The following is a 115,343-nucleotide window of genomic DNA, read 5'->3' on the forward strand; positions in this document are numbered from 1 at the left end:
GAACCAAAATAAATAGCAATTTAAAAATCATGGAAAATCGACTTGCTGTTATTTTAAATGATGTGAATAAAGAAGTATTGTGCTATGAGTTCCTTGGAACACTTGGTGAGGATACCTATAGAATTTATATTAATGCCGATTCCGGTATGGAGGAAAAAGTAGAAAAACTCCAAAATGCTGAGCCGATTTATGAAGATGTTGTGTAGGGAAAGCTTATCGCTTTTCCTTTTTTTTCTGTTTTAGGAATAAAAGCGAAAAAACATCTAACAATAGTAAGGAGAACTAATAAGAGACATGGGAGAGTTTGAGATGAAAGCCGTTGAAAGAATACTAATTAAAATTGTTATCATTCAATTTATCTTTTTATTAATAAGCCAATTGTTATTCCATAAATTTCAAGTGTTGCCGGAACTTCAGCAGATAACTCGTTACGAAGGTGTAACGGAAGGTAATTTTTCCGAAATTCTTGAGACCTTTAATGGACGCTGATTAGTAAGAAAGCAGGGTAAATCCTGCTTTCTTTTTTAAGAGAAATAAATCATTTGTATCTTAGTTTTAAACTGAATTGTGGTAAAATATATTGGTGTTATTTAAATAGGTACATCCGATGGAGGAATTATGACAAAGAAGATTTCCATTGCAATTGATGGTCCTGCTGCTGCAGGGAAAAGTACAGTTGCAAAAATAGTAGCAGAAAAACTATCGTATATTTATATTGATACTGGTGCCATGTATCGTGCCATAACCTTTAAAGCATTAAACGAAGGAGCTGATTTGCAGAATGAATCCGCAATTGTGGCCATATTGGAAAAGACAACGATAAATCTTTTGCCAGGAGAAAAAGGACAACTTGTTTACTTAGATGATCAAGATGTCACCAATGAAATCAGAACAGCTTCTGTAACGAATTCTGTTTCAATTGTGGCGAAGCACCCGCTCGTTCGTAAGGAAATGGTTGCAAGACAACAGCAATTTGCAGTAGGTGGCGGAGTTGTAATGGATGGGAGAGATATTGGAACCCATGTATTACCAACAGCAGAAGTAAAAATATTTTTACTAGCCAGTGTCGAGGAAAGAGCGCTTCGCAGGCATAGTGAAAACCTTTCAAAGGGCTTCCCTTCTGACTTGGAAAGGCTTAAACAGGAAATTATGCTTCGTGACAAATTGGATTCTGAACGTGAGGCTGCTCCTTTAAAAAAGGCAGAAGATGCAGAAGAGCTTGATACGACCTCCCTTAGCATTGAAGAGGTAGTTGAAAAGATATTAGCGCTGGCTTATGAAAGGATCTGATGAAGTTGACCCTTTATGCATTTGCTAGATCTGTCTGTAATTTGGTGCTTGGACCGATTTATCGGTTTGACGTGATCGGGAGAGAACATTTCCCAAGTGAAGGTGGAGTATTGCTTTGTACCAATCATATTGATGCATTTGATCCACCTGTTGTAGGGATTACAGCACCTAGGCCTGTCCATTTTATGGCTAAAGAAGAGTTGTTTACTGTTCCGATTCTTGGCAGCATCATCAAAAATGTAAATGCATTTCCAGTCAAGCGAGGCCTAAGTGATCGTGAGGCATTAAGGAAAGGGCTTGCCGTTCTAAAAGAGGGTCATGTGATGGGGCTATTTCCCGAAGGAACCCGAAGTAAATCAGGAGAGCTTGGGAAAGGACTCGCAGGTGCAGGATTCTTTGCGTTAAGAACAACTGCAGCTGTTGTCCCATGTGCGATTATTGGTCCATACAAGCCATTTAAACGGCTTAAAGTGGTGTATGGGAAACCGATTGATTTATCTGAAGCACGAAAAAACAAAGTTTCAGCTGAAGAAACAACTGAAATCATCATGAATGAGATTCAAAAGCTGATTAATGAGCATAAATAGACTTCTTTGCTTGACAAATAAACCTATTTATAAGAAGTTAGACTAAAGGGCTTTTTTCAGACAATTTTAGCCTGTATATTTTAAGTGATGATTTCATCACATCCTATACTACTTTCAAGCAGTCATTGGATTAAGGAGGAGTACATATGGTAGAAGATATGAATCAAGTCGAAGTTTCAAATTTTGAAGTTGGTGACAAGGTAACAGGCCAAGTAACAAAAGTGGAAGAAAAACAGGTTCTTGTTAATATCGCGAATAGTAAATTGGATGGAATTATTCCAATTAGTGAACTTTCAAGCCTCCATGTAGAAAAAGCATCTGATGCTGTAGCTGAAGGCGATGAATTAGATTTAGAAGTTATTAAAGTTGAAGAAGATGCTTTAATTTTATCAAAACGCAAAGTAGACGCTGAAAAAGCTTGGGATGATTTAGAAGCGAAGTTTAACAGCGGTGAAGTTTTTGAAGCTGAAATAAAAGATGTGGTAAAAGGCGGATTAGTCGTTGATTTAGGCGTCCGTGGCTTTGTCCCTGCATCACTTGTAGAGTCCTTCTTCGTTGAAGATTTCTCTGATTACAAAGGCAGAACTCTTACATTTAAGATTGTTGAATTAGATAAAGAAAAAAATCGCTTAATCCTTTCACATCGTGCAGTGGTAGAGGAACAAAAAGTTAAGCAAAAACAAAACTTAGTTGATTCTCTTGAAGCTGGTCAAGTTTTAGAAGGTACAGTTCAACGAATCACAGATTTTGGTGCATTTGTTGATATCGGTGGAGTAGATGGTTTAGTCCATATTTCACAACTTTCCCATCAGCATGTTGATAAGCCATCTGATGTTGTTGAAGAAGGCCAAAAAGTACAAGTTAAAATTTTAAGTGTTGATCGTGACCATGATCGTATCTCTTTATCCATTAAGGATACACTTCCTGGACCTTGGGCTAACATTTCAGAGCGTGCACCAAAAGGAAGTACGCTAACAGGCGTAGTCAGACGATTAGTTTCTTATGGTGCATTTGTCGAAGTTTTCCCTGGAGTAGAGGGGCTCGTTCATATTTCACAAATTGCTCATAAGCATATCGGTACCCCTCATGAAGTGTTAAAAGAGGGCCAAGAAGTGAGTGTTAAAGTGTTAGAGGTTAACGAACAAGACCAACGACTTTCTTTAAGCATAAAAGATTTACTTGAAAAAGAAGCTGATGAAGTCATTGATTACGAATTACCAGAAGAGTCTAAAGGCTTCCAGCTTGGCGAAATGATCGGGGATAAATTAAAGAATCTTAAAAACTAATGGTGATATAATGTGACTAGATCTGAACGTAAGTGGGATCATATCCGTTTTGCATTGAAAACAGCTAAAGCAAAGCAAAGCAGCTTTGAGGATATTACCTTTGTTCATCAAAGTCTCCCTGACACAAGTCTTGATCAAATTAAATTAAGTACTAAAATTGGTGAACTTTTGCTAAGTTCACCAATTTTTATAAATGCAATGACGGGTGGCGGAGGTGTACGAACCTTCGATATCAATCATAATTTGGCGGTTGTGGCTAAAGAGACGGGATTGGCGATGGCAGTAGGCTCGCAAATGGCGGCATTAAAAGATAAAAATGAACAAGATAGTTATCGTATCGTTCGGCAGATTAACCCAACCGGAATCATCATCGGAAATCTTGGCTGGGAAGCAACGGTCGATCAGGCTTTACAAGCAGTAGAGCTTATTGAAGCAAACGCGCTCCAGATCCATGTTAACGCAGTTCAAGAATTAACCATGCCTGAGGGAGACCGTGATTTTTCAGGAGCTCTTTCAAGGATCGAGGCGATTGTCACTCAAGTTGGTGTCCCGGTGATTGTAAAAGAGGTTGGTTTCGGGATGGCGCAGGAAACAGTAGAAGCTTTAGCTTCTATTGGTGTTAAGGCTGTAGACGTGGGCGGATTTGGTGGCACAAATTTTGCTGAAATCGAAAACGAACGCAGACAGCAACACCCGCTTTCTTTTTTAATGATTGGGGTATTCCCACAGCAGTATCCATTGTGGAAGCGAAGAACTGTTCCGTTCCGATGACGATTATTGGCTCAGGTGGTATACAATCAAGCATAGATATTGCTAAGGCGATTGCCTTAGGTGCGAGTGCAGTGGGGCTGGCTGGACTATTCTTAAAAATATTGCTAAAAGAAGGCATCGAACCACTGATTGAGCAAGTAAACGAGTTTCATCATGACCTCTCAATCTTAATGACAGCTCTTGGTGCGAAAACGATTGAGGAATTACAGCAAGCACCGCTAATCCTGCGCGGAGAGACACATCATTGGTTAACAGAACGTGGAATTGATACAAAGCAATATAGCAGAAGAAGCTAATTATGAATGGCGTGTGGGGGTTCCACACGCCATTTTGCTGTGTGTGTGCGTGCGCCGTCGTCAAAAGAGGCAACGGACTTGGGGCAGCTGCCGAGCGTGCCGTTACATCAAAAAAAAGGCAACGCAAGGTAACGATAGCATAGGTCGTCTATCGTGCCCACGCCCGACCAAAAAGCGAGCGGAAGGTAACGATAGTTCGTCTATCGTGCCCACGCCCGACCAAAAGAGAGCCCAAGGTAACGATAGACCGTCTATCGTGCCCACGACCATCAAAAAAGAGAGCGGAAGGTAACGATGGACCGTCTATCGTCCCCGTCCCCGACCAAAACGAGATTGCAAGGTAACGATAAGCCGTCTACCGTGCCTGTAAACGACCAAAAAGAAAGCGATAGGAAACAGTAAGCCGACACTGTTCCATCAAGCCCTCAACCGCCTTAAATGCTCCTTAAACGTAAAAAAGCTCGTCAAATCAAATTAGACGAGCTTTCACTTCTCCTATTAACTATACTTTGAATCATTTAATTTTCTTGCTTCTTCAGGGCTCGACATCTTCGTAGATCCAGGATAATGTAATGCTTGATCGCGATCTGACTCCGTTTTGCGGCTTGCTTTAAGTTTTTTCTCTTGGCGATCTTTACCCAATTAAACCACCTCCTATCTCTTAACATGATTCATTTATGAAAGTTTCATTCGCTTTTGAATGAAGTACATAAACTTGACCAATAATGGAAATGTTAGGAGGTAGTGTGATATAGAAGGAATGTTCTTTTTTTGGGTTGCATGGTTTCTTTGGGTGTTATCTACGTTTTTTTTGAGAAAAAATTCTAAATACAGGATTGCTACTGCAACTTGTATTCTTATTTTGATTTCGTTGACTCCTTACGAAATAGCACTAGTAGGGTTTCAAATTAATCTGGCAGTTATTTTTCTTTATTTGTATAGCCTAGGACACATTATTCTCGTTAAGAAAAAAGTCGGGATACACAATCTATTATGTACTTATGTGTTAATGCTCGCTTATGCTAGCTTTTTACTTTTTGAACTATACGATCCTGTTTGGATTCTTTTTAACCGAGTTTGGATGATTGCATGCGTACTAGGATATTTAAGTGTGATGCTTTTTTCAGATAAAAAAGATCGGATCCTCTTTTTAATTATTGCTATTATCCAAGGTGAATTTCTGTTTGCGATGATTGTAAAAAAAATTGGCTTTGCCTATTCAGTTGGGACAGGTCAATTTCTTGATACCTTATCCTCTGCGGTTTTGGTGTTAGTAATATGGAGTATTTGTGAATCGATTATTGTCAGCCTGGATCAATATATGAACCAACATGTTAGGGGGAAACAGAAATCAACATGAACGAATACACATTGCCGATTGCCTTCGGAGTACTGATTGGTACATTAAGTAGAATTTATATGCTTCGAACTGATTATCGGCAGTATCCAACCTATTTACATGGGAAAATCATTCATATTGCGTTAGGGTTTATCGCAGGTGGGTTAGGAACCGTTGCAGTTCCGGCAATTTTAGAAGAAGAATTTACGGCTATTACCTTTTTGACGATTGCCGCATCTCAATTTCGTGAAGTAAGGAATATGGAGCGCAATACGCTGACAGAGCTAGACAGGTATGAAATGGTTCCGCGGGGGGCGACATATATTGAAGGCATAGCCATTGCATTTGAAAGTAGAAATTATTTGGTGATTTTTACTTCGTTAGTATCAACAATGGGCTATTTGTTTGTGAATATTTGGGTAGGGATTCTTGCGGGTCTATTGGCTATGGTATTGTCTCGATCGTTAATGTCTGGTGGCAAAATAAAAGATATTGTCGATATTGAATATGTTAAGCCAAGATTTGATGGTGCGGGATTATATGTCGATAATATTTATATCATGAACATCGGATTGTCAAAGCGCCAAGAGGAAGTGCTGAAATACGGCATGGGCTTTATCCTAAAACCGAAAAATTTCAATGCGAGAACGACGATTGCCAATCTTGGACAAAGGCAAGCTATCCTTCACGATGTTTCCACTGCCTTAGGTGTATACCGTGATTCTGGAACTCCAGCGCTTGTTCCGTTAGCCAAGAGGGATTTAGATGATGGAAAAATAGGGATATTTGTACTTCCACAAGAAAAGGATATTGATAAGGCTTTAAAAATTATAGGTGCGGTTCCTACATTAGAAAATGCTATTCGTATGCCGACTGAGCGGAAAAAGGCCGAAAATTTAGGAGGCCGTGGTAAATGACAATTGATAAATTTATTTTAGCAATCGTGACAACAAATATAAAAAAGGTACCAAATGGGTCGAATGTGTTTCATTGTGATACGAAAGAAGAGATGGAGCATATTGGAGCAAGTTTAGAAGCAATTCTGGATGGAATTGCCCATGCTCTAAGTGAAGATTTGCTCATTATTGTGAAACATTAGCTATCCTCCTAAGGTTTTCATTGCTTGTAAGTTTTTCCTTTGATAAACTATTGGAGTTAGACCCTTCTATTTCTAAAGAAGGGTTCTTTTCTTATGAGTGCAAGCACAGCGAGCCGCTTTCTTATTGTCTAACTGCGGCGCCTAGAGGCTCGAGGTCACAAGCCAATCCCTTCCGGAAACCAGGATTTCCTGCAGGGCTCGTCTTGTGCTTATCGCCCCTGGGCAAGCCGCTTTCGCTTTTCTTATTTGGAATTAATAATATTTTTTGTCATAATGAAATTAGGTATTGAAAAGAAAGGGTGGTTTTTTTGGTAAAACCAGTAGTTGCCATTGTTGGGCGCCCGAATGTAGGTAAGTCAACAATTTTCAACCGTGTTGTTGGCGAGCGTATTTCAATTGTAGAAGATATTCCCGGTGTTACACGAGACCGTATTTATAGCTCTGCAGAATGGTTAACCCATGATTTTAATCTTATTGACACCTGGAGGGATCGATATTGGTGATGAACCATTCCTCGAACAAATTCGGCAGCAAGCAGAGATTGCGATTGATGAAGCGGACGTAATCATTTTTATTACAAACGGTAGAGAAGGAGTAACAGCTGCGGATGAAGAAGTAGCTAAAATCCTTTATAAAACAAAGAAGCCAGTTGTTTTAGCCGTGAATAAAGTGGACAACCCAGAGATGAGAGATCAAATCTATGATTTTTATTCACTAGGTTTTGGTGAACCAATTCCGATTTCAGGGTCACATGGTCTTGGACTTGGAGATTTACTTGATGAGGCTGCAAAGTATTTTCCAAAAACGAAGGATAAAGAATATGGAGATGACGTTATCAAGTTCAGCTTGATTGGTCGTCCGAATGTGGGGAAATCCTCGCTTGTAAATGCGATGCTCGGTGAAGAACGAGTGATTGTAAGTGATATCGCGGGAACCACTCGTGATGCAATTGACTCAGATGTAACCGTAAATGGCCAACGGTACATTATCATCGATACCGCAGGGATGAGAAAAAAAGGGAAAGTTTATGAAACAACGGAGAAATATAGTGTATTAAGGGCATTACGTGCGATTGAGCGTTCAGATGTTGTTCTTGTCGTTATCAATGCTGAAGAAGGAATTATTGAACAGGACAAGAAAATTGCCGGATATGCTCATGAGGCGGGGCGTGCAGTCGTTATCGTCGTCAATAAGTGGGATGCTGTTGAGAAAGATGAAAGAACGATGAAGGAATTTGAACAAAAAATTCGCGAGCATTTCTTATTTTTAGATTACGCACCAATCGTTTTTCTTTCTGCTAAAACAAAAAAGCGGATCCATACATTAATTCCAATGATTAATATGGCAAGTGAAAATCATAGCAAGCGTGTTCCGACCACTGTGATCAATGATGTGATTATGGATGCAGTAGCAATGAACCCAACGCCAACCGATAAGGGAAGACGTCTTAAGATTTACTATATGACGCAAGTTTCGGTTAAGCCGCCAACGTTCATTGTATTTGTCAATGAACCAGAATTGCTTCATTTTTCATATGAGCGTTTCCTAGAAAACCGGATTCGTGATGCCTTCGGATTTGAAGGAACACCAATCAAAATTTTCCCACGGGAACGTAAATAATTGGGGGATAAAAATGAGCCGCAAGAGTGAAAAAGTTGCCGTTATTGGTGCTGGGAGCTGGGGTACGGCTTTGGCGATGGTCCTAGCAGATAATGGTCATGAAGTAAGGCTATGGGGACACAATGAAGCACAAATAAACGAAATTAATGAAACTCACATGAATAAAAAATACCTTCCAGACATACAGCTATCACCGACTATCAAAGGTTTTTATTCACTTAGTGAAGCTCTTGAAGGAATTGACACGATCATTCTAGCTGTTCCAACAAAGGCCATTCGGGAAGTCATTAGTAAAATAGTTGAATGTAGAACAGAGCCTTTAACGATTGTACATGTTAGTAAAGGGATTGAGCCGAATACATTACTTCGTATTTCTGAAATTATCGAGCAGGAGATGCCGAAGGAACTGTTAACGGCAGTCGTTGTCCTTTCAGGTCCAAGCCATGCCGAAGAGGTTAGTTTGCGACATCCAACAACAGTAGCGGTATCCTCGAAAAATATGGCGGCAGCTGAAGCAACACAGGATTTGTTTATTAATAATAATTTCCGTGTATATACAAACCCCGATATTATTGGTGTAGAAATCGGTGGTGCACTGAAGAATATCATTGCTTTAGCAGCTGGTATTTCTGATGGACTAGGCTTTGGTGACAATGCGAAAGCCGCGTTAATGACAAGAGGTTTAGCAGAAATTGCTAGACTAGGAACGAAAATGGGCGCTAATCCATTAACTTTTTCTGGCCTGACAGGGATTGGGGATTTAATTGTTACGTGTACGAGTGTCCATTCGCGAAATTGGCGTGCTGGAAACATGCTTGGCAAAGGTCAAAGTCTTGATGAGGTCTTAGACAATATGGGCATGGTAGTTGAAGGTGTTCGAACAACAAAAGCAGCATACCAACTTTCAGAAAGATATGAAGTCAGTATGCCAATCACAAAGGTACTTTTCGATGTGCTCTTTAATAATGTTGATCCGAAGGCTGGAACGGAATCATTAATGGGACGAACAAAGACTGTTGAAATGGAAGATTTAGTTAATATTTTGGATGAAAAATAACGAATACGATAAATAAAAAAATAAAATTAGCATTCGACGATACGCATTTGCATTGTTTTGCATACAATGCAAACGTAGCAACTAGTAGATTGAACCGATGTCTGGGTGTTTTAGTCACGTACACTGAAGTAAAGGGATTGCCCCATCTTTACTTCAGTTTTTTTTTGGATAAAACCAAAGCTGTGCCAAAAAAGTTTAAAGCATTAACATTATTAATATAGGAAAATATTCTCCCAGTTCGAAAAAAGTCGAAATATTACATTTTTCATAAAATCGTGTGATATAATACATTTCGAACAAAGGAGTGGAGTGTTGAAAATGTCACAGTCATTGATGAAAATGTGGATTTCGTTAGCGGGCATGGGCTTTATGTTTTTGTCGCTTGCTTTCATTTATTTCAGTCGTTTTAAGCTAAAGGGGATTTTTCGTTTTATCACTGCTTTTATTGCATACGGACTTATGTTTTTATCAGGAATCATCATTTTATTTGTCGTGTTAAGTGGACCAACTAAATAAAATACATAGTGCAAGGGTTGAGAAAATGAAAAAAATCATACCTTTTATCCTTATTCTGGTTGTTAGTTCATTATTAACGGGTTGTCTTTACCCAGAAGAAGAGCTAGCTCAAAATAAAATTCCATATGAGGATCAAATACAGTCTGTTCAGGCAGCTGTTAAACAATTTCAGGAAGCCAATAATGGGATACTCCCCATTAAAACAAAAGAAGCAGATACACCAATCTACCATAAGTATCCAATTGATTTTAAAAAAATTGCCCCTGCTTATATAGCGGAGCCACCAGGAAATGCCTATGAAAGTGGTGGAATATTTCAATATGTTTTAGTTGATGTTGAAACGAATCCAACTGTGAAACTATTAGATATAAGAATGGCCGAAACCATTCGTGAAATTAAAATTCGAATTCAATCACAAGGCTATCCACCATACAAAGAAAAGGTTGCAGAAAATTTATATACTTTGGATTATAAAAAATTAGGTTTCGAGGAAGCACCTGTAGTGGAAAGTCCTTTTTCACATAAAAATTTGCCCCTCTTAATCGATGGACACTCAGAAATATATGTTGATTATCGAAGTGATTTATATGAAAAATTAAAAAATAGTCAGCATTCATATAAACCAGGTGATGATATTCGCGATCTTCTGGTAAAGGATTCTTTTTTCGTTCCTGCCTATTCGCTACCATATACAATAGATGAAGCCACAAACGAACCAGTCATTTTAGAGCGTTAAAAGAATATTAGTCATAACCCTTTTTCTACAAAATATATTGTAGGAGAAGGGTTTTTTATTTTATGGCTATGTTAAAGAACGTTCTTGATTTTGTAGCGATCTGTTGATTGGAGCGGAAGGTGCGAGACTCCTGCGGGAGAAGGTGTCGCGGGAGACCCCACAGGCGCTAAAGCGCCGAGGAGGCTCCCGGACTCCCCGCGGAAAGGGAGCACCTGTAGCGGAAATCGACAGACAAATTTAACATATCCAAATTTATAGGCACCGTAAATGAAGCTATGCCAAAGGTAATGACGGTAACAAGATTATTTTACTTAGCCTATAGGAAAAATCCTGAAGTACATTCGTTTGCTACGCCCAACAATAAAATCAATCCACTTGGATAAGTTTTTAAGCAAGGAGGTAAAAAAATAAAGAAAAAGAGTCATAAGATGGTGGGACAACATCATAAATATATAGTGTCTTATAATACCTACAGGAAATGTTCAGGATAATTTTATCCCACTAACTCAAGATTCAGGAGGGGATCACTTGGAAAAGATAGATATTTTTAAAGATATCGCAGAACGGACTGGCGGTGACATTTATCTAGGGGTTGTTGGAGCCGTTCGCACTGGTAAATCTACTTTTATTAAAAAGTTTATGGAATTAGTAGTGTTACCAAACATTAGAAGCGAAGCAGAGCGTGCTCGTACACAAGACGAACTGCCCCAAAGTGCTGCCTGGAAAACGATCATGACAACAGAACCGAAATTTGTTCCGAATCAAGCCTCCTCCGTTCATGTTGGCGAAGGTTTAGATGTGAACATCCGGTTGGTTGACTGTGTTGGTTATACTGTGCCTGGTGCAAAAGGCTACGAGGATGAAAATGGTCCTAGAATGATTACAACACCTTGGTATGAAGAACCGATCCCATTCCATGAGGCCGCTGAAATTGGTACAAGAAAAGTAATTCAAGAGCATTCCACCATCGGGGTGGTCATAACAACAGATGGAACCATTGGTGAAATACCACGCTCAAACTATATTGAAGCTGAAGAACGAGTTATTGAGGAGTTAAAGGAAGTAGGAAAGCCATTTATTATGATTGTCAACAGTGCCCAACCGTATCATCCCAATACAGAGGCTTTACGACTTGAATTGTCCGAGAAATATGATATCCCTGTATTAGCGATGAGCGTTGAGAGTATGCGGGACACGGATGTTATGAACGTACTTCGTGAGGCATTATATGAATTCCCTGTTTTAGAGGTGAATGTTAATTTACCAAGTTGGGTAATGGTACTCAAGGAAAATCATTGGTTGCGTGAGAGCTACCAGGACGCTGTGAAAGACACGGTAAAAGATATCAAAAGATTAAGAGATGTAGACAGGGTCGTTCATCAATTCAGTGATTTCGAATTTATTGATAAAGCAGGTTTAGCAGGAATCGAAATGGGTCAGGGTGTTGCAGAAATAGATTTATATGCCCCTGATGAATTATACGATGAAGTACTTAAAGAAATTGTTGGAGTCGAGATTCGTGGTAAGGATCATCTGCTTGCGTTAATGCAGGACTTTGCCCATGCGAAAACAGAGTATGATCAGGTATCAGAGGCGTTAAAAATGGTGAAGCAAACGGGGTACGGTATTGCAGCCCCTTCGCTTGCTGATATGAGTCTTGATGAGCCAGAAATCATCCGTCAGGGATCTCGGTTCGGAGTACGCTTAAAAGCAGTTGCTCCTTCCATTCATATGATTAAAGTGGATGTCGAATCAGAATTTGCTCCAATAATTGGTACCGAAAAACAAAGCGAAGAATTAGTTCGCTATTTAATGCAGGATTTTGAAGATGATCCATTATCGATTTGGAACTCAGATATTTTTGGGCGAAGCCTAAGCTCAATTGTGCGTGAAGGTATACAGGCAAAGCTATCGCTTATGCCAGAAAATGCACGATATAAATTAAAGGAAACACTCGAGCGAATCATTAACGAAGGATCAGGTGGGTTAATCGCGATTATTTTATAAATAATTTGCTGGCTCTCGGAGTTTAGCTTATGTAATAATTACGTGCAGAATCTATCGCACTTTATTGTTACATTGTGCTAATTCTAAGAGTCAGTTTTTTTAAAAAATTCACGTTCGCTTTGTTTATTTTTGAGGAAAACGTGTTTTTATATGTGAAAACAGGGGAAAAGATGGAAAACTTATTACAATTATGTTTCAAAAGATGAAAAGATTCCCATTAAATCGCGGATTCTTCTTGATAAGCGGAAATGATTGTGATAATCTTTTAACAGAATTAGCGTTGTGAGGACGTTAAACCTTATCAGTAAAGGGTTTTCGGCAATATTTATCGCTTTTAATCTTCATTTTTTCTACAATGGAGGGAAAAATAAATAAATATTCATCATAACGTATAAAATTCTGTTTTTTTGTTTAGAAATGTAGGTAGTATCCTATTTTTACTGAAACGAACCACTTTTCGGGAGGAGGTGAAAAGCATGAACAAAACAGAACTAATTAGCGCAGTTGCTGAAGCAAGTGAACTTTCTAAAAAGGACGCTACTAAAGCAGTTGATGCTGTTTTTGATACGATTCTAGAAGCGTTAAAAAATGGAGATAAAGTACAATTAATCGGTTTCGGAAACTTTGAAGTTCGTGAACGTGCTGCTCGTAAAGGACGTAATCCACAAACTGGGGATGAAATCGAAATCGCTGCAAGCAAAGTTCCTGCTTTCAAACCAGGTAAAGCGCTTAAAGATGCAGTTAAATAATTACATAAACTTGCCTTGAGCGAACGCTTAAGCAGAAGACCGCGGTTCCATCCGCGGTCTTTTTTCGTAAGTTGGAAGGGCTCCAGTCCTTTCGTGCGCTATACAAGGCGATTCCGCTTTTCTTATAAATTACTAAAAATTTAAGTTAAACACGAAACTTGTCGCCTTTGCTTGTGTTAAAATGGTTATGCTAATATGTAAATAAATTATCTATATTTGAAAAATCAAGATAGGATTGGATTCCTTACGATGCTCTAGAAGCACACAAGCAGTTATATACATGTGAATTTGCAGGGGGTGACCTTTTTTGGAAAGAAAAAATGTGCTTAATGGAGAGTATATCGTCATTAAAGCAAATGATGATGGTGTGAATGTAATTGGATTAACAAGAGGAACCGATACACGGTTTCATCACTCGGAAAAGCTAGATCGTGGAGAAGTATTGATTGCTCAATTTACAGAACATACTTCTGCCATAAAAATTAGAGGCAACGCGAAAATACTGACTTGCTACGGAGAGATAGAAAGCGAAACGAAAAAATAGAAAACATAAAAAACATATAAAACATAAATAGGTGTTTTTGCTCTACATAAGGGAGAAAGTTTTTTTAAATAATATATATGCCCAATACCTAAGCATTTATGATATAATTGTGACTGCTTTTACTCGGGTATGGACTCATAAGATGGATATGATTTGCGGCTATTGCAATGAGTTCTTTTTTGAAAAATGATGTTAAGTACTCTCTAGAATGGGAGTTTAAGTTATATATCTTTGGGGAAACAAGGGTGATTATTTTGCATGATATTCAAACAAAATTAGCTGAGATGAAGGAGCTTATTGAACAAAGAGCTTTTCATCCTTATTTATTGAAAAATATTAAGACGCCGATGATTGATGAGGATAAAATTTTATTGCTCATCACAGTCCTTGATCAGCTAAATTTATCGGATATTGAAAAAACCACATATATTACTGCAACCATGTTAATTCAATTGGCCCTTGATACCCACGACTTTGTCCGTGCAAATTCAATTGATGAAGATTTTAAAAGTCAGCAGTTAACGGTGTTGGCTGGGGACTATTATAGTGGACTTTATTATAAATACCTTGCAAGTGTAAAAAATATCTCGTTAATACGAGAGCTGTCTGAAGCGATAAAGGAAATAAACGAGCAAAAAATTCTCCTCCATGATCGAAATCAAGTCCACAATATCGATCAAATCCTTAATTGTTTAGAGAGAATCGAAGGAGCACTCTTTGATAAAATCTCTAACTATTTTAATGTGTCAATCTGGAATGATTTTACCTTAAAATTTTTATTAGCCAAAAGGCTTCTTCGTGAAAGAGAACAAATCATCACTACTGGAACCTCAATTGGTTATGATGCGATTAAGAAATTAAACCTTAAGGATACCAATGACAACTCATTATTTAGCCAGGAGAAAAATATTTTACGTGTTTTCGATCAAGCGATTCAGCGCACGATTAACCAAATGAACTCAGGTGCGGAAAACCATCCTCTTATACAAGAATTGTTTGACCATCGAATTCAAGTGATCGTGGATGAGCATCAAAACATTGTAAAAACTTATGTGGAAGAAGGGTAAGAAATGCAACAATCAAAAGAAGAGCGTGTCCATAAGGTATTTGAGAAGATATATGGCAACTACGATAAAATGAATTCTGTTATTAGCTTTCAGCAGCATAAAAGATGGCGTAAGGATACGATGGGACGAATGAATGTCCAAAAAGGGAGCACAGCACTGGATGTATGCTGTGGAACAGCTGATTGGACTATTGCTATGGCTGATGCTGTTGGTCCAAACGGTAAAGTGGTTGGTTTAGATTTTAGTAAAAACATGTTAAAAATAGGCGAAGAAAAAGTGAAAACTTTACAAATGAAAAATGTTAACCTCATTCATGGGAATGCGATGGAGCTTCCTTTTGAGGATAATCATTTTGATTATGTGACAATTGGTTTTGGGTTACGAAATGTCCCAGATTATATGCAAGTGTTAAAAGAAATGAAGCGGGTGTTAAAGCCAGGAGGTTTAGCTGTTTGTCTTGAAACTTCACAACCAACGATGCTCGGTTTTAGACAGCTTTACTTTTTATATTTCCGGTTCATTATGCCTTTATTTGGAAGACTGTTTGCAAAAAGCTACAAAGAATATTCTTGGTTACAGGAATCAGCTAGAGATTTTCCAGGTATGGTTGAATTGAAAAAAATGTTTGAAGATGCTGGTTTTAAAAACGTCCGCTTTAAGCCATATAGCGGTGGTGTAGCAGCTGTACATATCGGAGAAAAATAACCACTACTCTTTCTTTGTTTAGAATAAATTTAAAAATAGATAGATTCAAAGCTGGTGAATACAAAATGATGAAATTAAAATTAATGTATTCATTTTTGAGTTCGGATTTGAATGTTATTGAAAAAGAGCTTGAGGAGACCATTAATGCACAAGCTCCTTTATTGCGCCAAGCATCCTTGCATTTATTAAAAGCAGGAGGGAAAAGAATTCGCCCTGTTTTTGTTTTACTTGCTGGGAGATTTGGTGACTATGACATTAACGTAATCAAAAATGTTGCGGTAACCTTAGAACTAATCCATACAGCTAGTTTAGTCCATGATGATGTGATTGATGATGCTGAACTAAGACGTGGGAAGCAAACGATTAAAGCAAAATGGGACAATCGGATTGCTATGTACACTGGTGATTATATTTTTGCTCGTGCCTTGGAGCTTATGACTGAAATTAGTAATCCTGATGCTCATAAGATTCTTTCAAACACAATGGTGGAGCTTTGTCTTGGCGAAATTGAACAGATTAAAGATAAGTACCGTTATGATCAGAATCTTAGAGATTATTTGCGCAGGATTAAGCGGAAGACCGCATTACTAATTGCTGCAAGTTGTCAACTAGGTGCTGCATCCACAAATGTAAACGAAGAAATTCATAAGAAGCTTTTTCAATTTGGATATTTTGTAGGGATGTCCTTTCAAATCATAGACGATGTACTAGATTTCACATCTACTGAGAAAGAGCTGGGAAAACCTGCAGGTGGTGACTTGTTGCAGGGGAATATTACTTTGCCTGTTCTATTTGCAATGGAGAATTGGGATATTAAGCAAGAAATCATTAAGGTCCATGAACACACCGAGAGAAGTGAAATGGATAAAATCATTGAATTGGTCAAAGATTCGGGTGCAATTGAACGCTCGCTTTCTGTAAGCGATCGTTATTTGGATAAAGCACTTGCCATATTAGAGGAGCTTCCGAAGATAAAAGCTAATAAAGTGTTACGCGAAATTGCTTTAAATATCGGGAAGAGAAAATTCTAATATTGCGAAAATTCCTAAACAATGTTACTATTTTCATGGATTGCAATTAAGCAATCCTTATACATAAGTAACTAGGGGTGTTTTTAATGGAAAAAACTTTTTTGATGGTAAAACCAGATGGCGTACAACGTAATTTAATTGGTGAAATTGTATCCCGTTTTGAGAAAAAAGGCTTCCAATTAGCTGGTGCGAAACTAATGAGCATTCCAGTTGAGCTTGCTGAACAACATTATGGTGAACATAAAGAGCGTCCTTTCTTTGGAGAGTTAGTCGACTTCATTACTTCAGGACCAGTGTTCGCAATGGTTTGGCAAGGGGAAAATGTAATTGCTACTGCAAGACAAATGATGGGATCAACGAATCCAAAAGATGCTGCACCAGGGACTATCCGTGGCGATTTTGGTGTAACAGTTGGTAAAAACATTATTCATGGCTCTGATTCACCTGAGAGTGCAGTTCGTGAAATCGGCTTGTTCTTTAAAGAAACAGAATTAGTAGAGTACAGTAAACTAGTGAATGACTGGATTTATTAATCCATAATCGGGTAGGCACTTGTAATCATTACAAGTGCTTTTTTTGTATACGTTTACAGCAAGAACCGTTTTATAATCGGTTTATAAATCGATTTTTACAGATATTATGGTTCGTGCTACAATAAATACTATTGTAAAATTAAATTTTTCAATTTTTAAATTTTTGCTATTTTTATTTTTTATGTCGTATGTTATATTGAGACATAATCCTTTAATGAGTTGAAGGAGGAAAGTATAATGAGATATTTGACAGCCGGGAATCACATGGTCCCCAATTAACTACCATTATTGAAGGGATTCCAGCGGGAATGCCACTTGTAGCAGAGGACATCGATACTGATTTGCAAAGAAGACAAAAAGGTCATGGTAGAGGCCGAAGAATGCAAATTGAGAAAGATACCGTCGAAATAATGTCCGGTGTACGACATGGTTCTACATTAGGATCTCCAATCACACTCGTTGTGGAAAACAATGATTGGAAGCATTGGACAAAAATCATGGGACAAGCACCGTTATCCCCTGAGGAAGAAAACGAAGTTAAAAGACAAATTTCAAGACCAAGACCAGGGCATGCAGATTTAAACGGTGCACTAAAATATGGTCATCGGGATATGAGGAATGTTTTGGAACGATCTTCAGCCAGAGAAACTACAGTTCGCGTGGCTGCTGGTGCAGTAGCCAAGAAACTCCTATCTTTACTTGGAATTCAAGTAGCCTCTCATGTAATCGAAATCGGGGGAGTGAAAGCCTCTAACGTTACGTACCAATCGGTTGCAGAACTAGCAGAGAAAACAGAAAATTCTCCAGTTCGTTGTATTGACCCAGTTGCTGAAAAAGCAATGATGCAAGCCATTGATGATGCTAAACAAAATGGTGATTCAATTGGTGGAATCGTTGAGGTCGTTGTTGAAGGAATGCCATCAGGTGTTGGGAGCTATGTTCATTATGATCGTAAGCTTGATGCAAAAATTGCTTCAGCTATTGTCAGTATCAATGCTTTCAAAGGAGTAGAGTTTGGAATTGGATTCGAAGCTGCAAGGAAACCTGGAAGTGAAGTCCATGATGAAATTATCTGGAGTGAGCAACAAGGGTATACAAGAAGAACGAATCGATTAGGTGGATTTGAAGGTGGCATGACCACGGGCGAACCTATCGTTGTTCGCGGTGTGATGAAGCCCATCCCAACACTCTACAAGCCATTGCAAAGTGTAGATATTGAAACAAAAGAACCTTTTACTGCAAGCATTGAAAGATCTGACAGTTGTGCTGTTCCTGCAGCCGCTGTTGTAGCCGAAAGTGCAGTTGCATGGGAGCTAGCAGGAGCCCTTGTTGAACAATTTTATAGTGATCGGTTTGATAAACTAGCAAGTCAGGTTCGCGAGTATCGAGAATATGCGAGGGAATTCTAATGGAGTCAGTAATGATCCAAACCAAATCAAAACAATATCCTGTTTATATTGGTTCAGGTGTCATATCAAGTCTTCCATCATTTATAGAAGAAAGATTTTCGAATCTTTCTTCTGTATTAATTATATCGGACCAAACCGTTGGAAGTTTATATTTATCGTCTCTTGAATCAAAACTAATTGGTTTTGAAACAACCTCCTTTTTAATTCCAAGTGGGGAAAGTGCAAAATCATTTGATATATACTACGAATGTTTAACCTATGCTTTAGAACAAAAATTAGATCGGAAATCATTAATTATCTCCTTCGGTGGAGGGGTGGTTGGTGATTTGTCAGGTTTTGTTGCAGCAAGCTTCATGCGCGGGATTCCATTTATTCAAGTACCAACAACGATTCTTGCACATGATAGTGCAGTGGGTGGTAAAGTTGCAATCAATCATCCGCTTGGGAAAAATATGATTGGTGCATTTCATCAGCCCGAAGCGGTGTTTTATGATTTGGATTTTCTTACGAGTTTACCAATTCGTGAAAAAAAATCAGGATTTGCTGAAGTAATAAAGCATGCGCTGATCCAAGATCCAAACTTTTATGATTGGCTAAGAAAGAATGTAACGGATTTAAACGAAATTAGCGGTGAAATTCTTGAACATTCTTTGCTCCGTGGAATTGAAATAAAGGGTGAAATCGTATCTCAGGATGAAAATGAACATGGGGTTAGGGCCTTCTTAAACTTTGGTCATACATTAGGTCATGCGATTGAAGCAGAATGTGGTTATGGAGAAATTAGCCATGGTGAAGCGGTTGTCATTGGTATGGTTTTTGCGTTAAACATAAGCAAGCAAGTAACTGGACTTGAATTTAATACGGATGAACTTGTTGGCTATCTGAAAAAGTTAGACTATCAGGTCACCATTCCAACCGGCTTAGTACCTGGAAAGATTACTTGATAGGATGAAGCAGGACAAGAAATCAGTTGCTCAGAAGGTTCGGTTTGTCTTATTAGATAAAATCGGGAAACCAGGTCTGTATGAAATATCTGACGAAATGCTGTTAGCCTATTTGTCAGAGTTTTAGAATCGAAGGGGGAAATTTGAATGATCCGAGGGGTGAGAGGAGCCATCACTGTTAAAGAAGACAAAGAACCTGAGATTGTCTCGGCCACAGAGATGTTGGTTAAGCAAATGATTCAAGAAAACAATCTATCTGCTGATCAAGTCGCTTCTATTTTTATTTCTGTAACAGAGGATATCAAAGCAACATTTCCGGCCAAGGCTGTCAGGCTGATTGAAGGCTGGACGTATGTACCTGTTATGTGTATGAATGAAATACCGGTGCCAGGTTCTTTACAAAAGTGTATCCGTGTGATGATGCATGTCAATACAGATACTGTACAGGAAGAGATTGCTCATGTTTACTTAAAAGGTGCTGAAGTCTTACGTCCTGATTTAAATACATCTAAACAAAATTAATACTGAAACTTTAGCTATGGATGATTTAAGAATAATCATAATTGAAGATGTAATACGGGGTGAAAAATCATGCAATGGAAAGAACAAATATTAACCTTAGCTCCATATCAACCTGGAAAATCTATCGACTCAGTAAAAAAAGAATTTGGATTGGATAAGATCGTAAAGCTGGCATCTAATGAAAACCCTTATGGTTGTTCTGATAGAGTAGTGGAGGCACTTCAACAAGCGATACAAGCTTTAGAAATTTATCCTGATGGGTATGCAACCAACCTTAGAACTGCTGTAGCAAAGCATTTACAAGTGGGAGAAGACCAACTGATTTTTGGAAATGGTTCTGATAATCTTATTCAGATTATTTCACGTTCACTACTGACACCAGAATTCAACACTGTTATGGCGACCCCATCATTTTCACAATACAAGCACAATGCAGTTATTGAAGGAGCAGAAGTCCGTGAAATTCCATTAATCAATGGTGAGCATGATTTATATGGGATGTTAAAAGCGATTGATACACAAACGAAAATCGTATGGGTATGTACACCAAACAATCCGACTGGGGTTTACATCACTGAAGACCGTCTAGTGAAATTCCTTGAACAGGTCCCTGAGAATGTTTTAGTTGTCATTGATGAAGCCTATTTTGAATATGTGACGGCAGATGATTTTGTTGATTCAATTAAATTGGTAGAAAAGTATAGCAACCTTGTAATCCTTAGAACGTTCTCTAAAATCTACGGATTGGCTAGTCTTCGCGTTGGTTATGGTGTAGCGAATCCAGCCGTAATAAGAGCATTAGAACCGGTTAGAGAACCTTTTAATGTAAATACACTTGCTCAAATTGCTGCAACAACTGCCATAAATGATCAAGAATTTGTTGATGAATGTAGACAAAAGAATCAGGCGGGATTAGCACAGTTTTATCAATTCTGTAAAGAACAAAATTTAGACTATTTTCCATCACAGGGGAATTTTATCTTAATTGATTTTAACCTTGACGGAAATGAAGTGTTTCAATCCCTGATGAAGCGGGGCTATATTGTTCGTTCAGGAGTCCCTTTAGGGTTTCCAACGGCAGTAAGGGTAACGGTTGGTTCGAAAGAGCAAAACGAAGGTGTTATTGCAGAAATGAAGCAGCTACTTGAAGCAAAGCGACCTCAAGTTAAATAGAAATAGGTTTTTAAAGGCGGTGGTCTTATTGCGAGGCCGTGTATTTGTGATAGGGCTGGGGTTGATCGGTGGATCCCTGGCTCTTTCTATTAAACGTACTCATAAGGAATCTCATTTGATCGGTTTTGATATTAATGAAAAGCAAAGAAAATTAGCGACCATGCTTGGTGTTGTGGATGAAACAGTTGAAGAAATCATCGATGGGGCAATTGATGCTGATTTAATTATTATTGCAACACCAGTAAATCAAGCTGAAAAGTTGATTCAGCAGCTTTCAAATATGGATTTAAAACAAGGTGTCATTATTACAGATGCGGGTAGCACGAAAGCTAGGATCGTTCAGACTGCAACTTGTTTAACTGAAAAGGGAATTACGTTCATTGGTGGGCATCCAATGGCAGGTTCTCATAAAAGTGGTGTGTCGGCAGCAAAATCAATCTTGTTTGAGAATGCTTTTTATTTATTAACTCCTAGTTCTAGTGTAAATCAAGAGCAAATTGATATATTAATAAAATGGTTTGAAGGCACAAAAGCAAGGTTTTTAATTGTGTCACCTGAAGAACATGATTTTATGACAGGGGTAATCAGTCATTTCCCTCATGTTATTGCTGCCTCACTGGTTCATCAAGCGGAACGTTCAAGCCATGAACAGCATCTAGTTACACGGCTGGCTGCAGGTGGGTTTCGTGATATTACGCGGATTGCTTCTAGTAGTCCTGAGATGTGGAGAGATATTTTACTCCAGAATAAGCCAGTCCTGCTTAATATTTTTAGGGAATGGATTGCTGAGATGGATCGAGTTACGGGCATGCTTGAAAATGAAAATGGCGAGGCAATCTATCAGTATTTTTTATCAGCAAAACAATATCGGGATGAGATGCCTATCAAAGAAAAAGGTGCAATTCCAGCTTTTTATGATCTATTTGTGGATGTCCCTGACTATCCAGGGGTTATTTCAGAAATAACAGGTTATTTAGCAAAGGAAAATATAAGCATAACCAATATACGGATTCGTGAAACAAGGGAAGAAGTATATGGAATCCTCGTGATTAGCTTTCAAACAGAAGAAGACCGCCTAAGAGCTGATCAATGTATAAAAAAATATACTAACTTCGAAACCTCTGTCGGTCCATAAGAGTAAATTTTTCTTGGGTAAGGGTGATAAAGATGGGACAAGTACAACTACATACAAATGCAACGAGTTTATCAGGTGAAATAAATATACCTGGTGATAAATCAATATCCCACCGTGCGGTGATGTTTGGAGCCATTGCAAATGGTACAACAACTGTGACAAACTTTTTGCTTGGTGATGATTGCTTAAGTACAATTTCTTGTTTTCGTAAATTAGGAGTTGTGATTGAGCAAGATGTAAATACCGTAACTATTTATGGAAAAGGACTTGAAGGGCTTACAGAGTCTTCCGATATATTGGATGTTGGAAATTCTGGTACAACGATTCGCTTATTGATGGGGATTCTTGCAGGAAGACCATTTCACAATGTCTTAGTCGGCGATCATTCGATTGGTAGAAGGCCTATGACGAGGGTGGTTAAACCTCTTTCATTAATGGGTGCCAAAATTGATGGGAAAAAACAAGGAGAATTCACACCGATTTCAATTAGAGGTGGAGAATTAACAGCGATGGAATACACTTTGCCAGTCGCAAGTGCTCAAGTAAAATCATCGATCCTGTTTGCTGGATTGCAAGCAGATGGTACAACAACGATTCATGAGCCAGCAAAGACACGAGATCATACGGAACGGATGATTCGTCAATTTGGTGGAAAAGTGGAAAGTGAAGGTCTAACTGTAACAATAAATGGTGGCCAATCCTTGACTGCTAGTCATGTTAATGTCCCTGGTGATATTTCCTCAGCAGCTTTCTTTTTGGTGGCGGGTGCAATTGTTCCAAATAGTAAAATTCTGTTGAAAAATGTTGGTTTAAATCCGACCCGAACAGGGATTATTGATGTGATGAAAGCTATGGGTGCTGACATTACCATTGTGCCAAATGATTCAGAACAATTTGAACCAACAGGTGATATCATTATTAAAACTTCAGAATTGGTTGGGACAACAATCGAAGGAGACATGATTCCTAGGTTAATTGATGAAATTCCAATTCTTGCATTACTCGCAACTCAGGCCAATGGAAAAACAGTGATTAAAGACGCCCATGAGTTAAAGGTTAAAGAAACAAATCGAATTGACACAGTGGTAAATGAGCTTTCAAAGCTTGGGGCATCGATTGAAGCAACAGAGGATGGTATGGTGATTTGCGGAAAATCAACCTTAAACTCTGGAGAAGTAAGCAGTCATGGTGATCACCGCATTGGGATGATGCTAGCTGTTGCAGCATTAATAACGAAGGGTGAAGTCATCTTAGAAGATGCAGAAGCCATCTCAGTTTCATACCCACAATTTTTCCAAGACTTAAACAATTTATTACGTTAATCGTCAGGAGCTAGTATCAAAACTAGCTCCTGTTTTTTTTGAAATTTACAACTAGCATTCATAATTTCTTGTTTTTTTCATAGCTTGTCATAAGACCGTTTATAAAAGAGGTGGTTTTATGACCTATATCATTGAGAACGCCAATGTATTAGATGACCAAGCTATAACAACTACTCACTTTTTAATTAAGCAAAACAAAATCGCCTCACGTCCCGCTTCAGTAAATAAATTAACTCACATCAGAATGGATGCTAAATCATTCATTATGACACCGACGTCTGTTATGTTTAATCAACAGGTTCCTGAGGACATGCCCTTTCATCAGTTGAAGCAGTACTACCTCGACTCTTTTATTAAGAAGGGTTGTACAACATTGCTGACGACGGCTCAGATTCAATTAGAGTCAGAGTTTCTCCTCAAAATAAAGCAAAAGCGTTCACAACTAATTACGAGTCCAATTGATTATATCATCGGGGTAAAAATCCCAGTCCAGCTTCTAACCCCTAGCTTCATTCGAAAGTGCAAAAAAGAGAAAATACCAGTTGTTTTTGTGGAAATTGACGACTTGTCTGAACTTTCTTCAATTCCGTGGGGTTGGGTTCGTGAAGCAATGTTTCCTTACAATGCACCATTAGTTCCGATTTTTGGCAATGGCTCGAGTAAGGAGTTAATAAAGTCAACGGATCTTTGGAGAAAAATAACCGTCCAAGAGAAGATACCATCCTTACAAAATGAGCTAACAGAATCTATTCCAATCGCCAAGCAAGACCTTGCTAAAATCGGAATTTACCCGCTCAAATCTAACCTACTTCATGGAGGAGAATTGAGCTATAATATGTATTTAATGGGGAATGAAAGCAGACAAGTTGAAGAAATGAGTTTGTTTCATTATCATAATCATAGATTAGTGTTAACAATGCACAAAGGAAAAATGATACGTGTTGGTGATAAAACGTCATTTTGCTCTGGATTTGGAGAGCAAGTAATGATTAATAAGCCTTCGTTTTATTCATTCTAGTAAATCTTGAAAGGAACAACCAATGGATACAGTACATGAAATCATCTCTCTTTTAGAAAACGGTGAACAAAGTAAGGCAATTCAAAAATACAAAAACATTCTTGCTAATGGGATTCCCGAAGAAAAGTATGATCTTGCAAGTGAATTAACACGATTAGGATTTTTAGAGGAAGCAGAGGCACTATATAAACAATTAATACAACAGTTTCCTGAAGAAGGAGAGTTAATGGTTCTCCTAGCTGAAATTTATATGGAGTTGGGTCAAGAGGAAGAAGCTATGCTCCTTCTTGAAAAAATTGATGTACAGGACGAAAGCTTTCCGCAATCTTTATTACTCCTGGCAGATTTATATCAAATGAATGGATTATTTGAGGTTAGTGAGCAAAAATTACTAACAGCAAAAGATCTGTTGCCAGAAGAAGAAGTAATTGATTTTGCATTAGCGGAACTCTACGCGGAGATTGGGAAGTTTGCTGAGGCAATCCATTCGTATGAAAGCGTTTTATCAAAGGGTACAAAAGAAATATTAGGCATCCAGATTGAACAACGTCTTGCTGAAATGCTTAGTGCAAGTGGGTCTTTTGAAGCGGCTCTTCCATATTATGAGCGAGCGCTAAAGGAAAAGCTTGAAATTAATACTTTGTTTGGTTATGCTCTAACCGCTTATCAAGCCGATGCAAATAAAACGGCGATTGATAAGTTCGAAGAGCTAAAGGAATTGGATCCTGAGTATCATTCCTTATATTTAATGCTGGCAAAAGCATATGAGAAGGAAGAAATGATAGAGAAAAGCTTCGAAACGATCTTGGAGGGAATCCGTTTTGATGAGTTTAATAAAGATTTATACTACTTAGGTGGAAAGCTTGCGCTGAAACTAGGTAATGAGGAAGAGGCAGAAAGACTATTGCGTGAGGCTATTGCGCTGGACCCAGGATTTACTGAGGGGGTACTTACCTTAAATAAACTTCTGCTGATTCAGGAGCGATATGAAGAAGTAATCGACCTTGCTAAGCATGTTGAATCAGTTCATGAAGTGGAGCCCCAGCTACTTTGGGATGAGGCGGTAGCATTTCAGCATTTAGAGGAGTATTCAGAAGCATTAAACAAATACCAATTAGCATATACTTACTTTAAGAATCATCAAGAATTTTTAAAGGATTATGGATATTTTCTAATTGAAGAAGGAAAAAGTGTTAAGGCTGTCGAAATTTTTAGTGAATTACTAAAACAAGACCCAAGCAATACTGAATATCAAGAAATATTGGAACGTTTAACAGATTTTTAGGGATACTCGGCATTAAAAAATATGGTGTATTACAGAGGAGGGAAGCAAACATGACGACCCCTGTATCTGTCAACGAGAAAAAGGATTTTATTCGTTGGTTTCTTAACCATTATCAGTTAAAACGTAGAGAATGTGTTTGGATTTTGAATTATTTAATGAGCCACGACCAACTCATGGAAAAGGTACATTTTGTTGATCAAGCACAGTTTTGTCCACGGGGACTGATTATGTCCACCCATTGTGTCGATGAAGTTCCATTTCGGTTTTATAAGGAAAATGTCATGACAACCGATGCAGAAAAATCATTTCATGATATTCGGTTAAATCGTGATGAAGAGATTTTCATTCAATTAAACTTTCATGCTTCCAACAAGACTCATCAGTATGCAGCTGTCCAAGAAGATAATCCGTTTATGCCAAGAAACGTTAAGGTTAATGAATCAGATCGTATTGTTGTCGAGCGTTTTTTAGCTGAGAGCATTAAGCGATACCAAGAGGAAAAGCTTCTAGAGGAGATAGATGCTGCATTAGATCAGCACGATGAGAGGTCATTTCAAGTCCTAACTGATAAGCTAAAGAAATTAAATATGTAATTTCAAAACGGCTTACTTGCAAAAGTAAGCCGTTTTGTTTACGTTATAAGAGAAATATGTTGAAAAAGGAAGAATATGCAAGTAATGCTTCGTTTGGGCGTATTATTTGCATTCAATAGGTACATATAGATGAGGAGGGATTGTTTAGTGAAATGGAACCCACAGGATATCGAGATTTATACGAAATCGAAGGAATATGTCGATACTGCCGTTATTCCATTATTGCCAATAAGCTTTGATAGTGAGATGGGACAAGCTGCAGAGATGTCGGAATTTAGTACACTCGTAACAGGACAATTAGAAAGACAGTTTCGAGGACGATTACTTTTGCTACCAGGTTTTTCCTATTTAAAGAGTTTTGAAGAATCTAAGGTGGATGAATTGTTACTATGGGAATCAAAATTATTAGAGAACGGTTTTAGTCATGTTTTTTATTTGACATCTGACTTGTATTGGAAATCGATCGAGTCCCGTCTTAATGGAACGTTAATTTGGATACCTGCGATACCATTAGAATCAATGCAGGATTCACAAAAGATTTCCCTCATTGATAGTCAGGTAAAACAGATGATAACGTTGTTTACTGGCGAATGGAACAAAAAAGAATAAATATTTTGAAAGTTAGACAGATTCCGTCAAGTATATTATTGACCTTGTCTAAAGATTGATATATCATGATTATGTCCTAGTTTTATATGATGATTGAAAAGTCTCGTGAACTTAACTTTGTAACAGGGGGGGGATAAGCATGAGCAAGCATCGAGTATCAAGACGTCAGTTCTTGAATTACACTCTTACAGGGGTAGGAGGATTTATGGCGGCAGGAATGTTAATGCCGATGGTTCGATTTGCAATTGATCCAGTGTTAGCTGCAAATGCTGGTGGAGATTTTATTCCAACAAAGCAAAAGGTCGCAGACTTAACATCTGAACCGGTTCGTGTCGATTTTACTTTTAAACAAAAGGATGCTTGGTACGAATCAGAAGTAACAAATACAGCTTGGGTGTATAAGGATGACAAAGGGGAAATTGTTGCACTTTCACCAATCTGTAAGCATTTAGGTTGTACAGTGGACTGGAATACTTCCAAGGAACATAAAGAGCAGTTCTTCTGTCCATGTCATATGGGGCGTTATACAAAGGACGGTACAAACGTAGCGGGTACTCCGCCAATGGCACCGCTTGATGTATACCCATATAAAGAAAAAGATGGCTACCTACAATTAGGTAAAGCTAAACCAAGAGCCTAAAGGGGGCGTAATCATTGTTAAACAAAATTTACGATTGGGTAGATGAACGTTTAGATATTACGCCTTTGTGGCGCGATATTGCTGACCACGAAGTTCCAGAGCACGTAAATCCGGCACATCATTTTTCTGCCTTTGTTTACTGCTTCGGTGGTCTAACGTTCTTTATCACTGTTATTCAGATTTTGTCTGGGATGTTTCTAACCATGTATTATGTACCAGATATTAAGAATGCATGGGAATCAGTTTACTATTTACAAAATGAAGTAGCTTTTGGGCAAATTGTTCGTGGAATGCACCATTGGGGCGCAAGTTTAGTAATTGTCATGATGTTCTTACATACTCTTCGTGTGTTTTTCCAAGGAGCTTATAAAAAACCACGTGAATTAAACTGGGTTGTCGGCGTACTTATTTTCTTCGTTATGCTCGGCCTTGGTTTAACAGGTTATCTGTTACCGTGGGATATGAAAGCGCTATTTGCGACAAAGGTAACACTACAAATCATGGATTCTATTCCATTGATTGGGCCATATATTAAAACCTTAATGTCTGGACATCCAGATATCGTTGGAGCACAAACATTAACACGATTCTTTGCTATTCATGTGTTCTTCTTACCAGCTGCATTGTTTGGGTTAATGGCTGCTCACTTCATGATGATTCGTAAACAAGGTATCTCAGGACCACTATAAAAATAGTACTTTATGTTATTTATACGATTTAATCATAGGGTTAAAGGAGGGGGATTGCTCAATGCATCACGGTAAAGGTATGAAGTTCGTAGGCGACTCTCGTGTCTCTGCAGAACGAAAACCTAATGTTCCGAAGGATTATTCGGAGTACCCTGGTAAAACGGAAGCGTTTTGGCCAAACTTTCTTTTAAAAGAATGGATGGTTGGGGCAGTTTTCTTAGTTGGTTATTTATGTTTAACGATTGCTCATCCTTCACCGCTTGAACGGATAGCAGATCCAACAGATACAGGTTACATTCCGTTACCAGACTGGTATTTCTTATTTCTGTATCAATTATTAAAGTATTCTTATGCTTCAGGTCCATACACCATTATCGGTGCCATGGTTATTCCTGGCTTGGCATTTGGAGGATTGTTGCTTGCACCATTCATTGATCGTGGACCACAGCGTCGACCATCAAAGCGTCCATTAGCAACAGGCTTTATGTTACTTGCATTAGCGTCTATTTTCTATCTAACTTGGGAATCGGTTGCAACTCATGACTGGGACGCTGCAAAAGCGCAAGGTCAAATTGTAGCTGAAGCTGAGTTTGATAAAGAATCAGATGGCTACAAAGTTTATCAAGATCAAGGCTGTATCAATTGTCATGGTGACAATTTGCAGGGTGGAGCAGGAGCGCCTGCGCTAGTCGACAACGGACTTGCACCGGATAAAATCGCAAATATTGCGAAAAATGGTCAAAATGCAATGCCACCAGGCATGTTTAAGGGAACTGATGAAGAACTTAAACAGCTTACTGAGTTTATTTCCAGTGTAAAAAGTAAATAAGTAATAAAGGCTGACGAATTTTTCGTCAGCTTTTTTTATAGCTAAATAGTATTATGTGTAAGATAATCTATATAAATATATTATTTTCAGGTGGTGCTCCATGGCGTTTATTTATGCAGTATTAGCAAATCGAAAAATATTATGGTTACTTTTAATAATTAACATTATTGGAACCATTTATGGTTATATTTGGTATGGATGGCAATTATCCGAAACACCGGTTATTTTTTTGCCGTTTGTTCCAGATAGTCCAACCGCGAGCTTGTTTTTTGTATTTGTAATCATTGCTTTTTTGTTAGGCAGGAACTGGCCGCTATTTGAAGCTTTGGCGATTGTGACATTGGTTAAGTATGGAATTTGGGCAGTAGTGATGAATATTTTAGTAGGGATTGTAAATAACGGCCTTGATTTTGTAGCTTATATGCTAATTTCATCACATTTGGCAATGGCGGTCCAAGGTGTACTATATGCGCCTTTCTATCGAATCAAGCCATGGCATATAGTCGTGACAGCTATCTGGGTTATACATAATGAAATGATTGATTATGTTTTTCACATGATGCCTCGATATCATATGTTGGATTTATATACGGATAAAATTGGTTATTTTACGTTTTGGTTGAGCATTTTTTCACTTGCCCTAACCTATTTCCTCTGTTTAAGAAAAGATCGATATACTCTTAACATAAACAATTAATTCTTGTACCTTTACTGGTCTAAACTTGTCCGTCCTCTCATACATATTACTAGTAGTTTGAGGGGGACAAGAATGAAAACAAAGGGGTTCATTTTATTTTTGGCTTTTTTCCTTATGCCAATAGTTTCAGTTAGAGCAGAACCAACCTCGACAATCAATAATTTTGATCATATATCAGATGAGGCCCTGCAAATGGTGAAGTTGCATCGTTACGATGATGCAGAAAAATTATTGAATTATTTTTCTGAACAATATTTAGTTAAGCTTGAAAATGAGCCAAGCTATAGTAAAGACGAAATAAGAATCATTTCAGTAGCTCATTATGACGCGCTGGAAGCAATCAAAAATGAGAATATGCCTCATGATGAAAAAATGAATATCGTAACAAAATTCAGGCTTGTCATGGATGCGATATCTTCTGGGAATCAGCCCTTGTGGACTGAAATGGAAGAACCGATCATGACTGTATTTCAAAATGCAAAAAAAGCTGCATATAACGGTAATAATGAAAATTTTCATTCAAATTTCAATTCGTTTTTATCCCTATATAATATGATTTATCCGAGTTTGAAAATCGATATTCCAGCGGAACAAATTGTGAGCCTTGATGCAAAGGTCAGCTATATAGACCAGTACCGCCCAAAGGTTCTCAAGGAAGCAGCGAATCAAGAGGAGTTAGAGGCAATTGGTAGTGATTTGCAATCAATTTTCGATGGAATGACAGAGGATGAAGCAGACCCAAGTCTTTGGTGGGTCATCATTTCAACCGGAAGTATCATCATCGTCACCTTATCTTATGTAGGTTGGAGAAAATATAAAGGGGATCAGGAACAAGAAAAAAATAGGCCAACAAAGCTGAAAGAATAAGTAGTTGAGATTGATATTTAGAAATTTGGCACTTCAGGTGATTATCTAAATCAATAAAACCTCTGAAATCTAATGAAATAGTGATTTCAGAGGTTTTTTATGTACATTGAAAACCTTCAAAAGGTTAATTTTCAATCGGCATTTTATTTTCGTCAAGGGTAAAGCCTTCGCCTAGCACATCATGAACGATACTAACTGAAACAAAAGCATGAGGGTCAACGGAAGTAATCAGGTTTTTTAATTTAACAATTTCATTCTTGCCAACAACACAATAAAGAACCTCTCTATTCGTCTTTGTGAATGAACCATGACCATGTAGCACGGTTACGCCTCGTCCCATTTCCTCCATTACTTTATCGGCAATTTGGTTGTTTAAATCTGAGATGATCATCGCACCTCTTGCAGAATATGCCCCCTCTTGCATAAAATCAATAACTTTAGCACCGATAAAAACAGCAACAAGTGTGTACATGGCTTCTTTATAAGAAAGATAGGTGATCAAGGAAATCGTAATGACACAGGCATCAAAGAGAAACATGGTTTTTCCCATGCTCCAACCAACATATTTATGAGCCAAACGAGCGATAATATCAACTCCGCCGGTCGTTCCGCCATATCTGAATATAATTCCGAGCCCGATCCCAATGGCGACACCCGCAAAAAGTGCAGCAAGCGTTAAATCGTCTCTTAGTGGCATGTCAATTTGATAGCGTTGAAAAACCCATAAAAAAACCGATACTCCTAAAGTACCAATGATGGTATAGAGTAATGCTGAACGACCAAGAAGCTTCCAGCCAATGAAAAAAAGCGGTATATTTAATAATAAGTTCGTATATGAAGGGTCCCACTTCCATAAAAAGTAAAAAAGCAAAGTGATACCAGTAAACCCACCTTCAGCTAAATTATTTTGCATATTGAAATGGACGATTCCAAATGAAAATACGGCTGATCCAAATAAAATAAAGAAGATATTTTTAAATTTTAATCCAAATAACACAACGATTCCTCCCTTTCTAATTATTTTTCTCAAAGATATTCTATTTCATGAAAGAAAATAATCCATCTATTCGTCATACTAGCACTAAATTTCATTTTGTTCACTATTTTAGAAAAACATATACTAATGGTCGTATGAGGCTCCTCCGCTTTTCTATTGACTGTGTTGAAGAACAATGTTGATTTTTTGCACTCTGTTGAAGGAGCGGAAGGTGCGAGACTCCACCGCAGAAAGCGAGCGCCTGGAGCGGAAATCAACAGACAAATACATGAGAGCCTTCGAATTAAAAATATTTGTAAATAGGGTAGTTTTTAGCTAACATTAATATAGGTATGATTTTTGCTGTTAAAATGGGAGGATCAAGTACAGATGCTAGAACAGAAAACAGTAAAGCAACTTCAAGCGGAAGTGGATGCTTATATAAGTCAGTTTAAAGAAGGCTATTTTAGTCCACTTGCTATGCTCGCAAGAATGACGGAAGAATTAGGTGAATTGGCGCGAGAAATCAATCACTATTATGGTGAAAAGCCAAAGAAGTCAACTGAGGAGCCAAAGGAAATAGAGGAAGAACTAGGTGATATGCTGTTTGTCCTCATTTGTTTTGCAAACTCATTACATATTGATCTCGAGCAAGCACACAATTTAGTAATGAATAAGTTTAATACCCGCGATAAAAATCGTTGGACAACAATACATACTCAAGAGGAGAAAAATGAAAATGAATAAAGTGAAAATTGCCGTTGCAGGTCCACGGGGCCGTATGGGAAAAGAAGCTGTCCAGCTTGTGACCAATACGGATTACTTTGAACTTGTCGCTGCAGTAGACCACAAACATGATGGGAAAACACTCGGTGAATTAGAGGGTTTTAACAATTTAGATACGCCAATTTACGCAAATATTGAACAATGTTTCAAAGAGCAAAAACCGGATGTTTTAATCGACTTAACGACTCCAGAAGTTGGAATGTACCATACGAAAACAGCCTTGAAATATGGCGTTCGCCCGGTTGTTGGAACAACTGGTTTTTCTGATACAGATTTAATTGAGCTAGATAAATTGTGTAAAGAAAAAGAACTTGGTTGTATCATTGCACCAAACTTTGCTGTTGGTGCTGTTTTGATGATGAAATTCTCTAGGCTTGCTGCTAAATATTTTGAAAATGTTGAAATTATCGAACTGCATCATGACCAGAAATTAGATGCACCGTCGGGAACGGCTGTTAAAACAGCGCAGATGATCAGTGAGGTAAGAACTCCAAAAGAGCAGGGGCATCCAAACGAGAAAGAAACGATTCAGGGAGCAAGAGGAGCTAATTTTGACGGAATGCATATCCATTCTGTAAGATTACCAGGATTAATTGCTCATCAACAAGTCTTATTCGGCTCTGAGGGCCAAACCTTAACCATTCGTCATGATTCCTATAATCGTGCTTCCTTTATGTCAGGAGTGAAGCTTGCTGTAGACACGGTTGTAAAAATTGATTCATTGGTATACGGACTAGAAAACATAATCGAATAAAAATAGAATGGGGAATTACTTATGAATATTGCTTTAATCGCGCACGATAAGAAAAAAGATGATCTTGTTCGATTTGTACTAGCATATGAAGCTATTTTTACAAAGCATACATTATTTGGAACGGGGACAACAGGTTTAAGAATTATGGAGGCAACAGGTTTACAAGTTGAGCGGTTTCAATCTGGCCCATTAGGTGGAGATCAAGAAATTGGTGCCCTAATTGCAAAGAACAAAATGGATATTGTATTCTTTTTCAGAGATCCACTTACTGCTCAACCACATGAACCAGATGTAACAGCACTCGTTCGCCTTTGTGATGTATATTCCGTGCCGCTTGCGACAAATATGGGAACTGCTGAAGTGTTGATTAAAGGATTAGAGCGAGGCGATATTGAATGGAGAAATATAGTCAACGAAACTCGCTAGTGATCGAGGAGATTTCTGAACTTGATATTTTGGCATTTGGTGCCCACGCGGATGATGTTGAAATCGGAATGGCAGGGACCATTGCAAAATATACAGCAAGCGGGAAAAAGATTGGGATTTGCGATTTGACTAAAGCAGAACTTTCCTCAAATGGAACGGTTGAACTTCGTAAGCAAGAAGCGAAAAATGCAGCCGAACTTTTAGGAGTTCACGTTCGGATCAATTTAGATTTGCCTGATCGAGGGATTTTGGTAAATGATGAAAATATAAAAAAGGTCGTGGAAATTATTCGGTTGTTTCGGCCGAAAATAATCTTTGCACCCTATTTTGAGGATCGACATCCTGACCATGGGAATTGCGCCCGCCTTGTTGATGAGGCGGCTTTTTCTGCGGGAATAAAAAATTACTTTCCAAATTTTCCATATTCTGGCCTATCGACCGAAAAATCTGTATTTTTATATGATAAACGGGTTTCATAAACCTGATTTTGTGATTGATATCAGCTCGTTTTTTGAAAAGAAACGTGCTTCTTTGCAAAGTTATCGTAGTCAATTTGAAAAAGGAGCTAATACGGTCGATACTCCGCTCGTGAATGGTTATATTGAAACAGTAGAAGCGAGAGAAAGGCTTTTTGGTAAAGAGGTTGGAATTGCTTATGGAGAAGGATTTAAAGTGAAAACACCATTGCTCGTTCATTACGACTTGATAGGGGATCATGAATGAATAAAAAGTTAAAAATTGGCATAACCTGTTACCCAACCATTGGGGGCTCTGGAGTTGTCGCAACCGAACTTGGAAAAATGTTGGCAGAAAGAGGGCATGAAATTCATTTCATTTCATCAAGTCTGCCATTTCGCTTGAAAAAAATGTACCATAATATCTATTATCATCAAGTTGAAGTCAATCAATATTCAGTTTTTCAATATCCACCTTATGATATTGCCTTAGCGAGTAAAATTGCCGAAGTCGCAAACAGGGAAGAACTCGATCTATTACATGTTCATTATGCTATTCCCCATGCAGTTTGTGCGATTTTGGCCAAGCAGATGAGTGGGCGAAATTTAAAGATTGTTACTACGTTACATGGAACAGATATTACCGTTTTAGGAAATGATCCTTCATTGGCAGATGCGGTTCGATTTGGGATTGAAAAATCGGATTATGTAACAGCAGTTTCCCATTCCTTAATTGCACAAACGAATGAAGTAGTAAGGCCAAATAAAGAGATTCATGCTGTCTATAATTTTATCGATGATCGAGTCTATCAAAAAACAGATGCAAGTCATTTACGTGAGGAACTAGAAATTGCTGAAGACGAAAAAGTAGTCATTCACGTTTCGAATTTTCGCGCTGTTAAAAGGGTTACTGATGTTGTCAAAGCTTTTGCTAAAATGGCTAAACAGCTCCCAGCTAAGCTATTATTAGTTGGAGATGGACCGGAAATGTCAGTTGTGAGCAACCTCGTCTGTAAACTAGGAATACGTGAGCATGTTCGTTACTTAGGAAAACAGGAAAATCTTGAAGAATTGTATTCAATCAGTGATTTAATGCTTCTTTTATCAGAAAAAGAAAGCTTTGGCCTCGTTGCGCTAGAAGGAATGGCCTGTGGGGTTCCATGTATAGGGACGAATGTTGGAGGGGTTCCTGAAGTTATTTCCGACGGGGTGAATGGCTTTATTTGTGAACTCGGTGATATAGATGAGATTGCTAAAAAGGGCGTACAGCTCCTTAAGGATAAAGAATTGCATCAGCAATTTTCTGAAAATGGGATCATGACCGCAACGACTAAGTTTGGTGCTGAACAAATTGTTTCCCAATATGAGGATATCTATTACACTCTTTTAGAGCAGGGTGAGTAAATGTGAATGTTTTATTTTTAAACGCACTCCCACTATTAAAGAAAATTGAAGATGCAGGCTTTGAAGTTTTTTTCGTTGGTGGTGCAGTTCGTGATTGCTTATTAGATCGCCCTATTTCTGATGTCGATATTGCCTCATCTGCTACACCGGAAGAGATAAAGCGTATTTTTCCTAATACAGTTGATGTTGGGATTGAGCATGGAACGGTAGTGGTCCTTTATCAAGGGCAAAGCTATGAAATCACCACCTTTCGTGAAGAGGCAGAGTATAGAGACCATCGCAGGCCTGATGAAGTATTCTTCGTTCGTTCCCTAATCGAGGATCTAAAACGACGGGATTTTACGATGAATGCGATAGCAATGAACAAAGAAGGGGAAATTATTGACCCATTTAATGGGAAACAGGCAATCAGTAAAAAGCAAATTGTAACTGTAGGGGATCCAAAGGAACGGTTTACAGAGGATGCGCTAAGAATGATGAGGGCGGTACGATTCGTCAGTCAATTGGATTTTACCCTTGATCCTACATGTTTTGATGCGCTTAAAAAAATGGGTTCACTATTAAATCATATTGCGGTTGAAAGAAAAACGGCCGAATTTGAGAAATTATTGGTTGGAAAAAATCGTGTAAATGCGATTCAGTTATTATGTAGCTGTCATTTGGATCAGTACTTACCACAATTGGGGTTATTCGAAAAAACGATCAGTGAATTAACTCAGTTTAAATGTTCGGAACTGAATAGCGAGGAAATGTGGGGTTTACTTCTCTATTCATTAGAGGTAAAAATGGATCAGGTTGACCATTTTTTAAGGTGCTGGAAACTACCAATAAAACGAATAAGACAAATCCAGGCGATCTATCACTGGACCCAGTTTCGTTTATCACACGAATGGAGTTCGATTAGCCTTTATGATGCCGGGAAAGAGAACATGATTTATGCACAACGATTGGTTAATAGCATTAATCACCAGGAATTAATGGATTCAGTAAATAGTTGGATCAAGTTATATGATGATCTACCTATTAAAGGTAGAGCGGAGTTGAACATTTCCAGGTAAGGAATTAATCGAGATTATGGAACGCCCAGCAGGTCCATGGATTAAGGATTGTTTAGGAAAAATAGAAAAAGAAATTCTCGAGGGTAGATTAGAAAATCAATATGTGAGAATAAGAGAGTGGGTGTTATCGTGCAATCTGAAGTGAGAAAAAAGCTGATCGATGCCTTTACTGCAGCTAACGGCGATTATTTGTCAGGTCAATATTTAGCAGAATATATCGGCTGTTCGAGAACAGCTGTTTGGAAACATATTGAGGAACTTAGAAAACATGGTTTTGAACTTGAAGCGATTCAAAGAAAGGGGTATCGGATTGTCAAAACACCTGACCAGATTTCAGCAGATGAAATTCGTTTAGGCCTAACGACAAACTTTCTTGGACAATCCATTCATTATCAGGAAAGCGTTGACTCTACACAAAAAATCGCCAAAACATTATCATATGAAAATGCGCCAGAAGGAACGGTTGTTATTGCGGAACAACAGCTTTCTGGACGCGGCAGAATGAATAGAATATGGCATTCACCTAAGTACACAGGTGTGTGGATGAGCATGATCTTGCGCCCAAATATTCCACTACAAAAAGCTCCTCAACTAACATTAATTACAGCAGTTGCTGTTGTCCAAGCCATTCAAGAGGTATCAAATTTGTCGCCAAAGATTAAATGGCCGAATGATATCCTGCTGAACGGCAAAAAAGTAACGGGAATATTAACTGAGCTTCAAGCTGAAGCTGATCAAATATTTGCGATTATTATTGGCGTTGGAATAAATGTTAATCAGCAGCTTGAAGATTATCCTGAAGAGATTCAACAAATTGCTACATCATTAGCGATTGAATCAGGAGAAAAGATTTCAAGAGCTCAAGTGATCAGAAGTGTACTTTCCCATTTTGAAAAATTGTATTTGCTTTATTTAGAGCAAGGGTTTACACCAATAAAATTATTATGGGAAAGCTATGCTATTAGTATAGGAAAATCAATCATCGCGAGAACACTGACAGATAATATTCGTGGAAAAGCATTAGGGATAACAGATGATGGCGTATTAATGATCGAAGATGAAGCGGGCGTAGTTCACCATGTCTATTCTGCTGATATTGATCTCTCAGAAAATTAAGAAATAATTAGCAAAAAAGATAGACTTCTGATATAATCTTTTTGGGCAGTATCATTTGAACTGCACCTATTAATAAATAATATAATAATTATGGATATCTGCCTAGATCCAATATGGACCAGGACAGAGGGATAAAACAACTTTACGATGCAAATAAGAATCCTTCTGCCATTTAGAAGGATTTTTTTGTGTTTTGTCTCCTCTTTCCTAAGAAACGGAGGAAAGATGATGAAGCAAACGACGGATTTCTTAAAGATGAAACAAAACAATGAAAAAATTGTCATGCTCACCGCCTATGACTACCCAGCTGCAAAACTTGCAGAACAATCTGGTGTAGATATGATTCTAGTTGGTGATTCACTAGGCATGGTCGTACTAGGCTATGATTCTACCATTCCAGTAACGATGGAAGATATGATCCATCATACAAAGGCTGTGAAACGTGGTGCACCGAATACTTTTATCGTTGTGGACATGCCATTTATGAGCTATCACTTATCGATAAGAGATACGTTAATCAATGGAGCGCGTCTTATTCAAGAAACTGGTGCACATGCTGTAAAGGTAGAAGGTGCAGATGACGTTATAAATAGTATAAAAGCGTTAACGGGAGCTGGTATTCCAGTAGTCGCCCATCTTGGCTTAACACCACAGTCGGTTAATGTACTTGGTGGCTATAAAGTCCAAGGAAAAAGTGCAGAGCAGGCACAAAAGCTTATTGAGGATGCAATTAAATGTGAAGAGGCTGGAGCAATGGCAGTCGTACTTGAATGTGTTCCTAAGCAATTGGCAAGAGAAATCCAGCAGCGTTTAACCATCCCAACGATTGGAATAGGGGCAGGAATTGACTGTGATGGTCAGGTCCTTGTATTTCATGATGTAGTCAATTACGGAGTGGATCGAGCTCCAAAATTTGTTAAACGATATGTTGATACAAATGAACTTATTTCATTAGGAATCAGTTCCTATGTCACCGAAGTAAAGATTGGTTTGTTCCCTACAGATCAACAGAGCTTTACGATGAAGGAAGAAGAACTGGTTGGCTTGTACGGAGGGAAATAATGAATACTTTTACGAAAATAAATGATTTAAAAGCTGAAATAAATAAACAAAAAGCTGCAGGAAAAACGATTGGTTTCGTTCCGACAATGGGTTATTTGCATGAAGGTCATGCTTCGTTAATGGATCATGCAAGAAAGGAAAATGACATTGTCGTTCTCAGTATTTTTGTGAATCCACTTCAATTTGGTCCAAAGGAGGATCTAGCATCCTACCCACGCGATTTAGAAAGGGACCAGCAGGTGGCGGAGAATCACAAGGTCGATTTTATTTTTTATCCAACTGTTGATGAAATGTATCCAAAGGAACCATCCGTAACGGTTACTGTGAAAGATCGGACCGATGTTCTTTGTGGAAAATCACGACCTGGCCATTTTGATGGCGTGGCAACTGTGTTAACGAAGCTGTTTCACATCGTTTCACCTGATAAGGTTTATTTTGGAATGAAAGATGCCCAGCAGGTTGCAGTCGTCGATGGATTAGTGAATGACTTTAATTTTCCATTAGAAATTGTATCCGTTCCGACAGTTCGTGAAGAGGATGGTCTAGCTAAGAGCTCACGCAATGTGAATCTCCTTCCGGAAGAGCGAAAACAAGCACCAGCTATTTATCAGGGCTTAAAACTAGCAGAAAAAGCCATTCAAAATGGTGAAAAGGATCCATCCAAAATTGTTGAGCTAGTCAAAGCGCATATTCAAGAGCAAACAGAGGGAAGCATTGATTATGTTGAAATTTATTCTTATCCTGAGCTAAAAGTGATGGAAGAATTAAATGGAAAAATAATCATCGCTGTTGCTGTTGTATTTACAAAGGTTCGCTTAATCGATAATTTAATTATTTCTGGGCTATAACAGTCCAGGTAGGGGGAAAATTATGTTTCGCACAATGATGAACGCAAAAATCCATCGTGCACGAGTGACAGAAGCAAACTTAAATTATGTAGGTAGTATTACAATCGATGAGAATATCTTGGACGCAGTTGGAATGGTTCCAAATGAAAAGGTCCAAATTGTCAATAACAATAATGGTGCTCGATTTGAAACCTATATTATTCCTGGAAGAAGAGGTAGCGGAGTGGTATGTTTAAATGGTGCTGCAGCTCGCCTTGTTCATGAAGGGGATGTAGTCATCATCATCTCATACGCTTTAGTGTCTGAAGAAAAAATTCAAACTCACAAACCAAAAGTAGCGATCATGGATGAAAACAATGAAATCGTAGAAATGCTCTACGCAGAACCAGAAGCAACCGTAATGTAACCTTATCCCCCCATTTATTTATGGGGGGTTTTTTATGTTTTAGCTTTGTAAAAGAATGGTATGTTTTTTAAACACTCTGTTGATTGGAGCGGAAGGTGCCCGCCCCGCGGAAAGCGAGCACCTGCAGCGGAAATCAACAGCCAAATTTAACACTGTAATGTGTTAAAAAGAATCCCACCTTTGTATAATAGGGTTGATTTTGTGGAAAAAAGTAAATATTGATACTTTTGATTTCACCCTAAATATGATACCGTTGTGTTTGAATAAAGGGTAGAGGTGTATTACATGATCAATAAATATGTGGTGATTGACCTAGAAACCACTGGAAACACACCCAAACGTGGGGATAAAATCATACAATTTGCAGCGGTTATCATTGAAAACGGAAAAATCACAGAAACATTTTCTTCACTCGTTAACCCTCAACAAAAGATACCAGCATTCATCGAGGAATTAACAGGTCTCAACGATGAAATGGTCCGAGATGCTCCATTATTTTCAGAGATTGCAACAAAAGTTGCCAGTCTCTTGGAAGATTCCTATTTTGTTGCCCATAATGTTCTGTTCGATTTATCTTTTTTGCAGGAGGAGCTCATTCAATCAAGAATAGATGGCTTTTATGGTCCAGTTCTAGATACAGTGGAGCTAGCGCGAATTCTTTTTCCGACTGCGGATAGTTATAAATTATCAGATTTAGCCATACAAGAAGACCTAAAGCATGATAGGCCACACCAGGCTGATAGTGATGCCTATGTAACAGCAGAACTACTACTAATATTATTACAAAAACTTGAAGGACTACCACAAACAACAATTAAACAACTTTCAAAGCTTTCTGGAGGATTGAAAAGTGATATTGGGTTGTTCCTAGAAGATTTATTAAGTAGGATGGAGCAAAAGATTGAGACAGTGCCAAAGTCATTAGAGGTTTACCGAGGTTTAGCCTTGAAAAGGAATCATCACGAAGGGGACTACGATGGACAAACAGTAACTACTTATCCTGAATCCCAGCCTGAAAAAGAACAGCTGCTCAAACAAGCTTTTCCTTCATATGAAAAGCGTGATGGACAATTTATCATGATGGACATGGTAATGGAAGCGTTCAAAACGAGCCAGCATGCATTAATAGAGGCTGGAACAGGAGTAGGGAAATCATTGGCCTATTTATTACCAGGAGCCATATTTGCTAAAAAAGAAAAAAAACCTGTATTGATCAGTACATTTACCAATCAATTGCAGCAGCAGTTGATGAACAAAGATATTCCATTATTAAAAAAAATGCTGTCTTCTTCAATAAAAACTAGTCTATTAAAAGGAAGAAGTCATTATCTCAGTTTGGCTAAATTTGAACAATCCCTTCTTGAAGAGGAGGATAACTATGATACGACTTTAACCAAAATGCAAATCTTGATTTGGTTAACAGAAACGAAAACAGGAGATAGTGATGAACTGAATTTATCAAGTGGCGGTCTTATTTATTGGAATAAAATAAAAAATGAGCACAGTGAATTTTTACAGGATAAGCATTGGCGCCAATATGATTTTTATCAAAGAGCAAAGCTTGAAGCAAATGAAGCGGAATTAATTATAACGAACCATTCCGTTGTGTTAGCGGATATTGTATCGGATAAAAAGATTCTACCTGAGTATGAATATGCTGTCATTGACGAGGGTCATCATTTTGAAAAAGCGGCAGGAAAATTTTTTGGTACAACCATTGATTATTTAACATGCCGATTGCTATTTGGACAAATTGGTTTATATGATCAAAAACAGCTTTTTTATAAATTTGAAAATCTGTTAAAAGTGCTGTTAGCCCAGCATCAAGAAATGCATTCATCTCGTGGGAATAAATTGCTATTAGATCTTTTTTATGTAATGGATGAATTCTTCAAGATAGTTGTTATCTTTTCTCAAAGTAAACAAAAAAGAAAACCTCAGACCTATAATCGGATATCCATTCGATTAAATCAGGATGAAATGGGAAAAGAATGGAATGCACTATTGACTGAGGCAGAACGTTTTTCTTTCTTACTCAAGGATACAATCGATTATTTCACAGCACGGCTTGAGCAAATTAAAATGTCAGAGCAAACCATTTCCAGTATTCAGCAAGGAATATTAGAGGAAGTAGTAGCGGTATGTTCCCAATTGGATGAACTACGGAAAATTATAAAAAGCGTCTTTCTGCAGCCAAGTGAAAACAATGTTAGGTGGATTGAACTGGATTTGCGCTCGATTCAAAACACAACAACTATATACGCATTTCCAGTGAATGTATCAACCTACTTGCACGATCACTTCTTTTCTCAAAAGAAAAGTATTGTCGTCACATCAGCAACCTTAACAGTAAAACAATCTTTTCAATACACGATTTCAGAATTGGGAATGGAATCAACCAAATGCATACAAAAGGTTATTCCTTCGCCGTTTGATTACGAAAAACAAGTCCAATTAATTATTCCAGAAGATTTGCCAGAAATTAATTCTGTCTCACAACAGGATTATGTCATTGCCATCTCGGAGCATATAATTTCCATTGCAGAAGCAACCAAAGGGAGAATGTTAATTCTGTTTACAGCTCACGATATGCTCAAAAAAACATATGACCTTATTCGTGAAAGTGGTTTTCTTGATGATTTTGCGATTATGGCTCAAGGAATTACCAGTGGAAGTCGGACAAGATTAACGAGGAATTTTCAACGATTTGATAAGGCAATATTGTTAGGGACTAGTAGCTTTTGGGAAGGAATTGATATTCCTGGTGAGGACCTTTCTTGCTTGATCATTGTAAGACTTCCATTTTCTTCACCAGATGAACCTGTTACCGAAGCAAAAAGTGAAATAATCAAAAAACAAGGCGGAAATCCTTTTTCGGCTTATAGTTTACCAGAAGCCATTATTCGCTTTAAACAAGGGTTTGGAAGATTAATCAGGACAGAATCAGATCGAGGCATCGTCGTCGTTTTTGATCGTCGGATTGTAACGACACGGTATGGCAAAGCATTTCTCCAATCGATTCCGCAGGTTATGATAAAGAAATACACTCTAGATGATATGGTTCGAGCCATTCGTGAGTGGTTGTAATATGGGGAATTTCAAGTGATAATATTCCGAGAATAACACACTATATACCTATAGCATTGGAGGAATATAGATGAAATGGTTAATTGCCCCCTTATTGTTTTTTTCGAATTGGTACTACATCCCGTTAGAATCACCATCAAATCCGGTTGAAATTAATAATATTGATTTGAACTTAAAAAATGAGGAAGTGGCATTTACCTTTTTCTCATTATCTGACGGGGAAGCTTCGTTAATTCAACAGCCTGATGGAAAAAATGTGCTCATCAATACTGGTGGTGAAAACACGAAAGAAGAATTTAAAAAACTTCTAGCACTTTATCATGTTCATCAAATTGACACCATTATCCTTACCGATACGGGTAAATGCTGTTTTGAAAATATTAGCTGGTTAATGAAGGATTTTCATGTAAAGCGTTTAATGAGTCCAAAAGACACAGAAAAGAATATAAACGAGTTTTTGTATGACGCAGAAGCCGTTGATTATCGCAGCTTAAGCAAGGGGATGAATCATGAAATTCTTCCTGGATTAGTTATGGTGGTTCTTAATGATACAAAAGGATTAGATTTATCCATTTCATTTTTAAATAGAAGAATATTATGGATGAATCATGCTAGTCCGAATATTGACTATTCCACACCAAGAAATGAAGCAGTCGAAACGACGATTATTAAACTTCCTGACCTTGCATCAATGGAAGTCCTATCGGAGGATTTTTTTGAACAACTTGACCCGGAATTTGCGATTCTTTTCCGCAAGAAAGAGGAGAACGTGAATGAAGATTTATTAGAGCAACTACAGCAAGCTTGGGTTCGGGTGTATTACAATAAAAACATCGGTGCAGTATCTGTTAAATTTACAGAGGATAATTATGAAATCGTGAAAATTTCAAACAAGAAAAAGTAGCTGCGCTAGATTTGCACAGCCAAAGAAAGTGTATAGACTAGAAAAAATTTTATCGTTAAATTTTTCAAAATATAACCTTCAGTGTAAATACACTGTTATAATAAGTTAGAATCTAATGTTATAATACCCAACTGACACCTAAGTATAATTAACAATTATTGCTTGTCTATCGGAACAAAACCTTTAGAAAGTAAATTGAATAGATTGTGAAAATATATCGTACATAAAGAAGTGATGGAATTTTGAAAAAATGGATATTTATAGGAATAGGTACCGTTTTTGTTATCATAGTTTTTTTCTCTACTGTTTATTATCAAGCAGTTAAGCCAGTATCAAAAGCTGAGGAAAAAGCCTTAGCTGCTGTAAATAAAAAAATGAAGATATCAGAACTACAGGATGTTCAACTGTACAATGGAACGGAAACCTATTATGTCGTAAGAGCTAAAAATCAAAAGAATCAGGATACCATTTCTTGGGTTTCTGAAAAAACAGGCCAGGTCGTTATAAAAAAAGTGAATGAGGGAATTTCCCAAGAGCAAGCCGTAGATAAATTATTGCAGGAAAAAGATCCAAAGGAAATCATTTCTGTAAGATTAGGCATGATAAAAAAGCGACAATGTTGGGAAATATATTACATCTCTCGTAATAATCTGATAAATTATTATTATGTTGATTTTGAGTCAGGTGAATGGCTCCGTAAAATCGAGAACATGTAAAAAAAGCTGGTTAAAGCTTAGTAAAAAGGAGTGCAAGGAGAATGAAGTTTGAATTAGCTGGTAGGGTCAAATCATTAACACCATCAACGACTCTTGCAATTACAGCGAAAGCAAAGGAATTAAAATCACAAGGACTTGATGTGATTGGATTAGGAGCTGGGGAACCAGATTTTAATACACCACAACATATTATTGATGCAGCAGTTGCTTCAATGAATGAAGGTCAAACAAAATATACACCTGCTGCAGGATTACCAGCATTAAAAAAGAAATCATCAAAAAGTTCCAGCAGGACCAAGGAATTGACTATAATCCAAATGAAATTATTGTTGGCAGTGGTGCAAAACATGTGTTGTATACACTGTTTCAAGTTATTTTAAATGATGGTGATGAGGTTATCATCCCAACGCCATATTGGGTTAGCTATCCTGAACAAGTAAAGCTTGCAGGCGGTGTCCCAGTATATGTTGAAGGAACAGAAGCGAACGAATATAAAATTACACCAGAGCAATTAAAAGCTGTGATTACTGAAAAAACAAAAGCAGTGATTATCAACTCACCAAGTAATCCTACAGGGATGCTTTATAGCCAAGAAGAATTATTAGCTATAGGTGAAGTTTGTCTGCAAAATAATATCTTGATTGTTTCCGATGAGATATATGAAAAGCTAGTTTATGGAAACAACAAGCACGTATCGATTGCCCAAATTTCACCAGAATTAAAAGAACAAACGATTATTATCAATGGAGTTTCTAAATCACATTCCATGACAGGCTGGCGAATTGGCTATGCAGCCGGTAATAAAGAAATTATTGAAGCAATGACCAATTTAGCTAGTCATAGCACATCAAATCCTACGACAACAGCCCAGTACGGAACGATTGCTGCCTATGCTGGTTCTCAAGAAGAGGTCGAAGAGATGAGACAAGCGTTTGAATCGCGCTTAAACCAAATCTATGACAAGTTAATCCAAATTCCAGGAGTAACCTGCATTAAACCACAAGGAGCATTTTATCTGTTCCCTAATGTTAAAAAAGCGGTTGAATTAACAGGGTATTCAAATGTAGATGAATTCTCTACTGCATTGCTTGAAGAAGCATTAGTTGCCGTTATTCCAGGATCAGGATTTGGAGCAAATGATAACATTCGCTTGTCCTATGCAACTTCTTTAGATCTTTTAGAAGCAGCTGTTGAGCGAATTCACCAATTTGTTACTAGTAAATCTAAATAGATATGATTATGCAAAGGAGGGCAGAGAAATCTGTCCTCCTTTGCATATTTTCCGTTATGGATGGATATTGATTATAAAAGGCGGAAAAAGGTATAATAGAGGCTGGTACATATTTCGAGTTACGTATTGTTTTTGGAGGGACATAATAGTGATTAAAACAACCATATCAGAAGTCCATAAATATGTTGATCAAGAAGTCAAAATTGGCGTTTGGTTAGCGAATAAACGTTCAAGTGGAAAAATTGCTTTTTTACAGCTACGCGACGGCACCGGGTTTATCCAAGGGGTTGTAGTTAAAAGTGAAGTTTCTGAGGACACATTTCAGCTAGCAAAATCGTTAACGCAAGAAACGTCTATGTATGTTATTGGAAAAATAACAAGAGATGAGCGCTCAAATCTAGGGTTTGAAATGCAGGTAAGTGGCATCGAGGTACTTCATGCAGCTGTAGATTACCCGATCACTCCAAAGGAACATGGAACAGAATTTTTAATGGATAACCGTCATTTGTGGCTTCGTTCTCGTCGTCAGCATGCTGTCATGAAGGTTCGGAATGAAATCATTCGTGCTACCTATGAGTTTTTTAATGAGAACGGCTTTACAAAGGTTGACCCACCAATCTTGACTGGTAGTGCGCCAGAAGGGACAACGGAATTATTTGCAACGAAATATTTTGATGAAGATGCCTATCTTTCACAAAGTGGACAGCTTTATATGGAAGCAGCCGCTATGGCATTAGGGAAAGTATTCTCCTTCGGGCCGACCTTCCGTGCTGAAAAATCAAAAACACGTCGTCACTTAATCGAATTTTGGATGATTGAACCTGAAATGGCGTTTGTAGAATTTGAAGAGAACCTTGAGGTTCAAGAACAATATGTTTCACATATCGTTCAAAGTGTATTAAAAAATTGTGTGATTGAATTGAAAACCTTAGGTCGTGATACGAGCAAGTTAGAGCAAATTAAAGCGCCGTTCCCACGAATCACATATGATGACGCGGTAAAATTCTTGCAGGAAAAAGGCTTTGATGATATTCAGTGGGGCGATGACTTCGGAGCACCTCATGAAACTGCGATTGCAGAAAGCTATGATAAACCGGTATTTATTACCCACTATCCTACAACGCTTAAGCCGTTCTATATGCAGCCGCATCCAGAGCGTGAAGATGTAGTCCTTTGTGCAGATTTAATTGCTCCTGAAGGCTATGGAGAGATTATTGGTGGTTCAGAACGGATTCATGATTTAGAATTATTGGGTAAACGAGTAGAAGAGCATGAACTTAGCCCGGAAGCATATAAATGGTATATCGAGCTTCGTCAATTTGGATCTGTACCACATTCAGGCTTTGGACTAGGATTAGAACGGACAGTAGCATGGATTAGTGGAGTAGAGCATGTGCGCGAGACAATCCCATTCCCACGTCTGTTAAATCGCTTATATCCTTAATACTTTCCATGTAAACAGGTTGCCAAATTAATGAGGCAACCTGTTTTATTTTTTCAAAATCTATATAAATTGGAAGTAAAGATGTGAGTCTTACTTGGAACTTGAGTTCATGCTATACTTATAAAGAGGTGTCAGCATATGATGAATTCCACCATGCTCGCATGGATTAAAAGCGGTAATATCACCATTCCAACCGCATTACTTACCCATTATAAAAAAATGGGTTTATCAGAAATTGAAATGGTTCTGATTTTACATGTGCATTCTTTTCTTGAACAAGGAAATTATTTTCCTACACTTGCTCAATTGTCAGATCGCATGACAATGGATTGTGCTAGTACCCTGAGAAGGTTAATTCAAAGAGGGTTTATCGAAATAAAGGATAACTTTTCTGAAGAAGGAATTCGCTTTGAAATGTATTCTTTAGATCCTTTATGGGAAAAACTAGTGAATCAATTTCTTGCACTGAACAACCTAACAGAAACAGCAGAGAACGAATCACAGGAAACAGATCTCTATACATGCTTTGAACAGGAATTCGGTCGTCCTCTCTCTCCGTTTGAGTGTGAATCACTGGGGATGTGGCTCGATGATGATCATCATGAACCCGTTATTATTAAAGCAGCTTTAAGAGAAGCCGTCATTTCGGGTAAATTAAATTTTCGTTATATTGACCGGATCTTATTCGAATGGAAGAAAAATGGCATTAAGACGATTGAACAAGCAAAAAGCTATGGGAGAAAGTTTCGGCAGCATCAAAATGGGCAAAAATCTAGAGAGGATGCCGAATCGAAGCCAGGATCTGGAGCTGTTCCTTTTTACAATTGGCTTGAGCAATAAGGTAAAACCGTTTGCGAGAGAAACCATTTCTCTCGTTTTTGTGTGGAAAAGGGGAGGGAGTAAAAAATGTTAACGAAGCAGCAAATTCGTTTTTCTTTAGATAAAATGGGTGAAATGTTTCCAGAAGCACATTGTGAGCTTGTACATTCCAATCCATTTGAGTTAGTGATTGCGGTTGCACTTTCTGCACAGTGTACTGATGTTCTCGTTAATAAAGTTACAAAGGAATTATTTCAAAAGTATAAGACACCGGAAGACTATCTTAACGTTTCGCTTGATGAGCTTCAACAGGATATTCGTTCAATTGGGTTATTCCGTAATAAAGCAAAAAATATTCAAAAGCTTTGTCGGTTATTAATAGATGAATATGATGGACAAGTACCAGCAGATCGCGACGAATTAACCAAGCTTCCAGGAGTTGGTAGAAAAACAGCTAATGTGGTGGTTTCAGTTGCATTTGGCGTTCCAGCAATAGCCGTAGATACACATGTGGAGCGTGTTAGTAAAAGGATAGGGCTTTGTCGTTGGAAGGATTCGGTTCTCGAAGTAGAGAAAACATTAATGAAGAAAGTACCGAAGGAAGAGTGGTCTGTAACCCATCATCGCATGATTTTCTTTGGACGTTACCATTGTAAAGCCCAAAATCCACAATGTCCTGTCTGTCCACTTCTAGACGTCTGTCGTGAAGGTGCAAAAAGGATGAAGAAGGAAGCGGTAAAATGAAAGAAATACAAATTCCAGTGTTGTTAAAGGAATGGGAGCAAATTCAGACGGAAATTCGAGAGTTATTTCATCAACGGCAAAATCAAGCTACTTATGAACCGATGAAACAGGGAATAAGTCTTTTGATTGAATTTATTTTTTGGACAAATGGTGAACCTGGTACAAGAGGTAAAAGCAGAATCCATAAATAAGCTAAAAATTAAGCCATTTAATTTCTTTGAACGAATTCAGTTTTTAATGAAACGACCGAACATCTATCCATCTTTCATGCAATTAATTGAACTATTTGAAGAACAAGAGAAACAATATTCAAAGGTTCAAGCCATTGATATGGCAAGAAAGAAATTGACAAACGAATAAGCTTGTGAAGACAAAACGAAAGAAAAAGCCTGTAAAAGCAAAACGCTTTTACAGGCTTTTTCGTCGTTTATTCTGTTTTTCTATTTTGCTGTGTAGTAGTGCTGGATGGAACTCCGCTTGCACTTGGAGTTTGGCTTGTATTATTGCCATTGTTGGTTCCATTCTGTGTATTGTCAGGTGTTTGCCCAGTATTTCCAGTATCATTCCCAGTTTGATTATTACCATCTTGGGTTTGATCAGTTCCATCTTGATTCTCGCCATTGTCAGTCCCATTATTATTATTATTATTTTCATCAGTAGTTTGAGCAGGTACCACTACTGTAACGGTTGATGGGTCACTCCGCTGATCTCCAAGAATAGCAACAACCTTAAAGGAGTAGGTAGCACCTGGAGTAGGTTTGACGACGTTTAAGCCCTTTTCAGTAGTAGTTTGCAGTACTTGTTCCGCTCCGCCGTTTACAGACACTCTTACTTCAAATTGTGTTCCCTCGCTATTTTCAGCTGGGTAATTCCAAGATAGTAAAATAGCATTGGCATCTTTGTCAAATTTAGCATTAAAACCACTTGGCTGTGTAAGTTTATTGTATTTTTCAGATACCTGTTTTGGCTCACTACCTTTTACTGCATATTCAGTAACAACTTGATCCTTCGGTGTATATTGGCTTGCGAGCTTTGTTGTTCCTTTTTCAATTGAGACTCGTTGTACCGTTTTTGGAACCGTAAAATCAGGTGTATTTATATCTTTGGATACATAAGTCATGACATTTTTAAATAGCTTTTGCGCGATTTTTTGACTATCTCCAGATGGAATATACGTATTGCGATTGCTATATCCTGTCCAAATTGCGGCCGTGTAATTGGTTGTATAGCCAGCAAACCATGCATCTGGTACCGCACTATTTGGGATATTAAGCTTATTTCTAGTTGCTTCATCATAGTTAGTTGTACCAGTTTTACCGGCTACCTGTAGTCCCGATACGGCGGCATTTCGTCCAGTTCCGTAAGAATCTCTTACAACACTTTTTAACATATCCGTAATCATAAAGGCTGTATAGTCTTTCATGGCCACAGTGGATTCCGGAGCGGTTTTTATTTTTGTACCATCCCGAAGTTCAATTTCTTTTACTGCGTATGGTTTTGTGTAAATTCCGTTGTTACCAAAAGCACTGTAGGCTCCAGCCATTTGCAGTGGTGAAACACCCTTCTTAAGACCACCAATAGCGTAGGATTCATATATCTCAGGTAATGGTATACCTAATCCCTCAGCAAAAGTTTTGGCTTTATCAAGACCGACCTCCTGCAATGCCTGAATCGCTGGAATGTTTCGAGACATCCCGAGTGCAACACGCATGGTCATCGTACCCAAATGCTTGTTATCCCAGTTATTAACTGGCGTTCCATCAGAGTAGGTCATTGGGGCATCTTTTAAAGGTTGATATGTTCCCCATTTTAAATATTCGATGGCTGGACCATAATCTAATATCGGTTTAATCGTTGAACCTGGCTGGCGTTCTGTATCGGTAGCATAGTTAAATCCGCGTTGAACCTTTTGGTTTCTTCCTCCGCCAACTGCTCTGATTTCCCCAGTTTTTGTATCTAATAACACAATTCCAGCTTGAAACTCTTCATCTGGAAATTGTACGATGTCATTTGTGTTCAACATCGTTTCTACATAAGTTTGGGCATTTGGATCAAGTGTCGTATAGATTTTTAACCCGTCCGTGAAAATATTAATATCTTCCCCATATTTTTCTTCCACTTCATCAATGACCTGATCGACAAAGGAGTCAAACTTACTCTCTTTTTTTACGCGTTTGTCTTCAGGCAATAAGGTGGATTCAACAGGAATGGCTTGGGCTTTTTCCATTTCATCCTTTGAGATAAATCCATGTTGATTCATGAGTGATAAAACAATATTTCTACGTTTTTCCGCATTTTCTGGGTTTCTAAAAGGATTATAATTCTCTGGACTTTGCGGCATTCCTGCTAACAGGGCAGCTTCTTGAAGCTCCAATTGGTCCAAATCTTTTCCAAAATAGATTTTAGCTGCTGTTTTTATCCCGTGTGCTCCCTCAGACATCCAAATCTTATTAACGTACATTTCAAAGATCTCGTGCTTCGTATATTTTCGTTCAAGCTGATAGGCGAGCCATGCTTCCTGCACTTTACGGGAAATCGTTTTTTCAGGAGTTAAAAATGAATTTTTAACAACCTGCTGTGTAATCGTACTTGCTCCTTCAGAGCCAAAGCCCCTTGTAAAATTGGCAACGACCGCCCCGCCTAAACGAATGAGGTCGACACCATTATGCTTATAAAAACGGACGTCTTCTGTCGCTAAGACAGCATCCTCCACTAGTTTCGGTATTTCTTCGTATTCAACATAGTCTCGATTAACGGTTCCAACTTCCGTAATGGGATTTCCGTCTTTATCAAATATTTGAGATGGAATCGGATCTTTCAATGCAGATTCATCTAACTTCGGCGCATCCTTTACCATATAAGCAAAAGTAGCAACACCGGTAATAATTCCAATAATCCCAAGTGAAACTAAAATAAGGAATATTCTAGAGAGCAAACCCTTTTTTGGTTTTTTAACTTTCGGATTCCCTTTACCAGTATTTTGCTGTCTGCGCTCCTCTCTCGTTTGATATTTTTCTGACATATTTCAACGCTTCCTTTCTTATCCGCCAAACATGAAAAATTTAATTAGAAGGTATAAAGATAATCGATTATTTTTATATAGTCAATTCTCGGATTGTAGCTTAGTGGAATAAAATGGCTACCCTTTTCGATTTCTTCTAAAGTAATTGATTTTCTTCCACCGTTGACCATTCTATCCCAATAATGGAGAAGCTGGTCAGCTTGAAGAAGGTATACTTTTTCAATAGCCGAAAAACGCAAAATGACAAAGCAAATTCCACCATGTCCGAGAACTGCACTCATATGTTTGATTTGATGTTCATGAAAATTTTTTAATGGAAATGAAGTGAGAAACTTTGTTTCCTTTGCCTCAAAATCGATATACCTGCCTTTATATATTCCATTATAATCCGTTGTTGATGCTTGTTTAAAGTATGCTTCCTTAATCACTGCTGCACTTCTTTTTGGATAGTCCACATTGACAATTTGGACGGGTGTTGGTTTCTTATGAATGACGGCAATATTGTTTTCTAAATAATAGCGATTCGTCTCGTTGATATCATCCTCTAAAGTCATACCACGATTGCTATAGGATAGCTTCTTTTCTGTCTTGATGCTAGGTATGATTTGTTTTGTCTGTTGAATATAACGCCTTCCATTAGGATAATGAAAATTCATGTAAAATGCACCTCACAAACTAACTTCTATCATACCAAATATCGAATCATAATGGCTGAATAAAAAGAACTATTTGTCTAAAGCTAACCTTTATACGCAAGGAAGTTAGGGTGATGTGACGTTGACAATCTTAAATGAATCGATTACCAGTTACGTAATAACAAATGATGAATTAGTATGTATTCACAAGATAAAAAATGAAACCCAAAAAAATAATGTTGATAATATTTTGAGGACGAAAGCATATTTGGATTTCTTTTTACAGTATCCTGAAATTAAATGGACTTTTTTGGCTAGCATGGTTTCGCGCAATGGCGGTTGGAATATGTGCGATCTTGAAGGAAAATGGTTCCCTTTAGTACTACCAGAAAAGCTTAGAAATCTATTGTTTCTAACATACGAACGAGCAAACTGGTTAATTTTTAATGATGCTTATCCTCAAATGTTACTTTACCATTATTCGACGAAAATGGGACGACCAATGTTTCACCTTTTGCCTTTTTTTTATGTTTCATCTTTTATGGAGGACGAGTGGAAGCATTATTGGAGGCAGCGTGATGGGAAAAGATTAATTACATCATTAATCATTAATGAACAAAATGTCATTCAAACTCCTGTCATTGAACATCCGGTCTTTAGTAAAAAGGTTTTTCACTCATTTTCTTATTATTTTCAAGAATGGTTTCATTTCAGTTCGGTGTTGTTTCCTACGCTTGAGGGTGAGGTATTCGGTTCAGCAGTAAGTGGATTTACAAAGCTAGATAATCGGATTGATCTTGGTAAAAAGCTCGCTGATATTTTGTTTTTACCGGAGTTGTATCCTTTGTTTTTGAAATTTTCATTAGAACAGGAACACACTGGTTCAAGGCATGATTATGAAAAGTACTTCCGAATGAAGAAAGAAAAAACCACCCCGAATTTGCGAGATGTATTTCCTGTTATTACCCATCACATTCATAACCATAATGACTGGAGCAAGCAGCGGAAAATAAAGAAATCATGGTTTAAACATAACCGTAATAAAAGCTCCATCGTGTTAACCGATTGGTATGAAGAGAAGCAAAATCAAATGCATTCCTTAATTAAAGTTGGAGACCAATTACTATAGAAATATGGCCAAACAAAAAGCAAGGAATACAGGAATTCCTTGCTTTGATGAGCTTAAGTTGATGGACGGTCTGGTCCTTCTAGTTTTTTATTCCCATATCCTGGTTTTTTCTCTTCTAACTTTTTAGGTTGAACCTTATTTTGTTTTTCCTTGTTTTCCATCTCGTTTACACCTCCGATTTTATTTTGTTCTATATCACCGAGTTCCATTCTTAAAAGTAATCTAAATTTGTCGGAAAAAAGTTTAATAAAAAATGAAATCCTTCTATCTTTGCCGAATTCCTTCTAGTTTTGTCTAGAGTGAAGGATGAGAGTAAGAAACATCGAATTACATTTACAGTAAGGAAGAAAAGTGTGGTCGATTGTTACTCAGGATTTCAGATTATGAGGAGGTATGTTAAATGAAAGAACCTATCATTATTAAAAATGAACTTTTAACACGATTGAACAAGATTTATGATCAATTGGAAAAATTAGAAGCTGTTCTCCATTCCTCCTTTACCCACCAACAAGAATATGTCCGTAGTGTGCAAGATGATCGTGTAATGCATTGCTCAAGTAGATTAACTACTATAGAAACTGAACTTGACAAGCAACAAGAAGAGAAAAGTGGGAGAAGACAATGTGTATCAAGCCAACATAATAAAATCCGAACTGGAATTCAACTAGAGTTTGGTTTGAAAAGTATGTAATTTATATGAAATTTTGAGTAGCTATATTTAGCTACTTTTTATTTTGTTTTATGAGGCATTGAGGAGAAATAATTGAAGTTCAAAAAATATGAAAGGTGCCCAATTGGGCACCCGCTTTAGTATAAATTCTAATTCTGTAAGGTTAGGATGATCTAATGTAAGAAGTCTACTGTGCATGATGCTTGAACTCAATTTAGATTGAATTCTCGATGAGGGAATGATCTATGTTGTCAAAAGGAAATTCGGCACCTAAAGACTCAAGCTCACGAACAAGGTTACGGTATTCAATAATGGAAATTTCATTTTGAATATAAACTCTCTTAGCAAAATCTAACAGTTCATTAACATCTTCTGTTTCATACTTCCGCAATTGGGAAAATTTTACTTTAAGTTCGTGAACGTGCATATAAATTCCTCCTTCGTCGTTTTTACTATCGTAACATGGAAAAGTCTATTTTCACCATTTTTCAAATATTGAGATTTCAGACAATATTCTTCAACGTTAGACAAAATGCCTCTTTGTTGAAAAAATCTAAAAATTATCGTAAATGTAAACATTTTCATTCTCACCATTTATGAATGATATACATAAAATGTCGTAGTGAAATTTGAGGAGGATGTTCGCCCATGTTTGGTCGAAAAAAAGAAATGCCTATTTTTTTTACCCGCCTGGGGGAAACCAACCAGAAGGCTACATGTACCCGTATTTTGAAGAATATCCAATAAGGCAGCAACCATCAACTCTATATTCATTCCCATACCCAGCAACTCAAGGTACGCAAAATTGGTATAATCACCCCATTTCCTATCCAATGCCTATGAACCCGTATCCAAACACAATCCAAAATAATATCAGTAGTAATAATGCATATGCAGGACATCCATATATGATGAATCAGGGATTAACCCAGACAGTCCTACAGAATCCGCTTCAGCCAAATGATGAGCCGTATCAGCCTTATTATCAGCAGCCAATGACGCCAAATATAAGCATGAATCAATATCCCAATCATGCACTTATTCCAAAGCAATCAGGCGGTATGGGTTCAATTATGAATTCATTTAAGTCCCAGGATGGATCGATGGATATTACCAAGATGGTAAATACGGCTGGTCAAATGATGAGTGCAATAACACAGGTCAAATCGATGGTACAGGGACTTGGTGGAATATTAAAGGTGTAAAAAACGTTTTGATTTTGGAATTTGTGATTGTCATAATTTCTTTAGCTCTGTTTTAAATTAGACGCTTTTGTCGAAAAGTTTTTACTTGTATATAGAAAGTAATGAAATGAAAAAGAGGCTGACATATAATGGTTAGCCTCTTTTTCATAAATTCAAAGAAAGTATGAAATTTTGATGGGTGACGAGCGTAAGGCGCCATCGGCTCGAGGTCACAAGCATGTCTAGCTTCAGCGGCTAGGGGCTCGGGGTCATAAGCCAATCCAGCCAGAAGGTCAAAAGCAACCTTCCGTCTGGCTCGTCTTGTGCTTGTCGCCGATAAACGGGCGCCTTGCGCTTTTCCATTTAATCTTGATCAATAATGACTTTTTTTCCTCTTTTTTTAGGTATTCGTATTTGTAATAGTCCGTTAGTATAAGTTGCTTTTACTACCTGTTCATTAATAGGAAACGGTAGTGCGACTGTTCTACTGGAACGAGATAAAGACTGTCTTCTTCGAAGGGTTTTTCGACTTTCATCCTGTTCCGTTATCTCTTCAGAGTGATTAACCGTAATCGTTACTGAATTCCCCAATACATCTATTCCAATTTGCTCACGATTAACTCCTGGTAGTTCAGCGATGATAAGATGCTCTTGTTCATTTTCTGTCATTTCAAGTGCGAAAGATGAATGGGGAAAGGGGTTCTGAAAAATTCATCAATTGACTGAAGAATACCTTTTCTTTCTTGGAAAAATTGATTCATTTGTCTAATAATATCTCCGAATCGTTCATTGTTGTTGTGATCAATCGGATGTTTGGTAGACATGGTTTCTAGGCTCCTCTCATGTAAACATTTTCATGCAGTAGAAATAAGCATTTCTTTATACTTTGCTACCATTTTATGCATTTAACCTAAACGTGGTTCACCTTAGCTGGCATGGACTAATTTTGAACGTTTTTTGACTATTCGTTTAAGTGTGATTGAAATCACACTACTTTTTTCCAATCCCTAGTATGCTGAAAAGGTAAATATAGTTCGAAGGTGAGGAATATAAATGTTTTGTTACCAATGTGAACAAACTCCAACTGGCGGATGTACAGTTGTCGGAGTTTGCGGCAAGGATGAAACAATTGCAAGTTTACAAGATACGATTATTTTTGGATTAAAAGGAATTGCTGCTTATCGCACTCACGCAAATCAACTTGGTTATACAGATGCATTCGTTGATAAAACAACTCAAGAAGCATTATACATGACTTTAACAAACTCAAACTTCAACGTTCAAGAACACATCAATATGGCGATGCAGGTTGGTCAAGCAGCTGTTCGTATGATGGAAGTGTTGGATGAAGCACATACAAACCGTCTTGGAATTCCACAACCAATCCGTGTTTCACAAAACAAAATTGAAGGAAAAGCAATTGTTGTAACTGGCCACAATCTTTTTGCTCTTGAAGAATTATTAAAGCAAACAGAAGGTAAAGGCATCAATATTTATACTCACTCAGAAATGCTACCGGCACACGGATATCCAGCATTGAAAAAATACAGCCACTTAAAAGGAAATATTGGTAAAGCATGGTATGATCAACGCCGCTTATTTGAAAAGTTTAATGGTGCAATTTTAGCAACTACAAACTGTGTAATGCCAATTAAGGGATCTTATGCTGACCGTATGTTCTCATACGAAGTGGCAGGATTAGAAAACGTAGAAAAAATCGTAAACGATGATTTCTCACCACTAATTAACCGCGCATTAGAATTACCAGAGGCTAATATTGAGTCTGATGAAACATTATTAACTGGTTTCCACCATGAAACAGTTCTTGGCTTAGCTCCTGAAGTAATTGCTGCAGTTAAAGAAGGAAAAATTAAACGTTTCTTCGTTATTGCTGGTTGTGATGCACCAGGTAAAGGCGGAGATTACTATCGTGAATTAGCAACATCTTTACCACCAGAAACTGTTATTTTAACGACTTCCTGTGGTAAGTTCCGTTTCAACGATGTTGACTACGGAACTGTTCCAGGTACAGAAATTCCACGTTACATCGACTTAGGACAATGTAACAACTCAGGTTCAACTGTTAAGATTGCTCTTGCATTAGCAGACGCATTTGGCTGTTCTGTAAATGAGCTACCAGTAAGTATTGTATTATCTTGGTTTGAACAAAAGGCTGTAGCGATTCTATTAGGATTATTCAGCTTAGGAATTCAAGATATCCGCATTGGGCCTAAGCCACCAGAATTCATTTCTGAAGGTGTGTTAAATGTACTTGTTGATACATTTAACTTGAAGTTAATTGGCAATGCTCAAGAAGACATGGAAGCAATGCTTAACGCTTAATTCAATATATTTTCAAGTTTTTAAACAACCGCGCTGACCTCTCTGCGGTTGTTTTTTTTTGGCTCTATTAAATTTGTCTGTTGATTTCCGCTTTAATTAAACCATAAAAAAACACTAGCGTTTGGTCGCTAGTGTTTGCTTTTTAAAATATTTCATCTAATAGAGCATCTGTATCTAGTATCATGTCTCCATTTTCGGTTACTTCGATTAATCCTTCTTTTTTCATTTTTGTTAGGGTACGGCTAACTGTTTCTCTTGTTGTGCCTATCATATTTGCAAGGTCTTTATTTGTAAATTCTGATTTAAGTAATACGGTACCGTCCTCAAGCTCTGTTCCGTAATTATCGGAAAGACGGACGAGCAATTTAATAATTTGTTCATACGTATTGTTCAATATCTGTTCTTCAAGCCGATTTTGAAGGTCGATTATTTTTTCACCTAGAACTTTAAAAACCTTAATGCATAAATGTGGATTATCAATTAGCACTTTTTCAAAATGATCAATCGGAACGACAACAAGCTTGGCATTATCGATAATTTCAGCAAACGCTGGATATTCTCCCTTTCGGAAAAAGCCGACATGAGGAAACATATCGCCTGCTTTAGCAATCGATACAATCTGTTCTCTCCCGCTAGAATCACTTTTATAAATCTTTACTTTGCCTTCGGAAATAAAATAAACATTCGTAAGCGGGTCACCCTGTAAAAAAACGTGGCTATTTTTCTTTAAATCACGTGCAATCGATATTTCTACAATTTTGAAGATTTCTTGGTCATCTAAATCTCTAAAAAGAGAGAATTGGGATAGGACAGATTTAATTTGTTCTTTTCTCATAAAAAGCACCTCAGTAATGAAACCTTTTCTCATTTTTATTTTAACAAATAAAAATGAGAAGTCATCATTTTTAAATAAAAAACAATTTGATTCTATGTTGTCCTCGATGTTTGGTTGAAACTGGATTAAAGAAAAGTTTTGTTGTTCTCTTTTTTTGCGAACGTTTATTCGATAAAATAAAGATATCGAGGTGAGTTCGTTGAAAGTGAGAAAAAATCTACAAGATTTCATATCTCTATTAAATGAAAAACAAGAATTTAAAAATAATATTGAACACTGGCATACGATTGAAGCAAAAGACGCAAAGACTGTACCGTTTCCAGTAAGCCTTAAATCAGAATTAATCCGTGCACTCGAACAACGGGGCATTAACCAATTATATACGCACCAGGGGTCTGCTTATGAAGCCGTTATGAATAAGAAAAGTATCGTTGCCGTTACGCCAACGGCTTCAGGCAAAACATTATGCTACAATCTCCCTGTGCTGCAAACATTATTAGATGAACCTGGGACAAGAGCGCTGTATATGTTTCCGACAAAAGCACTAGCACAGGACCAAAAAAGCGAGCTTAATGAATTAATCCAGGATGGTGATTTGGATCTAAATTGTTACACCTATGATGGAGATACAGCAGCAAACATTCGTCAAAAGGTTCGACGTGCTGGTCATATTGTCATCACCAATCCCGATATGCTGCATTCTGCGATACTTCCCCATCATACGAAATGGGTGTCACTTTTTGAGAATCTGAAATATATCGTCATTGATGAACTGCATATTTATCGTGGTGTGTTCGGCAGTCATGTCGCTAATGTGTTAAGAAGATTACGTCGGATTTGTCAATATTATGGGAGTGATCCAGTTTTTATTTGTACGTCCGCAACGATTGCGAATCCATTGGAATTGGCTGAGCGATTAACTGAGAAAAAGATGACGTTGATTGATAATAACGGGGCTCCAAGCGGCCGAAAGCATTTTCTTTTTATAATCCACCGGTTGTGAACAAGCCGCTGAATATTAGAAGAAGTGCCACACTTGAGGCAAGAAGGCTTGCCTGGGAATTGTTAAAGAATAAAATTCAAACGATTGTGTTCGCAAGAAGTCGAGTCCGTGTGGAAATTATACTAACCTATTTAAAAGAGCTCGTTAAATATCAATTAGGGCCAAAGTCAATTAGAGGCTACCGTGGTGGATATTTGCCAACAGAGAGGCGTGAAATTGAAAAGGGACTGCGTAATGGGGACATATATGGTGTTGTCAGTACGAATGCACTCGAGCTTGGCGTTGATATCGGGCAGCTTCAGGTTTGTATTATGACGGGATACCCAGGGTCTATCGCAAGTGCCTGGCAGCAAGCAGGAAGGGCTGGTCGACGCCACGATGAGTCTTTAGTTATTTTAGTAGCAAGCTCAAGTCCGTTAGATCAGTACGTAATCGGACACCCTGATTATTTCTTTGAAAGAAGCCCGGAGACAGCTCGAATCAATCCAGATAATTTAATTATTTTAATTGACCACATGAAATGTGCCGCCTATGAGCTCCCCTTTAAACAAGGAGATTCTTTTGGAACAGTTGAAACAGAAGAGTTGCTCGAATATTTGACTGAAGAAAGAGTTCTATATCAAAACGGTGATAAATGGTATTGGATGAATGACTCTTTCCCAGCCCATAACATAAGCCTTAGATCTGCTTCTCAGGAAAACATTGTGATTATCGATCAAACAGAAGTAGGGAAGGCAAGGGTAATTGGAGAAATGGACAGATTTTCAGCGATGACATTGCTCCATGAGGAGGCAATCTACTTACATCAGGGGAGTCAATTTCAGGTAGAAACTTTAGACTGGGATGAAAAAAAAGCCTATGTTCGCGAGGTAGATGTTGATTATTTTACAGATGCCAATTTAGCTGTTTCGTTAAAGGTATTAGATATAGATAAAGAACGTACCTGGAAATGCATGGCAGCTAGGTTACGGAGATGTCAGCGTAAATGCGATGGCGACGATATTTAAAAAAATAAAATTTGAAACTCATGAAAATATCGGATCAGGGCCGATTCATCTTCCAGAGGAAGAATTGCATACAAGTGCAGCATGGCTGTCGCTTTCGAAAGAGCTAAGCCAATTAAGTGAGGAGCGACTCGAGCAAGGCTTAATTGGTACTGCTCATGCACTAAAATCCATTGTTCCCTTATTTGTTATGTGTGACCCTCAAGATGTCCATGTCGTCCCGCAGGTAAAGGCAGCGCATAATGAAAAACCAACGATTTTCTTTTATGATCGGTATCCAGGTGGAATTGGCTTAAGTGAAAAAATATATAGTGGAATCGAAATGGTTTTATCAGAGACACAAACGATGATTAAGAGATGTCATTGTGAGCATGGGTGCCCGTCTTGTATTGGAACGGATACACAATCATTGTCAACCAAAAGTGATGTATTGAAAATTTTGCGGCTCTTTTTATCTGAATCAGTTTAGTGGGAGGATAGGCTATGTCACTAAAAAAGAAATTAAATCGCCTCAAGCCGCATTTAAGTGTAAACGGTAATAGTAATAAAAAAGAAGAACCGCCAACGGAAGGATCGGTTGAGATTCCTTTCCTTGAGGAATGGAGCAGAGCAGGAGTAGAACCTTATTATTTTGATCAGCAATACTGTTTGATTCGTGAGGTCACTTACCCTTTAAGCTATCAACATGGCAAATATCAATTTCGGGAATTATTGAATATTATTAAGCTTTGGAACGAAATGGATGTACAGCATCCCTTATCTGCAGCAGGTCACAAACCTGGAAGAATTATTTTTCTTTGATACAGAAACAACGGGTTTAGGCGGAGGAACTGGAAATACAATCTTTTTACTTGGACACGCCAAAGTGTCGGAATCTCATGTCACGGTAAAACAGCACATTCTCCCCAATCCAGGTGCTGAAATCCCGCTATATCAAAGCTTTTTAGAGAGTGTCGATTATAAAACGCTTGTGACCTATAATGGTAAAGCCTTTGATTGGCCCCAAGTTAAGACGAGGCACACGCTCATTCGTGAGCACGTGCCAAAGCTTCCGGCCTTTGGTCATTTTGATTTATTTCATGCAGCAAGGAGAATGTGGAAGCACCGATTGGAGAGGCTGAAACTTTCAATTGTTGAAAAAGAGGTACTAGAATTTGAGCGAAAAGATGATATTCCGGGATTTTTAGCACCGATGATATATTTCGACTTTGTTGAAAGACACAACCCAGAAGGTCTATTAGGGGTCATCAAACACAATGAAATGGATATATTATCATTAATTACTTTATATATTCACCTTTCTTATCAGTTGCTAAGGCTTGATGAGCACCAAACCGTAACAGAAACTTATGAAGTAGGGCGGTGGTATGCTGCTCTGGGCCATTCTGCACAAGCAAAAGAGACATTTACCAAACTGCTTCATCATGAAACAAACAAGGAATCTATTAAGACGATGCATGCATTAGCGCTTGAATTCAAAAAAGAAAAAGAATGGACTAAGGCGGCAGAGCTTTGGGAAAGGGTAGCGGCTGGGGAAGCATCAGCATTGAAAGCTTCGGCCTGTATTGAGTTAGCTAAGATTTATGAGCACCGGTTGCGAAACCTCGAGTTAGCTATAACATACTGCGAGCAAGCTCTAGTTGAGATTAGTGAAACTAGAAGTGATAAGAATGAGGGTAACTTATTAGAAATCGAGAAACGCTTGCTACGATTGACCCAAAAACGAGCGAAAGAAAACCGAACTTTATAACCAAAGTTCCACTCCTTTTTGTAACAAAAAATTCATAAAATTAATCCTAATTACCATATTGTAAGATGATGTTTACCGTTGTAAAATGTAGTCTTGTATGGAATTGTTCCATTGAAAATCTTTTTGGAGCTGGTAAAGTGTATAAAGCGGTTTTATTTTTGTTTTTTGCTGTTGTTTGCTTAACTGCCATTTTGTTTACAAGTTTGAAAGACAGTTTTTATAGTATGCTCTAATATCTAGACATAAAGAATTTGATTAGGTCTTTCTCAATGGTCTTTACTATTGGGATTTTAGAAAGTTTTTAGCCTAATCTTTTATAAATAGGTATTTTCATTAGTACAAGATACCCTCCTTTGACATAGGCTATTAATGTAAAGAGAGTCAAAAGAGAAAGGAGGATCTTGTATGCATCCTATGCACCCTATGCACCCTATGCACTGTCAATGTCCAACATGTGTGTTACCTGCAATTGTCCATCCAACTAAATGTTGTGTAAATCATACTTGTCAAAACTATGTGGTACCACACATTCATCCACAACATACAACTACTGTTAATCATGAGTTCTTTGCACATCAACATTATTACCCACAAACTCAATCAGTAGTGAATGAGGTTACTCACCAACATTTCAATGCTGGTCCTGGCCCAGTTCCTGGAGGATTCCCTGGCCCGTTCCCTGGAGCAGCTCCTGGGGATTTCCTGGCCCTAGACCATTCTTTCGATAATAACTGATTAAAAACAAGGGCTTCACATACAAGAAGCCCTTGTTTTGTTTCGTTTTCTAGCCTAAAATGAAATAAATATCATTTAGCATGCATACATATGGCATAGATATTCAAAAGTAGAAGAAAAAGGAGATATAATACGAGTGGTAAAGGTTGCTGCAGTATCTGGCTATAAACCGTTTGAGTTGGGTCTTTTTCAGCACAACCATCCTTCTATAGGTTTTATTAAATTAGCTCTGCGAAAGCACCTTATTCAGCTTTTGGATGAAGGTCTTGAGTGGGTCATTATTAGTGGACAGCTTGGTGCAGAGCTTTGGGCGGCTGAAGTGGTCTTTGACCTGCAGCTCGAATATCCAGCACTCCAGCTCGGAGTGATAACTCCTTTTTTAAACCAAGAAGAAAGCTGGAATGAACAAAATAAGGAATTATACGAATCTGTTATCGTTCAAGCAGATTTTGTTGATTCGATTACCAAAAAAAATTATAAAGGACCATGGCAATTTCGCTTGAAGAATCAGTTTTTTATTGAAAAGAGCGATGCGCTTATTCTATTTTACGATCAAGAAAAAGAGGGCGGACCTAAATATTTATTCGAAGCAGCTCAGAAATATAAAGAAACACATGACTATGATGTTCATTTAATTGGATTTTATGATTTACAAATACTCGTTGAAGAAACCCAACAGGATCAATTTTAAATATTTGTGAATGAATGTTGTTTGATTATTGGGCAATCTGTTGATTGGAGCGGAAGGTGCGAGACTCCCCGCGGAAAGCGAGCACCTGGAGCGGAAATCAACAGGTGAAGTAGGCTAATAATCAAAGAAAAATTGACAAAACTACATATTTTTGGAACAATATAATGTGATGATAGGGGATACTTGAGGTGAATGCTATGCTGTCAGATAAATTTAAATTAACGGCTAAAGATATTCTTGAAAAAGAATTCAAAACATCGATGCGTGGATATAAACAAGAAGACGTCGATAAATATTTAGATCTGATCATAAAAGATTATGAAGCCTTCCATCAGGAAATTGATGAGCTTCAACAGGAAATACTACGTTTGAAGAAACAATTAGAGGATTCCTCTCGCCGTCAACCTACTCAGCCGCAGGCTGCTGTAGGGACAACGAACTTTGATATTTTAAAGAGATTATCCAACTTAGAAAAGCATGTATTTGGGAGCAAATTATACGATTAAGGAATTCTACCAGAATTTCATGTAAATACCATTGCGATTTGTAATCAGATTACATATAATGAATATTGTCTTCTTTAATAGCGTTCGGGTAATCGCTGCAAGGAGCGCATGCAACTTGTAGAGGAAAGTCCATGCTCGCACGAGCTGAGATGCTCGTAGTGTTCGTGCCTAGCCAATAAATAAGCTAGGGCAGCTGAAGTTAAATTCGGCTGACGGCCGGGAAAATGCCTAAGTCCGTTAAGGATATGGCATGAATACCTATAAAAGTGCCACAGTGACGTAGCCTCGACAGAAATGGAGAGGGTGGAACGGGTAAACCCCACGAGCGAGAAACCCAAATAATGGTAGGGGCACTTTCTCTGAGGAATTCAACAAGGAGAAGGACAGATTGTAACTCAATCTGTAGATAGATGATTACCACCGGAGTACGAGACTTAGGGTCGTTTGCAGTACGATGGAACAGAACATGGCTTACAGAACGTTATTAAAGGCAATGTATGAGTGTAATGGATAGTTAGCTCTCCTTTTATGGAGAGCTTTTCTTGTTTATAATAATAATGAACGTAAAAGCTGGAATAAGTAGGGTGAAAATATGACAAAATTTGATTTGATTGCGACTTCAGCAATGGGTCTTGAATCCTTGGTGGCAAAGGAAGTCCGTGATTTGGGTTATGAATGTACCGTTGAGAACGGTAGGATTGCTTTCAAAGGGGATGGACTGGCAATCGCCCGGAGTAATCTCTGGTTGAGGACTGCGGACCGTGTTAAAATTAAAGTCGGTGAATTTCGAGCCACCACTTTTGATGAACTGTTTGAACGAACGAAGGTACTTCCATGGGAACAATTCTTACCAGAAGACGCTGAGTTTCCAGTCTCAGGGAAATCAGTTAAATCAAAATTGTTTAGTGTATCTGATTGTCAAGCTATTGTAAAAAAAGCAATAGTTGACCGGATGCAACGCCATTATAAGCGAACAACATGGTTTGAAGAAAATGGACCAAAGTTCAAAATTGAAGTGGCCCTATTAAAGGACATTGCGACGATAACAATCGATACTAGTGGAGTTGGTTTACATAAGCGTGGATATCGAGCCGACCAAGGTGAGGCGCCTCTTAAAGAAACATTAGCAGCGGCACTAGTCATGCTGACTAATTGGACACCAGATCGTCCGTTCATCGATCCATTTTGTGGCTCTGGAACGATTCCGATTGAGGCTGCGTTAATTGGTCAAAATATTGCACCAGGCTTTAATCGTGAGTTTATTTCCGAGGAGTGGCCAATTATTTCTGCTTCAAGCTGGGATCAAGCTCGCAATGAAGCTGAGGATTTAGCGAAATACGATCAACCATTAGACATAACTGGATCAGATATTGACCATAGAATGGTGAAAATCGCCGAAGAGAATGCTTTTGAAGCAGGGTTAGGAGATCTTGTAAGCTTTAAACAAATGCGAGTACAAGATTTGACAGTAAAACAGGACTATGGTGTCATAATCGGCAATCCGCCATATGGTGAACGGCTTGGCGAGAAGTCAGCGGTAGAAAAGATGTATCGAGAAATGGGACAAGTTTTGACGAAATTAGATACATGGTCTATTTATATATTAACTTCTCATCCCGAATTTGAGGCTCTTTTTGGAAAACCTGCAACGAAGAAACGAAAGCTATTTAATGGTTTTATCCGAACAGATTATTACCAGTATTGGGGCAAAAGGCAACCAAGGAATAAAGAATAGGAATAATTCCCTCTGTAAAGAATAAATTATTATTATATATTTTTATTTACAGGGGGTAAAATAATGTACGCATTCCAATTGGATTTTAATAAAATTGCCCAAGCCTTAGAACTTACTAAAGAAACAATAAAAGGGGAAGATACGGTTTCTCCTTCCGTTCTGCATGAGATGGAAATAGCACAAAAGCAATTACAAGACGCATTATACTATAACGTTTCACGGTCAAACCATGCCTACTATTATTAAATAGCGGCTTTTCTGGTAGTCGATAACGTTCACTCGTTTATCGTGCCCTTGCTAGTGGTAATTTGCGATTGTCGGTAACGATAGCTCGCTTATCGTTACCATGCAAGAGGTATTTTGCGGTAGTCGGTAACGATAGATCGTTTATCGTGCCCTTGTGAGAGGTATTTTTCGGTAGTCGGTAACGATAGCCCGTTTATCGTGCCCATGCGAGAGGTAATTTGCGATTGACGGTAACGATAGCACGTTTACCGTTTTTGGAAAACTTTGTTGGTTTGAATTAATTTTACTATAATCATAATGATTAGACTTAAGGGACTGGTTCTTAAGAGGCCAGCTCCCTATTTTCTTTTTTGATGGAGGATATAATGCAAAAGAGCTTACCATTTACGCTAACGAAAACAGAATCCTTCTATGATCGATTGAATGACTGGATTGGTGATGTTTTTTATGATTTCCTGCCCGAAGCAGGCTTTGAATTAAGAGATGAACAGATATTTATGGCTTTTCAACTCGAAAAGGCTTTTAAAGAAAAAAAGTGATGTTTGCAGAAGCGGGAGTAGGGACTGGAAAGACAATTGTCTATCTTCTTTACGCACTTTGTTATGCAAGATATACAAACAAACCAGCGATTATTGCCTGTGCCGATGAAACATTAATCGAGCAGATTGTAAAAAAAGAGGGAGATATTGCCAAGCTTGAAGAATCACTTGGACTAACGGTTGATGTACGATTAGCAAAATCACGAGACCAGTATTTGTGTTTAAATAAGCTGGAAGACTCTATGCTTCATGATCCATCCGATACATATAGTGGAATTTTTCAATCTCTCCCACCATTTGTTCATAGTGGAGCATCGCTTCAATCCTTTAGCCCTTATGGAGACCGAAAAGACCATCCTGAATTGACGGATGAACAGTGGAATGAAATTTCTTGGGATTCACTTCAGGATTGTTTTTCATGTGAGAAACGCCATCGCTGTGGTCAAACACTCCATCGGGATTTTTATCGAGGTGGGGGAGACCTGATTATTTGTTCACAGGACTTCTATATGGAGCATGTTTGGACAAAGGAATCAAGAAAACGGGAAGGTCAGTTGCCGCTTCTTCCTGATCCGTGCTGTGTTGTGTTTGACGAAGGTCATTTACTGGAATATGCCTGTCAAAAAGCCTTAACCTATAAACTTACAGAGAAGACTCTCGAAACACTACTTGAGAAAATTGCTGGGAACGATATTCGTGAGAAAACGTTGTATATTATTGAGTCGGCCATCTTATATAGCCAAGATTTCTTCAATAGTCTCACTAAATTTTCAAAGGAAACTATTGGTTCAGAGAAAAAGACGATTATTAAATCGAATGAAGTAGTGCAGGTAGGAACTAAGCTGCTGGACACGTTAAGAAAATTAGAAGAGGAGTTAGTCTTTGAAAGTGAGTTATTTGTTATAAATGACTACGATTTAAAAATCGTTGAGGAATATTTGGACCAAATAACCTACTCATTAAGTTTATTTCTTGGTAAGACCAATGGTATTACTTGGTTTGAAGAAAATGACACGGAACGAAGACTTGTTATTATGCCTCGGTTAGTAAAGGATATTATGAAGGAAGAGGTCTTTTCACAAGCAAAGCCGTTTATCTTCTCTTCTGCTACACTATCTGAAAATAAATCGTTTGATTACATTGCTAACAGCCTTGGAATTAAGGATTACTTATCTTTTTCTGTGGCGTCGCCATTTGATTACGATGAAAATATGTCCATTTTTATGCCTCGATTTGAGAAGTTTAATTTAGAAGCTAAATCATCCTATGTATTAGAACAACTAAGAATAGCCAAGGAAGGTTCGCTAGTCCTGTTCTCTAATAAGGCTGAGCTTTATTTTTTTAAAGAATATATAAAAGGAAAATTGGATGTTCCGATTTACTTTGAAGGTGATGCTGAAATCAGTACACTTGTGTCACAATTTCAAAATGAACCAAGTTCGGTCCTTTGCGCTGTCCATTTATGGGAAGGGTTAGATATTCCTGGAGAAGCTCTTGGGAACGTAATCCTCTTCTCTTTGCCATTTCCTCCTGGTTGATCCGGTGTTTACTGCAAAACGTGAGGAGACGGAAGATCCATTTAACGAGGTCGACCTTCCGTATATGCTACTCAGACTAAGACAGGGTGTCGGAAGATTAGTTCGGACAAGCACGGATAGGGGTACTGTTCATATTTTAATTGATGAAGATTTAGATCCCGTAATTGTCGCTAAAATTGAGGGAGTTTTACCGACCGCTATCAGTAAATAAGGATGAAAAAAGCACAGTATGGCTAGCAATGAGCTTCCATACTGTGCTTTATTTTATTGTTTAATAAACGTTATTTTCCAATGTTTTTCTTCAATTTTTTCAGCTGTATGTTCGAAACCACTTGCCGTTAACACTGCATACAAAGGGACTGGCTCAAACGGTGCGTGAAGTAGAAGTACATCATTGGATTGGAAATCTATGATTGCTTTCATAATTTTTTGGAACGGGTCTTGCTTATTTTGTATATCTTCCCGAACATCCATTTCTACTAGCTTGTTTTCCATATGAATCCACTCCTCTATTTTCGTTTCACACCTGTAGCATAATTCATTTCTATCGTTGTTATAGTGACTAACATCACGATTATCACTTATTTTTTCATCTCTATTATTTCCTTATTAATATGAATTTCAGATTTTTTAAGGTGTGTGAAATATCACAGTTAGATAATGAGACATCTCACAAAGTTGTCACAGATTTACGTCTAAAATGTGACTATAAGACAACGAAAGGAAGTGTTTGGGATGGAAAACAACAAGGTAAAGTCAGCGAAACCAAAAAACGCACTTTTAAAATCCATTCTTATTACAACATGTATACTTAGTTTTACTGTTTTACTCGTAGGTGGCTTTTGGATCTTTAAAGATATGGCACCAAGACCACTCGAGGTTACTGATGCGAAGGGTGAGGTCATCCTAACAAAAGATTCGATTATGGGTGGTCAAGCCGTGTTTCAAAAATATGGTTTGATGGATTATGGGACTGTTTTAGGCCATGGCTCGTATATGGGGCCTGATTATACTGCGGAGGCATTGAAGGTTTATACAGAAGGAATGCAGGATTATAAAGCAAATGAGCAATACGGAAAAAAATATACGGACTTAGCTAAAGAGGAAAAAACGATTATTCGTGAAGCTGTAATTGAAGAAATGCGAAAGAATCGATATGAAAAAGGTGATGATTCTCTCATTCTTACAGATGCTCAGGTTTATGGGGTAGAAAAGGTAAGAGAATATTATCATGATGTATTTACCAATGGTGATGGTTGGGGGTTAAAGCCGAACTTAATTAAGGAAGAAGACATGCCGAAAGGCGAACGCGCGTGGGTATCTGAAGGTGATCAAATTGAACAGATCTCTGATTTCTTCTTTTGGACTGCATGGTTATCAAGTACGGAACGTGTGGATGATGATATTACTTATACAAATAACTGGCCATATTATAAGGACGCTGGAAATGAAATGTCCTTCTCTGCGATATGGTGGAGCGGTGTCAGTGTTACAGTATTAGTCCTGTTCGTTGGTATTATTCTATTTTTGTTCTATCGTTACCATCTTGGGATGGAGGAAGCTTATACGCCAGGGAATTTCCCGAAAATTGACCTAAGAAAGCTCCCTGTAACAAACTCACAACTAAAATCAGGAAAATATTTTGTGATTGTTTCAGTATTATTCTTTATCCAATCAATGTTTGGTGCACTTTTAGCCCACTACTACATTGAGCCAGATAGCTTCTTTGGAATGAAATGGGTTTATGATTTATTGCCATTTAACATTGCAAAAGGCTACCATCTTCAACTAGCCATTTTCTGGATTGCAACAGCTTGGCTTGGAATGGGGATCTTTATTGCTCCTCTAGTTGGAGGACATGAGCCAAAACGTCAAGGATTGTTAGTCGATATTCTTTTCTGGGCTTTAGTAGTTCTTGTTGGTGGAAGTATGGTTGGTCAATGGCTTGGCGCAAATGGCTACCTAGGAAATAACTGGTTCTTATTAGGTCACCAAGGTTGGGAATATTTAGAGTTAGGTAGAATCTGGCAGGTTATTCTTGCCGCGGGTATGTTGATCTGGTTATATATCGTTTACAGAGGAATTAAGAGCGGATTAAAACGTGAATCCGACAAAGGTGGTTTAATCCATTTATTATTCTACTCTGCAATTGCTGTACCGTTTTTCTACTTGTTTGCATTCCTAATTAATCCAGGGACTCACTTCACATTTGCGGATTATTGGCGCTGGTGGATCATCCATCTGTGGGTTGAAGGAATCTTTGAAGTGTTTGCGGTAGTGGTAATAGGCTTCTTAATGGTTCAAATGAATTTAGTAACTAAGAAATCTACTGTTAAGGCATTATACTTCCAATTAATTTTACTATTGGGTAGCGGTGTAATTGGAATTGGACATCACTATTATTACAACGGTTCTTCAGAGGCTTGGATTGCCCTTGGAGCTGTGTTCTCAGCATTAGAGGTTATCCCATTAACATTATTGATTTTAGAAGCTTATGAGCAGTACAAAATGATGCGTGACGGTGGGGTTGATTTCCCTTATAAGGGTACATTCTGGTTCTTGATTTCTGTAGCGGTATGGAACTTAGTCGGTGCTGGTGTGCTTGGATTCTTAATCAATTTACCTGCTGTAAGTTATTTAGAGCATGGACAGTTTTTAACTCCGACCCATGGGCACGGTTCGATGATGGGTGTATACGGTATGTTTGCTTGTGCCGTTCTTGTCTTCTCGTTACGCAATATTGTGAAGCCAGAAAAATGGAATGATAAAATGATTAAAATTTCATGTGTCTTATTAAACGTTGGTCTAGCTGGTATGATTATCATTTCATTGCTTCCAGTAGGATTTATGCAATTAAAAACAGCGTATGATAACGGCTATGCTGCATCAAGATCAGCAGCATTCTTACAACAGGAATCAGTCGTGAAGCTATTAACGATTCGTGCGATTCCTGATACCATTTTCTTAGTAGGTGTTGCTATACTAGTGGTATTTTGTATCAAAGCATTATTTAACCTTCGTAAAGTAACACACAAAGAGGATGAACCACTTCCAGTAAAGGATTTGGCACTAGAAGAAGAATAGAATGGATGAAATCCACTTTTCAAATTGGAGAGTGGATTTTGTTAAATTAATCTAAAATTTAATTCGTTAAACTGTAACATTTATCACTAACATCAGCACTAAGAAAACATTATAATTACTATGAAGATGTGACAAACGAAAGGAGTGTGAAACTTTAACAAGTTTGCACCCTGATGTTGTCTAGTTGTTTGTATTCCATTTATCATGGAACTTTTTAACCTCTCTATTTTTGGACAATAGCCTATGCTGTTGTCTATTTTTTTTGTATTCAATCCATCAGAAGGAAAGACACAAGCTTAGTGTGTTAAAATTGATATGAATAACTTTATTGGAGGAATGTGGATGATACCGATTGAAGCTATCGAAAAGGACTTTCTTGAGTATGTCAAAAAAATAAGTGCTTTTAATGAAGCATTGTCTTTGATTTACTGGGATTTACGTACGGGTGCCCCGAAACAAGGAGTGGAGCAACGTTCAGAAGTGATTGGGATGCTTTCTTCAGAGGTGTTTCAAATGTCTACTTCTCCAGAAATGGCGGGCTATATCGCCGAGTTATCAAATGAGGATCTGCCAGAGCGAACGAAGAAAACATTGGAAGAATGCAGGAAGGAATATGAGCGAAACAAAAAAATTCCACATGACGAATACAAGGAATATGTGATTTTACAATCAAAGGCTGAAAGTGTTTGGGAAGAGGCGAAAGCCGAGGCTGATTTTAAAAAATTCCAACCATATTTGGAAAAATTAGTACAACTGACAAAACGATTTATTAATTATTGGGGTTATGAAGGAAATAAATATAATCCTTTATTAGATTTATATGAACCAGGCATGACAGTTGAGGTACTGGATAAAGTGTTTGGAGATTTGAGAAAAGAAATTGTTCCGCTAGTAAAAAAAATCTCCGCCTCGAACCATCAGCCCAAAACAGACTTTTTATTTCAACCATTCCCGAAGCAGCGACAAAAAGAATTTAGCTTACAAATATTAAAACAAATGGGCTATAACTTTGAAGCTGGCCGTTTAGATGAAACCGTTCATCCATTTGCGACAGGAATAAACCCTGGTGATGTGCGAGTCACAACTAAATATGATGAAAATGACTTTAGAACAGCAGTATTTGGGACGATTCATGAGGGCGGGCATGCTCTTTACGAACAAAATATTTCAAAAGAGTTAATTGGTACCCCTTTATGTGGTGGGACTTCAATGGGAATCCACGAATCACAATCGCTTTTTTATGAAAATTTTGTAGGACGACAATATTCTTTTTGGGTAAAAAATTATCCTTTATTAAAGCAGTATGCAGCTGGGCAATTTAACGACGTAAATTTGCTTGATTTTTATCGAGCGATTAATGAATCAAAGCCTTCGCTTATCCGAATTGAGGCAGACGAGCTCACCTATCCATTACATATAATGATTCGATATGAAATTGAAAAGGGTTTATTCAATGATGAAATTGAAGTGGCCGATTTGCCAAAGATTTGGAATGACAAATATGAAGAATATTTAGGGGTTCGACCAAGCCATGATGGAGAAGGTGTGTTGCAGGATGTACATTGGGCAGGTGGGAGCTTCGGCTATTTCCCTTCCTACGCATTAGGGTATATGTATGCAGCGCAATTTAAGCATACGCTAATCAAAGTCCAACCGAATTTTGATGAATTATTGGCGAATGGTGATCTTTTGCCAATAAAACAATGGTTTACAGAACATGTTCATCAATATGGAAAGATGAAAAAGCCGTTAGAAATTATTCAAGACGTAACCGGTGAAGGATTAAACGCGAAATATTTAGTGGATTATCTTTCAGAGAAATACCGGGATGTCTATCAATTGTAACCAAAAAGGAACCCGTTGCTAGCAAAAACTAGCTGAGGGTTCCTTTTTTGCTTTTCTTTTTTACCAAGGCTTATATCCAGGTGATCCTGGAGGTGAATTTTGAATAATATCAGTTAATGGAACTGTGTATGCGAAAATAATTAACAATGCAGCAACACCAAGCCATAATTTCCAGTTCTCGAATACTGCAGGTGTAGGTTCTGTACCTTCTGCAACTTCGCCCATTGGGAATTCTTGGTCACCTTTAGGAGCAAAGAAAGCTAACTTAATGAAAATGTACACCATTAAGATGACGGAAATGAATAGAATGCTACCTCCAACTGCTTGTGCAATTTGGTAAGGAATCCATTCAGCTGCTTGAGCAGAGCCACCATATTCAGAGAAAGCTGAACGACGAGGTGCGCCAAGTAAACCTGAAGCGTGCATTGCGCCCGACATAAAGGTCATACCAACTGCCCATAGAACACCTTGAAGGATACAAAGTTTATTCATTGCTTTTGTAAGGACGCGACCAGGTTAAATGTGGCACTAACCAGTAAGATACACCAAAGAATGTTAGAACAACAGCTGTTGCGACAGTTAAGTGGAAGTGTCCAGTAACCCAAACAGTGTTGTGAACAACCTGGTTCATTTGGTGAGAAGCATTTACCATACCGCCTGCACCCGCAGGGATGAACGCAAGCATTCCAATGAAAGGCACAACAAAACGAGCATCGCCCCACGGAAGTTTTTTCACCCAGCCAAAGAGCCCTGTTGAGCCTTTTGAACGACCGAAAGTTTCAAATGTTGCGAACAAAGAGAATGCAGTCATTAAAGACGGAATGACAACTAAGAATGTAAGTACAACCTGTAAGAATTTCCATGCCGGATCAATACCAGGCTCTGTTAATTGGTGGTGGAACCCGACTGGGAACGAAAATAAGATAAAGAGCAAGAATGATAGACGTGCTAGTGAGTCAGAAAAAATCTTCGCACCAATCACCTTTGGAATGACCACATACCATGCCATGTAAGCTGGCAGTAACCAGAAATATACAAGCGGGTGACCGAAGTACCAGAATAAGGTACGGCTTACTAATACGTTTACGGTTGGTACTAGATTTAAAGACCAAGGTAATAATTGAATTAAAACTGTGGCAGCAACCCCGATTGTCGCAATAAACCATAACATGGTGTTTACTAGTGACATATAAGTCATTAATGGACTTGTTTTCCCTGGATTAGCTTTACGCCATTTAATATATGTAGTACAAATTGCTGCACCGTCGATCCAGCTTCCAACGACAACAAGCGCTAAACCAATATAATAAAGTGGATGTGCTTGTAAAGGTGCATAAAATGTATAGAGAACAGAAGCTTTATTTAACAAGACCATCACAGCAGCTAATGCTGTTCCAGTCGTCATGATCCAGTATCCGATCCATGCGGTTTTTCGAACACTGGCTGAATAAGTTCCGGAAGAGTAGCTACATGCAGCGTGCTGGAATCCCATAATAAAGAAAGTAGTTAATACTAATCCTAAAAGAACACCATGGACAGTTAAAACTTGATAATAACCGATTCCAAAAGGTAAGGTAAATTTACCTGAGCGTACTAATACTTGTAAAAGGCCTGCGAGACCTCCAATTGCCAAAGCTGTAAAGGCTACATAAAAGTGAGCCATGGCCAATTTACCATCACGACGATCAACTTTTATCACTGATGGATTATTCATTATTTAACCACCTCGATCTTTGACGTCATCATGTGATGACCCATCCCACAATATTCATTACATAAAATTGTAAATTCCCGGTTTTATTAAATGATGCAACATATTCGCTTATAAATCCTGGTTCAACCATCATGTTTATATTGGTTCCGGCTACTTCAAATCCATGGATAACATCCTTAGTCGTTACCATTACTTTAACTTTTGAGCCTTTTGGAATCTCAATATTACCTGGATTGTAGTTAAACATAGATGCCACAATGACTAGCTCGTAATCCCATTCTTTTCCTTCAACCTTTTTTAAACCTGGTTTATCAAAAGGTGCAGTTGTATCGACCTTTGCAGGATCAATGGTATTCAAGCAGCTTGGCGGTTGATTTCCCAAATAAAAAGCGCTTACCCCAATTACCGATAAAAAAACAATCAACATTGCAATCCCGAAAATTAGCCAAACCTTTTCAAATTTATGGATATGCATGGCTTTTTTTCCCCCTCCCTCGATTACAGACGATCAACATACATGAAATAAACTCCAGCCCATGTACCGATTAGAACCAATGCGACTAAGAAAACGGAAACCAATGTCCCTTTTAATTGAGATTCTTCTTCATGCTTAATCGGAGCATTAGTTTTATTCCCAAGTTCCGTTTTCGCCATAATGATTCACTCCCCTCTTCACAATTTAGAAATATTTAATGAATACACTTTCATCATACCGAACAATAGAGAATATTCCATATTGTTTGAACAAGTTCACAAAATGTTCATTACTTGATTAATTACTATGGTAATGGTGAAAAATTGTTATTACAGTGATTAATATCACTTGTTGAATCCGTAAAGTGTGAATAATATGTGAACTCTTATGTCGAATATAGTTAAAAATTGGATGATTTAAACAGATTTTCTTTAAAAATTGTGAAGGATTATTAGGAATAAAAGGCAGGACTACTTTCCAATTTATATGCAAGCAAGAGGCATCGTTTTATACCTAACAATTTTGAAATTATATGTACTTTTCCATTACTTTCCTTTAAATACCCTCGGTTTTAAGAAAATGAAAACGGAAACACGAACAATTTGATTGAAAAACTTAGAAATGTTTGGAATTGTCTTTACAAACAGATATTATCTCGATATAATACGACCATACAAATGAATAGGAAAAAGACTCATATAATCGTGGGAATAAGGCCCACAAGTTTCTACCGGATTTCCGTAAAATATCCGACTATGAGTGAGATATTAAACAAGGACTTCTATATTAATAGTCTTGTTTAAGTTTTCTTTTGGTATAAAAGCCTAAAGGTCACAGTCTCACTCTATTTGAGTGGAGAGGCCTTTAGGCTTTTTTGTTTAATTAGAGTGAGAGTGAGGCGCTACAAGAGAAAGGGGATCACTGTGGAAGCTTTAAAGGAAAAGATATTAAGAGAAGGTATTGTCCTATCAGATTCAGTACTTAAGGTTGATTCGTTTTTAAATCACCAAATTGATGCACATTTAATGATGGAAATAGGAAAAGAGTTTGCTAATCTTTTTAAATCTGAAGGGATCACAAAAATATTAACCATCGAATCATCTGGGATTGCCCCAAGTGTCATGACTGGATTAATGCTAAACGTACCAGTCGTTTTTGCAAGAAAAAGAAAATCACTGACGCTAGCAGGTGACCTATTAACGAGCCAGGTTCACTCTTTTACGAAAAATGAAACGAATGAAATCTCCGTTTCCCAAAAATATTTATTAGAAGGAGATCGTGTCCTGATTATCGATGACTTCCTAGCGAATGGACAAGCTGCACTTGGTTTAGCTGACATTGTGGCCCAAGCCAATGCAGAAATCGTAGGTTTTGGGATTGTTATCGAAAAATCCTTTCAAGAAGGTGGACAGATGCTTCGCAATAAAGGTTACCGAGTAGAATCTTTAGCCGAAGTTCAATCGTTACAAAATGGTCAAGTTCAATTTATTAATAGGAAAGTGGAGGAATTAGCATAATGAAACAGCAACCAATTAAAATTGCCTCACTAGCAATTCAACACGTATTGGCGATGTACGCTGGAGCCGTTATTGTACCGTTAATTGTTGGGGAGCAATCGGATTAACGGGGGAACAATTAACCTACTTAGTTTCCATTGATATCCTTATGTGTGGGATTGCCACAATTCTTCAAGTGTGGGGAAATCGCTTTTTTGGAATTGGCTTACCTGTTGTGCTTGGCTGTACCTTTACGGCAGTTGGACCGATGATCGCAATTGGAGCTCAATATGGAGTTTCTTCTATTTACGGTTCAATTATTATTTCCGGTTTAATCGTCATTCTTATTTCAACATTCTTCGGAAAACTGGCTCGATTTTTCCCACCAGTGGTTACTGGTTCAGTCGTTATGATTATCGGTATTACCCTCATCCCTGTTGCCATGAATAATGTTGCAGGTGGACAAGGAAGCAGTGATTTTGGTTCTTATTCAAATCTAGCTTTAGCGTTTGGTACATTAGCATTTATTCTTATTCTATATAAATTTGCTAAAGGGTTTCTACGTTCCATTTCGATTCTTGTTGGTCTCGCAGGAGGAACAATTGTCGCTTATGCAATGGGTAAAGTTGATTTTTCGGCTGTTGGTGATGCATCGTGGGTTCACCTTCCTAAGATGTTTTACTTTGGAACACCAACATTTGAATTAACACCAATATTAACGATGACGCTTGTTGCCATTGTTAGCTTAGTTGAATCTACTGGCGTATATTTTGCGTTATCCGATATTTGTAATCAAAAACTATCCGATAAAGATTTAGCTAACGGATACCGCGCTGAAGGGTTAGCGATTATTCTTGGTGGCTTATTCAATGCCTTCCCATATACAACTTATTCACAAAACGTCGGACTACTGCAATTATCAGGTGTGAAAAGCAGAAATGTTATTTATGTTGCTGGAGCATTTCTAGTAATCTTAGGATTAGTTCCGAAAATTGGGGCGCTTACTACAGTCATTCCAACTCCTGTGCTTGGTGGAGCGATGGTGGCGATGTTTGGAATGGTCATTGCATATGGCATCAAAATGCTAAGCAAAGTAGAATTTGCAAGTCAAGAAAATCTATTAATCATTGCTTGCTCCGTTGGAATGGGTCTAGGCGTTACAGCTGTTCCTGATTTATTTTCAAAGCTTCCAGAAAACATTCAGATTTTAACGGACAATGGGATTGTTGCGGGTAGCTTAACCGCGATCGTCTTGAATATCGTGTTTAACGTTTTAACAGTAAAAAAGTCTGCTGAAATGAGCCAGCTTTCAGAACAAAAAGCGGTTTAATAAAATAATTTTTCCATTCGACTCCAGTCACAATTGTTAAAGCATCCGAATATACTAAAACAAACTGTTTACGAACAGGAAGTGACGGTGCAAAATGGAAAAATACTATTGTGAAAGTTGCAGGCTTTTATATGATCATATTAAAACATGTCAGGTTTGTGGTGAATTAGCAGAAAATAAAATTTTTATTGAAGTACAGATGCAGGAAAACCTAAACACGTTTTATTCTAATGATTAACTGGTAAAGATTTCATCGTGACCAAAGCGGACACGGCTATTATAATAAAAGAGCACAACAACATTCTTCAAAACGTTCTTGCTTCCTTCTCGATGAGGGAAGCTTTTTTTATGCGTTAAACGTAAAACAAAATGTTAAAAAAGTGTGGCAATTTAAAAATTCCATTGAAAACGATTTTCACTTATGCTATCATAATCAATGAAAATAATTATCAATTACATTCACCTAAGGTGGTGTTACATATGCTTGCAATGCTAATCGCTTCGACTGTTGTTGGCTATTCCTTTTTAATGAAACACGTTCTAAATAACGTAGCTAAACCATCTCAAAGATAATAATTTAATACACTTTTGCCTGGGCTAAATTGTCCGGGTTTTTTATTTTTTCTTTGTAAGTTTGAGTATTAATTTTGTTACAATATTGATTGAATCACCATTTTGATATAGAAAATACATTTAGGTAGGAAAATTTAGAAAAATCGGATAAAATAAAGTGATAATGAAATATTGGGGGACAAGGGGTATAGTTATGGTGCAAATATTAGAACAAAAGGAGCAATCTTTACTTGGAAAGATTGCGGTGTTATACGAGCTTTTCAGACAGAATCAAGATGAACAAACAGCACAAAGAGCAGAACAATTGGCAAAAAAATTAAGCCAACAGGAATTTTCAATTGCGTTTTGCGGCCACTTCTCAGCAGGTAAATCAACGATGATAAACAAATTAGTGGGGGATAACTTGCTGCCGTCAAGCCCGATTCCGACAAGTGCAAACCTTGTTAAAGTGAAAACGGGCGATGAGTATGCAAAGGTTATTTTTAAAAAGGGGAAGCCTAGGGTTTATTTAGCTCCTTATGATTATGAGAAAGTGAAAACGTATTGTAAGGATGGCGACGAAATTGAAGCTGTTGAAATAAGCCATCAAAATTCAAGTCTTCCGAACAATGTCATCATCATGGATACACCTGGGATTGATTCCACTGATGATGCCCATCGAATCGCAACCGAGTCTGCACTACATTTAGCTGATCTCATTTTTTATGTAATGGATTACAATCATGTCCAATCGGAAGTTAACTTCCTCTTTACGAAAGAATTAACCCAAGCTGGGAAACAATTATGTCTGGTTATCAATCAAATTGATAAGCACCGTGATGAGGAATTAAGCTTTGATGGATTTAAAGAAAGTGTTCTGCAATCGTTCGCATCATGGGGAGTGAGACCAGAATACATTTTATATACATCATTAAAGCATGGTGAGCATCCACATAATCAATTTAAAAAGCTTCAGGAACTTCTGCATGAAAAGATTGCAAAACGAGAAGAAAACCTGCCAAGTTCAATTCTACATTCACTTGTTAAATTGACGAATGATCACATTAAATTTGTGAAGGAACAGGATCAGGTGGATATTCAAACTTTTGAGGAGAAGCTGTCTGATTTTAATCAGGAAGAACGAACAGCATTAAAGGACCGAATTCATCAATTAGAGCTGATGCTTCAAGATATGAAAGCAGCAATTGAAGCGAGCAGTGATGGTATAAATGATGAAGTCGATGAAATTCTTGATAGTGCTTACATTATGCCATTCCAAACAAGGGAGCTTGCACAACAATATATCGAGGCTTGTCAGCCAGAGTTTAAGGTCGGCCTCTTTTTCGCAAAAAATAAAACCGAGCAGGAAAGAAATCAACGGCGCGAGCGTTTATTTGAGGATCTTTCTGAACGAGTCAAATCGCAAATTGAATGGCATTTACGTCAATTAGCATTAAACACCTTAAAGGAAAATAATGCTGAAAAGCCTGAGCTAATGGAAGCTGCACAGGCGATTAAGGTATCATTTGAAAAAGACTTGCTAGATCAAAACCTAAAGTCTGGTGCAAGGCTTTCTGGGGAATATGTTCTAAATTACACGAATGATGTGGCTAATTCTTTGAAAAGGCTATCCAAAAAGGCAATTGTTGAGTGGAAGGAGCTCTATCTCAAGGAATTAAGTAGAAAAAATGCAAAGGAATCTAGCGCTTTAACTGCTGAACTTTCACAATTACAGGAATATCAAAAGACAGTTGAACAATTAAATTCGATTTTCGCACGACATGAACAAATATCTGAAACAATCGAACAAACCTTAACTGGAAATATTGATTATAAAGCGTACACTGACGTTGCTGAAAGCTTAGCACAGATTATTGATGAGGAAGTCGAAGTGGTGCGGAATTCAGCGCTGCAGAATTCTGATTCTAATAAGGATGTTTCAGAGATTGCTATTTTAGAAGAAGAACACATTGAAGACTCGGCTGATGTCATTTCCAAGGAACAGGTTGAGCGGATCGTTTCTCATCTCCGTTTTTCTGCAGAAAAGGTGCAGGATATTCCTGGCTTAGAGAAGATTTCTACGGAGTTAAAGGTTAGAGCAGGCAGACTTGAAAGTCAACAATTCACCGTTGCATTGTTTGGAGCATTCAGTGCAGGAAAGTCTTCGTTTGCGAATGCGTTAATCGGTGAAAAAATTCTGCCAGTTTCACCAAATCCAACGACTGCCGCCATTAACAGAATCAAGCCGATCGATGCCAATCATCCACATGGAACAGTCATCGTCAAGCTTAAAAATCCTGACGCGTTATTAGAAGATGTTCGACGTTCGTTAGCCATCTTTGATTTCAATGCAATCGACTTTGCAGCGGCAGTCAAGGCGATTGAAAAAGTATTAGGGTCAGAAGAGCATTTAGATGCCTATAGTAAGGTGCACTATGCATTTTTAAGAGCCTTCTATAACGGTTATGCCCACTATGAGAACCGCCTAGGAACTCTGCTGGAAACCGATTTGCAAACATTCCGAGACTTTGTTGCACAGGAAGAAAAGTCCTGTCTAGTCGAATGGATCGATGTATATTACGATTGTCCACTTACAAAAGAGGGGATCACGCTAGTTGATACACCAGGGGCAGATTCAATCAATGCCCGCCATACAAATGTGGCATTTGATTACATTAAGAGCTCGGATGCTATTTTATTTGTTACTTATTATAATCATGCTTTCTCAAAGGCCGATCGGGAGTTTTTAATTCAGTTAGGCCGTGTTAAGGATAGCTTTGAGCTGGATAAGATGTTCTTTATCATCAATGCGATTGATCTTGCCAATAGTCCGGAAGAAATGGGTTCCGTTATTGATTACGTCAAGGATCAGCTTGTCGGCTATGGTATTAGAAAGCCCAACATGTTTGCGATTTCAAGCTTACTTGCCATTCAAGAAAAGCTTGGACAATTAAAGACGAATGAGTCAAGAATTCACCAATTCGAACAGGCCTTTTACCATTTTATTTCGGGCGATTTGAAGAAAATGGTCGTCGATGCCGCTCAAGCAGAACATCAGCGTACCATTCAAATTCTCAAACAAATGATCTCTTCGGCTCAAGAGGATCAATCGGTCAAAGAAGCAAAACGACTGGGAGCAATCGCTGAGCAGGAACAAATACATCAATTCTTAAACGAGCAATCAGAAGATTTCTTGAAAAAACGTTTAATACAAGAAGCTGATGAATTACTTTATTACATTAAACAAAGGGTCTTTTATCGTTTTGGAGACTTTTTCAAAGAATCGTTCAATCCTTCTGTGCTAAAAGAGGACGGCCGAAATATTAAGAAAGCCTTAAACATGGCCTTACAGGAATTAATTGAATCATTAGGTTATGATTTTGCTCAAGAAATACGCGCAACGACTGTTCGATTAGAAGCGTTTATCGGCAAAATTTTAAAGGAGCGCTTCGAGCATTTAGTTCTTGAGTTGAAAGAAAAGAATCGTGATTTATCGTTTACACAGTTTGAATTGGAAAAAATCGACGGCTTGCAGGTGGCAAATGCGTTCCAAACAATTGATATGAAGCTGTTCCACAAGGCTCTTTCATTCTATAAAAATGCTAAAGCGTTTTTCGAAAAAAACGAGAAAAAATTGATGCAAGAAGAACTTGAAAAAGTGATGCAGGAGCCAGCTGATCAATTTTTGCAAGGGGAAGGCGAGCAGGTCAAGGCCTACTATGTAAATGCTCTCGAAGCCGAGACAGCATGTTTAATGGACCATATTACTGAACAAATTGATGAGTACTATAAAGGAATCATCGCCTCACTTAGTGATGAGTTCCCTATTGAAACATTAATAGATGTGGAAAAACAGATTAGACAATTGTAGTAGAAATATGGTTTGATAAATAGGGTGAGAACTTGAAAAATCGATTTCATGCATGTGCGACATGTGTTCATTTTCGTTCCGGAAAAAACCGAAATAGGAATGAATTATTCCTGTGGTAGGCTAGGCTATGAAACCCAGCCTCACTACCAATTTCAGTGTTGGACACCAAAAGAGCACGTTCAGCGCTTAATGGAAAAACGGAGTAATTGAGTAGGAGGGTAAATCAGGTGGACGCTGTATTAGAAAAGGAATGGTTAATGCAACATTTACAGGACCCTCAGGTTCGGGTAGTCGATTGCCGATTTTATCTCGGCAAACCTGATGAGGGAAGAAAAGAATACGTAATCGATCATATTCCTGGTGCGGTTTATTTTCACCTTGAAGAAGATTTGTCCGCTCCTGTCACAATGCATGGGGGACGTCACCCTTTGCCAGACGTGACCGAGCTTGTTACGAAGCTAGAGCAAGCCGGAATTAGCACGAATACGACGATTATTGCCTATGATCAAGGTGATGGGGCCTTTGCAGCAAGGCTGTATTGGTTGCTCCAATATCTAGGGCATAGTAAGGTTGCGGTATTAAACGGTGGTTACCGTGCTTGGAAGGCTGCTGGTTATCCCGTTGACAATGGGTTCCCAACTTATTCAATTGGGTCGTTTGAAGTATCGCTAAATCATGATGTTATCGCGTCCTATGAAGAGGTTAAAAGGATTGTTTTGGCTGGTAATGGCGAAACGGTGTTAATCGATTCTCGCGAGCCAAAGCGCTATAAAGGTATAGAAGAACATATTGATAAAAAAGCAGGGCACATCCCTGGTGCGATCAATAAGAATTGGATAGACGGACTTGAAGCTGGAATTTATAAATCAGCTTCAGAGCAGGAAAAGCGCTTTGCAGAACTAAGCAAGTCGCAGCCAATTATCGTTTATTGCGGCTCCGGTGTGACGGCGGCACCTAACTTTATCGCCTTAAAAAAGGCGGGTTACGAAAATGTCCGATTATATGTCGGTAGCTTTAGTGACTGGATTTCATATGATGAAAATGAGGTTGGAACAATCAGTGATTGACTTTAGCTATATCTTTGCTGCATCCGCAAAGATGAACAACTTAATCATAGTGATGTGAAACCAGGTAGATTAATTAAAGTACCAAAAAATAGCTGAATTGTGATAGCAAAATAAATAATAGGGGATGGTCATTATGACCATCCCCTATTATTTATTGATGAAAAGGAGAATGAGAGTTATATAAGACACACTCTCTATTTTATTTTGTCTACATATCCCAAAGGAAAATGAGTAGTGTTCCAAAAACGGTAATTAAGGCCATGGCAACCATAAAAAGAATTTTTCCATATATAATCCATTTGTCCTCGGTTTCCCCAGCATGCATGAAGAAAACTAGTTGTAACAAAGCCTGGGCCAACGCTGTAACCATTAAAATAGTGATCCCTTGTGCAAATGATAACTGAAGGAAATAAACCATAAGGGCTATTAGCGTTAAAAAGATGGAAAAGACGAATCCCATTATTTGTTTACGTGGAAATAATTCGCTCATTCTACAACATTCCTTTCAAATAGATGAAGCTGAAGATAAAGATCCAGACTACATCTAAGAAATGCCAATATAATGAGAAAATAAATGATTTATTAGCTGTTTCAGGCGTTAACCCTCGGTTTTTCACTTGTAAAAGGATGGCGATCCCCAAAATAATCCGAAGGTAACGTGTGCTCCGTGTGTTCCAAGTGTAGTCATAAGAATAGCTGTAAACGCACTCGTCTGCAAGGTTGCCCCCTCGTGAATATACGTAATAAATTCATCGATTTCTAAGCCCAAGAAAGCTAGACCAAGAAGAAGGGTGATCATAAAGAATGAAATCATCGCTTTTTTGCGTCCAATACGCATTGCGTGAACACCAAGGCCAATGGTAAAACTACTTGTTAATAAAATAAACGTCTCAATTAAAACAGGGGTAGTTCGAAAATCTCAGCTCCACTTGGACCCATTCCAGTTCTATGCTCTAGTGTAAAATAGGACGTAAAAAGAGTCGCAAAAAGCATAATTTCAGCAGCAAGAAAAACCCAGAAGCCAAAAATATTTAGATCATTTTGTTTTGTACTATATTCTAACGGAAGCGTATGATCTACTTTCATTAGATAACACCTCGCAAGTTGGTTTCAGTTTTTTTTATTTCATCAACAGAAATATATCGTCCGTGATCTTTTTCAAATGAGCGATGGAACAAACATACAACGATACCAATAGTAGAAATAATAACCGGGATCCATAGTGAGAAAATGACGGAAAAGCCCCAGATAAAGAATATGGCACTAAGGATAAAAGGAACTCCGCTGTTATTAGGCATATGAATTTTTTCTACTTTTCCAGGAAACAGATTATGACCTTTTTTCTTCATATCCCAAAATGCTTGGGTTGAAGCTACATGCGGTTCAATGGCAAAGTTATATTCCAGGTACAGGAGTAGGAGTTGCCCATTCAAGCGACCGTGCATCCCAAGGATCCTCTCCAATATTTCTTGATGAATATCGGACACTGTAATAAATATTGTAGACAATTAAAGCGAAGCCAATGGCCATAATACCTGCTCCAACAAATGAAACCATATTTAAAAATCCATATCCGGTTACTTCTGAATAGGTATACATACGACGAGCCTGTCCATCTAAACCGGTAATGTACATTGGGAAGAATGCGAAGGAAAATCCGATAGTAAGAAGCCAGAATGTCCATTTCCCAATTCTTTCATTTAACATAAAGCCAAACATTTTTGGCCAATAGTACGTCAGACCTGCAAGCATCGCAAATGCAAAACCAGGAATAAGGGTATTATGGAAGTGTGCGACTAAGAACATAGTGTTATGGTACTGGTAGTCAGCAGCCGACATCGCCAGCATTACCCCTGTCATACCACCAATTACAAATAACGGAATAAAACCGACGGAGTATAACATCGGAACGGTAAACCGGATTTTTCCTTTCCATAATGTGAATAACCAGTTGAAAATCTTTACCCCTGTTGGAACAGAAATAGCCATTGTTGTAATCGAGAAAAAGCTGTTTGCTATTGCCCCTTGCCCCATTGTAAAGAAATGATGCGCCCAAACCATACAGGAAAGAGCAGAAATAATAACCATAGATGCAACCATTGATTTATATCCATATAGATTTCGACCAGAAAATGTTGAGATGATTTCGCTGTATAGACCAAAGGCAGGCAAAATAAGGATATAAACTTCAGGATGTCCCCAAACCCAGAAAAGGTTGGCCCAGAGCATGTCCATGCCGCCATTTGTAGTTGCGAAGAAGTGGGTTCCAAATAATCTGTCCATCGTTCCCATCACAAGCGCAACGGTTAAAACAGGGAAAACTGTCACAATAATAAGGTTTGTAACTAAAACAGACCATGTGAACATTGGCATTTTCATTAATGTCATGCCTGGTGCTCTCATTTTAAGAATGGTCGTGATCATGTTAATTCCGGTCAATAGTGACCCAAGGCCAGATATTTGAATGGAAACCATATAATAGTTCGTTCCAACTGACTTACTGAAATCATTCCCTGCAAGTGGAAAATAAGAAGTCCACCCTGCGTCAGGAGACCCGCCGACCACAAAAGAGATATTAAATAGCATTGCACCAAAGAAGAATAGCCAAAAGCTTAAGGCGTTTAATCTTGGAAATGCAACATCTCGAGCTCCTATTTGTAACGGAACGACATAGTTCATAAAGGCAAAGATAAAAGGCATGGCCATAAAAATTAGCATGATGACCCCGTGCGTGGTGAAAACCTCATTATAATGCTGGGCATCAAGCAACTTATTATTCGGCATAGCAAGTTGTGCACGCATCATGATTGCATCTATTCCACCACGGAATAACATAATTAAAGAAGCAAATAAATACATGATTCCGATCCGTTTGTGATCAACCGTTGTCAGCCATTCACGCCATAAATAACCCCATTTTTTAAAATAGGTCAATCCAGCGATAATTCCGAGCATTGTTAGTCCAATCAAAGCCATTGATACATATATAGCGAGACTAGGATGTGGTACAGCAAACTGTTCAAAAAATTCCACTGTTCTTTACTCCTTTAAGGAAAATATTTTTCCAACTACTTATTTTCAACATCAATTACTCATGACTTCCTGGTTCTGTGCCCTGAGATGGTGAAGTATTACACTCGTCTTCTGTCTCCCCATGGTGAAGGTGTTCTGGAGCAGGACTAAATCCTAAGTGAGTACCAGTAAAGGTCATTTGTCCGAGATGCCCTGGTTTTAATATTTCGTTAAATTTTTCCTCAGTTAGCGGTTTAGCAGTACTCTTTACATCTTTTGTCCATTCATCGAACTTCTTTTCGGACATTGCCGTAACATTAAACGTATTTTCAGCAACACCTTTACCGCTAAAGTTCGCATTTCGGCCCATCATTTCTCCAGGTTCATCAGCGGCTAAGTGTAATGTTGTTACCATGTCGGACATTGCATATTTCTGTCCACCCAGCTGAGGAATCCAGAAGCTTGTTATCGGTCCGTATGAATAGAGCTTGAATTCAATCGGACGGTCAGTAGGGATATACAAATAATTGACCGTTTCAATATTTTCTTCCGGGTAACTAAAATGCCATTTCCAGTCTGACGATGAAGCATAAATGACAAGAGGTTCTTTGTCCTTATATCCTTGTGGTTTTGCCTCCACAATATTGTTGCTTTGTACAGATACCACCGAAAGATAAGTAACGATGATGACTGGTATTCCTACACAGACAAGTTCAACCCATTTGCTCCCTTCAATGTGGGGTGGTTCATAGTTAGGACTTTGCTTGGAAGCACGATATTTAACTAACATATAAATCAAAATAACAAAAACAACAATTACAATCGATGACATGATCCCAATCGAAACCAAAATATCATGAGCTTGCCTTTCGGCCTGCGGCCCTTTTGGGTTTAGAACCATGAGTGGTTCGCACCCTGTAAGCATTGTGATAATAGTGAAAACAAGTGCTAATAAAGCCATTTTTAATTTCATACAAGTACCCCTTTCCCTTACTTCAACAATAAAATCCTTTTTAATTTATTAAGTCAGCCCCAAATCTCACATCTCTCCTTTGTTCGTAAATAAAACTGATTGATTCTCCTTTGAAAGAACAAATAGGCATTTATCAAGCTAAGGAATGTTCTTATATATAATATTTTAAAAATTTGTTATGTCCGTATAAGGTTTTTCCCTTATTAGTATTTGAAATTGTGACAAATTTTCGAAATATATATGTATTTGTAATTTTTGGTGTATCATACTTACCAAGAAAGAAATGAAAAAAATCCAGTTTTTTAAAAAAACTCAATGTGCTATAGGTTATAAAAAAGGGCTGTGTTAAAGAACAATGAGTATTTTGAGCACTGAGTTGATTGGAGCGGAAGGTGCGAGACTCCTGCGGGAGAAGGTGGCATGGGAGACCCCACAGGCGCTAAAGCGCCGAGGAGAACGAAAAGCGGAAGCGGCTTGCCCAGGGGCGACAGGCATAAGACGAGCTGGCATGAAGGTCGTTCCTTGACCTTCTTGACGGATTGGCTTATGACCCCGAGCCCTTAGCCGCTGCAGTTAGACAGGCTCCCAGACTCCCCCGCGGAAAGGGAGTACCTGCAGCGGAAATCAACTTACAAATTTAACAATGTCAAAAATACATTAGGAAGTGTATGGATATGGATGTCGAGTGGTTTAAGCTAGCTTTTGAACATATGCTAGAAGGATTAATCATCATGGATCGTGCACGTCGAATTACATACATGAATCCGTTAGCCCACCAAATGACCAGGTTGGGAACTAGGTGAACCCGTTCCTTACTGTTCATATTGTCAAATACGTTGCGTCAAGGAAGATGAGGAACGTTGTATTTTGGCTAATCCGGATCCCTTACCAGCTTTTCAGGCTACGATGCCAACATATAAAGGGATAAATGAATCCTTCGAGATGAATCTATCCCCTTTCTTCATAAAAGACCAAAAATATTGGGTACTTGTTTTACGAAATCCGAAATGGACAACAGAAAAACAACAACTCAAAATTAAACAACTATTGATTCATGATACGATGTCAGCTCAAGAAGCTGAGAGGATGCGTATCGCTAGGGAGCTACATGACCATATTGGCCAAACTGTTTACAGTGTTTTTCTTGGATTGCAATCCATGAAATCCTATATCAAAGATGAGGATTTTAAAGTCCATTTAAACAAAATGGAGGCTGGTTTGGAAAAAACATTAGAAGATATTAAACGTTTATCGAAAGAGCTGCATCCTTCTACGCTTGAACATTTAGGCTTAGAAACTGCGCTTCGTAGAGCTGCCAAAGATTGGACTGTGATTTATGGAATAGAATGTACCGCTGATATTGATTTGGAAGGAATTCCTTTATCCAAGGAGTATTCCTTACACATCTTTCGTATTATTCAAGAAGCGGTCCAAAATGCGGTGAGACATGGTCATCCTGAGTTTGTATCCATTCAAGTGAAAGTAAGAGAGAATCAATTACAGTTTGAAATTTTTGATAATGGGATAGGATTTGATGTAAAAAACATGCAAAGTAAAGGGCTTGGCCGATATCATATGATAGAAAGAACTCATATGATTGGAGGAGAAATACAGTGGATTAGCGAGAAAGGGAAATTTACAATCGTTGAAGGTTATGTTCCATTAGGGGAGATAGAAAATGAACGTACTAATTATTGACGATCACTCTATTGTTAGGGACGGTCTAGCCCTTTTAATTAAACAAACGATGGATGTTAAAGGGGTTCTTTTCGCTTCAGATGGACAGGAGGCGATTCAGCAGTTCTTAAAGTATCCAGTGGATCTCGTTCTCTTGGATTTATCATTGACTTATCCACTAGAAGGCCTAGAAGTTTTAAGAGAACTTCGGTCGGTTTCCAGTGATGTCAAAATTGCCATTTTTTCGATGCATGATGAAATAGAGTATCAAAAACAAGCATTCGATCTGGGAGCAGATGGTTTTTTAATTAAAAAGTTAGATGGCGATGAGATTATAAAAGAAATTCGAAATATACTTGCTGGAAGAAGAGTATTTAATGAGGCTATTTTTGAGGGAGAAGTATCAGAACAATCTAGTCTTCCTTTATCTTCTAGAGAGACAGAAGTATTTATTTTTACTGTGCTTGGTTACACACAAAAGGAAATAGCAACCGGTTAAACATAGCTATTAAAACCGTTGAGGTACACAGAAGAAATATAGGTCAAAAACTAGGATTTAAGAAAAAAAGTGAATGGATTGAGTTAGCTAAGAAATACAAAATTGTGTAGGAACTTATCGTAAATAAATTAATATTTACCATCTATTATTTGGACTACTATTAATTTATCTTGTAGTATAATAAAACTAGTTTGCTTACAGAACAATACTACTTGTTTTACTTTGGAAAAGGGGAGTTCATATATTGACAAACAAACATTTAATGATAATAGATGGAATGGCACTTTTATTTCGCTCTTTTTATGCTACTGCTGTGAACAACTATTTTATGATAAATAGTAAAGGTGTACCTACTAATGCGCTATACGGATTTGTAAAGCACTTATTTGCAGCAAAGGATAATTTTAATCCCACCCATATTATCTGTTGTTGGGACATGGAGGGTCAAACTCATAGATCGAAAATATTTCCTGAATACAAAGCAAACCGGTCGGAGGCTCCATTAGAGCTATTACCCCAATTCAGTTTAGTAAAAGAATTGGTTTCTTCTCTAGATATTCCGAATGTAGGTATAAAAGGATACGAGGCTGACGATTGCATAGGCACGATAGTAGATGAAATAAGTAACGATACAAAGATTACTGTAGTTACTGGCGATAAAGATTTATTACAACTAATAAATGATAACACTGCTATTGCAATCATGAAGAAGGGTATTGGAAATTATGATCTATTTACAATCGATAAATTTTTTGAAGAATATGGCATTTTACCAAATCAATTTAGTGATGTAAAGGCACTGATGGGTGATTCATCTGACAATTATCCTGGAGTTAAGGGAATTGGTGAAAAGACTGCACTTAAATTAATTAAAGAATTTAATTCGATAGATGGATTATTAGAGAATTTGGATAAATTAACCAATGCCCAAAGAAAGAAGATTGAAATAGATTTAGAAAACCTAGAAATCTCAAAAAAATTAGCACAAATTTATAACAAGGTACCTGTGAATTATAATATTGAGCATTCAGAAATAAACATTATCAAATCAAAGGCTTTAGAGATGTTTGAAAATCTTGAATTTAAAGGTTTAGAAAAAATTATAAGTTAACTTTACGGTCCTGTATGGTATCATAGGTATACATGATCATATGAAAAATTTTTGGAGGAGTCTGTCACCAAGGGATAATTATGCCCTTTGGTAACAGGCTCTTTTTTGTTTGATTAAAATTTTATACATGAAAGGGTGTAGTGACTCTAAAACTATTTAGATTAGAAGGTTATATATTAACGGCTGTGTTAAATTTGTCTGTTGATTTCCGCTCCAATCAACAGAGTAGTCAAAAATCAACACTGTTCTTTAACAAAGCATTTATTTAAGGAGGTTTTGAGTTGTCTTATCTGCATTTGGCGATTTTTGCGCCGTTGTTATTAGCAATTGTTATTCCGTTTTTCTATAAAAAAATTAGCTCAGTTCATACAGGTTGGTTTGTATTACCGCTTCCAATATTTTTATTTATTTATTTTGTATCATTCTTAGCTGCAACGTCGGATCAGATGGTTGTTACAGAAACATTAAATTGGATTCCTTCTTTAGGGATAAATTTTACTGTTAAAGTGGACGGCTTAAGTATTTTATTTGCTCTATTAATTTCAGGTATTGGCGCATTAGTTGTTCTTTATTCGATTAATTACTTAGCAAAGGATAAGGAAAAACTAGATGCCTTTTACGTTTACTTATTGCTCTTTATGAGTGCCATGCTCGGAGTTGTCTTATCAGATAATATGATCGTTATGTATGCTTTTTGGGAGTTAACAAGCTTTTCTTCCTTTTTATTAATTGGTTTTTGGCACGAACGAGAAAAATCGCGATACGGAGCTCAAAAATCGATGCTTATCACCGTTTTTGGTGGGCTAGCGATGTTAGGGGGATTCATCCTACTTTATTTAATGACAGGAACCTTTAGTGTTTCTGAAACGATAGCCATCTCAACCGAGATCTTTAACCACCCATTATTTGTACCAGCATTACTTTGCATCTTGCTTGGTGCATTTACGAAATCTGCACAATTTCCATTTTATATTTGGCTACCCGATGCGATGGAAGCACCTACCCCTGTTAGTGCGTATTTGCATTCCGCCACGATGGTAAAGGCTGGAATCTATTTAGTAGCAAGATTTACTCCGGTGTTTGGTGAACATAGTCTTTGGTTCTGGCTTGTTTCAGGTGTAGGGGTGATTACGCTGTTTTGGGGTTCGTTTTTTGCTGTTAAACAAACGGATTTGAAAGGAATCTTAGCCTTTTCAACAGTTAGTCAGCTAGGGCTGATTATGAGCTTACTTGGAGTCGGGGCAGCTGCACTCCATTATGAAGCATTGGATGATAATATCTTTACCCTGGCTATTACAGCCGCAATTTTCCATTTAATTAACCATGCAACTTTTAAAGGAAGCTTATTCATGGCTGCAGGGATTATTGATCATGAAACAGGCACAAGGGATATCCGTAAATTAGGCGGTCTTATGCATTTCATGCCCATTACATTTACGATCTCAATCATTGGGGCATTCTCAATGGCGGGCCTTCCACCGTTTAATGGTTTTTTAAGTAAAGAAATGTTTTTTACTGGTATGGTCCATGTAACAGAAATGAATATTTTTAATCTGGAAACTTTCGGGATTTTATTCCCGATCATAGCTTGGGTTGCAAGTATCTTTACGTTTGTTTATAGCATGGTTTTGGTTTTCAAAACCTTTACTGGGAAATATCAGCCGGAAAAATTAGTCAAGAAACCACATGAAGCGCCAATTGGCCTGCTGATTTCACCGCTTGTCTTAGTCTTGCTTGTCATTGTTTTTGGACTTTTTCCACGTCTGCTAGAAAATAGTCTAATTTCGCCAGCGATGTCGGTGATCCTTCCAAGTCTATTAAGCAGTGGAGAAAAATTCGATGTTCATATCTATTTCTGGCATGGTTTTACGGTAGAGCTTTTGATGACGATTGGAGTCATTTTATCAGGAACGATCCTTTATATTACTTATCCTAAATGGAAGGGGCTTTACCAAGCTATTCCGAAAAAGCTAGCACTCAATCGATTCTATGATCAATTGTTAGAATGGTTTCATGCTGGGGCTTATAAGTTAACAAATTCTTACATGAATGGGTCAATCAGATCTTATCTTGTCTATATTTTTTCTTTCTTTATTTTCATTTTGACTGCAACACTGATTTGGAAAGATGCCTTTAAGTTGGAGACAGGCAATGTATCCTCGATTGGGTTATTCGAAATCATCTTAGCCATATTCGTAGTCGTCGGTTCGATTAGCATTCTCTTTGCAAAATCAAGATTGACGTCCATCCTATTACTCGGTGCTGTAGGATATACGGTTTCACTGTTCTATGTTCTCTTTCGGGCACCAGATCTCGCCTTAACACAGCTTGTAATCGAAACCATTTCTGTTGCGCTCTTTTTGGTCTGTTTTTATCACCTGCCAAAATTTCGCAAGGATGACTCTCGAATTAGCTTTAAACTTACGAATGCAGTGATCTCTATTGGTGTAGGGGCTGTCGTAACGGCGATTGCTCTTTCAGCACATAGCAATAAACTGTTTCCTTCTATTTTCCATTACTATGTGGAAAACACGTATGAGAAGGCTGCTGGAAAAAATATGGTGAATGTCATTTTAGTCGACTTCCGTGGATTTGATACACTTTTTGAGATAACGGTCTTAACGATTGCCTCGATAGGCATATATAGCATGATTAAATTAAGGTTGAATAAGAGGGATGAAGGATGAAGAAAACCAATAATGTCATTCTCGAAACGTCCATTAAGGTTCTTTTGTTCTTTATCGTCCTATATTCAGTCTATATTTTCACGGCTGGCCATTATTACCCTGGGGGTGGCTTTATTGGTGGGTTAATGACTGCAGGAGCCATTGTTCTGTTAATGATTACGTATGATATTAAGACTGTGGCTAAGATTTTGCCTATTAATTATCGAATGATTTCAGCGATTGGTCTATTAATTGCAATTGGAACAAGTGCAGGAGCTTTTTTATTTGATGTACCATTTTTAACACATGCCTTCACCCATGTTGACCTGCCTATGCTAGGTGATTTATCTCTCCATACGGCTACTCTATTTGATTTAGGAGTCTATTTTGTTGTTGTCGGTGTGACGATGACCATTATTCAAACAATAGGGGAGGATGAGTAATGGAAATAGTAATGGCATTTGTAATCGGTGTTTTATTTATGACTGCTACTTATTTAATGCTTTCAAAAAGTTTGTTACGGATAATTGTTGGGACTGGATTATTGAGCCATGGCGCTCATCTGCTCATTTTAACGATGGGGGGATTAAAACGAGGAGCAGCCCCATTGTTAGGGGAAAATGCAAAACAATACACAGATCCATTACCACAAGCTTTAATCTTAACTGCTATTGTGATTAGCTTTGGTGTTACTGCTTTTTTCTTAGTTCTGGCGTATCGATCGTATCAAGAACTAGCTACGGATAATGTGGAAGAAATGAGAGGTACAAAGCAAAATGAATAATTTAATCATTTTCCCCATTTTAATACCTTTATTGATTGGGGTAATATTAATTTTTCTTAACAAACGAATAATGGCCCAAAGGATTGTCGCTACTCTTTCATTTATTTTAACGGTATTTGTATCCTTTTCAATCGTCCAAAAAGTTCGAAATAGTGGAATTGAGACCCTAAATATAAGCAGCTGGGAAGCGCCTTTTGGAATAACATTAGTATCGGATATGTTTTCCGCTTTACTTGTCCTTACTTCAAGTATCATTGCACTGGTCTGTTTAATTTACTCCTTCCATTCAATTGGCAAAGAGCGAGAAAACTACTATTATTATCCCGTATTAAATTTTTTGTTAGTGGGTGTTAATGGGGCATTTACTACTGGCGATATCTTTAACCTGTTCGTCTTTTTTGAAGTAATGCTTATGTCTTCTTATGTCTTGCTAGTACTCGGTGGAACAGCAATTCAATTAAGAGAGTCAATAAAGTATTTGCTCGTTAATGTTATTTCATCCGCTTTGTTTGTCATCGCAGTTGCTTTTTTATACTCAGTTGTAGGTACGTTAAATATGGCTGATATTTCAGCACGAATTAGTGAAGCAAGCACGAATGGAATGCCCGGTATATTAACGGTTATTGCTGTTCTGTTCTTAATTGTATTTGGCTTAAAAGGGGCTATTTTCCCGTTGTACTTTTGGATGCCAGGAGCGTATTACGCACCTCCTGCCCCTGTTTTAGCTCTTTTCGGAGCTTTATTAACAAAAGTTGGGGTTTACGCTATAACAAGAACGTTTACGCTGTTTTTTTATCATGATCAAGACTATACTTTTGCTCTCCTTTCAATCTTGGCACTATTGTCTGTGGTAGTAGGTGTGATAGGAGCCATAGCCTATTGGGATGTTAAGAAAATCATTATTTACAATATTATCGTAGCAATTGGTGTCATCCTTTATGGAATATCGACTTTGAATCCAACCTCAATAACTGGATCTGTCTACTATTTAATTCACGATATGATCATTAAAGCAGCTCTTTTCTTCCTTATCGGAATCATCATTGCGATAACAGGGACGAGTAATTTGAAAAGCATTACAGGACTACTTAATGCATATCCAGGATTAGGGTGGACATTCTTCATTGCAGCATTAGCGCTTGCTGGGATTCCCCCATTAAGCGGTTTTGTCGGTAAACTACTGATTGTCCAAGGTGGTTTGGAGGAAAAAAGCTATATTGGTGCAGCCCTCGTCTTAATGTCAAGCTTACTTGTTTTATTTTCTGTCATGAAAATATTTATTAACGGTTTTTGGGGAAAGAAACGTGCATACAAAGGTGAGGAAAATGCTCCTGTTCCGGAGGTTATTGATCGCTCCTGTCATCTTAGTTGTACTTTCTGGACTAATAGGCTTTGGTTCAGAAGCTATTTTACCGTATATTTCTCAGGCAGCACATACCTTAGTGAATCCAAACAGTTATATTGATGCTGTCTTAAAGGAGTGAAAACCAAATGTCATTTCAAATTTTATTAAATGTGGTTCTAGCATTTTTATGGATGTTTATTAAGGTCGCCTATGATCCCGTCAGCTTTATGAAAGGCTATTTATTTGGACTCCTTGTCATATTTGTTCTAAGACGTTTTTTCAATAGCCGTTTTTATTTATTTAGGGTATGGTCTTTTATTAAGCTTACTTTTATTTTCCTTAAAGAGCTTGTTTTATCGAATATCGCGATTACGAAAATCGTGATGAAACCAAAAGTACATTTACGGCCTGGAATTTTTGCCTTACAAACAGATTTAACGAAAGACTGGGAGATAACGCTATTATCGAGTTTGATTACACTAACTCCAGGAACGTTAGTCATTGATGTTTCGGATGACAATAAAACGCTATTCGTCCATGCCATGGATATGGGGGAAGTAGAGGATGAAATCAACAGTATAAAAAATTCGTTTGAACAAGCGATATTGGAGGTGAGCCGGTGATGCTTGAAATCGTGATTCGCTTCTCTTTAATATTTTGTTCACTTGCCATGCTACTCCTTATTTATCGAGTCATCATAGGCCCGTCTATGCCTGACAGAGTTATTGCATTAGATGCAATAGGGATTAATCTTGTAGCGCTGACAGCATTAACTTCGATTATTTTGAAGACATCGGCATTTCTTGAGATCATCCTTCTAATTGGTATTCTTGCTTTTATTGGCACAGTTGCCTTTGCCAAATATTTGGAGAAGGGAGTGATTATTGAACGTGAGCGGAATCATTAATTTTCTTATCGGATTTTTTATTTTAGCTGGTTCAGTCTTATGCCTAATCGCTGCTTTTGGTGTAATCAGGCTTCCTGACGTGTACACAAGAAATCATGCCGCCTCTAAAGCGGCAACATTAGGAGTAATGTTTGTTTTGTTCGGAACCTTTTTATATTTTTTTTCATTAGAGGGTTATTTTAATTCGAGACTTATTTTAGGAATTATCTTTCTTTTTATGACATCGCCTATTTCAGGTCACCTAATCAATCGAGCCGCATACAACTCTGGTGTAAAGCTGTGGGAAAAAAGTGTTAGGGATGACTTAGCGGAGTATAACAAAAGTAAAGAATGACGATCAAAAGAATAAGAAACTGCCGAGCTTTCTCGGCAGTTTTTTTGATAAGTCGAGATAGTATAAAATTTTGATGGGTGTCTAGCTCCAGCGCCTAGCGCCTAGTGGACTTCACCCTCCCTCCCTACGATAAGTCAACATCGATTCGCTACTTACGTGCTCATCGTGTTTCCTTTATCTCAGGCGGTAGGGATCCAGTCCATACGTCGCTGAGCAAGGCGCTTGCGCTTTTCTTATTACCTTTTTGTATTCGCTTTTTTCGCAGCATTTTCGAGTTTACTTTTTGGTTCCTCTGAAAACTCTGCGTCTTGACCATAGCCCTGTGGATTCACGCCTGGGGCTTTCGTACCACGGTTTTTATGTCTTCCCATTAAACCTTCACCTCGCTAACCACTAAAAATGGTAACAATCAACTACGTTAATACTGTTCCCAGTTGGAATATTTCCACTCATGATACTTCACAATAATAGTGAGGTGATGGACAATGAACAAAGGTGTGATTATTGCGCTTTTAAGCATGGGATTGGCACAAGCAATGAAAATTCCCCTTCATTATCGTAAATCAGGCGAATGGAAGCCTAAATTGTTTTTTCAAACAGGCGGAATGCCAAGTTCTCATTCTGCTGGCGTAACATCCTTAACGACTTATATTGCACTCAAAAGAGGGTTTCCTACCATTGATTTTGCGCTTTCACTGGTCTATGGCTTGATTGTTATGTATGATGCCCAAGGCGTTCCGGAGACAGGCAGGACAATTAACTTTAAAGGTAAATGATCTTCATGAATTAGTGGAAAAAATAAAGAAAGATGAGTCGGTCGAGTTTGAAGAAAAGCCACCAAAGAAATTAAAGGAAGTTCTTGGTCACGAACCAGAAGAGGTTATTGGTGGTGCAATATTCGGAATTGTTATAGGGAGCCTAGGTTATGTCCTCGGAAAAAACGATAGAAAAATGTCGAAATTTAAGATATGATTAAAGAGATGTTTAGTCGGAGGAGAGGTTGGTTAGTCGGTGGTGACAGTAGAGGATTACATAAGTGAGTTGGAAGGTAAGGGCTTTCAATTCCAAGAAGATGCGGTAGGGTTTATTTATTTTGGCAAACACTATACAAATGCTTCAGATGAACTAATCATTGCAGCGATTGAATTAACGCTGAAGGCACAATTGCAATTTGAGGGAAGCTTCTACATCTCGTTGTTAGAAACTTTGACGGCTAACGGAATAAAGACACGAAAAGAAGCGGAACAGTTTGTTAAAGAGAAGGAATTAATTATTATATAAATCAAAAGGCTGACTCTAATGGGTCAGCCTTTTATTATGCTACATTTTTATTTTTATTCAAAGCAAAAAGCTTATTTACGGGTAATTCAGCAAAAATCATTCCCATAAAGATAAGGGCACAGCCAAAGATTGCACTGCCTGTTAATCGTTCCCCACCCCAATAATACGCTGTAATAGCGGCAAAGACCGGCTCAAGTGCAAAAATTAACGCTACCCTTGTTGCGGTGGTATATTTTTGGAAAGCGGTTTGGGCAAAGAAAGCGAGTGCTGTTGCGAAAATAGCCGTTACTAAAAGGGCATTAACTACATTTTTTTTAAATAGGATTTCTGGTTGAAAGGCTTGTTGCCAATTTTCTAAGAAAAATGCAGAAAGTATCGACAACACGGCAACAGTTGCTATTTGCACAACCGTTAGCAATAACGTAGGATGGGACGAACTATATTTTCCCGTTACGATGATTTGCAGAGCAAAGCTAATTGCACAAAGGAAAACAAGAAAATCACCAAAATTTAAACTTGTTGAATTCGCCATCGTTAATAAATATAAGCCTATTGTTGCGAGGATCACGCCAGCCACTGCATTTATTCCAGGTCGCTGTTTAAGGATGAAAATCGAAAAAAGTGGAACCAAAACAACGTTTAAACCTGTAATAAATCCAGCATTTGAAGAGGTCGTATACAACAGTCCCATTGTTTGGGTTGCATAGCCAAGAAAAAGCCAAATCCCCATAATCACTCCTGGAAACCAATAATTTTCGATTAAAGTAAAGTAGCTGCTCTTTTTTGAAAAAAAGAGCCATCCACCTAGAATCAACGCCGCTATGAGAAATCGAACTCCATTAAAGGACAAGGGGGAAGGAAGGAGATGGCATTCTGCACTAATACAAACGTTGCGCCCCAAACGAGTGCTATTGCGATTAAACTTATGTCTGCATATAAAGATTTTTTCATGTTACCACCTTGATCTAATTATGACGTTTCGTTCAGCCTGATTGCTGCCCGGGCTAGTTCATCTGCTTGCCGGCTTTCCCGTGAAGGAATCCATTTCATAAAAAACAAGTTAAACTGTTTCGTGAGCGTTAAGGCCTGTTCAAGTAAAGGTGCATATTGTTTGTTTTTTACAAATTCTTTTTCAACACCTCGATTAACAAGCTCTGAATCGGTTCGGAAGGAAACCACATCGTAACCTTTCGCAATGCATATTTCAAGTGCTTTTATAAAAGCATAATATTCTGCTTCATGATTACTCATATTTCCAAGTGGAATGGAATATTTTTCAACAATGCCATTCCCTTTAATAAAAATACCTGCACCACTAGGTCCAGGATTGCCTGCACTGGCCCCATCAATATAAATTTCAAACAATGTAATTTTCCTCCAATTCAGAGTAAACTAAAGGTAAGTGTAACATAAAACAGACTGCTACATGTATAGTTTGAATCTAGATTATGATTGTACAAAAGTATTTAATAGGGGGCGTTGCATAAAATGAAATATAAAATCGAATGGAAGTATAAAGGGAAAGGAATACCGCCGGTCCTTTTTAGTTCAGAGCTTCAAGCTGGAGAAGTTGCCCTAAAGCTTGGAGAAGAATTGGAGAAATCGGGGAAAGCCGTTGATTTAACCTTTTATGATGAAATGGGAACAGACTGGAATCTTAAACAATTACGAAAACTGTTAGCGGAAGCTGAAGAGGAAGCGAATGATATTTTAGTTTATTTTGATGGGGGCTTTCATAAAGAAACGAACCGCGCAGGCTTAGGTGTGGTCATATACTTCAACCAAGGAAAAAAGAAATATCGTATTCGTGTGAATGAACTATTTGATCAAATGGATACAAATAATGAAGCGGAGTATGCAGCCTTTTACTTTGCGTTGAACGTTCTCGAGGAGATGGGTGTTTATCGGCTTCCGTGTGAGTTTAAAGGGGATTCCCAGGTTGTATTAAAGCAGCTTGAAGGAGAGTGGCCGTGCTATGAGGAGGAATTAAACCGCTGGCTGGATCGAATTGAGCAAAAGATGGAAAAATTAGCAATCAAGCCGACTTACACGCAGATTCCACGAAATGAAAATAAGGAAGCGGACAAACTTGCTACTCAGGCTCTAGAAGGAAAAATGGTCCAAAGTAAAATGCAAATCATTTAAAAATCTCAGAAAGGAGTGGGCTTTTTGCCACGAAAACAACTGTTCAGAGAGGTTGAACAGCTGATGAAACACTACTGTAATGGCTGTTTTCTTTATCAGCACATAAAAAATGAACAGGGGAGAAGGGCGGCACACCGTTTTTGTATCACACAATGCAGTGTTGGCGAAAAATTAAAAAGCTACGGGAATAAACTGTCCTAGGGCAATAAAGTTGGTGTTCCTTTTTGGGGAAAGAATGGAAATTAAGCCAGTCTACGATCACTGCGAGTTCGGAAACATATGTTGCGAGCCCAATTAACACAACAAAAAAGGCTGGCAAAGAGCCAGCCTGATTACATATATTTGGGATTGATATTAAAGTTTTACAACATTTGCCGCTTGTGGTCCACGATTGCCTTCAACGATTTCGAAAGAAACCTCTTGACCTTCTTCTAAAGCTTTGTAGCCTTCACCTTGAATAGCTGAATAGTGAACAAATACATCGTCACCATTTTCAACTTCGATAAAACCATAGCCTTTTTCATTGTTGAACCATTTTACTTTACCGTTTTGCATAATTCTATTTCCTCCTAAGCCTTTCAAGACACGATAGTGTCGAAGATCAATATTATCATAGAACAGAATTATTCAAGATTCTATTATTAACAAAACCGGAAATAAATTCTGTTAATGATGATTTTAATATACATGAACAAATGGCTTCAGTCAAGGGATGAAAACGCTTTACTTAGCTGTGCAAGGACCTCGAAAATACCCTGGATTATAATGAAGAGAAACGACAATTTTCCCTATATTTATCCCTCATTTTCTCATCATTAAGAGTTTGTTTCATAATATTTTGCTTTTCTCATATGTTTATATAAAGAGAATAGCGCTATTAGATAGAAAATTTTCGATGAGGGTGAGTTTATGTATCGTATTTCGATTGAAGAGGAAAAATGGATCTTTCGATTTTCGCCACATCTTTCCATCGATGCTGATGAAAGAGACGCAATTGTTGCCCCATTATTGAAGATTGGAAGCGCGCTTAATAAGTATAGTCATGGAGATTCGTTTGTGATAATGAATGAAAAAATAGGTATGATTGTTTGCAGAGTGGAGAAGATTCCTTCGCTAATCCTCATCATTTCCGCAGTTGTACCAAAGGAAAATTGGTTTGTTCAACAGGACGATGACCTTCACAAATACACCCCAGGAAGACTCTCATAAATTATTTTTCAAAAACCGACATCCAAATGTCGGTTTTTTTTTGAACAAATTTATTTTCAAAAAAAGATAAAATTGTTGACGAAATAAGCATATAAATCATATTATAAATAAAAAGTTGCACTAGGTAAAAATTATAGACCAGGAGGAAATAGTTGTGGACAAAGTGAAAAAAATGAATCTATTTGAAGGTCAAAAGGGTGACTTAATAAAAATTGAAGGAATGTCTATCGAAGGAATAATGAGACGAAGATTATTAGATTTGGGATTTGTTCCTGGGGCAGTTGTAGAAGTCGGAAGAAAAAGTCCGCTGGGTGACCCAATCGCATTTCGTGTAAGCAACACAACGATCGCTTTAAGGATGGAAGAAAGCAAAAACATCTTTGGGGAGCTGGTGAAGGATGCATAGTCATTACAGAATTGCTTTGGCTGGAAATCCAAATACAGGAAAAAGTACGTTGTTTAATCTATTGACTGGCTTGAAGCAGCACACTGGAAATTGGGCCGGAAAAACCGTCGATCTAAAAGAAGGATTCTTTTCTCATAAAAATATACAGTACAGTTTAATCGATTTACCGGGTACGTACTCGCTGTTTTCCAATTCGTTGGATGAGGAAGTCGCGCGTAATTATATCGTGTTTGATAAACCAGATATTACTCTTGTGGTTGTTGATGCAACGGCAATTGAACGCAATTTAAATCTTGTTTTACAAGTGCTGGAAATGACAGAAAAAGTAATCGTTTGTATTAATTTAATCGACGAGGCAGAAAAACGGGGAATTAACATAAATGAAAGTATGTTAATGAGACAATTAGGAGTCCCTGTAATCAAACTTTCTGCCCGAAATAAACTTGGAATTTCCACACTTTTAGATACGATCGATCGTCTATTAACAGGCGCAATCTCATGTTCTCCTAATTTGCTAACCTATGATGAAGAAATGGAAATGAAAATCAGTAAATTGGAAAAAGAAATTAAAGCCTTATTTGCCGATAAGATACCAGCTAGATGGCTTGCTCTTAGGCTTCTTGATGGGGATATTACATTAATTGATGAGGTGAAAAAAAGACTTTCTAACTCGACAAGGGGAGGTACTAGTTATGGGTATGCAAAATACGGACAGCAGTCTTGACCAACGATTAACTTCACTCCTTCATGAGGCGACAGAAATGTCTTCTGCAGATTTCCGCGATAAAATGGTGACGCGAATTTATCAGAGAAGCAAGCAGCTCACTAACGACATTGTCAGCTACAAGGGGACGCATAAGGATACGCATTCTGAAAAGCTTGACGCCATCTTTACATCACCAATTTGGGGCTTTCCAATCATGCTCACGATGTTAGGTGTATTGTTCTATTTAACCATTGCTGGTGCAAATATTCCCTCTTCATTACTTGCGCAGTTTTTTGGCTGGATTGAAGGTTATATAACATCGTTTTTTACCTTAGTTGGAGCACCTGATTGGGTTCACGGCCTGCTCGTACTAGGTCTTTATCGAGGAACTACCTGGGTAATAAGTGTCATGTTACCGCCGATGGCTATTTTTTTCCCAACCTTTGCACTATTAGAAAATTACGGGTATTTACCACGTGTTGCCTTTAATATGGACCGTTTATTTAAACGGGTTGGGGCGCATGGGAAGCAATCATTGACGATGGCAATGGGGTTTGGATGTAATGCCGCTGCGGTTATGTCAACGCGAATCATTGAATCACCGAGAGAAAGGATGCTCGCTATCCTAACCAATAACTTTGTTCCATGTAACGGGCGCTGGGGTACCCTGATTGTTCTCTCCTCGCTATTTATGGCAGCTGGTTTTACAGGTGGAATGGCATCTCTTGTGACGACCGCCGCCATAGTTGGAATTGTATTATTTGGAATAATTGTCACGTTTTTTGTATCTTGGGTGCTCTCAAAAACCGCATTGAAGGGTGTGCCAACTCATTATACATTAGAGCTGCCACCCTATCGAAAGCCTAAAATATTTGATACCGTTATAAGAGCCTCGCTGAATCGTTCTCTTTCCGTGTTAGTTCGTGCAGTTAAAGTAGCAGCCCAGGCTGGAATATTAACCTGGGTATTAGCAAATATTGATGTACACGGTCAAAGCTTGTTGCTTTACATTGTTCATTTCTTAGATCCCATTGCACAGACACTCGGACTTGATGGTTTTATTTTGATGGCATTTATAATTGGTTTGCCTGCTAATGAAATCGTCTTGCCTATCCTCCTAATGGGGTATTTGTCTACTGGAGCGCTAATTGAAGTGGACGAAATCCAAGATTTAAAGAATATATTTATTGAGCATGGCTGGACGTGGTTGACCGCTTTGAATATGATGCTGTTTTCATTGCTACATTTCCCATGTGGAACAACTTTAGTGAATGTTTATAAAGAAACAAAAAATGTAAAGTGGACGTTTCTGTCCTTTTTAATCCCAACAGTTATTGCCGTAGTTGTCACATTTGTGATCGCACAAACTGCGAGATTGCTAGGTTGGGTATAAGATTAGTTTATCCCTCAATCCGGTTTCATTAAGCGATTGGGGGATTGTTTTTTGAAATTTAGAACAATACCACCCCTGCGAAAATTATTTTGCGAAGTTCAAAAATTATCCTTACAATGGAACTATATGAAACTAGAAGTTAAGGAGTAGGCTAATGAAACTCATAATCGCTGAAAAACCAGATCAAGGATCAACACTGGCCTCCGTTTTTAAAATGAAAAAGCAGCAGGGTTTTATTGAAATACTACCAAATGAAATCTTTACAAATGGAGCGTTTGTTACCTGGGCTGTTGGACATGTATGCCAGCTTGTCAATCCAGAGAAATATGATGGAGGCTGGAAAAAATGGTCATTAGAAACGTTGCCCATGATACCCGCACAATTTCAATATGAAGTGACCAAGGATAAGGCGAAGCAATTTGCGATTATCAAAAAACTGGTCAATGACCCTAGGGTAACATCGATTATTCACGCAGGTGATGCTGGGCGAGAAGGTGAATTAATCGTCCGCAATATCTTACGTTTAACAAAATGTAAAAAACCGATGCAAAGGCTGTGGATCTCTTCCTTAACAGCAAAATCAATTAAGGAGGGCTTTCAGTCATTACTTGACGAATCTGACACGCGAAATCTATATTTCGAGGCTTATACAAGAGCATGTGCGGACTGGGTTGTTGGGATGAATGCGTCAAGACTTTACAGCTTATTATTACAAAAAAGAGGTTTCTCTGACGTGTTTTCGGTAGGTAGAGTCCAAACTCCAACATTGGCCCTTATCGTTAAACGGGAACATGAAATTGAGAATTTTGTCTCTGAACCGTTTTGGGAAGTTCAGGCTCATTTTGTGGTAGAAAAGAAAAAATATACCTGGAAATGGGAAAATGATGGAGAATCAAGGATTAAAACGAAAGAGATGGCTGAAAAAATTGCTGCATTTTGCCAAAATAAATCTGCGGAAATTTCTGAAGTTAAGGCTGAGAAAAAAGAGTATATGCCCCCGCTTTTATACAATCTTTCCGCTCTTCAAGCTGATGCCAACCGCAAATTCAAATTCCCACCTAAAAAAACATTGGATGTCCTGCAAAAGCTGTACCAGAAAGGGATTGTCTCCTATCCCCGGTCCGATTCGCGCTATGTGACCAAAGGAGAAGCGGAGACCTTTCCGGAAACGTTGAAAAAAATTTCCAGAATTGCCGATTACGCAAGTTTGTTCCCGCTACCGGTTGAGTCGATTACGGATAACAAACGCTATGTGAATGACAAAAAAGTAACGGACCACTATGCTATTATTCCTACAGAGCAGGTCCCGCTGCTTAGTAAGCTTTCTTCTGATGAATTGCAATTATACGATATGATTGTCCGAAGTCTTATTGCCGCACATTATGGAAAATCGGTTAGTGAATATACAACAGTTAAAACGCTTGTTGACGGAAGAGCAATATTTCTGTCAAAGGGAAAAGTGGAGCTTGAGGAAGGTTGGCGCAAGGTTTTACCGCAAAAGGAAAAGGATGGTGAGCCTGAACTACCGCATTTAGTCCAAGGCGAGCAAGGCGTTGTTAAAAAGATCGATGTAAAAGAGAGTGCAACACAGCCACCCAAGCGCTACACCGAAGGGCAATTAATCACCTTGATGAAAACAGCCGGAAAGCATATTGAGGATAAAGAGCTCGAGAAGGTATTAATGAAAACGGAGGGGTTGGGGACGGAAGCTACCCGAGCCGGAATCATTACGATGCTTAAGGATCGAAAATATATCGAGGTAAAAAAGAATCTAGTCTATGCAACGGCCAAGTCGAAAATCTTAATCGCAGCAGTAGGGAACCAAATATTGGCCTCACCTGAAATGACAGCGAAATGGGAACAACGGTTAAAGGAAATATCGGAAGGGAATGCTTCACCCAAGCAATTTATGGAGCAAACAAATAGAATGGTCAGCCATTTAATCAATGCCAGTGCAAGTGAAGCGAAGGAATGGCTTTTTTCTGAAGCAGATCAGCAAGGGTTTGTTCCAAGAGAGGTAAAGCAAAAAAGAATGGTAAAGCTAGGCCCATGTAAAAAATGTGATGGTGCTGTGGTTGATAAAGGGTCGTTTTTTGGTTGCTCAAATTACAGCAAAACGAAGTGTAATTTTACCATTTCAAAAAAAGTACTTGGAAAAAACATAACCCAGCAAAATATTAAAAAGCTATTAAAAGATGGGGAAACTGATGTCATTGAAGGATTTACCGGAAAAGAAAAAACCTTTAATGCTAAGCTTTCACTCAGTGAGCCAGATTTAAAAATAAAATTTGTATTTGATGAGCAGTTTTTAAATGACGAGGGCAGATAAGGGATTTTGCCTTGTCAGTCATTGCCACTTATAGTAAACTTTTCATTGATTAGTGATTATGGGAGGGTATCGGATGCCGACACCAAGTATGGAAGACTATATTGAACAAATTTATAAACTAATAGAAGAGAAAGGCTACGCGCGTGTTTCTGATATTGCGGAAGCGCTTTCTGTCCATCCCTCTTCCGTAACGAAAATGGTTCAAAAGCTTGATAAGGATGAATATTTAGTATATGAAAAATATAGAGGCCTAGTCTTAACGAAGAAAGGCCATAAAACAGGAAAACGACTTCTCTACCGCCATGAGTTGCTTGAACAATTCTTAAGAATTATCGGTGTCAAAGAGGAGAATATTTATCAAGATGTTGAAGGTATCGAGCATCATCTTAGCTGGGATGCGATCGATCGCATCGGTGATCTAGTCCAATATTTTGAAGAAAGTACAGAACGTACTCAATCATTACAATTGATTCAACAACAAAATGAACATGATGATACAGAGCACTAAGATAATAAGATGAAGCAAGAGGCTGACTCGATCGATTAAGGGTTCCGTGGTCGGGTGATTTCTTATTAAAAGACATAAGATTTGACGTATGAATTGGCATACGTCTTTTTCTTTATTATTCAAGGTTCTATGAAATTTCATTAACTTTGACATAGCAATTGACATCATTTTTAATGATGGACAATAAGTATGGTTCAATGAATAAAGAGGGATAAAACGTCTGTAATTTTATTGCCGTTTTGAAAAGCAATTTTATTGATTTTTAAGGTTGCTGATTCCCCCTTCCGCACTTATCGGTTGGGGATCAGATCGGATTAATCACCAGAGCTGATAAATAGAGGGAAAAATTTCGCTTATTTAGTAATTATTACTTAAAAAGGCTTAAATAGAGGAAGAAATTCCGCCTATTGGCTCGAAAAATTCGAAAATAGAAGATTTTTCTTTGCATAAGGGGAAAAACTTCCCTTATTTACCCCAAAACTACCTCCATTTTGGATTTAAAGGGAAATTCTTCGCTTATTTTACTTTTGCTGGTTACTCGAATCTAGATAAGACTTCATAGTTAAAGAGAGTGAGTTTGTCCAAACAAATACGACTGTCATTTCGGCACATATTTTAAGAAAAGCACTTCAAAACGGAACCGCTGACTCGATCGAGTCGCCTCTTTCTTAGTAAAATTCTGGATATGTTTCGAATGATGGATCATTCATTGGAGTAAGGTAAGATGTTCCATTTGTTGCCTCTTGTAATTGAACACCATTAATTATTCCTTCCTCAGCCTCAATAAGAGCCTTGCGATACGATATGATTCGCCCCTCTGATGTCTGGAAACTCAAAATTCCCCCATTTTGATTGCGATGAACAGCAATTAAAGTTTCTGTAACATTCATACGATCATTCCTCCTTTCTGCTACAGTGTTTCAGGATTTCCATTTTTATAAACACAAAGGAAAAAGTCTTTTTATGGCGAATTATTTATAGAATAATCAAAAAATTAAAACAGTTTGAGTGGATAGGGGGATTTTAGTGGGATTTTATTGGGCTGAAGCAGCAAAAAAAGAATGGAATGAACGGGCAAATTCCTGGCATGCAAAAAGCAAGGAAATGTGGGAAACAGGAAGCCGAAAGGATATCGTAGCGTTTGTTAAAGAGCATGTACCCACCTATGCGAAGATTTGTGATTTAGGGTGTGGAGATGGATATGGCTCTTTTAAGTTAGCAGTAAATGGCTTTGAAGTAATTGGTATTGATGTATCTGATGAAATGATTGAAAAGGCGAGAAGCTTTGAAAAACCTGGTACCTTGGATTTTTTTAAAGGAGATATTGCAAGTTTGGCGTTCCCGAGTCAAAGCTTTGATGGAATTATCGCGATCAATTCGCTAGAGTGGACAGAAAGTCCTTTAAAGGTTTTACGGGAAATGAAAAGAATTATAAAGCCAGGCGGTAGAGCCTGTGTCGGTATATTAGGGCCAACTGCAGGTCCGAGAGAGAATAGTTATCGTCGTTTGTATGGAGAAAGTGTAGTCTGTAATACGATTATGCCTTGGGAGTTTGAACGGCTTGCATCTGAAAATGGGTTTCAAAAAACAGCCGAATTAGGTGTGTTTAAACGTGATACTGAAGACCTACAAAAAGGCACGTTATCTAAAGAAATCATCCAAGCGCTTACATTTATGACTGTGTTTATGCTAGAGAGTCTATAAATGGCTATAAGTTCAATCCAAAAGAGCTCCGTTTATTTAACGGAGCTCTTTGCCTTACTCTTTCATGACCACTCGTACGGTGTTTCTTGGTATACATAGTAGTTTAACCAGTTTGAAAATAGTAAATGAGCATGGGACCGCCAACGATTCAATGGCTGTTCGTTAGGGTTATCGTTCGGAAAATAATGCTTAGGTGGTTCAATATCGATGCCTTTTTGAACATCGCGTTGATATTCTTCAGCTAATGTACCCGTTTCGTATTCTAAATGACCTGTAACCATGATTTGCTTTCCGTTATTTGCGCTTACAATAAAAGGACCAGCTTCCTCAGAATAGGATAAAAGCTTAAGTTGTGTATTTTCTACAATTTCTTGTTTAGACACATCAGTATAACGAGAATGTGGTGCTAAATACTCATCATCAAAACCTCGTAATAATTTTTCTGAACGGTCCAATACTCTGTGTGCGAAAACACCTGAGCATTTTGCCGGTAATTCAAATTTCCCAATACCAAAATGGTAATAAAGTGCGGCCTGAGCTCCCCAACAGATGTGGAGAGTTGACGTTACATTGGTGGTGGACCAATCCATAATTTGTGTTAACTCATTCCAATAATTAACATCCTCGAAGGACAAATGTTCAATTGGCGCACCCGTGATGATCATTCCGTCAAATTTCCGACTTTTTATTTCGGAAAAGGTGGTATAAAACTGATCAAGATGATACTTGCTAGTATTTTTTGAAACATGCGTAGCCGTCTTTAAAAAGGTTACATTTACCTGTAAGGATGTATTTCCCAATAAACGCAGCAATTGCGCTTCTGTCCGCTCTTTTTCTGGCATCAAGTTTAGGATCAGTATATTTAGCGGGCGAATATCCTGTTGCATTGCCCGATCATCATCCATGACGAAAATATTTTCAGATTCTAGGACATCCCTGGCAGGAAGTCGCTTAGGTAATTTAATAGGCAAATGATCATCCCCTGTACGAAAATTCAATTATTTCTATTATAAAGAAAATATTGAGTTTATTTCAATAAAAAGATATTGTTGCAGAATATTTTCAATTAGAAAAGCGAATTAATGGTAAAATAAAATAGCCAATAACATGAACAATCACCATGGAGGAATTGAACGTGACAGTAACGAGTAAACCAAAATCAGATATTGAAATCGCTCAACAGGCAAAAATGCTGCCAATCGTTAACATTGCGACTAGCTTAGGGCTCGGTGACGATGATATGGAGCTATTCGGAAAATATAAGGCAAAGCTATCCTTTCAGGGATTAGAAAAGATACATAAGAATAAGGATGGAAAAATAATATTAGTGACCTCAATCAACCCAACCCCTGCGGGTGAAGGAAAGTCAACTGTCACGGTTGGACTAGCTGATGCCCTCCACTCACTTGGGAAAAAAGTAGTCATTGCGATGCGCGAGCCTTCCCTTGGGCCGACGATGGGAATGAAGGGCGGAGCGACGGGCGGTGGATACGCACAGGTGCTGCCGATGGAGGATATTAATCTCCATTTTACTGGTGATATCCATGCAATAACAACAGCAAATAATGCCTTGTCTGCACTGATTGATAACCACCTTCAGCAAGGGAATGAATTGAAAATTGATCCACGCAGAATTGTTTGGAAGCGGGCATTGGATTTAAACGATCGTTCATTAAGACAGGTTTTAATCGGCCTTGGCGGACCTACACAAGGGATTCCCCGTGAGGATGGATTTGATATTACGGTTGCCTCTGAAATCATGGCAGTGTTATGCTTGTCAACATCTATTTCAGATTTGAAAAAGCGCTTGGCTCAAATTGTAGTGGCATATAATTATGATAAACAACCGGTAACAGTTGGTGATCTGAAAGTACAAGGAGTGCTAGCTTTATTATTAAAGGATGCGGTCAAGCCGAATCTTGTCCAAACAATTGAGCATACACCCGCGTTAATTCATGGAGGACCATTTGCAAATATCGCACATGGCTGTAATAGTATTATCGCCACAACCGCTGCTGCCAAATTGGCGGACTATGTCGTAACCGAGGCTGGATTTGGTGCAGATCTGGGAGCGGAAAAGTTTTTACATATAAAATCAAGAAGTGCCGGAATTGAGCCTGAAGCGGTTGTGATTGTGGCAACAATTAGGGCATTAAAAATGCATGGAGGTGTAAAGAAAGCTGATTTGCACCTAGAGGATTTACAGGCGTTACGCGCAGGTCTTTCGAACTTAAAGAAGCATGTTGAAACGATCCAAAGCTTTGGATTGCCATTTGTCGTCGCAATTAACCGTTTTGTAAGTGATAGTGAAGCTGAGATAGAAGAATTACTTGACTATTGTTCTCAAGAAGGTTACCCTGTCGCGCTAACAGAGGTGTGGGAAAAAGGTGGCAAAGGTGGAGTCGCTCTTGCAAATGTACTTTTGAATGTTTTGGATAAAAGTACACCATCGTTCCGACCTTTATATTTATTATCTGATTCGATTGAAGCAAAAATTCGAACGATTGTTCAAAAGGTATACGGCGGAAGAGATGTTGAGTTTTCCACTAAGGCGAAAAACCAAATGAGTTCATTCACTGCTAACGGTTGGGGGAATTTACCGATTTGTATGGCAAAAACGCAGTATTCCTTGTCTGATGATCCGAATCAATTGGGACGACCAACAGATTTTGTCATCCACGTTCGCGAATTGAAGCCGGCAATTGGCGCTGGATTTATTGTCGCCTTAACAGGTGATGTAATGACAATGCCAGGCTTGCCAAAGCAACCAGCTGCGATGAATATGGATGTAGATGAAAAAGGAAATGCACTAGGTTTATTTTAACTTAATTTAACATTTAATTAGATAGGGGGGAGCGAAGATGTTCGATCCGACAGCTTTTGAAAATCTTAAGGTTGTGATTGAAGGTGCTGTTTATGATAGAGACCTGGGTGGGGAAATACTCGTCACTGACCGGGAAGATATAATGAATTTGGCAAAGCTAGGAAGAACCTTTGAAATTTCATTTATTGATCAAAATAGCAAAGGGGATAAGGTGACTGCAATCCTACTTCTTGAAGCAAAAATAGAAAATTTAGCAGCGGAGCTCCTACCTCAAGCCTTGTCCGAAAAACATGCGGGTTGTCATATAACAGTGAAATTTAATTGTATCCATCCTAATGATCTTTCTTTTTACAAGAAAATAGATGGCATTTTAAAGGATATTTGGGGCAATAGCCGTAAAATTGATCAACGAATTCTGTTAAACCCTTTTGATATTAAGAATGACATAACGAATGAGATTACAATCCATTTCAATCGACTCATCTATGAAGATCAAAGTGCCGATATCATCAGCATGGTCGACTTCATGATTACCTCAATTAGAGAGTTAAAGAAACTATTTCAATAAGTAATGAACGAAAGGTGCTCGAGTCAGGGCACTTTTTTGTTTTGTATTTGCTAGTTAAAGCTGATTTTTGACTATTAAATATTTTGATGATTGGAGCACCTGGAGCGGAAATCAACAAACAAGTTTGACAGAGCCTTATCATTAATTTCATTGTTCGTGATACAATAGAAAGCGGACTGAAAGTAGGTGGAAACATGAACAATGAATTAGTGAAAAAAGCAGAGGATTTTGTCAAGCATGCACTTGGGCAGGATTCTTCGGGTCATGACTGGTACCATATTGATCGTGTCCGCAAAAATGCATTATATATAGTAGAAAAAGAACAAAAGGGCGACCACTTTGTGGTCGAGATGGCTGCACTTCTTCATGATATCCCTGATGATAAGCTTAATGAGAGTGAAGCAGAAGGCTATAAAAAACTAAATAGCTTTTTTGATGGAGTTACGATCAACGAGGAAGTTAAACTCCACATTCTTGAAATAATCTCGACCATCTCCTTCAAAGGTGGACGAATGATCGATCTCCCTTCAATAGAAGCAAAAATTGTCCAGGATGCTGATCGCCTAGATGCGATTGGAGCAATTGGTGTAGCCAGAGCCTTTGCATACGGCGGTAAGAAGGGAACTCCACTTTATGATCCCTCTATGGAGGTTCGGGCAGAAATGACATTGAATGAGTACCGGAATGGACGCTCCTCTACTGTTCACCATTTTTATGAAAAATTATTGTTATTAAAGGATCGTTTACATACGAATACGGCAAAAAATATCGCAGAAAAACGCCACCAGTTTATGGAGAACTTTCTGCATCAATTTTATAATGAATGGAATGGTCAAGCTTGAAAATGATTTCGATTGAAAACGTCTCAAAAACCTATGGGGAAAAAAAGCTATTTCATGATCTTGCCTTTACAATACAAGAAAAGGACCGGGTTGGGTTAATTGGTGTAAATGGAACCGGTAAGTCCTCCCTGTTAAAGATTGTTGCCGGGATTGATATAGCCGATGAAGGAGAAATTATCAAGGCAAAGGATTACCAAGTTTCGTATTTATCTCAAGCTCCTGGACCTAACAGGCGATTTAACGGTTCTTGAGCAAGTGTTTAAAGGGGATGCACCGATTTTAAGACATCTTAGAGAATATGAACAGGCTTTATTGGATCTTAATGAGCGCCCTGATAATGTAGCTGTGCAAGAGCGATTGTTTGATTTACAAAAGCGAATGGATGCAGAAAATGCATGGGATGCCAGTGCGAATGCTAAATCGATCCTTACAAAGCTTGGTATTAGTGACTTTCACAAACAAGTTGGTTCACTTTCAGGCGGGCAGAAAAAGCGGGTTGCCTTAGCACAGGTTTTGATTCAGGCACCTGATTTATTAATTTTGGACGAACCGACAAACCATTTGGACTATGATTCTGTAAAATGGCTTGAGGACTATTTAAGTCGATATCAAGGAGCTCTTTTACTCGTTACCCATGATCGGTATTTCCTAGATCGGGTTACAAACCGGATGTTTGAATTAGATAAAGGCTCTCTGTATGCGTATAAAGGAAATTATGCAGCATTTCTTGAGGCAAAAGCTGTCCGTGAGGAAAATGAAGCCGCCACAATTGAAAAACAAAGAAATCTCTATCGTCGTGAATTGGAATGGATCAGGCGTGGAGCTCAAGCGCGAAGCACAAAGCAAAAAGCACGTATTCAGCGCTTTGAGAAACTAGATGACCAGCTTGCCTCTGTTAAAGGTGCTGAAAAATTAGACCTGTCCTTAAATGGTAGTCGATTAGGAAAACAGGTATTTGAATTGAAATCTGCATCAAAGCAGTATGGCAGTCTTACAATCTTGAAGGAATTTGATCTGTTGATCAAACCAGGTGACCGAATTGGAATTATTGGACGCAATGGAACAGGAAAATCAACTGTTCTTAATATTTTAGCTGGCAGGATCCCGTTAGATTCCGGCGAAAGATTGATTGGACAAACGGTAAAATTAGCCTACTATACACAAGAAAACGAAGACATGGATGAGAATAAAAGAATGATTGAATATGTAAAGGAAACGGCTGAGGTGATTCATACTTCAGATGGAAAAACATTATCGGCAGCACAAATGCTCGAGCGTTTCCTGTTTCCACTCAATACCCATGGAACCTTGATCCGAAAGCTGTCAGGTGGGGAAAAGCGTCGTCTCTATCTATTGAAGCTATTGTTGACCGCACCAAATGTACTGCTGCTAGATGAGCCAACCAATGATTTGGACACCCAAACCTTAACCGTATTAGAGGATTATTTAGAGGAATTTCCAGGTGTGGTATTGACGGTTTCGCATGATCGTTACTTTTTAGATAAGGTTGCAGAACAGCTTTTGGTCTTAAAAGGAGAGGGACTAATCGAAAATTACTTCGGAAGCTATACAGACTATTTAGAAAAACAAAATACGAAGCCGACAGAAAAAATCGATTCCTTTTCAGAAAAAACGGTTCAATCAGACAAGCCGAAAAAGAAAAAGATGACCTATATGGAAAAGAAAGAATGGGAAGAAATTGATACAAAGATTGAGATGGTGGAATCACGAATCGAGGAAATTTCCGTGGAAATAGTGAAAACTGGAAGTGATTTCACAAAAGCACAATTATTAATGGAAGAAGAGAATAGCTTGAACGAGCAGCTTGAGCAACTCATTGAGCGGTGGAGCTATTTGTCAGAGCTGGCTGAGAACGAATAATGAGTGGTTAGGCTATTACAAAAAGCTCTATCCAAAGCT

The 115,343-nt window shown here is 38.1% G+C and carries 104 protein-coding genes, 1 other RNA gene, 18 pseudogenes and 1 riboswitch (1 of these 124 only partly in view); of the genes and pseudogenes, 101 read left to right on the forward strand and 22 right to left on the reverse strand.

Annotated elements, in window-relative coordinates:
* From ypeB to fni, 6 genes and pseudogenes are all read left to right on the forward strand, one after another.
* Window positions 1-206, forward strand: partial view of a germination protein YpeB gene (ypeB, locus tag RGF10_RS08025; RefSeq protein ID WP_318508553.1) — the 3' portion only. It extends 1,144 nt beyond the left edge of the window; the window shows 206 of its 1,350 coding nt (coding positions 1,145-1,350); the start codon falls outside the window, past its left edge; the stop codon is at window positions 204-206.
* Window positions 207-294: 88 nt separating this feature from the next.
* Entirely contained in the window at window positions 295-489 is a 195-nt protein-coding gene (locus tag RGF10_RS08030; RefSeq protein ID WP_318508554.1) for a YpfB family protein, read from the forward strand.
* A 129-nt stretch (window positions 490-618) separates the two neighbouring features.
* Window positions 619-1,290 (forward strand): (d)CMP kinase, encoded by a 672-nt coding sequence (cmk, locus tag RGF10_RS08035; RefSeq protein WP_318508555.1) that lies wholly within the window; start codon window positions 619-621, stop codon window positions 1,288-1,290.
* Window positions 1,291-1,295: 5 nt separating this feature from the next.
* Complete coding sequence (locus RGF10_RS08040) at window positions 1,296-1,877, forward strand: lysophospholipid acyltransferase family protein (protein WP_318509371.1); 582 nt, start codon at window positions 1,296-1,298, stop codon at window positions 1,875-1,877.
* A gap of 146 nt (window positions 1,878-2,023) precedes the next feature.
* On the forward strand, window positions 2,024-3,163 hold the full coding sequence (gene rpsA / locus RGF10_RS08045; protein ID WP_318508556.1) for a 30S ribosomal protein S1: 1,140 nt from the start codon (window positions 2,024-2,026) through the stop codon (window positions 3,161-3,163).
* A 12-nt stretch (window positions 3,164-3,175) separates the two neighbouring features.
* A pseudogene (gene fni / locus RGF10_RS08050) lies at window positions 3,176-4,230 on the forward strand (type 2 isopentenyl-diphosphate Delta-isomerase).
* Window positions 4,231-4,728: 498 nt separating this feature from the next.
* Here fni and RGF10_RS08055 read toward each other — a convergent pair.
* On the reverse strand, window positions 4,729-4,872 hold the full coding sequence (locus tag RGF10_RS08055; RefSeq protein WP_318508557.1) for a YpzI family protein: 144 nt from the start codon (window positions 4,870-4,872) through the stop codon (window positions 4,729-4,731).
* Between the two features lie 169 nt (window positions 4,873-5,041).
* On the opposite strand from RGF10_RS08055, the gene RGF10_RS08060 reads away from it, so the two are divergent.
* The 30 genes and pseudogenes from RGF10_RS08060 (at window position 5,042) to ypjB (ending at window position 30,965) form a co-directional block, all read left to right on the forward strand.
* Window positions 5,042-5,590 (forward strand): YphA family membrane protein, encoded by a 549-nt coding sequence (locus RGF10_RS08060; RefSeq protein ID WP_318508558.1) that lies wholly within the window; start codon window positions 5,042-5,044, stop codon window positions 5,588-5,590.
* Entirely contained in the window at window positions 5,587-6,486 is a 900-nt protein-coding gene (locus tag RGF10_RS08065; protein ID WP_318508559.1) for a YIEGIA family protein, read from the forward strand. Before RGF10_RS08060 ends, RGF10_RS08065 begins: the two co-directional genes overlap by 4 nt.
* Window positions 6,483-6,668 (forward strand): capping complex subunit for YIEGIA, encoded by a 186-nt coding sequence (locus tag RGF10_RS08070; RefSeq protein ID WP_318508560.1) that lies wholly within the window; start codon window positions 6,483-6,485, stop codon window positions 6,666-6,668. Before RGF10_RS08065 ends, RGF10_RS08070 begins: the two co-directional genes overlap by 4 nt.
* Before the next feature lie 308 nt (window positions 6,669-6,976).
* Window positions 6,977-8,288 (forward strand): annotated as a pseudogene (der, locus tag RGF10_RS08075) (ribosome biogenesis GTPase Der).
* A 13-nt stretch (window positions 8,289-8,301) separates the two neighbouring features.
* Window positions 8,302-9,345 carry an NAD(P)H-dependent glycerol-3-phosphate dehydrogenase gene (locus RGF10_RS08080; RefSeq protein WP_318508561.1) on the forward strand — a complete coding sequence of 348 codons (1,044 nt, stop codon included), beginning with the start codon at window positions 8,302-8,304 and terminating at the stop codon, window positions 9,343-9,345.
* A 318-nt stretch (window positions 9,346-9,663) separates the two neighbouring features.
* Window positions 9,664-9,861 carry a DUF2768 domain-containing protein gene (locus RGF10_RS08085; protein WP_318508562.1) on the forward strand — a complete coding sequence of 66 codons (198 nt, stop codon included), beginning with the start codon at window positions 9,664-9,666 and terminating at the stop codon, window positions 9,859-9,861.
* 25 nt (window positions 9,862-9,886) lie between these two features.
* The gene (locus RGF10_RS08090; protein ID WP_318508563.1) at window positions 9,887-10,597 is read left to right on the forward strand and encodes a hypothetical protein; all 711 of its coding nucleotides are present in this window, start codon (window positions 9,887-9,889) and stop codon (window positions 10,595-10,597) included.
* 528 nt (window positions 10,598-11,125) lie between these two features.
* Window positions 11,126-12,604, forward strand: a complete 1,479-nt coding sequence (gene spoIVA, locus RGF10_RS08095) for a stage IV sporulation protein A (protein WP_318508564.1) — start codon at window positions 11,126-11,128, stop codon at window positions 12,602-12,604.
* Between the two features lie 476 nt (window positions 12,605-13,080).
* A complete protein-coding gene (locus RGF10_RS08100) occupies window positions 13,081-13,353 on the forward strand; it encodes an HU family DNA-binding protein (protein WP_147533792.1) in 273 nt (90 codons plus the stop codon).
* A 322-nt stretch (window positions 13,354-13,675) separates the two neighbouring features.
* Window positions 13,676-13,897, forward strand: coding sequence for a trp RNA-binding attenuation protein MtrB (gene mtrB / locus RGF10_RS08105; RefSeq protein ID WP_412176718.1), 222 nt, complete (start codon window positions 13,676-13,678; stop codon window positions 13,895-13,897).
* Window positions 13,898-14,142: 245 nt separating this feature from the next.
* Complete coding sequence (locus RGF10_RS08110) at window positions 14,143-14,964, forward strand: heptaprenyl diphosphate synthase component 1 (protein ID WP_318508566.1); 822 nt, start codon at window positions 14,143-14,145, stop codon at window positions 14,962-14,964.
* Between the two features lie 3 nt (window positions 14,965-14,967).
* Complete coding sequence (locus RGF10_RS08115) at window positions 14,968-15,669, forward strand: demethylmenaquinone methyltransferase (protein WP_318508567.1); 702 nt, start codon at window positions 14,968-14,970, stop codon at window positions 15,667-15,669.
* A gap of 68 nt (window positions 15,670-15,737) precedes the next feature.
* Entirely contained in the window at window positions 15,738-16,700 is a 963-nt protein-coding gene (hepT, locus tag RGF10_RS08120; RefSeq protein ID WP_318509373.1) for a heptaprenyl diphosphate synthase component II, read from the forward strand.
* An 86-nt stretch (window positions 16,701-16,786) separates the two neighbouring features.
* Window positions 16,787-17,233 carry a nucleoside-diphosphate kinase gene (ndk, locus tag RGF10_RS08125; RefSeq protein ID WP_318508568.1) on the forward strand — a complete coding sequence of 149 codons (447 nt, stop codon included), beginning with the start codon at window positions 16,787-16,789 and terminating at the stop codon, window positions 17,231-17,233.
* Between the two features lie 237 nt (window positions 17,234-17,470).
* Window positions 17,471-18,642, forward strand: a pseudogene (gene aroC / locus RGF10_RS08130) (chorismate synthase).
* Window positions 18,642-19,586, forward strand: a complete 945-nt coding sequence (gene aroB / locus RGF10_RS08135) for a 3-dehydroquinate synthase (protein WP_412176687.1) — start codon at window positions 18,642-18,644, stop codon at window positions 19,584-19,586. Before aroC ends, aroB begins: the two are co-directional and overlap by 1 nt.
* A 4-nt stretch (window positions 19,587-19,590) precedes the next feature.
* Window positions 19,591-19,713: a hypothetical protein gene (locus RGF10_RS23785; RefSeq protein WP_412176688.1), complete on the forward strand. Its 123-nt coding sequence runs from the start codon at window positions 19,591-19,593 to the stop codon at window positions 19,711-19,713.
* A gap of 20 nt (window positions 19,714-19,733) precedes the next feature.
* Window positions 19,734-20,108: a chorismate mutase gene (gene aroH / locus RGF10_RS08140; RefSeq protein ID WP_318508569.1), complete on the forward strand. Its 375-nt coding sequence runs from the start codon at window positions 19,734-19,736 to the stop codon at window positions 20,106-20,108.
* A 69-nt stretch (window positions 20,109-20,177) separates the two neighbouring features.
* The gene (gene hisC, locus RGF10_RS08145; protein WP_318508570.1) at window positions 20,178-21,281 is read left to right on the forward strand and encodes a histidinol-phosphate transaminase; all 1,104 of its coding nucleotides are present in this window, start codon (window positions 20,178-20,180) and stop codon (window positions 21,279-21,281) included.
* A gap of 28 nt (window positions 21,282-21,309) precedes the next feature.
* Window positions 21,310-22,416: a prephenate dehydrogenase gene (locus RGF10_RS08150; protein ID WP_318508571.1), complete on the forward strand. Its 1,107-nt coding sequence runs from the start codon at window positions 21,310-21,312 to the stop codon at window positions 22,414-22,416.
* 32 nt (window positions 22,417-22,448) lie between these two features.
* Window positions 22,449-23,738, forward strand: a complete 1,290-nt coding sequence (aroA, locus tag RGF10_RS08155) for a 3-phosphoshikimate 1-carboxyvinyltransferase (RefSeq protein ID WP_318508572.1) — start codon at window positions 22,449-22,451, stop codon at window positions 23,736-23,738.
* Window positions 23,739-23,856: 118 nt separating this feature from the next.
* Window positions 23,857-24,756, forward strand: a complete 900-nt coding sequence (locus RGF10_RS08160) for a hypothetical protein (protein ID WP_318508573.1) — start codon at window positions 23,857-23,859, stop codon at window positions 24,754-24,756.
* 22 nt (window positions 24,757-24,778) lie between these two features.
* On the forward strand, window positions 24,779-26,041 hold the full coding sequence (locus tag RGF10_RS08165; protein ID WP_318508574.1) for a tetratricopeptide repeat protein: 1,263 nt from the start codon (window positions 24,779-24,781) through the stop codon (window positions 26,039-26,041).
* Window positions 26,042-26,091: 50 nt separating this feature from the next.
* Window positions 26,092-26,634, forward strand: a complete 543-nt coding sequence (locus RGF10_RS08170) for a ReoY family proteolytic degradation factor (RefSeq protein WP_318508575.1) — start codon at window positions 26,092-26,094, stop codon at window positions 26,632-26,634.
* Window positions 26,635-26,781: 147 nt separating this feature from the next.
* A complete protein-coding gene (locus RGF10_RS08175) occupies window positions 26,782-27,243 on the forward strand; it encodes a YpiF family protein (RefSeq protein WP_318508576.1) in 462 nt (153 codons plus the stop codon).
* Between the two features lie 139 nt (window positions 27,244-27,382).
* A complete protein-coding gene (locus tag RGF10_RS08180) occupies window positions 27,383-27,883 on the forward strand; it encodes a QcrA and Rieske domain-containing protein (RefSeq protein ID WP_318508577.1) in 501 nt (166 codons plus the stop codon).
* Between the two features lie 14 nt (window positions 27,884-27,897).
* Complete coding sequence (qcrB, locus tag RGF10_RS08185) at window positions 27,898-28,572, forward strand: menaquinol-cytochrome c reductase cytochrome b subunit (RefSeq protein ID WP_147533776.1); 675 nt, start codon at window positions 27,898-27,900, stop codon at window positions 28,570-28,572.
* Between the two features lie 61 nt (window positions 28,573-28,633).
* The gene (locus tag RGF10_RS08190) at window positions 28,634-29,401 is read left to right on the forward strand and encodes a menaquinol-cytochrome c reductase cytochrome b/c subunit (protein ID WP_318508578.1); all 768 of its coding nucleotides are present in this window, start codon (window positions 28,634-28,636) and stop codon (window positions 29,399-29,401) included.
* A 100-nt stretch (window positions 29,402-29,501) separates the two neighbouring features.
* Window positions 29,502-30,098: a lipoprotein heptaprenylglyceryl N-acetyltransferase LhaT gene (locus RGF10_RS08195; RefSeq protein ID WP_318508579.1), complete on the forward strand. Its 597-nt coding sequence runs from the start codon at window positions 29,502-29,504 to the stop codon at window positions 30,096-30,098.
* 72 nt (window positions 30,099-30,170) lie between these two features.
* Window positions 30,171-30,965 carry a sporulation protein YpjB gene (ypjB, locus tag RGF10_RS08200; protein ID WP_318508580.1) on the forward strand — a complete coding sequence of 265 codons (795 nt, stop codon included), beginning with the start codon at window positions 30,171-30,173 and terminating at the stop codon, window positions 30,963-30,965.
* A gap of 124 nt (window positions 30,966-31,089) precedes the next feature.
* Here the strand turns inward: ypjB and RGF10_RS08205 are convergent, their stop codons facing one another.
* Entirely contained in the window at window positions 31,090-31,962 is an 873-nt protein-coding gene (locus RGF10_RS08205; protein ID WP_318508581.1) for a YitT family protein, read from the reverse strand.
* A 369-nt stretch (window positions 31,963-32,331) separates the two neighbouring features.
* Between RGF10_RS08205 and RGF10_RS08210 the strand changes: the two genes are divergently transcribed.
* From RGF10_RS08210 to RGF10_RS23790, 19 genes and pseudogenes are all read left to right on the forward strand, one after another.
* On the forward strand, window positions 32,332-32,688 hold the full coding sequence (locus RGF10_RS08210; protein WP_318508582.1) for a nucleotide pyrophosphohydrolase: 357 nt from the start codon (window positions 32,332-32,334) through the stop codon (window positions 32,686-32,688).
* Complete coding sequence (gene dapB, locus RGF10_RS08215) at window positions 32,681-33,481, forward strand: 4-hydroxy-tetrahydrodipicolinate reductase (RefSeq protein ID WP_318508583.1); 801 nt, start codon at window positions 32,681-32,683, stop codon at window positions 33,479-33,481. Before RGF10_RS08210 ends, dapB begins: the two co-directional genes overlap by 8 nt.
* Window positions 33,482-33,502: 21 nt before the next feature.
* On the forward strand, window positions 33,503-33,907 hold the full coding sequence (gene mgsA / locus RGF10_RS08220; RefSeq protein WP_318508584.1) for a methylglyoxal synthase: 405 nt from the start codon (window positions 33,503-33,505) through the stop codon (window positions 33,905-33,907).
* Window positions 33,908-33,918: 11 nt separating this feature from the next.
* Window positions 33,919-34,630: pseudogene (bshB1, locus tag RGF10_RS08225) on the forward strand (bacillithiol biosynthesis deacetylase BshB1).
* Window positions 34,627-35,766: an N-acetyl-alpha-D-glucosaminyl L-malate synthase BshA gene (gene bshA / locus RGF10_RS08230; protein WP_318508585.1), complete on the forward strand. Its 1,140-nt coding sequence runs from the start codon at window positions 34,627-34,629 to the stop codon at window positions 35,764-35,766. The pseudogene bshB1 and the gene bshA overlap by 4 nt, the downstream one beginning before the upstream one ends.
* Window positions 35,767-35,768: 2 nt before the next feature.
* Window positions 35,769-36,824: a CCA tRNA nucleotidyltransferase gene (locus tag RGF10_RS08235; RefSeq protein WP_318508586.1), complete on the forward strand. Its 1,056-nt coding sequence runs from the start codon at window positions 35,769-35,771 to the stop codon at window positions 36,822-36,824.
* Between the two features lie 16 nt (window positions 36,825-36,840).
* Complete coding sequence (locus RGF10_RS08240; protein ID WP_318508587.1) at window positions 36,841-36,969, forward strand: HD domain-containing protein; 129 nt, start codon at window positions 36,841-36,843, stop codon at window positions 36,967-36,969.
* Window positions 36,954-37,940: a biotin--[acetyl-CoA-carboxylase] ligase gene (locus RGF10_RS08245; protein WP_318508588.1), complete on the forward strand. Its 987-nt coding sequence runs from the start codon at window positions 36,954-36,956 to the stop codon at window positions 37,938-37,940. The genes RGF10_RS08240 and RGF10_RS08245 overlap by 16 nt, the downstream gene beginning before the upstream one ends.
* 228 nt (window positions 37,941-38,168) lie before the next feature.
* Window positions 38,169-39,002: a 3-methyl-2-oxobutanoate hydroxymethyltransferase gene (gene panB, locus RGF10_RS08250; protein ID WP_318509375.1), complete on the forward strand. Its 834-nt coding sequence runs from the start codon at window positions 38,169-38,171 to the stop codon at window positions 39,000-39,002.
* Window positions 39,002-39,850 (forward strand): pantoate--beta-alanine ligase, encoded by an 849-nt coding sequence (gene panC, locus RGF10_RS08255; RefSeq protein ID WP_318508589.1) that lies wholly within the window; start codon window positions 39,002-39,004, stop codon window positions 39,848-39,850. Before panB ends, panC begins: the two co-directional genes overlap by 1 nt.
* A 22-nt stretch (window positions 39,851-39,872) precedes the next feature.
* Entirely contained in the window at window positions 39,873-40,256 is a 384-nt protein-coding gene (gene panD, locus RGF10_RS08260; protein WP_318508590.1) for an aspartate 1-decarboxylase, read from the forward strand.
* Window positions 40,257-40,541: 285 nt separating this feature from the next.
* Complete coding sequence (gene dinG / locus RGF10_RS08265) at window positions 40,542-43,343, forward strand: ATP-dependent DNA helicase DinG (RefSeq protein WP_318508591.1); 2,802 nt, start codon at window positions 40,542-40,544, stop codon at window positions 43,341-43,343.
* A 70-nt stretch (window positions 43,344-43,413) separates the two neighbouring features.
* Window positions 43,414-44,247, forward strand: coding sequence for a ComEC/Rec2 family competence protein (locus RGF10_RS08270; protein ID WP_318508592.1), 834 nt, complete (start codon window positions 43,414-43,416; stop codon window positions 44,245-44,247).
* Between the two features lie 242 nt (window positions 44,248-44,489).
* Window positions 44,490-44,963 (forward strand): cell wall elongation regulator TseB-like domain-containing protein, encoded by a 474-nt coding sequence (locus RGF10_RS08275; RefSeq protein ID WP_318508593.1) that lies wholly within the window; start codon window positions 44,490-44,492, stop codon window positions 44,961-44,963.
* A gap of 41 nt (window positions 44,964-45,004) precedes the next feature.
* A pseudogene (locus RGF10_RS08280) lies at window positions 45,005-46,194 on the forward strand (pyridoxal phosphate-dependent aminotransferase).
* A 151-nt stretch (window positions 46,195-46,345) separates the two neighbouring features.
* The gene (asnS, locus tag RGF10_RS08285) at window positions 46,346-47,638 is read left to right on the forward strand and encodes an asparagine--tRNA ligase (RefSeq protein WP_318509377.1); all 1,293 of its coding nucleotides are present in this window, start codon (window positions 46,346-46,348) and stop codon (window positions 47,636-47,638) included.
* A gap of 138 nt (window positions 47,639-47,776) precedes the next feature.
* Window positions 47,777-48,478, forward strand: coding sequence for a DnaD domain-containing protein (locus tag RGF10_RS08290; RefSeq protein ID WP_412176689.1), 702 nt, complete (start codon window positions 47,777-47,779; stop codon window positions 48,476-48,478).
* Window positions 48,479-48,544: 66 nt separating this feature from the next.
* Window positions 48,545-49,201, forward strand: a complete 657-nt coding sequence (gene nth / locus RGF10_RS08295) for an endonuclease III (RefSeq protein WP_318508594.1) — start codon at window positions 48,545-48,547, stop codon at window positions 49,199-49,201.
* Window positions 49,198-49,561 (forward strand): annotated as a pseudogene (locus tag RGF10_RS23790) (YpoC family protein). Before nth ends, RGF10_RS23790 begins: the two are co-directional and overlap by 4 nt.
* A gap of 67 nt (window positions 49,562-49,628) precedes the next feature.
* On the opposite strand, the gene RGF10_RS08310 reads toward RGF10_RS23790, so the two are convergent.
* On the reverse strand, window positions 49,629-52,223 hold the full coding sequence (locus tag RGF10_RS08310; RefSeq protein WP_318508597.1) for a PBP1A family penicillin-binding protein: 2,595 nt from the start codon (window positions 52,221-52,223) through the stop codon (window positions 49,629-49,631).
* 44 nt (window positions 52,224-52,267) lie between these two features.
* Window positions 52,268-52,879: a Holliday junction resolvase RecU gene (gene recU, locus RGF10_RS08315; RefSeq protein ID WP_318508598.1), complete on the reverse strand. Its 612-nt coding sequence runs from the start codon at window positions 52,877-52,879 to the stop codon at window positions 52,268-52,270.
* A 121-nt stretch (window positions 52,880-53,000) separates the two neighbouring features.
* Here recU and RGF10_RS08320 point away from each other — a divergent pair, with 121 nt between their 5' ends.
* Both RGF10_RS08320 and RGF10_RS08325 read left to right on the forward strand, forming a co-directional pair.
* Window positions 53,001-53,987 carry a DUF2515 domain-containing protein gene (locus RGF10_RS08320; protein ID WP_318508599.1) on the forward strand — a complete coding sequence of 329 codons (987 nt, stop codon included), beginning with the start codon at window positions 53,001-53,003 and terminating at the stop codon, window positions 53,985-53,987.
* Window positions 53,988-54,387: 400 nt separating this feature from the next.
* Window positions 54,388-54,678, forward strand: coding sequence for a hypothetical protein (locus RGF10_RS08325; RefSeq protein ID WP_318508600.1), 291 nt, complete (start codon window positions 54,388-54,390; stop codon window positions 54,676-54,678).
* A gap of 193 nt (window positions 54,679-54,871) precedes the next feature.
* On the opposite strand, the gene RGF10_RS08330 is transcribed toward RGF10_RS08325, so the two are convergent.
* Window positions 54,872-55,084: a YppF family protein gene (locus RGF10_RS08330; protein WP_318508601.1), complete on the reverse strand. Its 213-nt coding sequence runs from the start codon at window positions 55,082-55,084 to the stop codon at window positions 54,872-54,874.
* Between the two features lie 211 nt (window positions 55,085-55,295).
* On the opposite strand from RGF10_RS08330, the gene RGF10_RS08335 reads away from it, so the two are divergent.
* Window positions 55,296-55,862, forward strand: coding sequence for a YppG family protein (locus RGF10_RS08335; RefSeq protein WP_318508602.1), 567 nt, complete (start codon window positions 55,296-55,298; stop codon window positions 55,860-55,862).
* Between the two features lie 342 nt (window positions 55,863-56,204).
* Here the strand turns inward: RGF10_RS08335 and RGF10_RS08340 are convergent, their stop codons facing one another.
* Window positions 56,205-56,510, reverse strand: coding sequence for an Hsp20/alpha crystallin family protein (locus RGF10_RS08340; RefSeq protein ID WP_318508603.1), 306 nt, complete (start codon window positions 56,508-56,510; stop codon window positions 56,205-56,207).
* On the reverse strand, window positions 56,507-56,665 hold the full coding sequence (locus RGF10_RS08345; protein ID WP_318508604.1) for a hypothetical protein: 159 nt from the start codon (window positions 56,663-56,665) through the stop codon (window positions 56,507-56,509). The genes RGF10_RS08340 and RGF10_RS08345 overlap by 4 nt, the downstream gene beginning before the upstream one ends.
* A gap of 229 nt (window positions 56,666-56,894) precedes the next feature.
* Here RGF10_RS08345 and hcp point away from each other — a divergent pair, with 229 nt between their 5' ends.
* On the forward strand, window positions 56,895-58,184 hold the full coding sequence (hcp, locus tag RGF10_RS08350; protein WP_318508605.1) for a hydroxylamine reductase: 1,290 nt from the start codon (window positions 56,895-56,897) through the stop codon (window positions 58,182-58,184).
* A gap of 142 nt (window positions 58,185-58,326) precedes the next feature.
* On the opposite strand, the gene RGF10_RS08355 is transcribed toward hcp, so the two are convergent.
* Window positions 58,327-59,019 (reverse strand): Crp/Fnr family transcriptional regulator, encoded by a 693-nt coding sequence (locus RGF10_RS08355; protein WP_318508606.1) that lies wholly within the window; start codon window positions 59,017-59,019, stop codon window positions 58,327-58,329.
* Window positions 59,020-59,218: 199 nt separating this feature from the next.
* On the opposite strand from RGF10_RS08355, the pseudogene RGF10_RS08360 reads away from it, so the two are divergent.
* The 9 genes and pseudogenes from RGF10_RS08360 (at window position 59,219) to RGF10_RS08405 (ending at window position 68,977) form a co-directional block, all read left to right on the forward strand.
* Window positions 59,219-61,495: pseudogene (locus tag RGF10_RS08360) on the forward strand (DEAD/DEAH box helicase).
* 14 nt (window positions 61,496-61,509) lie between these two features.
* Window positions 61,510-62,776, forward strand: a pseudogene (locus RGF10_RS08370) (ribonuclease H-like domain-containing protein).
* Between the two features lie 432 nt (window positions 62,777-63,208).
* Window positions 63,209-63,511 carry a CotD family spore coat protein gene (locus RGF10_RS08375; protein WP_318509381.1) on the forward strand — a complete coding sequence of 101 codons (303 nt, stop codon included), beginning with the start codon at window positions 63,209-63,211 and terminating at the stop codon, window positions 63,509-63,511.
* A 136-nt stretch (window positions 63,512-63,647) separates the two neighbouring features.
* On the forward strand, window positions 63,648-64,202 hold the full coding sequence (locus tag RGF10_RS08380) for an SLOG family protein (RefSeq protein ID WP_318508609.1): 555 nt from the start codon (window positions 63,648-63,650) through the stop codon (window positions 64,200-64,202).
* A gap of 197 nt (window positions 64,203-64,399) precedes the next feature.
* On the forward strand, window positions 64,400-64,708 hold the full coding sequence (gene gpsB / locus RGF10_RS08385) for a cell division regulator GpsB (protein ID WP_318509382.1): 309 nt from the start codon (window positions 64,400-64,402) through the stop codon (window positions 64,706-64,708).
* Window positions 64,709-64,788: 80 nt separating this feature from the next.
* Window positions 64,789-65,187, forward strand: an RNA gene (rnpB, locus tag RGF10_RS08390) — RNase P RNA component class B.
* Between the two features lie 113 nt (window positions 65,188-65,300).
* Window positions 65,301-66,443: a THUMP domain-containing class I SAM-dependent RNA methyltransferase gene (locus RGF10_RS08395; RefSeq protein ID WP_318508610.1), complete on the forward strand. Its 1,143-nt coding sequence runs from the start codon at window positions 65,301-65,303 to the stop codon at window positions 66,441-66,443.
* Window positions 66,444-66,506: 63 nt separating this feature from the next.
* Window positions 66,507-66,689 (forward strand): hypothetical protein, encoded by a 183-nt coding sequence (locus RGF10_RS08400; RefSeq protein ID WP_318508611.1) that lies wholly within the window; start codon window positions 66,507-66,509, stop codon window positions 66,687-66,689.
* Between the two features lie 365 nt (window positions 66,690-67,054).
* Window positions 67,055-68,977: pseudogene (locus RGF10_RS08405) on the forward strand (ATP-dependent DNA helicase).
* Between the two features lie 53 nt (window positions 68,978-69,030).
* Here RGF10_RS08405 and RGF10_RS08410 read toward each other — a convergent pair.
* Window positions 69,031-69,261, reverse strand: a complete 231-nt coding sequence (locus tag RGF10_RS08410; RefSeq protein WP_318508612.1) for a DUF2249 domain-containing protein — start codon at window positions 69,259-69,261, stop codon at window positions 69,031-69,033.
* Between the two features lie 240 nt (window positions 69,262-69,501).
* Between RGF10_RS08410 and RGF10_RS08415 the strand changes: the two genes are divergently transcribed.
* Complete coding sequence (locus tag RGF10_RS08415; protein ID WP_318508613.1) at window positions 69,502-71,850, forward strand: nitric-oxide reductase large subunit; 2,349 nt, start codon at window positions 69,502-69,504, stop codon at window positions 71,848-71,850.
* A gap of 342 nt (window positions 71,851-72,192) precedes the next feature.
* Entirely contained in the window at window positions 72,193-73,695 is a 1,503-nt protein-coding gene (locus tag RGF10_RS08420) for a carboxypeptidase M32 (protein ID WP_318508614.1), read from the forward strand.
* Between the two features lie 60 nt (window positions 73,696-73,755).
* Here the strand turns inward: RGF10_RS08420 and RGF10_RS08425 are convergent.
* From RGF10_RS08425 to RGF10_RS08435, 3 genes and pseudogenes are all read right to left on the reverse strand, one after another.
* Window positions 73,756-75,409: pseudogene (locus RGF10_RS08425) on the reverse strand (b(o/a)3-type cytochrome-c oxidase subunit 1).
* Window positions 75,409-75,884, reverse strand: a pseudogene (locus RGF10_RS08430) (cytochrome c oxidase subunit II). The pseudogenes RGF10_RS08425 and RGF10_RS08430 overlap by 1 nt, the downstream one beginning before the upstream one ends.
* Window positions 75,885-75,907: 23 nt before the next feature.
* Window positions 75,908-76,063, reverse strand: a complete 156-nt coding sequence (locus RGF10_RS08435) for a cytochrome c oxidase subunit 2A (protein ID WP_147533735.1) — start codon at window positions 76,061-76,063, stop codon at window positions 75,908-75,910.
* Between the two features lie 495 nt (window positions 76,064-76,558).
* Window positions 76,559-76,660, forward strand: a riboswitch (purine riboswitch).
* A 147-nt stretch (window positions 76,661-76,807) separates the two neighbouring features.
* Between RGF10_RS08435 and RGF10_RS08440 the strand changes: the two genes are divergently transcribed.
* The 4 genes and pseudogenes from RGF10_RS08440 to RGF10_RS08455 all read left to right on the forward strand — a co-directional run bounded on the left by RGF10_RS08440 (window position 76,808) and on the right by RGF10_RS08455 (window position 84,200).
* Window positions 76,808-77,401, forward strand: a complete 594-nt coding sequence (locus tag RGF10_RS08440) for a xanthine phosphoribosyltransferase (protein WP_318508615.1) — start codon at window positions 76,808-76,810, stop codon at window positions 77,399-77,401.
* Window positions 77,401-78,710: pseudogene (locus RGF10_RS08445) on the forward strand (nucleobase:cation symporter-2 family protein). The gene RGF10_RS08440 and the pseudogene RGF10_RS08445 overlap by 1 nt, the downstream one beginning before the upstream one ends.
* Window positions 78,711-79,476: 766 nt before the next feature.
* Complete coding sequence (locus tag RGF10_RS08450; RefSeq protein ID WP_318508616.1) at window positions 79,477-83,133, forward strand: dynamin family protein; 3,657 nt, start codon at window positions 79,477-79,479, stop codon at window positions 83,131-83,133.
* A gap of 227 nt (window positions 83,134-83,360) precedes the next feature.
* The gene (locus tag RGF10_RS08455; protein WP_318508617.1) at window positions 83,361-84,200 is read left to right on the forward strand and encodes a sulfurtransferase; all 840 of its coding nucleotides are present in this window, start codon (window positions 83,361-83,363) and stop codon (window positions 84,198-84,200) included.
* Between the two features lie 208 nt (window positions 84,201-84,408).
* Here RGF10_RS08455 and qoxD read toward each other — a convergent pair whose 3' ends face one another.
* From qoxD to qoxA, 4 genes and pseudogenes are all read right to left on the reverse strand, one after another.
* A complete protein-coding gene (gene qoxD / locus RGF10_RS08460; RefSeq protein ID WP_318508618.1) occupies window positions 84,409-84,690 on the reverse strand; it encodes a cytochrome aa3 quinol oxidase subunit IV in 282 nt (93 codons plus the stop codon).
* Between the two features lies 1 nt (window position 84,691).
* Window positions 84,692-85,286 (reverse strand): annotated as a pseudogene (gene qoxC, locus RGF10_RS08465) (cytochrome aa3 quinol oxidase subunit III).
* Window positions 85,286-87,233 (reverse strand): annotated as a pseudogene (qoxB, locus tag RGF10_RS08470) (cytochrome aa3 quinol oxidase subunit I). The pseudogenes qoxC and qoxB overlap by 1 nt, the downstream one beginning before the upstream one ends.
* Window positions 87,234-87,288: 55 nt before the next feature.
* Window positions 87,289-88,185 (reverse strand): cytochrome aa3 quinol oxidase subunit II, encoded by an 897-nt coding sequence (gene qoxA, locus RGF10_RS08475; protein WP_318508619.1) that lies wholly within the window; start codon window positions 88,183-88,185, stop codon window positions 87,289-87,291.
* Between the two features lie 674 nt (window positions 88,186-88,859).
* Between qoxA and RGF10_RS08480 the strand changes: the two genes are divergently transcribed.
* From RGF10_RS08480 to mnhG, 12 genes and pseudogenes are all read left to right on the forward strand, one after another.
* On the forward strand, window positions 88,860-88,988 hold the full coding sequence (locus tag RGF10_RS08480) for a PAS domain-containing protein (protein ID WP_318508620.1): 129 nt from the start codon (window positions 88,860-88,862) through the stop codon (window positions 88,986-88,988).
* A gap of 64 nt (window positions 88,989-89,052) precedes the next feature.
* A complete protein-coding gene (locus RGF10_RS08485; protein ID WP_318508621.1) occupies window positions 89,053-89,883 on the forward strand; it encodes a sensor histidine kinase in 831 nt (276 codons plus the stop codon).
* Entirely contained in the window at window positions 89,864-90,361 is a 498-nt protein-coding gene (locus RGF10_RS08490) for a response regulator (RefSeq protein WP_318508622.1), read from the forward strand. Before RGF10_RS08485 ends, RGF10_RS08490 begins: the two co-directional genes overlap by 20 nt.
* Before the next feature lie 8 nt (window positions 90,362-90,369).
* Window positions 90,370-90,471: a LuxR C-terminal-related transcriptional regulator gene (locus RGF10_RS23795; RefSeq protein ID WP_412176719.1), complete on the forward strand. Its 102-nt coding sequence runs from the start codon at window positions 90,370-90,372 to the stop codon at window positions 90,469-90,471.
* A 134-nt stretch (window positions 90,472-90,605) separates the two neighbouring features.
* A complete protein-coding gene (locus tag RGF10_RS08495; protein WP_318508623.1) occupies window positions 90,606-91,472 on the forward strand; it encodes a 5'-3' exonuclease in 867 nt (288 codons plus the stop codon).
* Window positions 91,473-91,753: 281 nt separating this feature from the next.
* Complete coding sequence (locus RGF10_RS08500) at window positions 91,754-94,159, forward strand: Na+/H+ antiporter subunit A (RefSeq protein WP_318508624.1); 2,406 nt, start codon at window positions 91,754-91,756, stop codon at window positions 94,157-94,159.
* Window positions 94,156-94,581 (forward strand): Na(+)/H(+) antiporter subunit B, encoded by a 426-nt coding sequence (locus RGF10_RS08505; protein ID WP_318508625.1) that lies wholly within the window; start codon window positions 94,156-94,158, stop codon window positions 94,579-94,581. Before RGF10_RS08500 ends, RGF10_RS08505 begins: the two co-directional genes overlap by 4 nt.
* Window positions 94,581-94,922 carry a Na(+)/H(+) antiporter subunit C gene (locus RGF10_RS08510; protein ID WP_318508626.1) on the forward strand — a complete coding sequence of 114 codons (342 nt, stop codon included), beginning with the start codon at window positions 94,581-94,583 and terminating at the stop codon, window positions 94,920-94,922. The genes RGF10_RS08505 and RGF10_RS08510 overlap by 1 nt, the downstream gene beginning before the upstream one ends.
* Window positions 94,915-96,406: pseudogene (locus RGF10_RS08515) on the forward strand (Na+/H+ antiporter subunit D). Before RGF10_RS08510 ends, RGF10_RS08515 begins: the two are co-directional and overlap by 8 nt.
* A gap of 7 nt (window positions 96,407-96,413) precedes the next feature.
* Window positions 96,414-96,890 carry a Na+/H+ antiporter subunit E gene (locus RGF10_RS08520; protein WP_318508627.1) on the forward strand — a complete coding sequence of 159 codons (477 nt, stop codon included), beginning with the start codon at window positions 96,414-96,416 and terminating at the stop codon, window positions 96,888-96,890.
* Window positions 96,890-97,174 carry a Na(+)/H(+) antiporter subunit F1 gene (locus RGF10_RS08525; RefSeq protein WP_318509384.1) on the forward strand — a complete coding sequence of 95 codons (285 nt, stop codon included), beginning with the start codon at window positions 96,890-96,892 and terminating at the stop codon, window positions 97,172-97,174. Before RGF10_RS08520 ends, RGF10_RS08525 begins: the two co-directional genes overlap by 1 nt.
* Window positions 97,158-97,508 (forward strand): monovalent cation/H(+) antiporter subunit G, encoded by a 351-nt coding sequence (mnhG, locus tag RGF10_RS08530; RefSeq protein ID WP_318508628.1) that lies wholly within the window; start codon window positions 97,158-97,160, stop codon window positions 97,506-97,508. Before RGF10_RS08525 ends, mnhG begins: the two co-directional genes overlap by 17 nt.
* Before the next feature lie 236 nt (window positions 97,509-97,744).
* On the opposite strand, the gene sspL is transcribed toward mnhG, so the two are convergent.
* Window positions 97,745-97,879, reverse strand: a complete 135-nt coding sequence (gene sspL / locus RGF10_RS08535) for a small, acid-soluble spore protein L (protein ID WP_318508629.1) — start codon at window positions 97,877-97,879, stop codon at window positions 97,745-97,747.
* A 114-nt stretch (window positions 97,880-97,993) separates the two neighbouring features.
* On the opposite strand from sspL, the pseudogene RGF10_RS08540 reads away from it, so the two are divergent.
* Both RGF10_RS08540 and RGF10_RS08545 read left to right on the forward strand, forming a co-directional pair.
* A pseudogene (locus tag RGF10_RS08540) lies at window positions 97,994-98,480 on the forward strand (divergent PAP2 family protein).
* A gap of 39 nt (window positions 98,481-98,519) precedes the next feature.
* Complete coding sequence (locus tag RGF10_RS08545) at window positions 98,520-98,789, forward strand: DUF6123 family protein (protein ID WP_318508630.1); 270 nt, start codon at window positions 98,520-98,522, stop codon at window positions 98,787-98,789.
* 34 nt (window positions 98,790-98,823) lie between these two features.
* On the opposite strand, the pseudogene RGF10_RS08550 reads toward RGF10_RS08545, so the two are convergent.
* Window positions 98,824-99,740 (reverse strand): annotated as a pseudogene (locus tag RGF10_RS08550) (DMT family transporter).
* Between the two features lie 18 nt (window positions 99,741-99,758).
* Window positions 99,759-100,154: a reverse transcriptase-like protein gene (locus RGF10_RS08555; protein WP_318508631.1), complete on the reverse strand. Its 396-nt coding sequence runs from the start codon at window positions 100,152-100,154 to the stop codon at window positions 99,759-99,761.
* 123 nt (window positions 100,155-100,277) lie between these two features.
* Between RGF10_RS08555 and RGF10_RS08560 the strand changes: the two genes are divergently transcribed.
* Together RGF10_RS08560 and RGF10_RS08565 are read left to right on the forward strand one after the other, a co-directional pair.
* Entirely contained in the window at window positions 100,278-100,934 is a 657-nt protein-coding gene (locus RGF10_RS08560; RefSeq protein ID WP_318508632.1) for a reverse transcriptase-like protein, read from the forward strand.
* Window positions 100,935-100,949: 15 nt separating this feature from the next.
* Window positions 100,950-101,135 carry a zinc-finger domain-containing protein gene (locus RGF10_RS08565; RefSeq protein ID WP_318508633.1) on the forward strand — a complete coding sequence of 62 codons (186 nt, stop codon included), beginning with the start codon at window positions 100,950-100,952 and terminating at the stop codon, window positions 101,133-101,135.
* A 153-nt stretch (window positions 101,136-101,288) separates the two neighbouring features.
* On the opposite strand, the gene cspD is transcribed toward RGF10_RS08565, so the two are convergent.
* The gene (gene cspD / locus RGF10_RS08570) at window positions 101,289-101,489 is read right to left on the reverse strand and encodes a cold-shock protein CspD (protein WP_318508634.1); all 201 of its coding nucleotides are present in this window, start codon (window positions 101,487-101,489) and stop codon (window positions 101,289-101,291) included.
* A 354-nt stretch (window positions 101,490-101,843) separates the two neighbouring features.
* Between cspD and RGF10_RS08575 the strand changes: the two genes are divergently transcribed.
* From RGF10_RS08575 to mntR, 6 genes are all read left to right on the forward strand, one after another.
* Entirely contained in the window at window positions 101,844-102,143 is a 300-nt protein-coding gene (locus tag RGF10_RS08575; RefSeq protein ID WP_318508635.1) for a hypothetical protein, read from the forward strand.
* A gap of 172 nt (window positions 102,144-102,315) precedes the next feature.
* Window positions 102,316-102,549 (forward strand): FeoA family protein, encoded by a 234-nt coding sequence (locus RGF10_RS08580; protein ID WP_412176720.1) that lies wholly within the window; start codon window positions 102,316-102,318, stop codon window positions 102,547-102,549.
* Entirely contained in the window at window positions 102,542-103,273 is a 732-nt protein-coding gene (locus tag RGF10_RS08585; protein ID WP_318508637.1) for a FeoB small GTPase domain-containing protein, read from the forward strand. The genes RGF10_RS08580 and RGF10_RS08585 overlap by 8 nt, the downstream gene beginning before the upstream one ends.
* Window positions 103,248-104,648 (forward strand): nucleoside recognition domain-containing protein, encoded by a 1,401-nt coding sequence (locus tag RGF10_RS08590; protein WP_412176721.1) that lies wholly within the window; start codon window positions 103,248-103,250, stop codon window positions 104,646-104,648. Before RGF10_RS08585 ends, RGF10_RS08590 begins: the two co-directional genes overlap by 26 nt.
* Before the next feature lie 154 nt (window positions 104,649-104,802).
* Entirely contained in the window at window positions 104,803-106,977 is a 2,175-nt protein-coding gene (locus tag RGF10_RS08595; protein ID WP_318508639.1) for a DNA topoisomerase III, read from the forward strand.
* 73 nt (window positions 106,978-107,050) lie between these two features.
* Window positions 107,051-107,485, forward strand: coding sequence for a transcriptional regulator MntR (mntR, locus tag RGF10_RS08600; protein ID WP_318508640.1), 435 nt, complete (start codon window positions 107,051-107,053; stop codon window positions 107,483-107,485).
* 668 nt (window positions 107,486-108,153) lie between these two features.
* Here mntR and RGF10_RS08605 read toward each other — a convergent pair.
* Complete coding sequence (locus RGF10_RS08605) at window positions 108,154-108,375, reverse strand: DUF3892 domain-containing protein (RefSeq protein ID WP_318508641.1); 222 nt, start codon at window positions 108,373-108,375, stop codon at window positions 108,154-108,156.
* 136 nt (window positions 108,376-108,511) lie between these two features.
* Between RGF10_RS08605 and RGF10_RS08610 the strand changes: the two genes are divergently transcribed.
* Window positions 108,512-109,189: a class I SAM-dependent methyltransferase gene (locus RGF10_RS08610; protein ID WP_318508642.1), complete on the forward strand. Its 678-nt coding sequence runs from the start codon at window positions 108,512-108,514 to the stop codon at window positions 109,187-109,189.
* A gap of 62 nt (window positions 109,190-109,251) precedes the next feature.
* On the opposite strand, the gene metA is transcribed toward RGF10_RS08610, so the two are convergent.
* A complete protein-coding gene (gene metA / locus RGF10_RS08615; RefSeq protein WP_318508643.1) occupies window positions 109,252-110,160 on the reverse strand; it encodes a homoserine O-acetyltransferase MetA in 909 nt (302 codons plus the stop codon).
* A 149-nt stretch (window positions 110,161-110,309) separates the two neighbouring features.
* Between metA and RGF10_RS08620 the strand changes: the two genes are divergently transcribed.
* The 4 genes and pseudogenes from RGF10_RS08620 (at window position 110,310) to RGF10_RS08635 (ending at window position 115,304) form a co-directional block, all read left to right on the forward strand.
* Complete coding sequence (locus tag RGF10_RS08620; RefSeq protein WP_412176690.1) at window positions 110,310-112,013, forward strand: formate--tetrahydrofolate ligase; 1,704 nt, start codon at window positions 110,310-110,312, stop codon at window positions 112,011-112,013.
* A gap of 37 nt (window positions 112,014-112,050) precedes the next feature.
* Window positions 112,051-112,581, forward strand: a complete 531-nt coding sequence (locus RGF10_RS08625) for a hypothetical protein (protein ID WP_318508645.1) — start codon at window positions 112,051-112,053, stop codon at window positions 112,579-112,581.
* Window positions 112,582-112,775: 194 nt separating this feature from the next.
* Window positions 112,776-113,423 carry an HD domain-containing protein gene (locus RGF10_RS08630; protein WP_318508646.1) on the forward strand — a complete coding sequence of 216 codons (648 nt, stop codon included), beginning with the start codon at window positions 112,776-112,778 and terminating at the stop codon, window positions 113,421-113,423.
* Window positions 113,420-115,304 (forward strand): annotated as a pseudogene (locus RGF10_RS08635) (ABC-F family ATP-binding cassette domain-containing protein). Before RGF10_RS08630 ends, RGF10_RS08635 begins: the two are co-directional and overlap by 4 nt.
* The last annotated feature ends 39 nt before the right edge of the window (window positions 115,305-115,343 follow it).

This window comes from Bacillus sp. T3, from assembly GCF_033449965.1.
Taxonomy (GTDB): domain Bacteria; phylum Bacillota; class Bacilli; order Bacillales; family Cytobacillaceae; genus Bacillus_BU.

Excerpts from the sequence above, each read along its gene's own strand:
- RGF10_RS08335 (WP_318508602.1), top strand. The coding sequence starts at position 55,296 with ATGTTCGCCCATGTTTGGTCGAAAAAAAGAAATGCCTATTTTTTTTAC.
- ypjB (WP_318508580.1), top strand. The coding sequence starts at position 30,171 with ATGAAAACAAAGGGGTTCATTTTATTTTTGGCTTTTTTCCTTATGCCA.
- RGF10_RS08180 (WP_318508577.1), top strand. The coding sequence starts at position 27,383 with ATGAGCAAGCATCGAGTATCAAGACGTCAGTTCTTGAATTACACTCTT.
- cmk (WP_318508555.1), top strand. The coding sequence starts at position 619 with ATGACAAAGAAGATTTCCATTGCAATTGATGGTCCTGCTGCTGCAGGG.
- RGF10_RS08510 (WP_318508626.1), top strand. The coding sequence starts at position 94,581 with ATGGAAATAGTAATGGCATTTGTAATCGGTGTTTTATTTATGACTGCT.
- RGF10_RS08595 (WP_318508639.1), top strand. The coding sequence starts at position 104,803 with ATGAAACTCATAATCGCTGAAAAACCAGATCAAGGATCAACACTGGCC.
- qoxA (WP_318508619.1), bottom strand. The coding sequence starts at position 88,185 with ATGAAATTAAAAATGGCTTTATTAGCACTTGTTTTCACTATTATCACA.
- RGF10_RS08575 (WP_318508635.1), top strand. The coding sequence starts at position 101,844 with ATGTATCGTATTTCGATTGAAGAGGAAAAATGGATCTTTCGATTTTCG.
- RGF10_RS08190 (WP_318508578.1), top strand. The coding sequence starts at position 28,634 with ATGCATCACGGTAAAGGTATGAAGTTCGTAGGCGACTCTCGTGTCTCT.
- RGF10_RS08065 (WP_318508559.1), top strand. The coding sequence starts at position 5,587 with ATGAACGAATACACATTGCCGATTGCCTTCGGAGTACTGATTGGTACA.
- RGF10_RS08625 (WP_318508645.1), top strand. The coding sequence starts at position 112,051 with ATGTTCGATCCGACAGCTTTTGAAAATCTTAAGGTTGTGATTGAAGGT.
- RGF10_RS08340 (WP_318508603.1), bottom strand. The coding sequence starts at position 56,510 with ATGACAGAAAATGAACAAGAGCATCTTATCATCGCTGAACTACCAGGA.
- RGF10_RS08355 (WP_318508606.1), bottom strand. The coding sequence starts at position 59,019 with ATGAGAAAAGAACAAATTAAATCTGTCCTATCCCAATTCTCTCTTTTT.
- recU (WP_318508598.1), bottom strand. The coding sequence starts at position 52,879 with ATGAATTTTCATTATCCTAATGGAAGGCGTTATATTCAACAGACAAAA.
- RGF10_RS08170 (WP_318508575.1), top strand. The coding sequence starts at position 26,092 with ATGACGACCCCTGTATCTGTCAACGAGAAAAAGGATTTTATTCGTTGG.
- RGF10_RS08415 (WP_318508613.1), top strand. The coding sequence starts at position 69,502 with ATGGAAAACAACAAGGTAAAGTCAGCGAAACCAAAAAACGCACTTTTA.
- RGF10_RS08560 (WP_318508632.1), top strand. The coding sequence starts at position 100,278 with ATGAAATATAAAATCGAATGGAAGTATAAAGGGAAAGGAATACCGCCG.
- RGF10_RS08210 (WP_318508582.1), top strand. The coding sequence starts at position 32,332 with ATGCTAGAACAGAAAACAGTAAAGCAACTTCAAGCGGAAGTGGATGCT.
- RGF10_RS08410 (WP_318508612.1), bottom strand. The coding sequence starts at position 69,261 with ATGGAAAACAAGCTAGTAGAAATGGATGTTCGGGAAGATATACAAAAT.
- aroB (WP_412176687.1), top strand. The coding sequence starts at position 18,642 with ATGGAGTCAGTAATGATCCAAACCAAATCAAAACAATATCCTGTTTAT.
- sspL (WP_318508629.1), bottom strand. The coding sequence starts at position 97,879 with ATGGGAAGACATAAAAACCGTGGTACGAAAGCCCCAGGCGTGAATCCA.
- RGF10_RS08520 (WP_318508627.1), top strand. The coding sequence starts at position 96,414 with ATGTCATTTCAAATTTTATTAAATGTGGTTCTAGCATTTTTATGGATG.
- RGF10_RS08330 (WP_318508601.1), bottom strand. The coding sequence starts at position 55,084 with ATGCACGTTCACGAACTTAAAGTAAAATTTTCCCAATTGCGGAAGTAT.
- panB (WP_318509375.1), top strand. The coding sequence starts at position 38,169 with ATGAAGCAAACGACGGATTTCTTAAAGATGAAACAAAACAATGAAAAA.
- RGF10_RS08480 (WP_318508620.1), top strand. The coding sequence starts at position 88,860 with ATGGATGTCGAGTGGTTTAAGCTAGCTTTTGAACATATGCTAGAAGGA.
- dapB (WP_318508583.1), top strand. The coding sequence starts at position 32,681 with ATGAATAAAGTGAAAATTGCCGTTGCAGGTCCACGGGGCCGTATGGGA.
- aroA (WP_318508572.1), top strand. The coding sequence starts at position 22,449 with ATGGGACAAGTACAACTACATACAAATGCAACGAGTTTATCAGGTGAA.
- panC (WP_318508589.1), top strand. The coding sequence starts at position 39,002 with ATGAATACTTTTACGAAAATAAATGATTTAAAAGCTGAAATAAATAAA.
- RGF10_RS08115 (WP_318508567.1), top strand. The coding sequence starts at position 14,968 with ATGCAACAATCAAAAGAAGAGCGTGTCCATAAGGTATTTGAGAAGATA.
- RGF10_RS08070 (WP_318508560.1), top strand. The coding sequence starts at position 6,483 with ATGACAATTGATAAATTTATTTTAGCAATCGTGACAACAAATATAAAA.
- RGF10_RS08375 (WP_318509381.1), top strand. The coding sequence starts at position 63,209 with ATGCACTGTCAATGTCCAACATGTGTGTTACCTGCAATTGTCCATCCA.
- qoxD (WP_318508618.1), bottom strand. The coding sequence starts at position 84,690 with ATGAGCGAATTATTTCCACGTAAACAAATAATGGGATTCGTCTTTTCC.
- RGF10_RS23785 (WP_412176688.1), top strand. The coding sequence starts at position 19,591 with ATGAAGCAGGACAAGAAATCAGTTGCTCAGAAGGTTCGGTTTGTCTTA.
- RGF10_RS08290 (WP_412176689.1), top strand. The coding sequence starts at position 47,777 with ATGATGAATTCCACCATGCTCGCATGGATTAAAAGCGGTAATATCACC.
- RGF10_RS08030 (WP_318508554.1), top strand. The coding sequence starts at position 295 with ATGGGAGAGTTTGAGATGAAAGCCGTTGAAAGAATACTAATTAAAATT.
- nth (WP_318508594.1), top strand. The coding sequence starts at position 48,545 with ATGTTAACGAAGCAGCAAATTCGTTTTTCTTTAGATAAAATGGGTGAA.
- RGF10_RS08590 (WP_412176721.1), top strand. The coding sequence starts at position 103,248 with ATGCAAAATACGGACAGCAGTCTTGACCAACGATTAACTTCACTCCTT.
- bshA (WP_318508585.1), top strand. The coding sequence starts at position 34,627 with ATGAATAAAAAGTTAAAAATTGGCATAACCTGTTACCCAACCATTGGG.
- RGF10_RS08090 (WP_318508563.1), top strand. The coding sequence starts at position 9,887 with ATGAAAAAAATCATACCTTTTATCCTTATTCTGGTTGTTAGTTCATTA.
- RGF10_RS08395 (WP_318508610.1), top strand. The coding sequence starts at position 65,301 with ATGACAAAATTTGATTTGATTGCGACTTCAGCAATGGGTCTTGAATCC.
- RGF10_RS08580 (WP_412176720.1), top strand. The coding sequence starts at position 102,316 with ATGAATCTATTTGAAGGTCAAAAGGGTGACTTAATAAAAATTGAAGGA.
- rpsA (WP_318508556.1), top strand. The coding sequence starts at position 2,024 with ATGGTAGAAGATATGAATCAAGTCGAAGTTTCAAATTTTGAAGTTGGT.
- mgsA (WP_318508584.1), top strand. The coding sequence starts at position 33,503 with ATGAATATTGCTTTAATCGCGCACGATAAGAAAAAAGATGATCTTGTT.
- mntR (WP_318508640.1), top strand. The coding sequence starts at position 107,051 with ATGCCGACACCAAGTATGGAAGACTATATTGAACAAATTTATAAACTA.
- RGF10_RS08450 (WP_318508616.1), top strand. The coding sequence starts at position 79,477 with ATGGTGCAAATATTAGAACAAAAGGAGCAATCTTTACTTGGAAAGATT.
- RGF10_RS08325 (WP_318508600.1), top strand. The coding sequence starts at position 54,388 with ATGAAAGAACCTATCATTATTAAAAATGAACTTTTAACACGATTGAAC.
- RGF10_RS08525 (WP_318509384.1), top strand. The coding sequence starts at position 96,890 with ATGCTTGAAATCGTGATTCGCTTCTCTTTAATATTTTGTTCACTTGCC.
- gpsB (WP_318509382.1), top strand. The coding sequence starts at position 64,400 with ATGCTGTCAGATAAATTTAAATTAACGGCTAAAGATATTCTTGAAAAA.
- RGF10_RS08605 (WP_318508641.1), bottom strand. The coding sequence starts at position 108,375 with ATGAATGTTACAGAAACTTTAATTGCTGTTCATCGCAATCAAAATGGG.
- aroH (WP_318508569.1), top strand. The coding sequence starts at position 19,734 with ATGATCCGAGGGGTGAGAGGAGCCATCACTGTTAAAGAAGACAAAGAA.
- hepT (WP_318509373.1), top strand. The coding sequence starts at position 15,738 with ATGAAATTAAAATTAATGTATTCATTTTTGAGTTCGGATTTGAATGTT.
- RGF10_RS08400 (WP_318508611.1), top strand. The coding sequence starts at position 66,507 with ATGTACGCATTCCAATTGGATTTTAATAAAATTGCCCAAGCCTTAGAA.
- cspD (WP_318508634.1), bottom strand. The coding sequence starts at position 101,489 with ATGCAAAACGGTAAAGTAAAATGGTTCAACAATGAAAAAGGCTATGGT.
- RGF10_RS08165 (WP_318508574.1), top strand. The coding sequence starts at position 24,779 with ATGGATACAGTACATGAAATCATCTCTCTTTTAGAAAACGGTGAACAA.
- RGF10_RS08345 (WP_318508604.1), bottom strand. The coding sequence starts at position 56,665 with ATGTCTACCAAACATCCGATTGATCACAACAACAATGAACGATTCGGA.
- RGF10_RS08630 (WP_318508646.1), top strand. The coding sequence starts at position 112,776 with ATGAACAATGAATTAGTGAAAAAAGCAGAGGATTTTGTCAAGCATGCA.
- RGF10_RS08195 (WP_318508579.1), top strand. The coding sequence starts at position 29,502 with ATGGCGTTTATTTATGCAGTATTAGCAAATCGAAAAATATTATGGTTA.
- RGF10_RS08100 (WP_147533792.1), top strand. The coding sequence starts at position 13,081 with ATGAACAAAACAGAACTAATTAGCGCAGTTGCTGAAGCAAGTGAACTT.
- RGF10_RS08160 (WP_318508573.1), top strand. The coding sequence starts at position 23,857 with ATGACCTATATCATTGAGAACGCCAATGTATTAGATGACCAAGCTATA.
- RGF10_RS08270 (WP_318508592.1), top strand. The coding sequence starts at position 43,414 with ATGAAATGGTTAATTGCCCCCTTATTGTTTTTTTCGAATTGGTACTAC.
- hcp (WP_318508605.1), top strand. The coding sequence starts at position 56,895 with ATGTTTTGTTACCAATGTGAACAAACTCCAACTGGCGGATGTACAGTT.
- RGF10_RS08310 (WP_318508597.1), bottom strand. The coding sequence starts at position 52,223 with ATGTCAGAAAAATATCAAACGAGAGAGGAGCGCAGACAGCAAAATACT.
- RGF10_RS08085 (WP_318508562.1), top strand. The coding sequence starts at position 9,664 with ATGTCACAGTCATTGATGAAAATGTGGATTTCGTTAGCGGGCATGGGC.
- RGF10_RS08435 (WP_147533735.1), bottom strand. The coding sequence starts at position 76,063 with ATGGCGAAAACGGAACTTGGGAATAAAACTAATGCTCCGATTAAGCAT.
- hisC (WP_318508570.1), top strand. The coding sequence starts at position 20,178 with ATGCAATGGAAAGAACAAATATTAACCTTAGCTCCATATCAACCTGGA.
- RGF10_RS08490 (WP_318508622.1), top strand. The coding sequence starts at position 89,864 with ATGAACGTACTAATTATTGACGATCACTCTATTGTTAGGGACGGTCTA.
- RGF10_RS08585 (WP_318508637.1), top strand. The coding sequence starts at position 102,542 with ATGCATAGTCATTACAGAATTGCTTTGGCTGGAAATCCAAATACAGGA.
- panD (WP_318508590.1), top strand. The coding sequence starts at position 39,873 with ATGTTTCGCACAATGATGAACGCAAAAATCCATCGTGCACGAGTGACA.
- RGF10_RS08240 (WP_318508587.1), top strand. The coding sequence starts at position 36,841 with ATGGAACGCCCAGCAGGTCCATGGATTAAGGATTGTTTAGGAAAAATA.
- RGF10_RS08620 (WP_412176690.1), top strand. The coding sequence starts at position 110,310 with ATGGAGGAATTGAACGTGACAGTAACGAGTAAACCAAAATCAGATATT.
- ndk (WP_318508568.1), top strand. The coding sequence starts at position 16,787 with ATGGAAAAAACTTTTTTGATGGTAAAACCAGATGGCGTACAACGTAAT.
- RGF10_RS08420 (WP_318508614.1), top strand. The coding sequence starts at position 72,193 with ATGATACCGATTGAAGCTATCGAAAAGGACTTTCTTGAGTATGTCAAA.
- RGF10_RS08080 (WP_318508561.1), top strand. The coding sequence starts at position 8,302 with ATGAGCCGCAAGAGTGAAAAAGTTGCCGTTATTGGTGCTGGGAGCTGG.
- dinG (WP_318508591.1), top strand. The coding sequence starts at position 40,542 with ATGATCAATAAATATGTGGTGATTGACCTAGAAACCACTGGAAACACA.
- RGF10_RS08505 (WP_318508625.1), top strand. The coding sequence starts at position 94,156 with ATGAAGAAAACCAATAATGTCATTCTCGAAACGTCCATTAAGGTTCTT.